Consider the following 110520-nt stretch of genomic DNA (forward strand, 5'->3'; position numbering starts at 1 on the left):
CCCCCACCCTCGACGCGCCCGTCGCCCTCGCCACCGCCGCTGCCGTCACCAGCCGCGTCGCCATCGGCACCAGCGTGCTCGTCCCCGCCCTCCGCCCCCTCGCCTGGGCCGCCAAGCAGATCGCGACCCTCCAGCACGTCTCCGACGGCCGTCTCGTCCTCGGCGTCGGATCGGGCGGGGGGCCGGCGCAGTGGGCCGCGGCCGGGGTGCCGTACGCCGAGCGCGGCGCCCGTACCGACACGGCGCTCACGCTGCTCCCGAGCCTCCTGTCCGGCGAGCGGACGCCGCTGCCTGACGGCTCGGCCGCCGAGCTGTCCCTGTCCGTGCCGGTGCCTCCGGTGTGGGTGGGGAACGCCTCCCCGGCCGCCCTGCGCCGGGCCGCGCGCCTCGGCGACGGCTGGTTCCCGTCCCTGATCTCCCCGCGTGCGGTGGCCGACGGGCGCGCGCGGCTGAACGACCTGGCCGCCGGGCACGGCCGCCCCGCGCCGGTCATCGCCATCGGCTGCAGCGCGGCCCTGGGGGCCGGGGCGCCCTCCCGGGCCGAGCTGGCCGCGGGCATCGCCTCCGCCTACGACCGGCCGTTGGCCGACGTCATGGACATTCCGCTCACCGGCACCCCTGAGCAGGCGGCGGAGAGGCTGGCCGCGTACCGGGAGGCCGGGGCGAACCACGCGGTCGTCGGCGTGGCGGGCGACGACTGGCGGGCCCAGGTGGACCTGCTGGCCCAGGCCCGCGCCCTGCTGCTCTAGGTCCGTAGCCAGCGCAGGGCCGCGTCGAGGCAGTCCTCCGGGCTGGTGTTGAAGGCGATGGCCGCGTCCGGCGCGTGCTCCCGTACCAGGTTGATCATGCGCTCGAAAATGTGCAGTGCCGGCTCGTGCCCTCGGATGCCGCCGCCGATCACCACGCACTCATGACCGCCCCGGCTCAGCGCCTCCACCAGCGCTCCCTCGGGGTCCGCGGCGAGGTCGACCAGACAGTAGTCGGCCTCGACGCCATGCTCGGCGAACCTGGCCCGGCCGCGGGCGATGGCCGCCTGCACCGGCTCGGGATCCCAGTCCTTCAGCGTGGCCGGATCGAGCCCGACCACCAGCACCCGTGCCGCCATCCGCCCGCCCCTTTCACGGCTGTTGGCCACCAGCACATCAGCACATCAGCATGGCACTCCGACTCCAGGCAGCACCAGCACGCGAGACCCCGCTCAACTCGGCTTCAGTCGAGGCAGAACTCGTTCCCCTCCGGGTCGGCCATGATGATGTGCCCGCCGGCCATCGGAGGGGCCGGCTCGTGCCGCTCCAGCCGCGTCGCGCCATGCCCCACCAGCCGCTCGGCCTCCGCCTCCAGCGCCGCCATGCGCGCCTCGCCCTCCAGGCCCGGCGCGGCCCGTACGTCGAGGTGCAGCCGGTTCTTGACCTGCTTGCCCTCCGGCACCCGCTGGAAGAACAGCCGCGGCCCCGCCCCCTCCGGGTCGAGCAGCGCGGAGGCGTCGTTGCGCCGCTCGGGCGGCACACCCATCGCCTCCAGCGCCTCCTCCCAGGACGCGAAGCCGGGCGGCGGGTCCTGCAGCCGGTAGCCGAGCGCCTCCGCCCAGAACGCCGACAGCTTCGCCGGGTCCGCGCAGTCGAACGTGATCTGCACCTCAAGCGCCATGGTCGCTCTTCTCCTTCTGTCCGGTCGTGTGCAGGTAGAGGTCGCGGAGCAGGCACACCTCGGAGAGGTGGTGGATCAGCTCCCTGTTGATGTGCAGCACCAGCGCCGCCATGGGGTGGGCGGCCCACTCGCCCTCCGCCTCCCCGCAGGGACGGGCCAGGCCGGCCTCGGCGGCGGTGGCGGCGTACTCGTAGGAGTGGTAGTCGGTGGCCGCGCGGCCGAAGTGCGCGGCGTTGCGCATCGCGAGCACGCCGACGATCACGTGCCCGAGCCGCCAGGCGATCGTGGTGAACGGCGCCGGCTCGGGCATCGGGAACGCGAAGTCGATCGTCACCGCGCCCGTCCCGCCCTGAATCGGCGCGGACCCCGTGCCCCGGGGCCGCACGTTCCAGGAGCCGGGCGCCGGCTCCCAGAAGTACTCCTCGTCGCTGAGCCCGTCGAGCCGCGGCCGTAGCTGCTGGGTCCAATGCCACGCGAACTGATCCCGCAACAGCGGGTTCCAGATGATTTCCTCGCTCACGGGACCCACTTTCCCTCCTTTCCCGGACAGGTACGGTCCGCGATCCGTGAAACCCTGACGTACGTGACCGTCGAGGGAACCACCGAACGCGTGCTCCGCCTGCTGGCCCTGCTCCAGCGCCGCCCGTCATGGACCGCCACCGAGCTGGCCGCCGAGCTGCGCGTCACCGACCGTTCGATCCGCCGCGACGTCGAGCGCCTGCGCGCCCTCGGCTACCCGGTGCACGCCGCGGCAGGCGTCGGCGGCGGCTACCAGCTCGGCGCGGGCACCCGGCTGCCGCCGCTGCTCCTCGACGACGAGGAGGCGATCGCGACCGCGGTGTCCCTGCGGCTGGCGTCCGGAGGCACGGTCGCCGGCGCGGGCGAGGCGGCCCTGCGCGCCCTCGCCAAGCTCGACCAGGTGATGCCGCCCCGGCTGCGCGCCGAGGTCGGGGCCGTGCACGGGGCCATGGACACCCTGGTCGGCCCCGGCATCGAGATCGACCATGAACTGCTGGTGACCCTCGCCCGCGCCTGCCGCGACGCGGTCCGCGTCCGCTTCGGCTACGCCGCCCGCGACGGCGAGCCGCGCGAACGCACGGTCGAGCCGGTCCGCCTGGTCGCCACCGCCCGCCGCTGGTATCTCATGGCCTGGGACGTCGACCGCGACGACTGGCGCACCTTCCGCCTCGACCGCATGCGCGACGTGACCGCCACGACCTGGCGCTTCCGCCCCAGGAACCACCCCGACCCGGCCGCCTACGTCCAGCGCTCCGTGACCGAGTCCCCCTACCGCCACCACGCCCGCGTACGCCTGCGCGCCCACCCCGACCAGGTCCGCGACCGGATCCCCCCGCAGGTGGGCCGCGTCGAGGCCGACGACGAGGACGGCTGGTGCCTGCTCACAGCCGGGGGCGACGACCTGAACTGGCTCGCCGTACACATCGCCGCCCTCGGCTTCGAGACCCAGATCCTCGACCCCCCTGGACTTCGTGAGGCCGCCGCCCGCCTCGCCCGCAACCTGACCGCCGCCGCCGGACCGGATGCCGACACGGGGCCGGCATGACCCGCCCGGTCCCGGCGCCGCGCTCCACTAACCGATCCTGGTCACGTTCCCGGTCCTGGCATCGACCTTGACTCCATGCCAGGCGCCTTCCGAAGTGAGGACATCGGCATCCCAGACGAGTGCCTCGTCGCCGTACCGGTCCAGGCTCATGTGGGTGATCCTGCCTTCCGGCACCGCAGAGGACACCTTCGCCGCCGCGTCCCTGAAGCTGAGCCGGGCGTCCTTGCTGATGCCCATCACCCTGGCCTTCTCACCCTCACCGGTGTCCTTGACCCTGGCCCCCGAGACCTTCCCCGACGCATCCACCTCCAACAGCCGCTCGGTGCCGTCGGGCCCGGCGAGCTGCACCTCCCAGACCCGGCCACCGTTGTTCGACTGAACCGAGAGGACCTTGGAGTCCTTGACCGCGTCCATGGCCGCGGCACTCGCCCTCTCGCCCGCCCCCGTACCGCCCGGCGGCTCCGAGGGCGCCGTGAAACCGGCCAGGGCCGAGCCCATGAAAACGGTGCCGATGATGACCTTTGTCCGTCTTGCACCATCCATACCGGCCAGGCTGCCCGCGCCCCGACAAAGGCACGCCCAGAACTCGGACAACAAGATCCCGCCCTGTACACGGCGAATGATCGGTGCGATTCTGACTGGCGTGCTGGCACTGTCGATAGCCACGCTCTTGGAGTCCGCGGCGACGGATGAGCATCGACAAACAGGAAAGATAGAAAACCTGGAAAAATTGCTGCAGCCAGAAGGGCTGGCAGCTCTGGAGAAGGTAGCCACCTTCTACGCCTTTCTTGCCTTTCACCCCGGTGTCGATCAGGCGATCAAGGAATACGTGCTCTCCGGGTCGCTCTCGGCGGACAGCGGACCGGATGTCCTGGTGATGTTCTGCCTCGACGAGACCGCCGACACCCCCACGCCGTTGGACGACTCCTCCTTCGGGTCCTGGCTGACGCTGGAGACGACCGCCCCTCCCGCGTACACGATGGTGCGGCATCTCTTCGGCGCCTCGCCCGTGCCGCCGCTGCCCGGCATCGCGTTCTTCGAGGGCATCGGGCACGACGACGAAGTGGTGTACGTCCACCTCGTCGACGACCACGAACCGGAGGCGGTGCGCGCCAAACTGCGGAAGGTCCTCTCGATCGCCGCCCAGGCCGCGAGCCGGTCACCAGGGTCCGGCAGGCAGGCGGTGCTCGCCGCCGGCCTGCTGAACGAGCGCATCCCCTACACCCGCTCCGGACGTACGAGCCTGCGGGAGTGGCTGATCCACGGCCGTCGGTTCCTGTCCGAACGCGGCTGGGACCTCGTCAGCCTCCTAGGGCTCTGACAGTGCCCGCCGAGCCCGCCGAGCCGCTGCTCACCTGCGAACGGCCCGAGCAGGCCGGGCCCATCCTGGCGATCGCCGAAGCACTGCTCGATCAGCGCTTCCTGGCCGGCCGCCACGCGGCGGACCACGCCGCAAACGGCCGGGACGCTGACCGCGCGAGACAACTGATGGCCACCTACCTGGAGCGCGCCGACCCCGTCGTCGGCTACCTCACGGTCGTCCTGGAACGAGAGGCCGGGCTCAGGTTCTCCGGACGCCGCGGTTTCCCCTACCGCTTCCACCTGGCGACACGACCGCCAGGCGTGCCGCTCGCCGGCGACGTGGCCCTCGACCCGGCACCGCCCGTCGGCGCCGTCCTGTACGCGACCATGAGGCGCTGGCAGCTCATCATCGAGCGCGACGACGACCATGACGAGTTCGTGGGCATCCTGCACCCGGCGCTCCTGGTCGGTCACCGCCACGGCCTGGCGGCCGGCCTGCGTCACATCGTCGGCCTGATCGACACCGGCCAGATCCTCGACGTGTCCGCCGCGGCCTCCGCGGCGTCGACCTTGCTCCGGGCCGCCGCCGTCACCAGGGACGACGCCGAACTGTTCGACGAGATCCTCGGCGACCCCCCGAAGGACGGCATCGGCCTGATCGCCTATGGCGCCGACCTGTTCGACGAGCGGTTCCAGCAACCCGTCCCGCGTTCCTCCTCCCGGGTCACCCCCTTGCTGGAAGGGCTGCTGTCCGACGCCTGGCGGCGCGTCGCCGTGATCCGGGCCGCCTCCGACGCAGGCGAGTGGTGGTGCGCGCTCACCGGTTTGACCGCGTACCTGAGGTTCGTGACGTCCGTCTTCTGGTGGACTCTCGCCTCGCCGTCACAGGCGGTGGAGGCGGCCCTGGACCAGTTGGATGAGCTGGCCGCCGACGTGTTCGCGATCACGGTGGCGATGGAGCTGGACTCGATGGAAGGCGTGATCGACTACGAGACCGGCGTCATCGAGGCCATCGCGCATCGGACCGGCGACCTGGCCGCCGCCGAGAGACGCTTCCGCCGCGAACGCTTGCTCGTCCCTCCGGAACTGCTCGACGCGCCTCTGGACGCGGCGTGGAGGGTCCCGGACCCGCGGCCGGCGAACCTCTTCGCGTATCTGGCGGGCGAGTCCGACCCGGCTCACCTCCGTTCTCCGTTCGGCCGGACGAGCGGCGAGGGCCGCCTGGAGAGCATGCGCAGACCGAACCTGGAGCAACGTACGGCGGAGGTCCGCCGCACGTTGGAGGCGGCGGACGCCATGCGCCAAGACAACGCCCCCGAGGCCGTGGCACTGCTCAGGGACTTGCTGAGCGCTTATCCGTGGTGCGCGCCTGCCTACTGCATCCTCGCCCAGGCGGTTTGGCGGACAAGTGACCAGGACGAGGCGGTGAACCTCCTGGTGAAAGCGCTGACGCTGCGCCCTGGCAGCCACCGCGCCTGGGCGGAACTGGGGGATTTCCTGGGCGAGACGGGATACGAGTGGGCGGCAGGAGTGGCTCAGCGCGTCGCGCACCATCTGGACAGGAGCCGAACCTGAAATCCACACCCAGCCACCTGACCAGGCCATTCCCAGGCTGCTCGCCTCACGGACATGCCATGACCTCAGCACATTTCGGCCGCGGATTTCTTGTGACAATTCTGCAGAGTGATCCGCTCGTTACTTGACTCGATTACCGTGTCGATCGACATCGGATCGAGATGCCTGGGAACCATGAGGACATCCATCAATACGAATGCGTCCGAGGCTGGTGGAGTCGCGAGACGCCCGCGCGCCAAGTGGCCCGGCATCATTCTCCTCATATGCATAGCCGGAGCCGGCTTGCTTTACGTGAATCAGAACGCGTCGCCACGATCGACATGGGAATGGACACCGGAGCCTTTCGATCCGCCCGTACAATACGCCTTCATTCCCGAGAATTCGAACTGTCCCAGCTGGCCTCCCGATTCAGCTGAAGAACAGGAACCTCCGCTGGTCACTTGCACCGAGTGGCGGTTACACGTCAATCTCAAGCTCGGTAGAGGAAGGCAGGACATCGGCATCCCGTACGGGACGGGATGCGGCGGGTACCGAAAAGGGGTCAGTGTCGGCGATGACGATTGCACCAGCAACATCGACCTTTACGACGCGGCCAGTCAGGTACAGCTGAACAATACCGAGGGACGCGGGGTCACGCTCCGGATCACTCGTGACGGCCATCGCATCGCTTACTTCAGCAAGAAATACATGCAGTTCGTGGGTTGGGATCTGCCGACGGCGCAGCGAAAGGCGATCTCCCCGCGCCTCGACGCCCGAGCACTGGGTGACGTACGCGGCCTGGACATCTCACCGGACGGAAAATTCTTTGCGGTATCCTTTTCCGGGGACCGACCTCGCTTGCTCATCACCGAGTTCGCCACCGGACAGACCACCACCCTTCAAGGATTCTGTGCGATCATCGGCATGAGCCGTGATGCGGCACGGATAGCGGCACAACGAACGTGTTCCGGCATCAGCGAGCCGAGCACGGTGACCATCCTGAAGCGCGATGGCGCCGTCATCAGCGAACGGCGAGAAGGCTACTCCGCCGAAAGCCTCTCCCCGGACGGCCAGTTCCTCGTGGACATACAGGCCGACCCCGACGATGGCGATGAGTATCTGGTCACTCGCGACGTCATGACCGGAAAAATCATCAAGAAACTGAAGCTTCATCTCCTCTCAGAACCGAGCGACGCGGTCGGCCATGTCTGGCTGACCGATGACGAATACATCGTCGAAGCCGGAGCGCTTGAGGGCGGCGGATCATTCGGCTATTATCGGGTCAACGTCCATTCTGGAGTGTCGCACAGAATTCGCGACCTCGGACTGCACCCTGGCAACACCGTTTCTCTGGGAAGCGCGCTGATTCGCGATTGAGACCGTTGCCGCCCTGCCCGGCTTCCCGAGGAGGGACTGCGGCAAACTGGGGCGGTGGTGACAGGAGCGGAGATCTCGCCTCGGGAAACCGAGGTGCTGGAGCTGGTCGGTGCCCATCTCAGCAATGCCGAGATCGCGGCCCGGCTGTGCATCTCGGTGCGTACCGTGGAGAGCCACGTCTCCTCGCTGCTGCGCAAGCTTGAAGTGCCGGATCGGCGGGCGCTCGCCCGGCGTACGCCCACGCCGGCCGGTGCCGTCCCGGCACCGTTCCTGCCCACCCCGCTGACCTCGTTCATCGGCCGGGCGAGCGAGCGGGCCGAACTGACCGAGATGACCAGGGCGCACCGACAGGTGACCGCGGTCGGTCCCGGCGGAGTGGGCAAGACCCGGTTGGCGCTGGCGGTGGCCGCGGAGGTGAGCGGTGAGTACGCCGACGGAGTGTGGTTCGTCGACCTGGTCCCGGTCACCGATCCGGGCCTGATCGCGACCGCGACCGCGGTCGCGGGAGCGCTCGGCCTCGGTGAGCAGCCCGGCCGCGACATGACCGAGTCCGTGCTCGCCGCGCTGGCCGACCGCCGAGCGCTGCTGGTGCTGGACAACTGCGAGCACGTGGCGGACGGGGTGACGCTGTTTCTCGAGCGGCTGTTGGCGACGTGCCCGCGGGTGACGGTGCTGGCGACCAGCAGGGCCCGGCTGATGGTGCCGTTCGAACGGGTGTATCCGGTCCCGCCGCTGTCGCTGGCCGCCGACGGCGACTCGGACGCGGTCGCGTTGTTCATGGAACGGGCGGCGGCGGTCGGCCGGCCGCTGGATCCGCCGTTGCGCGGCCAGGTTGCCGCGATCTGCGAGCGGCTGGACGGGATGGCGCTGGCGATCGAGCTGGCCGCCGCCCGCTGTCCGATGCTCGGGTTCGACGGCATCACCGCCGCCCTGTCCCACCCTCTGCGGATGCTCACCGGCGGCTCCCGTGCCGATGACCGTCACCGCTCGGTACGGGCGGCGCTGGACTGGAGCCACGCCCTGCTGGAGCCCGCCGACCGGGCGCTGCTGCGCCGGGTGTCAGTGTTCGTGGCACCCTTCACCGCCACGGCGGCGGCGCAGGTGACCGGGGACGAGGACGAGGAGGGCCTGGTCGTCGACGGCCTGGCCCGGCTCGCCGGACAGAGTCTGCTGACGGTGACGACGTCCCTGGGCAGGACCGAGTACCGGGCGCTGGAGACCATCCGCCAGTACGGAATGGAGCGGCTGTCCGAGGCCGGTGAGCTGATCGACGCTCGATCCCGGCACCTTCGCTGGTGCCTGGCGCAGGCGGCCGGCTTGGCAGTGGTGGACCCAGATTGGCGGGCCCGGTTCGACCTGGTGGCCGACGACCTCCGCGCCGCCCTGGCGTGGGCGGCCGACCGTCCGGAGCAGCGCGCCGACGCGTTCGAGCTCGCCCGGTGCCTGGCCGAGCTGACCTTCACCCGTCACCTGACCGGCGAGTCCCAGCGGCGCTATGAGCAGGCCGCCGCACTCGCGACCGACCCGGCCGCCTCCGCGTCGATGCTCCGGCAGGCCGCGGCCGTAGCCGGGTGCCGGACGGCCGGTGATGACATGTACCGTCTGCGCCACGCGGCCGCGGACGCCGCCCGCGCGTCCGGCGCCACTGCCGCCACCGACCTGGCGACCGCCGCCACCATCGCGTTCCGGTTCTCGACCACATTCGTACGACGCCCGTCCCAGGAGGAGACGCTCCAGCTGATCACGGAGGCGCGGGAGCAGGCCGGCGACGATCCGGCCGCGCACGCTGCGGTCGCACTGGCCGAGGCTGCGGTGCTCACCGACGCGTTCGGCGCCGTCCAGGGCCCGCCCGGCAACGCCGTACCGGAGACGCGTGAACGCGCCGAGCACGCGGTCGAACTCGCCCGCCGGACCGGCGACCCGCTCGCCGAGTCGGCCGCACTCGACGCGCTCACCGGCGCTCAGAGCTGGGCCGGCGACACGTTCGCCGCGGCGGCCACGGCCCGGCGCCGGATCATGCTCCTGTCGCCCCTGCCGAGCACGCCGGCCGGCACCCACGAGCTGATCGACGCGCTCGGGATCGTCGCCGAGGCCGCCCTCGGGGCGGGAGACGTGCAGGCCGCCCGCCGATGGGCACGGCAACTGGCCGATCATCCATCGCTGGCGGAGGTGGGTCATCGCGCTACGTGCCGGCTGCTGATGGTTGCCGCGCTGGCGGGCGACGTCGACGAGGCGCTCACCGGCAGCGTCCGGTTCCTCGACGCGTGGCAGCGGGCAGGCAGCCCCGCCCGGTCCATCCTCGCCCCGGCGGCGGCCGGTGTGGCGATGATCCACGGCCTGCGCGGCGACCACGACGCCAGACGCGCATGGCAGGAGATCCTGGGCCGGCTCGGCACCTCACCGGAGCACACCTACGGCTACGGGGCGGTCTTCGACACGATGCTCCTGCTGCACCACGGGCAGGCAGCGGAGGCGCTGGAACGGATGGCCCCCGAGCCCCGGCAGATGTGGAAGTGGATCACCTGGATCTGGCACCACTGGTATGTCGCGCTGCGCAGCGAGACCGCAGTACTCGCCGAAAGTCACAACGCCCGCGCCATCGTGGCCGAAGCCCGCACCGTCGTGACCGGCAACCCGGTCGCCGCTGCCATTGTGGAACGAGCCGGCGCCCTGCTCGACGGCGACCGGGAGGCGCTGCTCGCCACGACGGACGCGTTCGACACCGCCGGCTGCCACTACCAGTTCGCGCGAACCCTCGTGCTCGCCGGCGGCGCCCACGCCGAACGCGGCGCCGCCGCTCTCGCCGCCCTCGGTCTCGCCCCGATGAAACCAACCGGCCGAAGATGGTGACCTCGTTAGCGCACCGGACCGGATCGCTCTGTGGGCATGGGTTGTCTGGAGCGTGCCCGCACAAGATCCCTGCGTGGCAGAACCCGCTGGCGGAGGTGACACCAGGGCCCTCACCACCGAGCTCACCCTGAGCAGTTCCTCATCGAGAGTGAGTTGGAGCCGATTCGGCGTCAGTGGTGTCGCACCGGCGCCGATGGAACCCCAGTGGGGACGCTGTTAGCAGGAGCGTCAGCAAAAGCCCTTCGCGATACGGTTCGGAACCGCTGCATCCTCGGGAAATCCATGAATCCCCCGCTCACCTGGGGCTTAGGCCCCGCGCCGGACGTACCGTTCAGGATGCCGCGCCAACGCCATGGCAGCGTTTGAACTTCCGGCCCGAACCACACGGGCACAGAGCGTTGCGACTCACACCATGATTTCGGGCTTGAGCGCTTTCGGCGGACCGATTCCTGCGCGCATGAATCACATTGTCCAGGTTCTGACGGCTGGCTCTGGTATTGGGGTGCTCTGCGCCTAGAACCCGTACCAGGCTCTGCCAGACCGCCCGGCCCTCCGCCTCCGCCTCCTCCAACCGCCCCAGCCCTCCCAGCGCAGCAGCAAGGTTGCCACGGCTGGTCAGCGTGTCGGGATGCTCCTCACCCAGCACCCGCGCCTGGACCTGCCAGACTGCCCGCATTTCCGCCTCCGCCTCTCGCCACCGCGCCAGCCCCAGCAGCACGAGCGCGAGTCTGACATGGCTGGCCAGCGTGTCCGGGTGCTCCTCACCCAGCACCCGCGCCTGGACCTGCCAGACCGCGCGAGCCTCCGCCTCCGCCTCCTCCAACCGCCCCAGATCCCGCAGCACGGCAGCAAGGTTGGCACGGCTGGTCAGTGTGTTCGGGTGCTCCTTACCCAACACCCGGACCGTGCTTCTCCAGACAGCGCGGTTATGGGCCTCCGCATCCTCCAACCGCCCCAGCATCTGCAGCACGAGCGCGAGGTGGCTACGGCTGGCCAGCGTGTAGGGGTGCTCCTCACCCAGCACCCGCGCCTGGACCTGCCAGACCACTCGAGCCTCCGCCTCCGCCTCCCCCAACCGCCCCAGACCCAACAGCACGGCAGCAAGGTTGGCACGGCTGGCCAGCGTGTCCGGGTGCTCCTCACCCAGCAGCCGCACCATGCTCCGCCAGACAGCGCGGTTATGGGCCTCCGCATCCTCCAACCGCCCCAGCCTCTGCAGCGCCAGCGCGAGGTGGCTACGGCTGGCCAGCGTGTCCGGGTGCTCCTCGCCCACCACCTGCACCATGCTCCGCCAGACCACGTGGCTATGAGCCTCCGCATCCTCCAACCGCCCCAGCCCCAACAGCACGGTCGCGAAATTGCCGCGGCTGGTCAGCGTGTCCGGGTGCTCCTCACCCAGCACCCGCGCCTGGACCTGCCAGACCACGCGAGCCTCCGCCTCCGCCTCCCCCAACCGCCCCAGATCCCGCAGCACGGTCGCGAAATTGCCGCGGCTCGTCAGCGTGTCCGGGTGCTCCTCACCCAGCACCCGCGCCCGGACCTGCCAGACCGCGCGAGCCTCCGCCTCCGCCTCCTCCAACCGCCCCAGACTCTGCAGCGCCAGCGCGAGGTTGTTGCGGCTGGTCAGCGTAAGGGGGTGCTCCTCGCCCAGCACCCGCACCTGGACCTGCCAGACCGCGCGGCTATGGGCCTCCGCCTCCCCCAACCGCCCCAGACCATGCAGCACCAGCGCGAGGTTGTTGCGGCTGCTCAGCGTAAGGGGGTGCTCCTCGCCCAGCACCCGCGCCTGGACCTGCCAGACCGCGCGAGCCTCCGCCTCCGCCTCCCCCAGCCGCCCCAGCCTCTGCAGCGCCAGCGCGAGGTTGTTGCGGCTGGCCAGCGTGTCCGGATGCTCCTCACCCAGCACCCGCACCTGGACCTGCCAGACCGCGCGAGCCTCCGCCTCCGCCTCCTCCAACCGCCCCAGATCCCGCAGCACGGTCGCCAAATTGCCACGGCTCGTCAGCGTGTCCGGATGCTCCTCACCCAGTGAGGCTTGATTGATGGCGTAGTCGTGCGTGACCAGGGTGAGAGCACGCTGGTAATTGCCCTGCTCGTACTCATGCACTACCGCCTGCCTGAAGACCCAATCGTGCTCGCCGCGCGTAGTGACGATCTGATGATGGCTCGTCAGGGCCGCTATGTGCGGACTGAGGAGGCGTCGCCGACCGAGCTGATCGACGGTAGGCGGCTCGCTGGTGGTGTGTGGCCAGGCCGCAGCGAGCCATGCCAAGGCCACTTGGACGACCGCCTCCCCGGAGGGAAGGTCCGCCGAGGCTGCAGGCGCAGGAGTGGTCAGGACGGCTTGCAGCAGCCGGTGCATGGAGATGGTGTGCCGATCCAGGCTGATCAGGCCATAGGAGACGAGCAACCGGAGCGCGTCCAACGTCGCCGGATTGGGCACGCCGGCGTCTCTGTCTGCCCAGTCCGCGTCGATCAGGTCCCGCGGGATATTGTCGGGGGCGTAGCAGGCCAGCACGCGCAACAGGTGCTCGGCGTGCGGGTTGCGATCCCGGATGGTGCCCAGGTGGGAGTTCCAGAGGCGGGCGATGGCCCGCCCGGCATCGCCCCCTTCCGGCACAGCCGCGTACAGATGAGCCGGATGCCGGGACAGCAGCTCCAAGTACGCCTTCGGGCTGATCCGGGCTTCCCGCAGGTAGGCCCCGGCCTGCTCCAACGCCAGCGGCAGACGCCCCAGCTCCTGCGCGATGGCCGCTATGGCAGGCCGGTCGGCTGGTTCGGGGCATCTGCTGGTCTGGGCGAGCAGGTCGATGGCCGCGTCCGGGCCGAGCACGTTCAGCGGAACTGGGCGCACTCCGTCTGGCCAGGCCACATCACGGCGGGTGGTGAGCAGGATGTGACCAGTGCGGAGCTGCCCCAGCAGGTCCCGGACATCGCGCGGGTCTTCCACGTTGTCCAGCACCAGCAGCCAGTCCTGATGTGCCTGCAGCCAGCCGTACGCCCATGCCGCTGCCTGCTCCACGCCCAGCACGGTGGTCAAGGCCGACTGCCGGGGCAGCGGTGGATGCAGCCGTTCCGCCAGCATGGCCAGCCCGTTCTGGATCTGATCGGCACCATCTGCGACGATCCACCACCGCACCCGGTACCGCTCCGCCCGCGCGAGCGCGTACTGGCGGGCCAGCTCGGTCTTGCCCACCCCTCCGATCCCGTGGATCACCTGACCGATCACCACCCGCGACCGGTCCGCCTGCAGCTCCCGCTCGAGCGTCGCCAGCGCCTCATCGCGGCCGACGAATACCTCGGCCGCCCCGCCGGGCAGATTGCTCAGCGCCGACGGTGCCGCCACCGTGCCGGGAGCGTGCAGGACTCCGGGAGGCAGGTGAACGTTGGTGCTCTGGTCGACCAACTGCCAGCCCTGACCGAGATTGGCCTGCCTCGCCTGCCCGGTGGCCTGCGCCTCGACCCGGCCCGCAGGCTCACCGCTCACGCTGATCGGCGAACGACACGGACATCGTCCCCTGCCCCAGGTTGGCCTGCTGCGCGTGACCGGTCGCGACCGCGTTCACCTGCCCCTGCCCGACCAGCGCCTGCCCGCGGGCCTGCTCCACCATCCGCGCCACCTCAGCCGCCAGCCCAGGATCGGCGGCGAGGGCCTTCCTGATCTGCACCCGCAGCGCCGCCTGCAGGTCGGCATCGTCCGGAGCCTGCGCCAGCTCCGCAATCGCCTCGGGGACCTCCTCCTCGGCGGGGTGGGTCCCGAACACACGCTGGAGGATCTTCCGCCCCCACCCCACGGTCGCATCGGCCGCGTCCTCCTGCGCCTGGGCCAGCACCGCCGCCCCATATGAGGCCACCGCTGCCGTCGCCCATGGAGAGACCGCCGCCACCAACGCAGCCAGATCCACGCTCACGCACCCGCCCCTCACACAAGCGCCCCCGAGCGATGCATCCGCATCCCGCTGCCCCGAATCTAACGGCCCGCCCCGCCTGATGCGTCCGGAGAAGCCGAATACGTCTCCTACGCCCTCGGGGCGGTATCCAGCAGGTGCGCTCTCATCAGGGCGATGGCCTTCATGACGTCGCTGACCATCCGATCAGCTTGGTGTTCGTGGCCTGGCCACTTCCCCTGGTCGATCCACGCGGTACTCAGGCCCGCCATGCCGCCGCTCTCGATGTCGGCGATCAGTTTGTCCCCGACCATCCGCCCGCCCGTCGGCCAGGGTGGTCCCCAGCACCCGTTTGCAGGCGCGTGGCGGCGCTGACCGCGATCGGCTGGAGAGCCGCAGCACGGCCGGCGACTGCCCGACGCGCGACAGCCCGTGGCCGTAGCGGTGGAGGTCGGTGACGCCGGGCATGCGCTGCGGGTCGGAGCCGCAGTGGACACCTCGACGCTGCCGGCCGAGCGGCGGGCACGGCCGGCGGTGGACCTCGCCTGGGCGCATGCGCAGCGCCGCCAGGTGGATGAGGCGCTAGCGCGACTGCTGGAGGTTGAGAACGTCGCTCCTGAGCACATCCGTAATCACCGGCTGGTGCGGCAGCTCGTCTCCGGTTTGGTGCCGATGCAGGATCCGGCATCGTTGGGCTACGGGAACTGGCCGAGCGGATAGGCGCGTAGAAAACGTACATGTGCGGATCCTGCGGCACTCGCGGATCTCCGTGACCATGAACGTCTACACCCAGATCGCCAGCCCAGAGACACACAAGCCCTCGACGTACGCAAAGGCCCTCTCGGATGAACCGGGAGGGCCTTTGAGCTGGGAGCCGCCTTGGGGATTCGAACCCCAGACCCCTTCATTACGAGTGAAGTGCTCTGGCCGACTGAGCTAAGGCGGCGGGTGCCATGCAGCGTGAAAAGTCTACAGGAGCCCGGACAGTCCTCGCTCCCCCCACAACCACGCGCCTCCGGACAGAACACACGCCCCCTAGGAGGACGCGGGCCCGTCGCCGTACATCGCGTCGTGTTGCTTGCGCGGCGAGCAGACGCTGGCCTTCGAGCAGGAACACCGCCGCCCCCCGTCCGCCAGCCGGACCACCACGGAATCGGACGGTACGTTGTGGCCCACCACCGTGCCGGCGCCCTCCGGGGTTTCCACGTTCGTCCCCACGCGCGGCGCTGAGGCGCGGAACTCCTGGTAGAGCGGGTGCTCGTACTTGAGGCAGCACATCAGGCGGCCGCAGGCGCCGGCGATGCGGAGCGGGTTGACCGGGAGGTCCTGGTCCTTGGCCATGCGTACGGAGACCGGTTCGAAGTCCTTCAGGAACGTGGCGCAGCACAGGTCGCGGCCGCAGGGGCCGATGCCGCCCTGGAGGCGGGCCTCGTCCCTGGGGCCGATCTGGCGGAGCTCGACCCGGGCGCGCAGGTTGCGGGCCAGGTCGCGGACCAGCGCGCGGAAGTCCACGCGGTGCGGGGCCGAGAAGTAGACGGTGTAGACGTTGTCCTCGTCGAGGTAGTCGATGCCGACCACCTTCATCGGCAGGCTGTGCCGCTTGATCAGGCGCTTCGACACGCTTCTCGCCTCGGCCCTGCGGCGCTTGTTGGTCTCGTCGCGGGTCAGGTGCTCCTCGCCGGCCAGGCCGGCGCAGACCGGCAGGCCATCGATGTCCTCGCTGGTGTATTGGGGCGCCCAGACGCACTCCGCCACCTCGGGGCCCGAATCGGTCGGAACGAGCACCTTGTCGCCCACCTTGGGGCTGTGCCCGCCGGGGTCGAGGTAGTAGAGCCTCCCGTAGCGGGTGAAGCTCACGGCCATGATCATTCCCATGGGCTCGCGCTCGCCTCCTGACGCCTAGGTCTTTCCGGCCTTCCTGCCCACACTACGTGGGCAGGTGCGCCGAAAGTCAGGGGGCGGGAGTGATCAGCTGCCGGGCGAGCACATCTTGTCCTCCGGCGGGCTCATCCCATAACGGCTGAGAGCGAGCATGCCGTCCTTCTGGCAGGGCACGTAGGAGACGCTGGCCACGCCGGGCTGGCGTCTCAGCATGGCGACCGGTTTGGCCCAGTCGCTCCCCTGCTTAAGGAACACTCTGAACGATTGCGGCATGTCCGACACCTTGGTGCTCTTCAGCAGAGTCTTGTTCGAGGTGAACGCGCGCTTGAAGTTTTCGTACGCCGCCCGCTGGTCCTCGAACGTGACCGACTGCACCTCGGGCATGTCCTTGATCAGCTTTGTCAGGGCGATCGTCTGGGTCCTCGTCGCCGCCTTGCCCTCCTTGACGACAGTCCCGTCCGACTTGCGCTCCGCGCCGCAGGACGGCAGCGGCGTCCCCTTGCCGCACAGGAACACGTTGACCAGCAACTCCGAACGCGACTCCAGCGCCGCCTCGGTCGCGGTGTTGTCGGTGACCCCACCGATCCCGGGCAGCGCGCGGAGGGATTTCTCGACCTCGCGACGGACCGCCCTCTGCTTAAGGGTCAGCCGGATCGACACCGGCAGGTCGGTGACCTTGACCGCGTCCAGCATCGGCTGGTTGAGGGCGAAATCGGCGCGGAAGTCGTCGTAGGCGTGCTGCTGATCCACTGTGTACGCCGCCTCGACCTGCGGCAGTCTCCGAACCGCCCGCTCGACCGCGGCCACCTGCTCGGCGGTGGCGTCACGCCCTCCGCACCGAGGCTCCTTGACCACGAGAGCGCTGGTCGAGCACATGATGACGGTCATGTCGGCCTTGCCGGGCTCGATCCGCGCCGGCTCGGCGACCGCGATCTGCTCGTCCCCCGGTCCCAGCGTCAGCCCCACGGCCGTGGCCGCGACGCCGGCCGTCACCGCAGCGCCCACCACCAGCAGCCGGGCGTCCATCCACGTGCGACGCCGGGCAGGCGCGGGCAGGGGCCGGAGCGTGTCGGGGTCGATGGTCGCGCCCGCCTCCGCCAGGGCCGCGCGCAGTCGTTCTTCCACTGGGCTGTTCATGCGTCCTCCCCGAGTGCCCTGGCGAGAGCGGCCAGCCCCCGCGCGATCGTGGACCTCACCGTGCTCGCGCCGACCCCCATGGTGTCGGCGATCTCCTGGTCGGCGAGGTCGAAGTAGTAGCGCAGGGTCAACGCCTCGCGCTGCCTGCGGGGGAGCTCGCGCAGGGCGAGCAGCACCTCGCGGCGCTCCTCACCCAGCAGCGCGGCGCTCTCCGCCGACCAGACCGGCGGCTCGTACGGCAACGCCCGCCGGAACACGGTCGCCCGCCGCCGCAGCACCGACCGGCATCCGTTGAGCACCGCCGACCGGACGTACGCCAGCGCCTTGTCGGCGTCGCGCAGCCGCCCCCGGCCGGCATGGGTGCGGGTGAACGCCTCCTGGACGACGTCCTCGGCGGTCGCCCGGTCGCCCACCAGGATGAGGGCCAGCCGGACGAGACCCACATGGTGCTCGGCGAAGATCGACGCCACGTCGACCCGCTGCCGCGCCAGGGCCTCTTGTTGGGTGAGTAGTTCGACTTCCACGTATCAGAGACGCCTGGCGAGCCCGTCTGCTGCTCGGGCGGTCAGCCGGTTCCGGACCGGCAGGCGTCAGGAGAACTCTCTGCGGCGAAAGGGATGTAGGCCTGAAGGCCGTAATCCCCCATCAGCTTGGCGACCGTCTCGAAGCACCTGGCGTTGGACGCCCGGCTGACCCCCGGCATCCGCACCATCCGATTGGTCACGGTGTTCCAGTCGGCGTCGGGCCGGAGAATCAACCGGTACGACTCCGGCATGTCCGACACTTTGGTGGCGGCGACCAGGGCGTTGTTGTAGGCGTATTCGTCCTTGAAGTTCTCGTACGCCGTGCGCTGATCCTCGAACACGTACGACAGGACCGCGGGATCCTTCGCGAGCGCCGCCGCCATGGCCGCCCGCTCCCGGGCCGTCGCCGCCTTCTTGTTCGCCTTGCCCCTGCCCTTGGCACACCGGGCCCAGGGAGAGCCGGCGGCGCACAGGACGACGCTCCCGTCCCAGTCGGGCGCCCAGGACAGCGCATTCCGCTTCCCATTGGCCGTATCCGCGACCCAGGACACACCCGGTCGCCCGTGGACGGCCTCCGTCACGCGGTCCCGGTCGACGCCCTCCTTCAATCGGAGGACGAACGTCTCGAGCAGGTCCTTCGCCGTGATCTGCCGGAGCAAAGGCTTGTTCGCGGCAAAGTCACGCCGGAAGCTCGCGTACATCCCGGCCTGATCCACGAAACGCACCTCCTCCACCTCCGGCAGGCCCTCCAGCAACGTGCGAATCGCCCGCTTCTGGGCGCCCGTGGCCGCGCGCTTGCCGCAGCCGGGCAGGGACGGGGAAGAGCACATGAAGACGCGGATCTCCCACTCGGCGTCACCAGCGGCGGAGGCCGGCGAGCTCACCGCGACAACCGCCGACGCCACCAGAGCGACACCCAGCAACCCTCGTAACACCGCACGCATGAGCTTCGAGCCCTCCAGAAGGATGTACGCGATCAGCGCAGCGCCAGCATCATCGCCTCGACCGCGATCTGCGGGTTGACGTTCGCCGCCAGCCGCTCACGGCATTGCATGATCGCATCGATCCGGCGCAATGTCTCCTCGGGCGTGGACTTCTTCGCGAGCTGGTCCAGGTCGAAACGCAGGTCGTCGTTGGCCAGCTCGACGCCCGCCCCGAACTGCACGGCGAGCACGTCGCGGTAGAACGACACCAGCTCCAGCAGCGCGGCGTCCAGCGAGTCGCGCTTGATCCGGGTCGCCCGGGACTTCTGCCGGTCCTCCAGCTCCTTCAGCGCGCCGGCGCCGCCCCGCACCAGGCCGCGGTTGAGCCCCTTGCCCGTGGAGCCCTCGCCGTAGATCCTGCGCAGCTCGGTGGTCTCGTTGTCGTTGAGCGCGGCCGTCGCGGCGGCGGCCTCCTCCTCGGCGGTCTTCACCAGGCGCTCGGCCGCCGAGACGCACTCCCCCACCCCCGTGAGCGAGCGTGGGATGCCCAGCACGGCCTCGCGGCGCTGCCGGGCGGCGTCGTCCAGCGCGAGCGCCCGCGCCCGGCCGATGTGCCCCTGAGCGGCGCGGGCGGCGAACGCGGCCGTCTCCCACGGCACCCCGTCGCGGGCGGCGAGCACCCGGGCGACCGCCTCCGTGCCGGGCGTCGTGAGCGTGATCAGGCGACAGCGCGACCGGATGGTGATCATCAGGTCGTCGGGGGCCGGGGAGCAGAGCAGCCACACCGTACGGGGCGGCGGCTCCTCGATGGCCTTGAGCAGCGCGTTCGCGGCCGACTCGGTGGCCCGGTCGGCGTCCTCGAACAGGATGACCCGCCACCGGCCCTGCGTCGGCGCCCCGGCCGCGCGCAGGATGAGCTCGCGGGTCTGCTTGACGCTGTAGGACAACCCTTCGGGGCGTACGGACTCCAGGTCGGGATGGGAGCCGATGAGCACCTGGTGGCACTGGTCGCAGTGGCCGCAGCCGGCGTCGGGACAGAGCAGCGCGGCGGCGAAGGCGCGGGCGGCGTCCTCGCGGCCGGCGCCGGGCGGGCCGGTGAACAGCCAGGCGTGCGTCATGCCCGCGCCGCGCCCGCCCGCGACGACCTCACCGGCCGCCGCCGCGGCGCGCGACAGCACCGCGACGGCCTGGTCCTGGCCTACGAGGTCATCGAAGACGGTCACGAGGCAAGGTTAGTCGCGGATGGCGGGCATCGTGCCGGTGATGTCCTCGGACTCCCGGGGCACCGGGTCGGGCAGGAGCTCGTGGATGCGGTCCTGGATCTGACGGGTGATCTCGTCCATCGGCTGTGTGCCGTCGACCACGAGGTAGCGCTCGGGCGCGGCGGCGGCCAGCGCACGGAACTCCTTGCGCACCCGCTCGTGGAACTCCAGCGGCTCGGCCTCGATGCGGTCGACCGCGCCGCCCAGCCGGGTCAGCCCCACCTCGGGCGGGGTGTCGATGAGCACGGTCAGGTGCGGCACCAGGCCGCCGGTGGCCCAGGCGTTGATCTTGGAGACGTCGTCGGGCGCGAGCGCGCGGCCCGCCCCCTGGTAGGCCAGCGACGAGTCGACGTAGCGATCGGTGATCACCAGCGAGCCCCGGTGCAGCGCCGGACGGATCACCTTCTCCACGTGCTCGGCCCGATCGGCGGCGTAGAGCAGCGCCTCCGCCCGCGCCGACAGCCCCTTCTCGGCCGCGTCGAGCAGGATGGCACGCAGCCGCATGCCGACCTTGGTGGAGCCGGGCTCGCGCGTCTGCACGACGTCGTAGCCCTGGTCGCGCAGCCAGATCGCGATCGTACGGGACTGGGTGGTCTTGCCCGAGCCCTCGCCGCCCTCGAAGGCCACGAAGAGCCCCGGCACGTGCTCGGACCCCTCGGCGGGGAACCGGTCGCCCCGCACGGCGGCGATCAGGTCGGCCGCCAGCGGGACGCCCTTGCGGTCGTCCATGTGGCGCAGCGCGAGCAGGCCGACGGTCATGGCGAGCGCGCCGGCGACCACCAGCACGAGGTTGGTGCCGTCGAAGCGGTAGCCGATCGCGCCGAACGCCAGGTCGTACTCGCCGAACAGCGCCGCCAGCGGGCTCGCCACGGCCACCACGAGCAGCAGCGTCACCCGCGCCGTGGACTGCAGGAACGCGAACGTCCTGCCGCGCAGCCCGTCCTCGACCTCCAGCCCGATGAGCGTGTAGCCGATGATCCAGGCGATGCCCGCACACGCGCCGAGCAGCACGGTCAGCATGACCACGATGACGAGGTTGTGCACCAGCGCGATCGCCACCAGCACCAGCCCGGCGACCGTGATGGCGAGCCCGAACAGCCGCCGCCGCGACAGCTCGCGCAGCAGCCGCAGCCCGAAGAACATGCCGAGCGCCATGCCGAAGAAGACCGCCGCGAACACCACGCCGTAGGCCGCGTCGCCGCCGCCGAGCGTGCCGACGTAGATCTTGGCCACGCCCACCACGGCCCCGCCGGCGGCGAACGCCCCCAGCATGCCGATGATCAGCCCGCGGACCAGCCGGTCGCGGCCGACGAAGCGCCAGCCTTCCACGATCTGCTTGAGCACGGAGGGCGTGGAGACCCCGCTGTCGCGCTTGGGGATGTCGCGCAGCGTGAAGATCAGGGCCGCCGACACCAGGTAGGCGCAGGCGTTGACGATCAGCGCGAGGTAGGGCCCGGTCAGGGCGGGCGCGAGCCCGGCGATCAGGTCGCCCGCCACCGACAGCGCCGCGAACAGCATGGCCGCGACCGGCGCGGTGCCGTAGGTGACCAGCAGGTTGAGCCGGTTGGCCGCCTCCAGCTCCGCCTTGGGCACCAGGTTGGGCACGGTGGCGTCCTTGGCCGGCACCCAGAAGAGGTTGACGCACTCGACGAGGACGGTCGCGATGATGATCCACTGGTAGCTGCCGATCAGCGGGATCGACAGCACCACCGCGAAGCGGGCGAGGTCGGCCGCGACCATGGTCAGCCGCCGGTCGAACCGGTCGGCGAACACGCCTGCCAGCGGCCCGAGCAGCACGGCCGGCAGCATCTTGGCGACGAAGACGCCGCCGACGGCGAGCGACTGCACGCGGTAGTCGGAGCCGCTGGTGAGGTTGGCGGCCAGGGCGGTCAGCGCGAGGAGGTTGAGCCAGTCACCCAGACTGCACACCGACATGGCCGTCCAGAGCCGTCGGAACGGCACGTTGGCCAGCACGTGAGCGCGGGGGCGTCGGCCAGGGGCAGTCATCTTCTCAGCGTATCCAGGTGTGGGCCAGGGGCGGGTGGACAAGCGACGGGCCGGCCGCACCCGGGGGCTTGCCGAGAGTATTACGCCCGCGCGCCGGCGCGCAGGTCACCCATCGCGAACAGGTCTGCGACAACGACGTCACTGGACGACTCCGGCCCCATGTCGAGCTTCTTCCACCACTGGCAACCACTCCGCGTGGATATCGGGTGGTAGATCCAATTCGTTCCACAGCTCGGCCAGCAGCACGCCGTCGACGTGGTCACGCACCTCCTGCGCGGTGCCCTCGCGCAGCAGCAGCGCGTACGCCTCCCGCCGCTCCCCCCGGTCGGCCAGGTCGTAGTCGCGCCCCCGCAGCCGGGCCACGCCGAGCGCCGCCGCGACCGGCAGCCGCCCCAGCCTGCTGGGCACGTGGAAGCTGCGCCCGTCGCCCGTCTCCCGCGCGGCGAACTCCACCTTCGGCTCCAGCACCAGCCGGAACCCCGCCGCGTCGAGGATGCGGCCCGCGGTCTCCAGCGTCGGCGACTTCCTGCCGTGCTCGTAGGCCGACAACGTGGTCCTGGACGTGCCGCTCAGGCCGGCCAGCGCCGACTGGTTCATGCTCGCCGCCTGCCTGGCCTGCCGGAACAGCAGCCCGCCGCGCTCGGCCCAGGCCGCGACACCGGCGGCCAGCGCCGCCTCCATCGCCGAGGACACCATGCTCACCCCGCTTCTTGTATCCGGACGGATACTACGGCATGATGGCCTCTCGTGACCACTCGATTACCTTACGTCAGGAGCGGAGCTCCAGGATCGTGATCTCCGGCGGCGCGCCGACCCGCACCGGCGGCCCCCAGAAGCCCGCGCCCCTGGTCGTGTAGACCTGCACCCCGTCCACCGTGGCCAGGCCCGACACCACCGGCTGCTGCAGGCCCACCACCAGGTTGAACGGCATGATCTGCCCGCCGTGCGTGTGCCCCGACAGCTGCAGGTCCACGCCGTGCCTGGCGGCCTCGGACACCTGCACGGGCTGATGGGCCAGCAGCACCGTGGACCTGCCGGAAGTCCGGCCGCCGAGCGCCTTGGCGAAGTCGGGGCCGTCGCCCTGCGCGGCGCCGCCGAGGTCGTTGACCCCCGCGAGGTCGAGCACCGCCCCCTGGTGAGCGATCTCCACCCGCTCGTTGCGCAGCGGGCGCACGCCCAGCTCGCCGAGCTCGTCCAGCCATTCGACATAGCCACCCGGAGAGAAATACTCGTGGTTGCCGGTCACGAAGTAGGCCCCGTACCTCGACTCCAGGTCCTTCAGCGGCCGGGCCAGCGGGCCGAGCCGGGCGACCGAGCCGTCCACCAGGTCGCCGACGATCGCGACGACGTCGGCCTCCAGCCCGTTGATCATGCGGACGATGCGCTCGGTGTGGGACCGGCCGGTGAGCGGCCCGAGGTGGATGTCGCTCACCACGGCGAAACGCAGCCCGCTCAGCCGCGGGTCCAGCTTCGGCAGCGTGACCCGCACCGGCTCGATGACGGGGTCGCCGAGGGCGCTCGACACGCCGTACCCCACCGTCGCCGCCGCGCCCACCCCGGCCACGGCGGCGGTGGCCCGCCCCAGGAACAGACGTCTGCTCAGGGCGGCGGGCGGCTCCACAGGGTCGGGGACCGCGTCGGGGAGTCCCGCCGCCACGTCGTCCGGCGCCGGCGTGCCCGCGAGCACCGCGACCGGCTCAGGCACCGGCGCGCGCCGCCGCTCGGCCCGGCGCAGCCACACCGCCGCCACCGCCCGCGGGATCTCCAGCACCGCGAGGAACACGAACAGGTAGAACAGCATGGCCAGCCACAGATAGCCCGGCCAGGCCAGCCACGTCCCGAAATCCGCCCGCGTCCCGACGAACGTCGCCACGACCAGCAGCATCAGCGCCACGACACCCCAGGTCAGCGCCTTGCGGAGCCGCCCGGGGGCCGTCGTCGAACGCACCAGCCGGTGCCACAGGTAATAGTGCGCCAGCAGGATCAGACCGACGAAGACCAGGACAATCACATAGGTGATGCTACTTACGATTTGGAGGCCGACTTCTTCGCCGCCGCAGGCGCCTTCTTCGCCGCCGCGGTCTTCGTAGTAGTCGACTTCGCCGTCGCCGCCTTCGTCGCGGTGGTCTTCGTCGCCGTGGTCTTCTTCGCCGGCGCCTTCCGCGTGGTCTTCTTCGGCGCGGGCGCCCGCTCACGCCGCTCGGCCAGCAGCTCGGCGGCCCGCTCGATCGTGATGTCCTCGACCGTGTCGCCCTTGCGCAGGGAGGCGTTGGTCTCGCCGTCGGTCACGTACGGCCCGAACCGCCCCTCCTTGACCACCACCGGCTTCTTCGAGGCGGGGTCGTCGCCCAGCTCGCGCAGCGGCGCCGCCGCGGCGGCCCGCCGCCCGCGCTGCTTGGGCTGCGCGAACAGCTCCTTGGCCTGCTCGATCGTGACGGTCAGCAGGTCGTCCTCGGCCGCCAGCGAACGCGAGTCGGTGCCCTTCTTCAGGTAGGGCCCGAACTTGCCGTTGTGCGCCACGACCTCCTCGCCCTCCAGCTCGCCGACCACCCGGGGGATGGACAGGAGCCTGAGCGCGTCGTCGAGCGTGATGGTGTCCAGCGACATGGTCTTGAACAGCGAGCTCGTACGCGGCTTCGGGGCGTCGGCCTTCTTCGTACGCCTCTTCGGCGTCTCCTCCTCGGCCGGCTCGGGCAGGACCTCGGTCACATAAGGCCCGTAGCGCCCGTCCTTGGCCACGATGACGTGCCCGGTCACCGGATCGCGCCCCAGCTCGCGGTCACCCGTGGGCCGCGAGAACAGCTCCTCGGCCTTCTCGGCGGTCAGCTCGTCGGGCGTCATGTCCTCGGGGACGTTGACCCGGGCGCCGTCCCGGTCGAGGTAGGGGCCGTAGCGGCCGACGCGCAGCACGATGTCCGTGCCCTTGATCGGGAAGGAGCTGATCTCCTTGGCGTCGATCTCGCCGAGGTCGGAGACCATCTCCTTGAGGCCCTCGTCGCCGTCGGCCCCGTAGTAGAAGCGCTGCAGCTCCGGCACCCGTTCGGCCCGGTCGTTGGCGATGTCGTCGAGGACCTTCTCCATGTCGGCGGTGAAGTCGTAGTCGACGAGGTTGCCGAAGTGCTGCTCCAGCAGGTTGACCACGGCGAACGCCAGGAACGACGGCACCAGCGCCGTCCCCTTCTTGAACACGTAGCCGCGGTCGAGGATGGTGCCGATGATCGAGGCGTACGTCGACGGCCGCCCGATCTCGCGGTCCTCCAGCTCCTTGACCAGCGACGCCTCGGTGTAGCGGGCCGGCGGCTTGGTCGAGTGACCGGCCACGTCGAGCCTGCTCACGCTGAGCGCGTCGCCCTCGGCCAGGTTGGGCAGGCGCTTCTCGGCGTCGTCGCGGTCGCTCGACGGGTCGTCGTGACCCTCGACGTAGGCCTTGAGGAAGCCGTAGAAGGTGATCGTCCGGCCGGAGGCGCTGAACTCGACGTCCTCGCCGCTCGACGACGTGCCGCCCACCTTGACGCTGATCGACTCGCCGACCGCGTCCTTCATCTGCGACGAGACCGTACGCTGCCAGATCAGCTCGTACAGGCGGAACATGTCGCCGCTCAGCCCGGTCTCGCCGGGCGTGCGGAACTCCTCGCCCGACGGGCGGATGGCCTCGTGGGCCTCCTGCGCGTTCTTGACCTTGCTGCTGTAGACGCGCGGCTTGTCGGGGACATACTGGGCGCCGTACAGGCGGATCGCCTGCGCGCGTGCCGCCGCGACCGCCGTCTCCGACAGCGTGATGCTGTCGGTACGCATGTAGGTGATGAAGCCGTTCTCGTAGAGCCGCTGCGCCACCTGCATCGTGTACTTGGCGGAGAAGCCCAGCTTCCTGCTGGCCTCCTGCTGCAGCGTGGTGGTACGGAACGGCGCGTACGGCTTGCGGGTGTACGGCTTGCGCTCGACGGACCTGACCGCGAACGACGACCCGCGCAGCCGCCCGGCCAGCTCGCCCGCGGCCTGCTCCGACAGGTGCAGCACGTCGGCCGTCTTGAGCTGGCCGGTGCTGGCGAAGTCGCGGCCCTGCGCCACCCGCCGGCCGTCGACGCCGGTCAGCGTGGCGGTGAAGTCACGCGGCCGCTCCTCGGCCTTGCCCGTGTCGAACAGCGCCTGCAGGTCCCAGTAGTGGGCGGAGGTGAACGCCATGCGCTCACGCTCGCGCTCGACCACCAGCCGCGTCGCGACCGACTGCACCCGGCCCGCGGACAGCCGGGGCTTGACCTTCTTCCACAGCACGGGGCTGACCTCGTAGCCGTAGAGCCGGTCGAGGATGCGGCGGGTCTCCTGTGCGTCGACGAGGCGCAGGTTGAGGTCGCGGGGGTTGGAGACGGCGTCGCGGATGGCCTGCGGGGTGATCTCGTGGAAGACCATGCGGTGCACGGGGACCTTGGGCTTCAGCACCTCGCGCAGGTGCCAGGCGATGGCCTCGCCCTCGCGGTCCTCGTCAGTGGCGAGGTAGAGCTCGTCGGCGTCCTTCAGAAGCTGACGTAGCTTGTTGACCTGCGCCTTCTTGTCAGGATTGACTACGTAGAGAGGTTCGAAGTCGTGCTCGACGTTGACCCCCAGCCGCGCCCACGGCGCGCCTTTGAACTTCTCGGGGATGTCATCGGCCTTCTCCGGCAGATCGCGGATGTGCCCGATGCTGGACTCGACCATGTAGCCGGCACCGAGGTATTCCTTGATCGTCTTCGCCTTGGCGGGCGACTCGACGATCACCAGGCGTGTTCCGCCGGTGCTGCCGTTGTTGGCTGGCACGCTGCTTCCTACCTCACTGTTCGCTTGCAAATCCCCCTGCCGGGAGTCGGCACAGACTGAAAGGTAACCCGACTCGCGGAAATTTCCTTCCCCCGGGCTACCCACTAGCTTCCGGGTCCACCCGCAAGCACGCAGAATAAGGCCCATCGAGCGGCATGGCGCCCTGACTCACCCTGGAGACTAATCGTTGTGCTCGACTACTCCTACATGGATATCTTCATTCCGCGCGACCTCACTCGCGAAGCAGCACGTCAGCTGCTGACCGAACACGCAGAGTACGGTCAGTGGGAGCTCGCGCGCGTCCGCGTCCACCCCGACGGCAGCCGCCACGTACGGCTCCGCCGTAAGATCATCCGAGTACGCAGCACGCTCTGACCACGCCCGCTCGATCGCGGGCATGGCTTTGCCCGCCCCGGGCCGCGCCCCCGGAACGGGCAAAGCGTCTTCTGCCGTTCGCTCACGGATCGTGAGCGAGGGCCATCCTGCCGAAGATCCCTGCGAATGCGTTACTTACGGCCTGACGCGATTCCTTACTTGCGGCCGAACCGGAACCGACGAGCCGTGGCGAACATCGTCGCCGAGGCGGCGAACATGGCGCCGAGCGCCAGGGCCAGCAGCGAGCTGGAGTTCATCCCGGTGACGCCGGCGGGCTGCGCGGCGCTCATCAGGCCGATGTCACCGACCGGCAGGCCACGGGTGACCGAGCCCACAGCGCCGCCGACCGGGGTGGAGCCGACCAGGTCGGTCGCGGGGCTCAGCGGCGAGGACGGACGGGCGGGGCGGGCCGGGTTGCTCGCGACGCGCCCGTTGCCGGGAACGCCGGCGGCGCCACGGCCACGACGGTCACCGGTGCCCGACATCGCGGACTTGGCCGGCTTGCCGGACTTGGCAGGGGCGACCGCGGCCGGGGTCTGCGCCTCGGCGGGCAGCCCGGGCAGCTCGGGGAGCTGCGGCAGGCCGAACGTACGGGAGGCGTCCTCGACCACCGGGAGCGAGGCGGCGACGTCGGCGCCCTTCCGGACCTCGCCCGCGAGAGCGGAGACGCCGCCACCGGTCGCGAGGTCCTGCGCCGGCTTGGTGACGCTCTGGCCGGAGGCCAGGCCCTCCACCGGCTGGGCGAGCCCCTTACCCGAGGCGAGCTCCTGCACCGGCTGCGCGATGCTCAGCCCGTCGGCCGCGCCGCTCTGCGCCTTCTGCGCGCTGGGAACGGCCTGCCCGCCCGCGACCCCCTGGAGGGCGCCCAGAGCCGGGATGCCCTGCAGCCCGCCCAGCCCGCTCAGCGCGGGAACACCCTGCAGTCCGCCCAGCACCGGCAGACCGCCCGTGCCGCCCGGGACCGAAGCCCCCTGGACCCCCGGCAGTGCGCCGTTGGCCGTCCTGAACTTGTCGGTGGCCCGCCCGAACCGGTCGAAGCTCCCGGCCATCCGGTACGGCGCACGGCCGACGTGGGCGCCGCCGAGGCAGCCGGCCGCGGCGTCGCCCAGCACGGCGACGGCGTTGCCGCAGACGTTGACCGGCGCGGCGATCGGCGCGACGACCTGGTTGCCGGCCAGCACACCGGCCCGCCCCGAGGTGCGGTTGCCGCCCGCGCCGCGGCCGTTGTCGTGCACCTCGGCCCCGCCCTTGCACGCCGCCGCGGCCGAGCCGAGCAGCGCGGCCGCGTTGCCGCAGACGTTGACCGGAGCCGCGATCGGCGCGACCACCTGGTTGCCGCTGCCGACGCCCGCCTGCCCGGACGTACGGTTGCCGCCCGCGCCACGACCGCCCTTGTGGACCGTCGCCCCGCCCTTGCATCCGGCGAACGCGTGCCCGACCACCGCCACCGCGTTGCCGCAGACGTTGACCGGGGCCGCGATGGGCGCCACGACCTGGTTGCCGGCCAGCACACCGGCCCGCCCGGAGGTGCGGTTGCCGCCCGCGCCGCTGCCGCCCCCGCGGACCGTCGTCCCGCCGACGCAGCCCGCGGCCGCGTTGCCGACGGCGTTGCCGCAGGCGTCGATCGGCGCGGTGATGGGCGCGATCACCTGGTTGCCGCTGCCGACGCCGAATCGTCCGTCGGTGTCGTTGCCCGACGAACCGGGTGCGGGCACGTGACGGGAGGTCTGGTAGGCCGAGCCACCGCCCCCGCCACCGCCGTTGCGCACCGAGGAGCCGCCCCGGCAGCCGGCGAACGCCCGGCCGACCGCGGCCACCGCGTTGCCGCAGACGTTGATCGGAACGGAGATCGGCGCGACGACCTGGTTGCCGCCGAGCACGGAAGCGTTGCCGGAGGTACGGTTGCCGCCCGCGCCGCGGCCGGTGTTGTGCACCTCGGCCCCGCCCTTGCAGCCCGCCGTGGCGGCGCCGAAGATCGCGATCGCGTTGCCGCAGACGTTGAGCGGGGCGGAGATGGGCGCGTTGATCTGGTTGCCGCCGAGCACGGAGGCGTCGCCGGAGGTGCGGTTGCCGCCCGCGCCGCCACGCCCCTGCGTACGGGCGGTCGCGCCGCCCTTGCAGCCGGCGTCGGACACGCCGATCAGCGAGACCGCGTTGCCGCAGGCGTTGATCGGGGCGGTGATCGGCACGTTGATCTGGTTGCCGCCGCCCACCGAGGCGTTGCCGGAGGTGCGGTTGGGGATGCCGTTCCCGCGGCCGCTGACGGCGGTCGCGCCGCCCTGCGAGGCCGCCTCGGCGGCGCCGATCGCCGCGACCGAGTTGCCGCTGATGTCGATCGGCAGGGAGATGGGCAGGTCGACCTGGTTGCCGCCGAGAACGGAGGCGTCGCCGGAGGTGTCGGCGACCGCGGTGCCGCTGCCGGCGAACGACATGACCGCCACGGCCAGAAGGGCGGCAGGGGTCGTTGCCTTGGCCCACGTACGCATGATGAATGCTCCTAGTGGTTCTTGGGGGGATACCTGAACGGATCGCGGGCGTCCCGAGGCCGTGGTGACGAAGGTCACGCACAGCGGGACCTCGGGATTCGCGAATCGGGAGAACTGACGTGTCACCCACCGGCGGAGGGGATCAGGCCACGCTCCGCCGTGACGTACCGGTCATCGGTGTCGGACAGGACCGGCCGGGCGCAATCGCGCCTCCGAGTCGGCCGGGGTCCGGGCGGGGATCAGTCAGGAGAGAAGGAAGGGTCGTCCGCCGCTGTGCGGACGACGGGGGGCAGCACGTACGCGATGGGAACGCGCCGCGCCTGCAGCCGCGGGTCGAGAGGCGACCGCGCGACATCCCCGGCAACGGGCCCGTAAGGGCCGCTGCCACCGCCGTTGGGCACCAAGCCGTTGGTGCCGTCGAGGATCGAACCGGCGGTGGACGGTGAGGGCAGGCCAGGATCCTGCTGGCTGTTGAGCCCGGCCACGGTGCGCCCGGCCATGGCCTCGGCGTTGTCGGACGCCGCGAAGCCGCCGGAGCCCACGAGGGCGGGGAACTGGGTGGAGCCGGCCTCGGCCTCCGCCACGGCGGAGGTCCCTGTCGCCGCCTTCGCCCCTGTCGCCGCGGCGGAATCCGCGGCCGCCGGGGCGGCGGTGAGCATGCCGAACAGAACAGCGAGCAGCCAGCCGGCGGCCACCAGGACGCCGATCGAGGCCGCTCGCACGACGAGCCGACGGGCACCGGCCGCGAACCGCGCCATCCGGTGACCCCGGTCGACGTTCGCGTTATGTCCCGGGGAAGCGGACACGCGCGCACGGCACACAGCGAGGGACATCACCCTCGACCGCTCTGCCGCCGTGCCTGCCACAAGACCTCCCGAACTCCAGAACCGGCCCCACAGATCGTGAGGCCGGTCGTGGACTCACCCCTCAACGATCCGTAACCGTAGCAGCACGCAAAGTCGCCGCAAGCCACTTTTCCCAGGGAACCCAGGAATTGGCCAAGCCCCTCGCGGACGTACCGCGACCAACCCCCCGATTCCCGCCACCCCCGCGTCATGAGACCCCCATCAGGAGTTCCAGCGCGCCCCATCTCGGCACCCATCGGGAGGGTCTCCGAAGACTGGCCCGATACTTGGTATGACGCACTCCTCAGAGTTTGCTAACCTTACGGAGCCGACGCGGGATGACGGTCCCACGTGCAGGCACCAAGTCCGGGTGGCGGAATAGGCAGACGCGCTAGCTTGAGGTGCTAGTGCCCAGTGATGGGCATGGGGGTTCAAGTCCCCCCTCGGACACACACCGCACGCACATGTGGGGGCTCCGGTTGAATCCGGGCCTCCACATTTTGCTTTCCGGGGTAGTTGCCTGAGCTTCAGGCCGAGCTGTGCCGCCGCAACGGCCTTCAGCTCGGCCGGCTCCACCCCGATCGAGTGCGGCCGCTCCCGTCCCACCGTCCTACGCTCGGACCTGGCCGGCGACCCGCTGACGCGCATCTTCCCCGCCATCGGCGGCGGGGCGTTCCGCCCTGACGACGCTCTTCTCGTCCCACCTCCGCTGTGGCCCGGGATGCGGTTGGGTGAGTCACCGGTCAGCCGGCGAAGAAGCGGAGGAGCCGGCGTCCGGCAGCGGAAGGCTTCGCAGTCGCGGTTTCTGGATCTTTCCCGAACCCGTCTTCGGCAGGTCGTCCGCGATGTCGAAATAGACCGGAATCTTGTACTTGGCCAAGCGAAGGCGCAGGAATTCGCGCAGCTCGTCGGTGGTGACACTCGCTCCGGGGCGTAGGACCACGAACGCGCGGCCGACCTCGCCCCATCTGGCGTCGGATACGCCGAGCACCGCGACCTCGGCGACTGCCGGATGCTCGAAGATCACTGCCTCGACCTCGGCCGGATAGACGTTCTCCCCGCCCGATATGTACATGTCCTTGACCCGGTCGATGACGTACAGGTGATCCTCCTCGTCCAGGACGCCGATGTCGCCGGAGCGGAACCAGCCGCCGTCGGAGAACGCGGCGGCGGTCGCCTCCGGGTCGCGCCAGTAGCCGGGGGTCACGTTCGGCCCCTTGATCAGCACCTCTCCTGGCTCTCCCTCGGCCGCGCCCGTCCCGTCGGGCCGCACGACCCGCACGTCGGCGAAGAACACCGGCACCCCTGCCGAACCCACCTTGCGCACGCTCTGACTGGCCTCGAGGAACGTGGCGCCGGGCGCGGTCTCGGTGAGCCCGTATCCCTGGCAGAACACCAGGCCCCGTTCCTGGTACGTGCGGATCAGCGCGGCGGGGATCGCCGCTCCCCCGGCCATGAGGTGGCGCAACGACGACAGGTCCGCGCCGGCCCACCGGGGCGACCGGGCGAACGCGGCGAACATCGTGGTGACCCCGAACATCCACGTGACCCTGTGCTTCTCCATGAGGTCGTAACCCTCGTCCACGTCCCAGGACGGCGTGATCACCGAGCAGCCGCCCTTGAGGAAGGTCGGCAGCAGAGTCTGGTTCAGGGCGGCCACGTGGAACAGCGGCGCGCTGATCAGCGTCACCTCGTCGCTCGTGACATCGACGCCGAGCAGGAGGTTGAAGCAGTTCCACACGAGGTTGCCGTGCGTCAGCATCGCGCCCTTGGGCCGCCCGGTCGTACCCGAGGTGTAGAGGATGAGCGCGGTGTCGTCCAGCTTCACGGGCGTGTCGATGGGGGTGGGATCGCCCTCCGCCAGCCAGGTGTCGTAATGCCGCTCCCCCGGCCCCGGAGCGTCGAGGGCCACGACCTCTCGAAGGGCGGTGTCCGGCAGGGCTCGCACCACCTCGACGCACTCGGGCGCGTAGATCAGGACCTCCGCGCCCGAGTGGTCCAGCATGTAACCGATCTCGGGCGCGGCCAGCCGGAAGTTCAGCGGCACGAAGATCGCCCCGAGCAGATGCGAGGCGAACATCGTCTCGACGAAGGCGACGTGGTTGCGGCCGAGGTAGGCGACCCGGTCACCGCCCCGCACCCCCGCTGCGCGCAACCGCGACGCCAGCCGGGTCGTCCGTTCGTGTACCTCGGCGTAGGTGACAGGCCGGTCCGCGAAGATGAAGGCGGTCCGATCGGGTGTCATCTGGGCCCGGCGGGCGGGCCACCCTCCCAGTCCGGCGTTGCGCATCGGTGTTGGACCTCCTGTGAGGTGAGGGATCACAGGTCAGGCGTAGTGCCGGTAGATCGCCCGGGCGGCGCAGGCCGGCTTGGCCGCACCGTCGGTCTCGACGGTGAAGTCGACCGTCATCTGCACGCCGTCGCCGGGAACGTCCTCGACCGAGGCGACCGTCCCGGCGAGGCGGATCCTGGCGCCCACCCTGACCGGGCTGGGGAAGCGAACCTTGTCCAGGCCGTAGTTGATGCTCATCTTGACGTCCCGGATCTCCAGCAGCTCGTTGAACAGCGGGATGATCAGGGACAGGGTCAGGTAGCCGTGGGCGATCGTGCCGCCGAACGGTCCGTCCTTCGCCCTGTCGGGGTCGACGTGGATCCACTGGTGGTCGCCGGTGGCCTCGGCGAAGACGTTCACCCGCTCCTGGGTGATCTCCAGCCAGCCGGTGTGGCCGAGGTCCCTGCCGGCCAGCGCCCTGATCTCGTCCAGCCCGCTCACCGTCGTGGTCATCTGTCTGTCGTCCTCTCTGCTCCGCCGAGCCCGAGCAGGCGTACGGCGTTGTCCTTCAAGATCTTCGGGCGGACCTCGGGCTTGATGTCCAGCTTGTCGAAGTCGGCCAGCCAGCGGTCCGGGGTGATCACCGGATAGTCGGACCCGAAGAGCACCTTGTCCTTCAGCAGCGTGTTGGCGTACCGCACCAACTGCGGCGGGAAGTACTTCGGCGACCACCCCGACAGGTCGATGTAGACGTACGGCTTGTGCGTGGCGACCGCCAGCGCCTCGTCCTGCCACGGGAACGACGGGTGGGCCAGGATGATCCGCAGCTCGGGGAAGTCCACGGCCACGTCGTCCACCAGCATGGGATTGCCGTACTTCAGCCGGATCCCGCCCCCGCCGGGGACGCCCGCGCCGATGCCCGTCTGCCCGGTGTGGAACAGCGCGATCGCGCCGAGCTCCTGGATCGCCTCATAGAGGGGATAGGCGATGCGGTCGTCGGGCGAGAAACCCTGGATGCTCGGGTGGAACTTGAACCCGCGCACGCCGTACTCCTCCACCAGCCGCCGCGCCTCGCGGACCCCGGCCTTGCCCTTCCAGGGGTCCACGCTGGCGAACGGGATCAGCACGTCGGCGTGCTCGGCGCAGCTCTCCGCGACTTCCTCGTTGGAGATGCGCGGGTGCCCGGTGGCGTGCTCGGCGTCCACGGTGAACACCACCGCCGCCATCTTCCGCTCCCGGTAATAGGCGGCCATCTCCTCGATGGTCGGCTGCCGGTGCCCGTGCGCCTTGAAGTAGTCCGCGGAGGCCCCGAACAGCTCCGGGCTCAGCGACCCGTGCCCGTCCTTGGAGATCTCCGCGTGGGTGTGCACGTCGATCGCGACCAGCTCGTCCACGTTCATTTCCGGCATCTCAGGCTCCCTCGGGCGCCTTCGGCGCGGGGATGCCGTACGTCTCGGGCTCGGCGCCGACACCCGCCTCCCATGAGGCGGCGATGGCCTCGGCCGTCCAGCCGCCGTCGGCGAACGCGACGGTCTTCTCCTTCGGATGCGCCCACAGCGCCAGGCGGTCCCCGCCGACGCCGATCGCCTGGCCGGTCACGCCTGCGGAAGCGTCGGAGGCGAGGAAGACGACGAGCCCCGCCACGTCCTCGACCGTGCCCAGTCCCTCGTCCTTGCGCAGCCAGTCCGGGAACGGCTTCCCGGTGCGCTCGACCTCCTCGATGACCGGCGCGAACGCGGGAATGGTCTTGGTCATCTCGGTCGCGGCCACCGGGACGACCGCGTTCACCGTGACGTTCGCCCTGGCCAGCTCCATCGCCCAGGTGCGGGCCATCGCCACGATGCCGGCCTTGGCCGCCGCGTAGTTCGTCTGGCCGAAGTTCCCGCGCTGCCCGGCCGGCGAGGAGATCAGGATCAACCGGCCGCCCGTTCCCTGCTCGCGCATCCGCACCGCCGCCGCCCGCGCGCAGGTGAACGTGCCGCGCAGATGAACGTCGATGACGGCGTCGAAGTCCTCGTCCGACATCTTCCACAACACCCGGTCGCGCAGAACGCCCGCGTTGGTGACCATCACGTCCAGCCGGCCGAACTCCTTGACCGCGGTGGCGACCAGCCGTTCGGCCGCCTCCGCGGAGCCGACCGGGGCGACGACGTCCACGGCCTTGCCTCCGTCACCGGTGATGGCCTCGACCACCTGCGCGGCCGCTCCGGCGTCCACGTCGTTGACGACCACCGCCGCCCCGGCCGCGGCCAGCGCCTCGGCGTACGCGCGGCCGAGCCCGCGGCCCGCACCTGTGACGACGGCGACCTTGCCGGAAAGATCCATGGGATTCCCCCTCATTGGAATGTGTGACGATCTCAAGACGATCGTTAAATATCTGCCTGATGTTCAAGGTCAGGCGAGGACGACGTTCTCCAGCCACTGACCGACGCGCTTGACCACCTCGTCACCGAAGGTGCGGGCGTCGACGTTGTCGGCGTGGATCTCGATCACCGGGAACCCGGCCGCCTCCAGTGCCCTGGCCGTGAAGTAGCTGCCTCGGGGATCGTCGGAGACCAGGTGGACCACGCCGTCGATGCCGTGCAGGCGGGCCTCCTTCACGTACCATTCGCTCGACCACGGCGGGGTGTAGAGCTGGTCGCCGAAGGCGGCGAAGCGCGCCGCCAGCGCTCTCATCGGGTCGTCGCCGTAGCGGATGTACCCGTCGGCGGCGATCGCCAGGTACATCGACCAGACGAACACCGCGCCGTACTCGTCCTGGAAGCGCTGGTAGAAGCCCATGTCGTACCAGAGGCCGCGGCCGATCCACATCAACCGGGCCCGCTCGTCCGGGCACGCGGCCTGACCCGTCTCGACCCGGTCGCGCACCTCCTCGTAGAAACGCTTGGCGATGTCCCTGGCCCACTCGGTGCCACGGTGCCATTGCGGGAGCATGACGCTGGGGATGCTGTCGACGACGCCGAGCGGGGCGGGCCGGGTGCGGGCGATGAGGTCGCGGGTCTTCCTGTTCCACTCCTCCTGCTCGTCGACCAGGGCCATCACCTCGCGAAAACGCGACTCGCTGAACCGCCTGCCGGTGGTGGTCTCCAGGAACCTGACGAGGTTCTCCAGCTCCGCGGTGAGCAGGTCCAGCCTGGCCGGGCCGATGGCCTGCTCCCAGCGGTGCGGCATGAGCTCCCACCAGTTGACGGGGACCTCGTTCTCGGCGGCGCTTTCCAGCGGGTAGAAGGTCACCCCTGGCTCGTGTCCCCAGATGTCGAAGATCTTGCGGGTGATGTCGCCCGTGACGTCTCCGACGACGATGTCTGGTTTGGGCAGGCCGCCCCACGGACCGGCCTCCGGTTCCGGATCGAAGGCGGAGCCGAGGGTGACCGAGTTGTACTGCTCCGAGTAGTCGGGGTACCCGCGCTGCCGCACCAGCTCCAGGTAGTGCTGCGAACGCTGCTTGGCGGCCACCAGGGACGCCCACCATTGGCTGACCGCGTACGGGATGTCCATCGTGCGGAAGATCTCGTGCGGGACGTCCGCGTTCAGCAGGGCGAACGGCTCGCCGGCGGCGACCCGCCTGCGCAGGTCGGCGAACCATTCGCGCTGGTGTCTGCCCGCCTCGGCCGCCGTGGCGAGGGATTTCACACTGCGCATGGATGTTCCTTCCGCAGGGCGCTCAGATCGGCACGCCCGTATTCCTGGCGCTCCAGCAGCACGGCGGGGATGTCGAGAGCCGCCCGCTGGGCGGGGAAGTCCCAGGCCGGAGCCTCGTCCCCGACCCTGGAGTAGGCGACGAGGAGCTCGGCACGGCAGTGCCGTACGGCTCTCGCCGCGTGGGCGGCGCGCTCGCTCACGGTGGCCCGGTGGGCGGTCGGACCGCTGTAGTGGTAGTGCTCGGCCAGCGCGTCCAGGCCGCCCGAGCCGCTGGGCCCCTCCGGGGACGGGCCGCCGAAGGAGTGGTCCTCGCCGACGATCACGTAGCCCTCGGACTCGACGGCCTCGTACACGTGTGGCGTGTCGTGGTCACTGCCGCTCAGGAAGACGCGCCGCCCGGCGTGCTCCTCAAGCTGTCCCGCCTCGGCCAGCAGCCGTTCCAGCAGCGCGATGTGCTCGTCCACGGGCAGGACCGCGTTGGCCACCGCGAGGAACTGCCGCCCCGTCAGGCGGGCGGGCACCGCCCTGCGCAGCTCGGCGGCGGCGGCCAGCAGGCGGCGCCGCTCGTTGTGCGCCGCCACCGCCCCGGCGAGGTCGAGGGTACGGCCGGTCCACGCCTCCAGCCTGGCCGCGAACTCACCGATCCTGCGACGGTTGTACCGGGCGGTCGTGCGGTGCGGCAGGTGCAGGATGTCCACGAGATACACCTCGGGCAGTCCCGTGCCCGGCTCCACGCGGCGCAGCTCGCGCAGCGCGTAGAACAGCCGCAGGGAGGCCTCGCAGTCATGCGAGATCACGAGGTGGTCCAGGTCGCCGAAGGACCCGGCGAGCAGCCGCGTGAGCACCGAGCGGGCCATCGGGTCCACCCCTCGGCCCAGGTACCGGTCTCCGAGCGCGGAGCCGGACTCCGGGTCGCCCGTGAGGCGGAGCGCGCGGAGACCCGCGGCGGTCAGCAGTTCGACCGGCACGTCCGCCCCGACGTGGCCGGCGACCGGCGCCCGGTCGCCGGCCGGGAGTTTCGAGGCGGCCGGGGGTGCGCCGCGCCGGGCGTATGCCTCCTCCAGCATGGCGAGCGCCATCGGCATGTCAGATCACCCCCTCCTCGGCCAGGGCCTTGAGTTCGTCGTCGGAGTAGCCGAGCAGGCCGCCGTAGATGGCGGCGTTGTGCTCGCCGAGGGCGGGCGCCGACCGGTCGAGCCCCGTCTCCGAGTCGGAGAAGCGGATCGGCACGCCGGTCCCGTACAGGTCCGCGGCACGACCGTGGCGCGGATGCTCCAGCGGCACGACCTCCTCTCGTTCCAGCACGAGCGGGTCGCGTACGGCGTCGCCGGGCTCACGCACCTCGGCGGCGGGGACGCCGTGCCGGGTGAGCGCGTCGAGGATCTCGGCGAGCGGGCGGTCCGCCGCCCACGAGGCCACCAGACTGTGCAGCTCGCCGGCGTTGGCCACGCGCGCGTCCCGGGAGGCGTACCGCGGGTCCGCGGCCAGATCGTCGCGGCCCATCGCCGCGAACAGGCCGCGGGCGAAGGCGTCGGTGGGGCCGCACAGCGCGAACCAGCCGTCCGCGGCGGGGAACGTCCCGAACGGCGCCAGCCTGGGCACGGTCGTCCCCGTGCGCATGGGCAGGCCCAGCTTCTCGTAGGCGTCGAACGGCTCGCACGCGACCAGCGAGGTCAGCGCCCCCAGCATGGACACGTCCACGTGCTGGCCCTGGCCGGTCGCGTCGGCCCGCAGGACCGCGGCGAGCGTGCCGATCACCGCGTAAAGCGGCGCGACGAGGTCGCCCACCGGCAGCCCGAAGCGGACGGGTGGCTCGCCGGGCGCGCCCGCGGTCATCATCACGCCGCTGAGCGCCTGGATGATGGTGTCCATCGCCTTTCCCGAGCCGGGACCGCCCTGCGCGCCGAAGCCGCTGATCGACGTGCACACGATGCGCGGGTTGATCGCGCTCGCCCAGTCGTGGCCGATGCCGAGCCGCGCCATGACGCCGGCGCTGTAGTTGTCGATCATGATGTCCGACACCCTGACCAGACCGGCCAGGAGGCCCCGGGCCTTGGGGTGCTTGAGATTGAGTGTGACGCTCTCCTTGTTGCGGCCCCGGAGAAGCATCGACACGGACATGTCGTCGTCCCCGTGGCGGCCCAGCGTCAGCCCGTCCGCCCCGAGATAGGGGGCGTTGTTGCGGGAGGTGTCGCCGCCGGTCAGCGGATTCTCCACCTTGATCACGCGGGCGCCGAGCCCGGCCAGCAACAGGGTCGCGTACGGTCCGGACAGTGCGGTGGTCAGATCGATCACCGTGCGGCCGGCGAGCGGGCGGTCAGCCACGCAGCACCACCTCGTCTCCCTCCCACTGGAACTCCGTCTTCAGACCCGCCTGCCGCGTGATGTGCTCGATGTACGACACGACCCGCCGTCCCTCCTCGTCGTCGCCGAGCGGCACCGGACGGCCCGCGTCGTCGATCCAGCAGGGCACGATGCGGGCCGAGACCAGGCCGTCCCGATCGAACCGGCACACCGCGATCGCCGTGTTCCTGCTCTCCGGATGAAAGGGGTAGTACGGCATGTCCGGGTCGGGCGCGAAGCCGTACAGCTCGACTCTGCGGCGCGCCCACGCGGCCCGTTCGCCTGCGTCGCCCGTGGTGGGCGTCAGCGCGCGGGTGACGGTGACGAAGTTGCCGAGCCCGTGGTAGATCGGCCGGCCGCGGTACATCTCGACGCCCCGCATGATGTGGGCGTGGTGGGCGAACACGGCGTGCGCGCCGGCGTCGATGGCGGCGTGCGCCACGGGCCGCTCGTACATCGCGAGGACGGCGGGCGTGTGCCCGACGCCTTTGTGCAGCGACACCAGCACGACGTCGGCCTCGGCGGCCAGGGCCGCCACGTCCTCGGCCATCCGCTCCAGAGAGGCGGGGTCGGCGAAGGTGTAGACGGCGGGCGGCCCGCCGGGGCTGGCGTGGTCGAGCTCGTAGTGGGTCAGCACCTTGATGTACGCGCAGCCGGGCTTGCGGCTGGTCGCCCAGGATTCGCGGGGGCCGACGCAGTTGTAGCTGAGCACGCCGATCCGCGACCCGTCGCGCTCCACGACGGCGGGGCGACGCGCCTGGTCGAGGGTCAGGCCGGCGCCCGTGGTGGTCAATCCGGCCTCGGTGGCGTACTTGATCGTGTCGGCCACCCCCTGGTCGCCGACGTCGTAGACGTGGTTGCCCGCGAGCGTCACCACGTGGAAGCCGGCGTCGGCGACCGCGGAGAGCGCGGCGGGATCGGCGGGCGGGGCGGGGACGTCGGTGCTGACCTGAGCGGTGGACGTGCTGTGGGGCACCTCGATGTGGCCGATCACCACATCGCCCCGGCCCAGCGTCTCCCGGGCCGGGGCGAAGAAGGACGCGGGGTCGGGCTCGTCGACGATGAGGTCGCCGACGGCCATTACCGTGAAACTCAAGAGGTGGTCTCCTCCTCCAGCAGGCGTTCGTCCGGGGTCCGGGCCGCGCGCCCGGAGAAGCGCGACAGGAAGGCCCGGAGGCGGGGCGAGGCGGGGTTGTCGAAGATCTCCTCCGGCGTGCCGGTCTCGATCACCCGGCCGTTCTCCATGAAGACGCACCGGTCCGCCACCTCGCGGGCGAAGCTCATCTCGTGCGTCACGATGATCATGGTCATGCCGCCGCGGGCGAGGCCGAGCACGACGCTCAGCACCTCGTCCACCAACTCGGGGTCCAGCGCGCTGGTGGGCTCGTCGAACAGCATGATCCGTGGGTTGGTGGCCAGTGCCCGGGCGATGGCGACGCGCTGCTGCTGTCCGCCGGAGAGCTGCCGGGGATGGGCGTCCGCCTTGTCGGCGAGACCCACGCGCTCCAGCAGCCGCAGCGCCTCCTCACGCGCCTGCTCCGGCTTCCGTCCGTGGACCAGCACCTGCGCCTCGACGACGTTGCGCAGCACGTTCCAGTGCGGGAACAGGTTGAACTGCTGGAAGACCATGCCCATGCGACTGCGCTGGGCGGCCACGCGCCGGTCGGGCAGGGGGCGCAGGTGGCCCCGGTGGAACTCGTAGCCGAGCAGCTCCCCGTCGAGGTACATGGCCCCGCCGTCGATGCTCTCCAACTGGTGGACGCAGCGGGCCAGGGTCGACTTGCCCGACCCGGACGGGCCGATCACGGTGACGACCTCGCCCTCGTGCACGTCCAGGCTCACCCCGTCGAGCGCCACATGGTCGCCGAACTGCTTGCGTACGTCGCGGATGCGCAGGACCGGTGCGCCGCTCACCGCTGCCCCTTTCCGAAGTGCCGCTCCAGGCGCCGCTGGCCGAGCGACAAGGCGGTGACCACCACCAGGTACCAGGCGCAGGCGACGATCAGCAGCGGCACGATCTCGTAGGTCCTGTTGTAGATCACCTGCACCGAGTACAGCAGGTCGGCCATCGCGATCACGCTGACCAGGGAGGTGCCCTTGAGCAGGCTGATGAACTCGCTGCCGGCGGGCGGGACGATCACCCGCATCGCCTGCGGGAGCACGACCTTGACGAAGCTCTGCCTGGCCGTGAACCCCATGGCGCGGGCGGCGTCACGCTGGCCGCCGTCCACGGCCAGGATGCCGGCCCTGACGATCTCGGCCATGTACGCGGCCTCGTGCAGGGTGAGCCCGATGACGGCCGCGGTCAGCGAACTGATCACCGAGTTGGTCGGCCACGAGACGAAGGTCGGGCCGAACGGCACGCCCAGCGGGATCCGCGGCAGCAGGTAACCGAGGTTGAACCAGAAGATCAGCTGGAGCAGAGGCGGAATGCTGCGAAAAATCGTGACGTAGCCGCCGCAGGCCCAGGCCACCGGCCGGAAGCCGCTCAGCCTGCCCGCCGCGAGAAGCACCCCGAGCACACTGCCCAGCAGCATCACGATGACGGTCAGCAGCAGCGACATGCCGAGGCCACGCAGGACGTTCGGGTCGAACAGATACTTGCCGACCACCGGCCACTCGAACCGCGGGTTGGTGACGAGGAACCAGGCGAACTGCGCGGCGAGCACGAGCAGCACGACTCCGGCCACCCAGCGCAGGGGGCGGATCCGCGGGCGGGCGGCGGCGACGTCCACGGCCTGTGGTGCCACGCTCATTGCGCCGCCGCGGTGTTCATCTTGGGCTCCTGGACCGCCACGTTCTGGAGCCCGTACTTGTCCATGATCTTCTTGTACTCGCCGTTCTTGAAGATCTCCTTGAACGCTTCGAGCATGACGGGGCCGAGACCGCTGGACTTGGGCACGAGCATCGCCAGCTGGTCGACGCCGGCGCCCTGCTCCTCGGTCTGCGTGACGTACGTGAAGGCGTCCTTCTCCTTGGCGAGCACGTCGAGCGCGGCGCTCTCGGTCATGCCGGCCGCGTCGGCCCTGCCGGACTTGGCGGCGAGGATGGTGCCGTTGGTGTCGGCGAAGCCGATGAAGTCGAGCCCCGGCTGACCCTGCTTGGCGCACCATTCGGTCAGGCGCTTGGCCTGGTCCTCCACGATGCTGCCCGCGGTGCCGGCGACGCGCTTGCCGCACAGGTCGTTCGAGCTCTTGATGGCCGAGGATCCGGCCTTGGGGATCAGGTAGGAGGTCCGGGTGACCATCCACACGAGCGCGTCGAACTGCTTCTCCCGCTCGGCGCTGTCCTTGACCGGACCGTTGAAGGCGTCGTACCTGGAGGCGAGCATGCCGGACAGCGCCGCGGGCAGGCCGCTGACGATCGAGATCTCGGTGCGGACCCCCAGCACCTTGCCGAGGGCGTCCTGCAACTCCTTGTCGATGCCCGTGACGGTCTTGCCGTCGTTGGCGACGATCCGATAGGGCGGGTGGGAATCCCCGGCGAATCGGATGACGCCCGCTTCCTTGATGGCCTCAGGCAGGGCGTCGTACAGAGCTGTCGCACCGGCCGGCCGCTGCGTCTCGCCGTCGCCTCCGCCGCAGGCTGCGACGCCGGCGAGGGCCAGAGCCGCCGCACCCGCGAGGATGGTCCTGGGGATTCTCATGGTGATCCTTCCGCGACCAACTAATGCTGCAGTTATTTCTGCGGTCGTGGGGATAAGTGTCACATCTAGAGATGCACACCTGTCAAGAGGCGGCTGTGCGGAGGCGATGACGAGCGGGGCGAGCCGAAGCACCGCCCCACCGCCGGGAGCGATCAGGTGAGCGCGAGGATGGAGCTGGTCCGATGGTGGGCGACCAGCTCGGCCAGCTCGGGCTGGAACTCCGCGACGATCTGCTTGACGCGGAACTCGGCGAGCGGCCCCAGGGTGTCGTAGATCTCCACGAAAAGGTCCCTTGCCGCGGCGCGCGGCCAGTCGGCCGGCAACAGCTCCGTCGGCAGGTCGGGGTCGTGGTTGGGGAACGTCCGCCAGGTGTCCATGATCCCCGTGCGTGCGACCAGCGCCTCGGACGCGCCGACCGCGCCCCTGCGGACGCGTTCCAGAAGAGGCGCGTACTGGGCCACGAAGCCCTCATAGGTGCGCCGAAGCTGATCGAAGTCCCACGCCTCCTGCGGGGCCCGCATGCCCGGGAGGTCAAGGGCCTCGGCGCGGAAGATCGTCGCCATGGGGATCTCCAGCTCGGTCAGCACGGCCGCCGCGCTGTCGGCGTTCGCGGTCGGCGAGACCCACAGCCCGTCGTAGAGCGGGGCGAAGCCGAGCCAGCGCAGCCTGGCGCGCAGCGCGTGGCGCAGGTCGCGCTGCTCCTCGGAGATGGAGAAGGCCGCCATCACCCATCGTCCGTCCCACGCGCCCTGTTCCAGGCCGAAGGACATGATCCGCTGCCGCCCTTCCAGCAGCACCGCCGCGGCCCGATCCGTCAGGCGGTAGTAGGTGCGCCGACCGATCTTGGAAGACTCCAGCAGATCCCGCCTGGTCAGGCGGCTGAGCGCGGCCCGCGCCGCCACGGCGGAGACACCGAACTCCTCGGTCAGCCGCACCAGCGCCGCGGACGGCAACTGCTCGGGCCGGCCGATCCAGTAGTCCCCGAGCAGCGTCGTGATCAGGTGCTGCGGGGGTGCGCCCACCTGGAAGCGCGGAAAATCGACGCCCTCCGCCTCAGAGCTCTCTCGATCATTCACATCAGAAGTATATTGACAACGCCTGATCGCGCGCTCGTTATTCGAATGTCACGCTTTGATCCGCTGCCGAGGTCACCAGGTCGCCGCAGGCCAGGAGGTCCAGACGGTCGCGGCAGGTCGCCGAGCACGCGACCGCCGACCACTGCGGGCGATCACTCCGCCCAGTCGTCCGGGCGGCAAACAGGGGATTGACATTGATGACAGAAAGCTGAACGATCGTCTGCGTTGACGGCGGACATCCGCCTCACAGCGGCTGCCAGGCGCCCCGCCGGCCATTCGCGGACCTCTTCGGGCCCCGGCCCAACACCCCCTGCCCGTCCATCCACCGTGGAGGCAACGCAACCATGTTTGCCCGCTCCATGACCGCCCGGATCCTGCTGGCGGCGACCGCGGGGGCAGTCGTCCTCGCCGGCTCCGGCACCGCGGCGTCGTCCGCCCCGAATCCGCCGCCGAAGACCCCCTCGGCCGGCGCCTCGACGCGGGCCGTGCTGCCCACGGTGCGTGAGGCCGCCGAGGGATTGCCGGGGCACACCGTCTATCGTCCGGCCGATCTCAAGGCACTGCCCAAGAACAGCCTGCCCGTGATCGTCTACGGCAACGGCGCCTGCGCGACGAGCAACCTCGAAGGGATCACCTTCCTCACCGGCCTGGCCTCCCAGGGATACATCGTCGTGGCCAACGGCGGGGTGGACGAATTCGCCGTCCCCAACACCCCCGAGAACACGATCGCGCACCCCGAGGCCCTCCTCGCGGCCGCCCACTGGGCCACCGGGTCGAAGCAGTCCCGCAAGCAGTTCGGCGGGCGGGTGGACACGACGCGGGTCGGAGTGCTCGGCCACAGTTGCGGCGGCGTCGAAGCCCTCGCCGCCGGGACCGACCCCGTGATCGACGCGGTCGCCGGATTCAACACCGGGTACTTCGCGGAGCCGGCCTTCGGCGGCTACGGGCGCGACCGTCTCGCCGATCTGCACACTCCGACGCTGCTGGTGAACGGCGGTCCGGACGATGTCGCCCACCAGAACAGCATCGACAACTACGCCCTGCTCGACGTCCCCGCCGCCCTGGTCAGCGACACCGCGGCCGGCCACACCGGCTTGATCGCCGGTCTCGAGGCCACCAAGGGCTGGCAGGTGGCCGCGGACTGGTTCGACTACGTCCTGCGCGGGGACCGGGCCGCCGGGGCGCGCTTCGTCGGCCCCGACTGCGGACTGTGCACCGAGGACGGGTGGAAGGTCGAGTCGAAGGGGCTGTCGCTGTGATCCGCCGTAAGACGATCGCGTGCCTGGCCTTCGCGTTGGCGGCCGTCGCCGGAAGCGGGACCGCCACCGCCGCCACCGCCGCGCCCCCCGGCGGCACGCCGTGCCTGCCGGACTCCCCCGCCCGCCCCACCTGCATCAGCGGCACCCTCGCTGACGGCACGCCCTACGAGTTCGTCGTCCCGGCCCGCTGGAACGGCGCCGTGGTGGTCGCCCTCGACTTCGCCGGCCCGGGCCGGAACGAGCCCCTGACCGCGCGGTTGCTGGCCGACGGCGTGGCCCGCGGCGGGACGAGCCGGGCGATCACCGGCTGGGACATCCGGTCCGCCATCGACAACCAGGCCGAGGCGCTGGCCCGCTTCGAGGACGCCTACGGCCCGGCACGGTACGCGATCGGTTCCGGGACCTCGATGGGCGGTTTCGTCGCCGCCGGCGTCGCCCAGGTCCACCCCGGCGCCTTCGACGCCGCCGTCCCGATGTGCGGCGGCCTCGGCGGATCCGTCGGCCAGTGGAATCAGAAGCTCGACACGGTCTTCGTGCTTGAGCGCCTGGTCGCGCCGGGGCTGCCGGTCGTCGACATCCCGAAGGACGTCGACTCGGCCCGGAAGGCATGGATCGACGCCCTGGCCGCGGCGCAGCAGACCCCCGAGGGGCGGGCCAGGATCGCGCTGGCCGCCGCTGTCGGCCAGTTGCCGGCCTGGGGACGGAACCCCGACGGGTCCACGCCGCCGCCTCCGGGCAGAGGGGACGCCGACGCGTTGCAGCAGGGCGCCTACCTGGCGCTCGCCGGCGGGCCCCTGCCCTACGTGGGACAGGCCATGAGCAGCCGACGCCAGATCATGGACGTGGTCGGCGGAAACCCGTCCTGGAACACTGATGTGGACTACGAGAAGCAACTGAGCCTCGCCGATCCCGTCCTCCGGCGTGCCGTCCGCGACCTGTACAAGGCGGCAGGTCTGGACCTCGCGGCCGACTTGAGCGACCTGGCCGCGGCGCCCCGCATCGCGGCGGACCCGGACGCCGTCGAGCGCTTCTCGCGCGGCATCGTCCTGACCGGTGACCTGCGCATCCCTGTGCTGACCGTGTCCGGCACCGGGGACCAGATCTCCACCGTCGCCCAGCAGCAGTCGTACGAGGAGAAGGTGCGCCGGGCAGGAGCGGGCTCCCTGCTGCGCCAGACGTACACCGAGACCGTCGGCCACTGCGACTTCTCGCCGGCGGAACAGGAGGCGGCGCTGCTGACCATGCTCGACCGGCTGCGGAGCGGTCACTGGCCCGCGACGTCCGCCCCGGCGATGAATGCCCGTGCGGCGGCCCTGGCGGCCGACCCCGCCCCCCGCTATGTCCCGTTCACCCCGCCCCGGTTCAACCGCCCCTATCCCGGCTGAGCAGCATGCGGGCGGTGGGCCGGGGCAGCCACCGCCCGCGAGGTCGTTGCCTGATGAGGGGGATGTAGGGGGTTGGCCGGGTCTTCTGGACGCGGTTGACTCACGCGACATGAGCCGTGCTTACGATCCGGACCTGCTGCCGTACGTCGAAACCATCCCCAGTGTGGAGCTGAGCGAGTTCATCAAGCGGGACAAGCCGCCCTTCGACCCCGCCACCCTGGATCCGGCCGTCATCGAGCAGATGACGAAGCTCCTGCCGCAGTACACGCCGGAGCGGCCGGTGGCGGTCGAGGACAGGGTGATCCCCGGTGGCGTGCGGGTCCGGCTCTACAGGCCCGAGAGCGAGACTCCCCTGCCTGCGCTGATCTACCTGCACGGCGGCGGGTTCGTCTCGGGCGAGCTGGACTTCTTCCAGGTCAGGAACCTGCGCTTCGCGGACCGGATCCCGGCGCTGGTGATCGCCGTCGACTACCGGCTCGCCCCCGAGCACCCCTTCCCCGCGGCGCTGGAGGACTGCATGGCCACGCTGGAGTGGGTGCACGCGTCGGCGGGCGAGCTGGGCGTCGATCCGGGCAGGATCGCCGCGGGCGGCGACAGCGCGGGCGGCAACCTCTCGACCGCGCTGGCGATGCTCACCCGGGACAGGGGCGGGCCGCCGCTGTGCTTCCAGCTGCTCGACGTGCCCGTCACCGACGACCGGCTGGAGACGCCGTCCATGCGGGACTTCGTCGACACGCCCATGTGGAACAGGGGCGACGCGATCTTGAGCTGGCGGTATTACCTGCCCGACGGGGACGGGCCGGTCTCGCCGTACGCGGCGCCCGCCCGCGCGGATGACCTGTCCGGCCTGCCTCCCGCGTACGTGTCGGTCTGCGAGTTCGATCCCCTTCGCGACGAGGGCATCGCCTACGCGCAGCGCCTGGTGCAGGCGGGGATCCACACCGAGTTGCACCTGTATCCGGGCGCCTTCCACGGCGCCGCCGTGATCGCGGACACGGCGCTCACCAGGCGGATGAACGAGGACATGATCGAGGCGTTACGGCGGGCCCTGCATCCCCTGTGAGCCGCGTGCGTCCGGGTGGAGGGCTCGGGCGCACAGCGTGAGCGCTTCCGCGAGCGTCGTGCGGTCCGGGTCGTCGATCTCGGCGAGCATGACGGCTTCGATGCCGTCGAGTGAACGGTCGCATCGCCGGAGCGTGCTCAGACCTTTCGGGGTGAGGCGGGTGCGCAGGGCGCGGCCACCACCGGGGTGCGGGTCACGGCGGATCAGGCCGCGTTGTTCGAGATCGCGGATGACCAGGTTCATCGCCTGCGGAGTGACGAAGGCGATGCGGGCCAGGTCGGCCGAGGACGGGGCGTCGCGCAGGCGCAGCTCGCTGAGCGCCATGTACGCGGTGGTCGTCAGGCCGTGCCGGGCGAGCGCTTCGTCGAGGCAGGCGCGGATGCGGCGTTCCAGCCGGAACACCAGGTAGCTGACACGGGGCGGCGGCGCGTCCGGCGCGGCGGCCGCGGGGGCACCCGGATCGATCACCAGGAGACGATATCGCGCTCCCTCGGAACGGGCTCCGATGTAAGTTTCGCATCCCCTTATCAAGGAGCTTGATAGCAAGTTACTTGATAACCAGGGGAAATGGCTCTGTGCCAGGTCAACCGGCCGGCATGCGCACCGAGCGGGCGTTGACGGTGGATCGTCGTCCTTTTACTTTCCAGTCCGCGGCGCGTGCCGCGGATGTGGAGAGGAGGAGCGCGCATGAGACGTTTGACCACGGTGCTGGCCGGTGCCTGCGCCGCGGCGCTCTTTGCCGTCATGACCGTGGCACTCGGATCGCCGGCCGTCGCCGCCGCCCTGGTGGAGGTGACCGGCTTCGGCGACAACCCGGGCAACATGCGGATGCACGTCTACGTGCCGGACTCGCGCCCGGCCTCGCCGGCGATCGTGGTGGCGATGCACGGCTGCGGCGGCTCCGGCCCCGGCTTCCACCAGAGCAGCGAGTTCGCCTCGCTGGCGGATCGGTACGGCTTCATCGTCATCTACCCGACCGCCACCCAGTCGGCGGGGTTCGGCAACTGCTTCGACACCTGGTCGGACGCGGCCAAGCAGCGCGGCGGCCGCAGCGATCCCGTCTCGCTCGTCTCGATGATCAATTATGTCGAGCGGACCTATCGGGGAGACCCGAACCGGGTGTACGCCACGGGAAGCTCGTCCGGCGGCATGATGACCCAGCACATGCTCGCCGTCTACCCGGACCTGTTCAAGGCGGGGGCCTCCTTCATGGGCGTGCCCTTCAACTGCTTCGCCGGCGCCTCCGACTACCCGCCGGGAAGCAGCCGGTGCACCGGCGGGAGCATGGACCGGACACCCCAGCAGTGGGGCGACGCGGTCCGCCAGGCGTACCCGGGATATTCCGGGCCCCGCCCGCGCATGCAGCTGTGGCACGGCACCAGCGACACCCTCGTGCCCTACTCGCTGCTGCGGGAGTCGATCGAGCAGTGGACCAACGTGTTCGGGCTGAGCCAGACCCCGACCGGCACCGACACCCCGCAGGCGGGCTGGAGCCGCAGCCGGTACGCCGATCCGTCCGGCACCGTGCAGGTGGAGGCGTACAGCATCCAGGGCGCCGGGCACACTCTTCCGCAGAGCGGCATGGCCCGCTACGCCGTCGAGTTCTTCGGCCTGACGACCAGTCAGACCGACACCACGCCGCCGACCACGCCGGGCACGCCGGTCGCGTCCGGCGTGACCGCCACCGGCGCCACGCTGACCTGGACCGCCTCCACCGACCAGGGCGGCTCCGGCTTGGCCGGCTACGAGATCCTGCGCGCCACCGGCGCGACGGGCGGCACGTTCGCCCAGGTCGGCACCTCGGCCACGACCTCGTTCACCGACACGGGCCTGTCCGCGAGCACCGTCTACCGCTACCAGGTCCGGGCGCGCGACGCCGCCGGCAACGTCTCGGCGGTCTCCGGCACCGTCCAGATCACCACCCAGGGAGGTACGACCGGCGCCTGCCGCGCCACCCCGACCGTGCAGTCCCAGTGGGGGAACGGATACGTGATCCAGCCGCTGACCATCACCAACACCGGCACCTCGACGATCACCGGCTGGACCGTCACCTTCACCCTGCCGGCCGGGCACACCCTGACCGGCTCGTGGAACGCCACCGTCACCACCAGCGGCCAGACCGTCACGGTCAGAAGCGTCGGCCACAACGGCACGCTCGCGCCGGGAGCCGCCACCACCAGCTTCGGCTTCCAGGCGAGCAGGCCCAACGGCGACACCGCCCTGCCGTCCGGCTACGCCTGCGCCTGACCGGCTGAGGACCGTCCGGGAGATTCTTGGCGTGGCTACGGCGAAGAGTCGTGCAAACGCCGGACGCGCCGCCCGCCCCCGTGGCGGGCGGCGACCTACTGTCCTCACGACCGGCCATCACAGCACCGGAGGAGGGGACCCATGTCGGGCAGTGACGTGCGCGGCCTGCTCCCTCCCTTCCTGCTGCTGCTCATCTGCGAGCGGCCCGGCCACGGGTACGACCTGATCGAGCGGCTGGCGCGGCTGGGGGCGTCCGACGCGGAGCCCGGACAGGTCTACCGGGCACTGCGTTCGCTCGAACGCGCGGGCCACCTGGCCTCCTCCTGGGTCGCCTCCGAGGCGGGGCCGGCGCGCAGGCGCTACGAGCTGACCACCGGCGGCATGGCCGAGTTGCAGGCGTGGATGCGCCGGTTGATCGAGGTCCGGCAGCTGCTGGAGACCTGTCTGGTCAGATGGGCGCGGGTCAGCCAGGAGACGGGCGGCCACGGGCTCCCGGACGTACGGGAGGAGACCGGGTGGGAGGAGGCGTCATGGGCGAGGCGATGAGCGCCGTGTCCGCCGCGTTCGAGCGACGGGTGGGGCCGGCGACCGCCCTCGGGGAGGACGCCGAGCGGATCGTGCGCGCCTGCCAGGAGATGGCGGAGCGGTTCCGCGGGGGCGGCAAGCTGCTGGTGTTCGGCACCGGAGGGTCGGTGGCCGACGCGCAGCACGTCGCCGTCGAGTTCGCGCACCCGGTCGTCATGGGCAAGCCGGCGCTCCCGGCCATCTCGCTGACCACGGACATGGCCGTGGCCACCGGGATCGCCCGCACTCAGGGCCTGGACGGGATCTTCGCCGCCCAGCTGCGGCTGCTGGCCGCGCCGGGCGACATCGCGCTCGGGGTGTCGGCCGACGGCGACTGCGCCGGCGTGCGCAACGGGCTCGCGGCGGCGCGCGCGATGGGGCTGCTCACGGTCGCGCTCACCGGAGGGCGGGGGGCGCCCGAGGCGGATCACGTGCTGGCCGTCCGCTCCGCCGACCCGCTGGTCGTCAAGGAGGTGCACATGACGATCTACCACGTGCTGTGGGAGCTCGTGCACGTCTTCCACGAGCTGGAGGCGGTCCGATGACGGAGCCGTGCCACGACGAGGTCTGCGTCACGTGCTCCGACGCGGCGGTGCCGATGCGCGTCCTGCGGCTGCTGGAGGACGGGCTGGCCCTGGTGGAGGCGGAGTCGGGGCCGGAGGAGGTCAGCGTGGCCCTGGTGGACGTACGGCCGGGCGACGTCGTCCTGGTGCACGCCAAGGAGGCCATCGCGATCGGCCCGCGCGGAGAGGAGAGCAGCATCGAGGCCCTCTATCCGTTCCTCGCGCCGGCGCCGGCCGATCGGGAAGCCGTGGTCGCCGACCTGTGCGCGTCCACCCGGAGGAAGGCCGAGGAGATCGTCGCGCTGCGCCGGTCGCTGGTCGACCTGCACGCCGAGGGTCTGGTGGCGTGCGCGCGGGCGATGGCGGCGGCGTTCGAGGCGGGGGGCCGGCTGTTCGCCTTCGGCAACGGGGGGAGCAGCACGGACGCCCAGGCCGTCGCGCAGGTGTTCGCGGCCCCGCCGGAGCCGGCGCGCGCGGTCGCGGCGGTGCCGCTCGCCCAGGACGTCGCGCTGCTCACGGCGCTGTCGAACGACGTCGGGTACGAGCTGGTGTTCGCCAGGCAGCTGGCCGCGCTCGGCCGCCCCGGCGACGTGGCCGTGGGGCTGTCCACCAGCGGGGGCTCGGCCAACGTGCTCAACGCCATGGCGGAGGCGTCCAGGCGCGGCATGCTCACCGTCGGGCTGGTCGGCTACGACGGCGGGCCGATGGCGCAGGAGGATCGGGTGGCGCACCTGTTCGTGGTGCCGTCGGCGTCCGTGCACCGCATCCAGGAGGCGCAGATCACCCTCTGCCACGTGCTGTGGGAGCTGACCCAGCGGGTGCTGACCGGCGAGACGTGACGTGTCCGGTACGGGGGCGCGCCGGATCCGGGTGCGGGTCGAGGGGCTGGTGCAGGGGGTGGGGTTCCGGCCGTTCGTGTGCGGGCTGGCCGGGGCGTACGGGGTGTCGGGGTTCGTCGGCAACGACCCCGGCGGGGTGTTCATCGAGGCGGAGGGCGAGCCGTCCGTGCTGGACGCGTTCACGGCCGGCCTGACCGGGCAGGCGCCGCCGCTCGCCCTGGTCGAGCGCGTCTCGGTGGAGCCGACGGAGCCCGTGGGCGGGTCCGGGTTCCGCATCGTGGCCAGCCGGCGCGGCGAGCAGCCGGACGGCGCGCTGGTGTCGCCGGACGCCGGGACGTGTGCCGCTTGTCTGCGCGAGCTGCGTGACCCGGGCGACCGCCGGCACCGCTACCCGTTCGCCAACTGCACCGACTGCGGGCCGCGGTTCACCATCGTCACCGGCGTGCCGTACGACCGGTGCGCCACGACGATGGCCGACTTCGAGATGTGCGCCGCCTGCGCGCGGGAGTACGGCGACCCCGGTGACCGGCGCTTCCACGCCCAGCCCGTCTGCTGCCCGGCGTGCGGCCCGTCACTGCGCGCCCTCGGCGCGGACGGTCTGCCGGCGGCCGGGGACCCGGTCGAGGTGGCGGCCGGGTGGCTGGAGGCGGGCCGGATCGTGGCGATCAAGGGGCTGGGCGGCTACCACCTCGCCGTCCTGGCCGCCGACGGAGCCGCCGTGGCCGCGCTCCGTGCCCGCAAGCGGCGCGAGAGCCGGCCGTTCGCCGTGCTGGCGCCGGACGCGGCGGCGGCCGGGACGCTGGTCCACCTGGAACCGGCGGCCGAACGGCTGCTCACCGGCGCGTCCCGCCCGATCGTGCTGGCCCCGCGCCGCCGTGACGCCCCGGTGGCCGACGCCGTGGCGCCCGGGGCCCGCGAGCTCGGGGTGATGCTGCCGTACACGCCCCTGCACCACCTGCTCGCCGACCGGCTGGCCGTGCCGTACGTGCTGACCAGCGGCAACCTCACCGACGAGCCCATCGCCTACCGCGACGAGGAGGCGCTGCGGCGGCTGGCGGGCGTCGCCGACGGGTTCCTCGTGCACGACCGGCGGATCGAGGCGCCGGCCGACGACTCGCTGGTGCGGGTCTTCCGCGGCCGGGAGCTGGTCGTCCGCCGATCGCGAGGGTACGCGCCCGCCCCCGTCGGCGTGCCGTGGCGGTTCCCCCGGCCGGTGCTCGCCTGCGGCGCCCAGCTCAAGAACACCTTCTGCGTGGCCAGGGGCGACCAGGCGTTCCTGTCGCAGCACATCGGCGACCTGGAGAGCTACGAGACCCTGCGCTCGTTCGCCGAGGGCGTCGAGCACTTCTGCCGGATCTTCGGCGTCCGCCCGGCCGTGGTCGCCCACGACCTGCACCCGGAGTACCTGTCGACCGCGTACGCGCGCGACCGCGAGGACGTGGACCTGATCGCCGTCCAGCACCATCACGCCCACATCGCCTCCTGCCTGGCCGAGCACGGCCACGGCGGGCCCGTCGTCGGGGTGGCGTTCGACGGGCTCGGCCTGGGCGCGGACGGCACGCTGTGGGGCGGGGAGCTGCTCGTCGCCGACCTGGTGTCCTTCCGGCGGGCCGGGCACCTGGAGGCGGTGCCGATGTCGGGCGGCGCGGCGGCGGTGCGGCAGCCGTGGCGGATGGCGGCGGCCTGGCTGGACCGGATCCACGGCGACGCGCTGCCCGGCCTGGCGGTGGTCGGGCGGCATCGGGAGCAGTGGCAGGCGGTCGTGCGGATGGCGCGGGCCGGGCTGAACTCGCCGCTCACCTCCAGCGCCGGGCGGCTGTTCGACGCGGTCGCGGCCATCGCGGGTGTGCGCGACGTGATCGGGTACGAGGGGCAGGCGGCGGCCGAGCTGGAGGCCCGGGTGGATCCCGGCGAGCGGGGGGCGTACCCGGCCCGGCTGATCGAGGGCGAGCCCCTGGTCATCGCCGCGGGCGACCTGGTCCAGGCTGCGGCCGAGGACGTCGTCGCCGGGGTGGACACGGGACGGGTCGCCGCGCGGTTCCACCGTGGGCTGGCCGCGGCGGTGGTCCGCGCGGTCCGGGTGCTGGGTGAAGGGACAGGACTGCGGACGGTGGCGCTGTCCGGCGGCGTGTTCCAGAACACGGTCCTGCTGGAGGCCGTGGTGTCCGGCCTGGAACGGGAGCGGTTCCAGGTGCTGGTCCACTCCCGGGTGCCGCCGGGCGACGGCGGCATCGCGCTCGGGCAGGCGGTCGTCGCCGGAGCGAACGACCGCCGTTGATCACCGCACTCAGCAGATGCGCGGCAGCGGGTCCCCGACCAGCAGGTCCACGATCCTGGTGCCGCCGAAGGCGGTGTTGAGCAGCACCATCCCCGCAGGCCCCGGCTCGATCGAGCCCACCACCGCAGCGCCCTCGCTCACCGGGTGCCGGCGCAGCGCCGCCACCGCGGCTTCCGCGTGGTCACCGTCGACCACGGCCACGAACCTGCCCTCGCACGCCACGTACAGCGGGTCCAGGCCGAGCAGCTCGCAGGCCCCGGTCACGATCGGGCGCACCGGGACCGCGCGCTCGTCCACCGTCACGGCCACCCCGGCGCCCCGGGCCACCTCGTTCAGCACGGTCGCGACCCCGCCCCTGGTGGCGTCGCGCATCATCCGCACCGGTACGGCGTCGAGCAGCGCGGCGACGGCGTCGTGCAGGGGCGCGGTGTCGGAGGCCAGGTCGGCCTCGATGTCCAGGTCGCCCCTGGCGATCATGACGGTGATGCCGTGCTCGCCGATCGGCCCCGACACGATCACCGCGTCCCCGGGCCTGACCTGCGACTCGCCCAGCGCGACCGGCCGTTCCAGCGCCCCGATGCCGGCCGTGGTCACGTAGCAGCCGTCGGCCTTGCCGCGCTGGACCACCTTGGTGTCGCCGGTCACCACCCGTACGCCGGCCCGCTCGGCCGCGGCCGCCATCGAGGCGGCGATCCTGCGCAGGTCGGCGATCGGGAACCCCTCCTCCAGGACGAACGCCGCCGACAGGTGCATCGGCCTGGCCCCGCAGACCGCCAGGTCGTTGACGGTCCCGTTGACCGCGAGGTCGCCGATGTCGCCGCCGGGGAAGAACAGCGGCGAGACCACGTACGCGTCGGTCGTGAAGACCAGCCGGCCGGTGCCGAGGTCGAGCGTGGCGCCGTCGTCGAGCGGCTGGAGCGCCGGGTTGCGGAAGGCTTCGACGAAGACGGCCTCGATCAGCGTGCGCGACGCCTTGCCGCCGGCGCCGTGCGCCATCGTCACCCGTTCCTCGGTGAGCTTCGGCCTGCGGCGGCGGACGCGTTCGATCCGCTCCAGCACCTGCTCCTCGCGGGATGCTGTACTCATGGCCTCACTTCGTGAGGCTGCTCGGTCGCTCAAACCCGCCGCCTTCCCTCGTCGCTCTGGTCGCTGCGCTCCCGCCGCTCCTCAGTCCAGGCGACGGCGCGACCTCGCGGCGCCGGGTGAAGCGGCCGAAGTTGTAGTAGGCGGCGCAGGCGCCCTCCGAGGACACCATGCAGGTGCCGATGGGCGTCTCGGGCGTGCAGGCGGTGCCGAAGACCTTGCACTCCCACGGCTTCAGCACGCCTTTCAGCACCTCGCCGCACTGGCACGCCTTCGGGTCGGCCACCCGCACCCCCGGCACGGGGAAGCGGGTCTCTGCGTCGTAGGCCGCGTACGCCTCCCGCATCCGCAGCGCGGAGTGCGCGATGAAGCCCAGCCCGCGCCACTCGAAGTGCGGCCGGAGCTCCATCACCTGCGAGATCGCCGACAGCGCCCGGTGGTTGCCGTCCCACGGCACCACCCGCGTGTACTGGTTCTCCACCTCGGCCCGGCCCTCGGCGAGCTGCCGCAGCAGCATGTAGACCGACTGCAGGACGTCCAGCGGCTCGAACCCCGCGCACACCAGCGGCTTGCCGTAGTCGCGGGCGATGAACGAGTACGGCCGGCAGCCGATGACGGTGGAGACGTGACCGGGCCCGATGAAGCCGCCCAGCCGCTGGTCGGGCGAGTCCAGGATGGCCTTGATCGCCGGGATGATCGTCACGTGGTTGCAGAAGACGGCGAAGTTCCCGATGCCCTCGGCGGCGGCGCGCAGCACGGTCATCGCCGTGGACGGGGCGGTGGTCTCGAACCCGATGGCCATGAAGACGACCGTGCGGTCCGGGTTCTGCCGGGCGATCTTGAGCGCGTCCAGCGGCGAGTACACCATGCGGATGTCCGCGCCCGCGGCCTTGGCGTCGAAGAACGAGCCCTGCCCGCCCGGGACCCGCATCATGTCGCCGAAGGACGTCATGATCACGCCCGGCTCGCGGGCGATGGCGATGGCGTCGTCCACCCGCCCCATCGGGATGACGCAGACCGGGCAGCCCGGCCCGTGCACCAGCGACACCTGCTCGGGCAGGTGGTCCTCCAGCCCGTGCTTGTAGATCGTGTGCGTGTGGCCGCCGCACACCTCCATGAACGTGTAGCGCCGGCCGGGCTCGCACAGGTCCCGGATCCGCGCCGCCAGCCTCCTGGCCTCGCCCGCGTCGCGGTACTCATCGACGAACCGCACTGTCCCGCCTCTCAGGTGATGTCGGATTCCGCGAGCGCGTCGAGCTCGTCGGTGTACGCCTGTCCGAGACCGCGCAGGAGCTCGAGCGTGGCCGCCGCCTCCCGCTCGTCGATCTTGGACATGGCGAAGCCGACGTGCACGAGCACCCAGTCACCGGTACGGATGCCGTCCTGGTTGACCAGCCCGACGTTGATGGCCCGCCGGACGCCCGCGACCTCGACCTTGGCGAGTTCGGGCTGTCCGGGGATGAGTTCGACGATCTCGCCGGGAATGCCCAGGCACATCGGCCGCCTCGCTCCTCTCTCACATTCTGCTCATGGTGATGTAGCGCTTCAGCGCGGGCAGTTCCCGCATGATCATCGTCATGACCGCGACCCCTGCGACCAGGGCCAGCACCTTGCCTGGATGCCGCATGTCGATCTCCACCTCCTCTCGGTCTAGCTGGGCGAGAGGTTCGGCATGACCGGCAGGATCGGGTTCTCCTTGCCGGGGCGCACGCCCGTGGAGCGCCGCGCGTCGGCGGTGTCGTCCCCGTGGTGGCCTGCCTGATGGCGGTAGGCGCCCTTCGCGTTGCCCTGCCGCACGCCTTTGACGTGCGAGGGCGTGTCGGGCTTCACGTCGGGCTTGCCTACGCGGATGCCTGCCATGTCGTCCTCCTCATCTGTTCGATTCGGCTCGGTCGAGCTCGGCGAAGAAGGTCGCGATCCGCTCCCAGAGCCGCGGGCCGCCGGACATGCCCGTCCATTCCTGGCGTACCAGGGCGACGAGCCGGTGACAGTCGTCGATCGGCACGAGCCAGCGCTCGTCCATGCCGCGCACGATCGCGACCAGGAACGCCTCCACCGCCGGCCGCATCGACTCCAGCTCCGCGTACCGGCCGGCGAGCCGCTCCCACGCGGCGGCGTCCACCTCCCACCGGGTGGCGCCGACCGGGCTCGGGTAGCAGGCCACGACCGTGCCGTCGGACCTGCGGACGAAGAACGCCAGGCCCACCGGCACGCCCAGCTCGGACGGCGACGGCCCGGTGAGACGGAGCCGCCGGTCAGGCACCAGCCGGAACCGGCCCGGCCCGGCCTCCCCCTGCTCGAACAGCAGCGCGCAGGCGCGGCAGGCGCACAGCACCAGGTCCTTGCGCTCCTCCAGCAGGTGGGCATGCTCGCCGGGCAGCGGCTCGCCGCACAGCTCGCACGGCTCGGCGGCCCGCCGCCGCCCGGCGACCGGCCGGCCGATCACCCGGCCGAGCGCGCTCGCGGTCATGGGGCCGCCGTGGAGGTGGCGGGCCGCCGGACGAGCGTGTCGAGCGGGATGAACGCCGCTCCCGGCTCACCCGCCGGGGCCCTGCCGACGGACACCCCGTGCAGCACGAACAGGTGCGCCAGCAGGACGTCGTCCGCCAGCGCCACGGCGAGCTCGGGAGAGGCGGCGGTGACGCGGTCCACGACGCGGGCCAGCGCCTCCCCGTACACCTCGGCGAGCGTGGCGACCGCGTCGAGCGCCCGCTCCGCCGTGGGCCCCGAGGTCGTCTCCAGCCCGCTCAGCAGCTCCTCCAGCAGCTCCAGGCGCCCGGCGACGGTGCGCTCGTCCAGCCTGGGCGGGCTGGGCGGGTCAGTCATGGCCGCCGCCGAACATGGGCGAGTGCAGCTTGCGCACCGTGCGGCCCTTGCCGAGGTACATGTGGACGCCGCAGGGCAGGCACGGGTCGAAGCTGCGGACCGCGCGCATGATGTCGACGCCCTTGAAGTTCTCCGGGCCGTTCTCCTCGAAGATCGGCATGTCCTGCACGGCGTCCTCGTACGGCCCCGGCGTGCCGTAGCGGTCGCGCGGGCTGCCGTTCCACGGGGTCGGCGGGTACGGGTGGTAGTTGGCGATCTTGCCCTTCTCGATCACCAGGTGGTGCGACAGCACGCCGCGCACCGCCTCGTGGAAGCCGACGCCGATCGCCTGGTCCGGCACGTCGAAGTCCTGGAACACCTTGGTGTCGCCGCCGCGTACGCGCTCCAGCGCCCGCTCCACGAACCACACGGCCATCGCGGCGGCGTACGCCACGAAGTACACCCGGGCCCGGTTGCGCTCGATGGCGTTGGACCACTGCGGGATCCGCCACTCCAGCGTCATCTCCGGCAGGTCGGGCCCCTTGGGCAGGTTGATCTGCACGCTCGAACCCGTCGACTTCACGTACGGCGTGTCCACGAGCCCGGCCAGCGCGGTCGTGTAGAGGCGGGCGAACGGGCCGCCGCCGGTGTCCAGGGCCAGGTGGTCGCCCGTGCGCGGGTCGAGCCAGCGCGGGCTCATCACCCAGCTGTAGTTGCCGTCGAAGTCGCGCTTCTGCGGGGCGGGCAGCGTGGTCTGGTTCCACGGGTGGCGCATGTCCACCGGGTTGCCGATCGGGTCCTGGGTGACGAACGGCTTCTCGTTCACCCAGTCCTCGTAGTACGAGCTGCCCAGCAGGATGCGGATGCCGAGGTTGATGTCGATCAGGTTCGTCGTGATGAGCTCGCCGTCGACGACGATGCCGGGGGTGACGTACATCGCCCTGCCCCACTCGTTCATCGTCTGATAGCGGTAGTCGACCACGTCGGGGTCCTGGAACGCCCCCCAGCAGCCCAGCAGCACCCGGCGCCGGCCGACCTCCTCGTAGCCGGGCAGGGCCTGGTAGAAGAAGTCGAAGACGTCGTCGTTGAGCGCGACGGCCTTCTTGACGAAGTCGACGATGTTGATCAGCCGCGCCAGGTAGTCGGTGAAGACCGTCGGCGACGGCATCGTGCCGACGCCTCCCGGATAGAGCGTCGACGGGTGCACGTGCCTGCCCTCCATCAGGCAGAACATCTCGCGGGTGACGCGGCTGATGGTCAGCGCCTCCTTGTAGACGTCGCCCTCGAACGGGTTGAACGCCTGCATGATGTCGGCGATCGTGCGCTTGCCGTGGATGGCGGCGTTCGGCGCGTCGGTGGTCGCGGCCCGGCGCAGGACGCTCGGGTTGGTGCCCTTGACCATCGCCTCGCAGAAGTCGACGAAGACCATGTTGTCCTGGAAGAGCGTGTGGTCGAACATGTACTCGGCCGCTTCGCCGAGGTTGATGATCCACTCGGCGAGCTTCGGAGTCTTGATGCCGTACGCCATGTTCTGCGCGTAGATCGAGCACGTCGTGTGGTTGTCTCCGCAGATGCCGCAGATGCGGCTGGTGATGAACCCGGCGTCGCGCGGATCCTTGCCCTTCATGAACACCGAGTAGCCGCGGAACAGCGAGGACGTGCTGTGGCACTCCGCCACGCGCTGGTTCTCGAAGTCGATCTTGGTGTAGATGCCGAGGTTGCCGATGATCCTGGTGATCGGATCCCAGGACATCTCGACGAGCTGCCCCGGCTTGGGCGTGACTCTCTCCTGCTGTTCGATGGCCATCCGCAGTGCTCTTCTCTCTCGTGCGCGCCGACGGGCCTACGGGCGCCAGCGCGGGTCGTAGCCGCTGGTCAGCGCCTCACGGTTGTGCCGCCACCGCGGTTCCCTGTTGGCGGTGTGGTTGGTGATGCCGCGCATCCGGCGGATGAACGCGCCGTACGGTTTGATCAACGTCGAGGACAGGCTGCTGCCGGGCGGCATGTCCATGAAGGGCATGAACTTGTCCGGGAACCCCGGCATGGTGCAGGCGATGCAGATGCCGCCCACGTTCGGGCAGCCGCCGATCCCGCGCATCCACCCGCGCTTCGGCACGTTGCAGTTCACCACCGGGCCCCAGCAACCCACCTTCACCTGGCATTTCGGGGAGTTGTAGTCGTGGGCGAAGTCGCCCTGCTCGTAGTAGGAGCCCCGGTCGCAGCCCTCGTGGACCGTCTTGCCGAACAGCCACTGGGGCCGCAGCATCTCGTCCAGCGGGGGCGGCGGCGCGCTGCCGGCCGCGTGGTAGAGCACCCAGGTCAGGGTCTCCATGAAGTTGTCCGGCTGGACCGGGCAGCCGGGCACGTTCACGATCGGCAGCCCGCCGGCCGACCGGAAGTCCCAGCCGAGGTAGTCGGCCAGGCCCATGCAGCCGGTCGGGTTGCCGGCCATCGCGTGGATGCCGCCGTAGGTGGCGCAGGTGCCGATGGCGACGACCGCCCACGCCTGCGGGGCGAGCCGGTCGATCCAGGTGTTCAGGGTCAGCGGCTGGCCGGTGTGCGGGTCGTTGCCGAACGACGTCCAGTAGCCGTCGCCGTTGATGTTCTCGTTGGGCACCGAACCTTCGATGACGAGGATGAACGGCTCCAGCTCGCCGCGGGCCGCGGCACGGAACGGGGCCAGGTAGTCCTCGCCGCCGAGGCTGGGCGACAGCACCTTGTTGTGCAGGTGGACCTTGGGCAGGCCGGGAATGGTGCCGGCGACCACGTCCTCGATCGCGGGCTGGGTCGCCGCGGTGACCGAGACGGTGTCGCCGTCGCAGCTCATGCCCTCGGATATCCACAGGATGTGCATCTCGTCGTAGCCGGCGGCGGCCTGGCCGCCCTGCTGCTGCGTCTGCGTCATGTGCGCACCTCGCTCGCGTGAACGTCCGGTTGGTAGGTGATCGACTCGACGACGACACCGGTGTCGCCCGCGATCTCAACGTCGACGCCGCCGCAGCGCGGGCAGGCGACGAGCGCGAGCGCGTCGGCCGCGGGCGTCCGCGCGCCGCAGTCGCGGCAGCTCACCGCGGGCGGCTCGGTGACCAGCTCGATCCGCGCGTGCTCGGCCGGGGTCCCGGCCGCGGCCACGCGGAAGCCCTGCTCGACGACCGCCGGATCGGGCCGGTGCCCGGCGAAGGCGGCGCGGACGCGTGCCGCGGCCACCCGCCGTCCCTCCGCCCTTCGCAGGACCGCCTGAACGATCTCGTCGCACATTCCCGTCTCATGCATCCGCGCGCTCCCTGTCGGATTGTCGGTACGTCTCGTCACGGGCCAGCGCCGTCACCGCGGCGACCGCGCCCTCGACGGCGGCGGCGACCGGCTCCGACAGGCCCATGACCTCGTCGACGGTCTGGGGCCGGCAGCCCACCAGCAGCACCCTGGGCACCTTGCCGCCCAGCTTGCCGAGCAGGTCGAGGACGGCCTGGGGATGCATGCCGTGCCCGTTCACCGGCGGCAGGGCGTCCGGCGCCGGCTCGTCGTCGATCTCCAGCACGGCCACGGTGCCCGGCGGGCCGTCGAGCTCGACCGCGTCCACCATGATCAGCGTGTCGTACGCGCCGCCGAGCAGTTCGTAGGCCAGGTGGACGCCGCGGATGCCGTAGTCGGCGACCACCACCGACCCGGGCAGGGCCGAGGCGTCCATCCGCCGGGCCACCTCGACGCCGAACCCGTCGTCGCCCAGGAACACGTTGCCGATCCCGGCCACCAGCACCCGGTTCATGCGGGCTCCCCGTCCAGTGACCCGTCCAGTGACCCGTCCAGCGGCTCGGTCTCTTCGGGCGCGAAGTACCGGTAGCGGCCGTACCACTGGTTCAGCTCGGCCGCCGGATCGTCCTCCAGCGTCACGGCGAGGTGGCGGGCGCCGTCCACGTCCAGCAGCACCGCCTCCACCAGTGCCGTCCTGCCGTCCAGGAACATGTCCTGCGGGTCGGAGCCGCGCAGCCTGGGGCGCAGCCGCACCCGGCTGCCCTTGCGCACCAGCGTCCCGGCCACCTCGACGGCGTCCGTCTCCGGCGACACGCCGGCGTCCGCCTCGGGATGCCACCAGGGCACCGGCCCGGCCGGTCCCGGATCGCGGGTGGTGCCGTGCAGGCGGGCCAGGTCCTCCGGGGTCATCGCCTCGACCCGGTCGAGGATGGCGGCGGCGCGCGGGTCGGTGGCGCGCGCCTCGCGCTTCTCGGCGTCGGTGAGGGTCAGCGTGCGCAGCGACAGGATCTCGTCGATCTCGGCCGCGTCGTGCAGGTCGCCGGGGCTCTCCGGCGCGATCCGCGGGTTGTCGTAGAGCAGGATCGGCGACGACAGGACCACCTGGTCGCCGCTCAGCACCGGGTACGTGTGCGCGTTGACGCACGCGCCGGCCGCGTCCCGCGCCCAGTCCGGGGGTTCGAGCAGCGAGACGAACCGGCCGCCTGGCGCGGTGAGCAGGGTGTGACAGGCGATCAGGGCGTGCTGGAGCGCCTCTTCCCTGGGCGTCTCCGGCGACGACGGCTCCCGGCCGGCGTTCTCGGTCCGTACGCGGAGCCTGTAGAGCGTCTCCCCCTCAGGCAGCGGCGCCGCAGGGGCCTCACATGGTTTCAGCGACAACGTCACCCGCGCGCTCAGCGGCCACTCACGCCACCGCGTCCGCCCGGCCGAGCCGGGCAGCGGAGTGACCGTCTCACCGCCAGGAACCCCCAGGTCGAGCCGCTTCTCACCGGACCGCAGCTCCGCCACGGATGCCCGTACGTCGAGCTCGCGCGGCACCGCCTCGTCGAAGCTCAGCGCCTCGCCGACCCGGTCCGCCTCCCGGTGTCCGCCGTCCGGCAACCGCTCCTCGGGCGTACGCCGGCGCAGCTGCAGGAAGCGGAGCCGGCCCCGCACGACGGCGTCGGCGGGCGCGACGAGCAGGCACTCGGTCTGCTGCCACCACGACTCGGCGGAGCCCGCCACGCCGCCGCCCTCCAGCCCGTGCGCCCTGGCCCACGGCTCCGGCAGCAGCACGCCGAACTGCCACCTCACCTGGTTCTTCGGCGAGGAACGGCGATAGGGGTACAGCAGGTAGCCCTCGTACAGGACGGCGTCCGCCACCGCCAGCGCGGCCCGGTACCCGGGCGCGGCGTCGATGCCGTTCGCGTCCACGGCGGGTGGCCCCTTCCTGTCCCTGGTCGTACGTGACCCTTCCGGTATAGCCACGCCGTCTCAGGACAAGTAGGTGGATCGCGCCCCTAGGTGCCGTTCTCACTTAGCGGTTCTTGGTGATCCATCCGCGCGGGAATCGGCCCTTCCGCGACGAAAGCCCGCTCCACCCCAACATGATTTGCCCACCGCCTTGCCTCCCACGGGATCGATCAGGAATGGAGAAGCACGGACCGACGAACTCGCCATAGCGTCGGTGGGCATGGCGAACAAGCGCAGAACCATCTACTGGCTCTCCACCATCGCGGTCGCCCTGGGACTGGTCGGTTCCGGTGTCCAGCAGCTGTTGAGAACAGAAGGCGAAGGGGCGTTGGCGCCGCCCTACGCATGGGGAATCGTGCAACTGGGATACCCCGTCTACATCCTGACACTACTGGGGGTGTGGAAACTCCTGGGCGCGGCGGCGATCCTCCTGCCCCGATATCCGCTGCTCAAGGAATGGGCCTATGCCGGGCTCTTCTTCCTCTTCACAGGAGGGGTGTTCTCGCATGTCGCCTCGGGCGACGCCTGGTATGAATTACTCCCGGCGCTCATTCTCCTGGCGCTCTCGATCGTGTCATGGCATTTCAGGCCGGCAGACAGAAGACTGCTCCCGCGAGCGGCGGAACTTGGCCCCTCCGCAGCGTCACGGCGCGCCTGACGACGCTCTCGGGCCCCGGGCGCGCCAGGCGGCGGACGGCACCGGAGGCTGTCCTGACTCGTGACCGACCCGCGGCTCGACCTCGATGCCTCGGTGAACCAGGAGCCGGTCCAGGCTGACGGTCTTGGGCCGGTCCGCACCAGCAGGTCGGGTCTCGGCCCTTCGCGGCCGTTCAGCCTTGCCCAACGTGCCCGGCCACTCGTGGTGGAGCCACTCGCGACATTGCATACGGAGAGTGTTTGATAAATAACTATCTGTCACAGCATGATGTTGGAGTTCCGACCAAACTCTTCCGGGAGGCAACCATGCTTGCTCGCCGTCTGCTGACAGTCGCCGTCACCTCCGCCGCAGTGAGTGCGGCCACCATCCTGCCCGCCGCGGCCTCCGCTCACCAGCGCGCCGGCCGCACCGCCCTGGCCGGGCCCGCGATGTGCGTCGACACCACCAACAGCCGTGGCAACGGCGTCCAGTTCCACCTGTGGCAGTGCATGGACCACCCCAACCAGAGGTTCGTCATCGAGGACGGCCTCATCAAGGTGCAGGACACCATCGGTAAGAGCCAGGAGATGTGTCTGGACGCCTCCAACAATCGCGCCAATGGCACCCGGGTGTACCAGTGGCAGTGTGTGAGTAACGCCAACCAGCTCTGGGTCGTCCAGAGGGGCATGATCATCCTCAAGTCCACCCTCAACTCAGGCAACCGCATATGCCTGGACGTCACCAACAACCGCACCAATGGCGCGCAGGTATATCTGTGGCAGTGCGTCCCCAACAACAACCAGCTATTCGTGATCGACGACGGCCAGATCAAGGTCAAGGACACCCTGTCCTGATCTCTGGTCACGTCCGGCGCTCCACGAGAAGGCTCTGGGGTTCACCCTGTGGCCGCAGAGATCAGAAAGGCCCTCTCCCCGTACTCGGGTGCTCGGGAAGAGGGCCTGCGCTCTCGATGGTGTCGTGGGATTCAGACCGGCAGACAAAAGGCTGCCCCCGATGAAGACGACCACGTGATCGAGACGAGCAGGGGACGGGCGAGACCGGCCCGTCGGGGGCACACCGACCACCCCGACGCGTGGACCGGCCTCGCACAGCCACCGATCAGCCGAGCTGCGTCGAGTCGTGCTCAGGGACGCACGGCTTGACGCGGCCCTCGATCACCTCCGCCTTGAGCTGCGACTTGACGGGTCCCTTCGGGTTCTCGGTGAACTCCAGCACCACCGTCTGGCCCTTCCCCACAAAGCGGGGATCGATGACGAAACCCTTCGGCCCCGGCCTGGCGACCTTGTAGTGCGCGGACGCGCGCCACTCCTCCGGAGTGTCGTACTCACCGCCGACGAGCGCGCCCCGGTCGTCCTTGCACTTCGTGTAGGGCTTGAGGTAGGTGACGTCGGCGGTCACGCCCAGCTCGTTGAGGTCCTCCTCCAGCTGGTCGGCGTCCCTGAACTCCTTGAGCTCCACGGTGATGGTGCCGTTGGCGTTCTTGCTCACCGCGTACGCCGGCTCAGGCCCGGTGAGCAGCGGCACCGCCACCGCCGCCACGGCTGCCAGCCCGGCCACCGCCGCCCCCGCGAGCAGGCGGCGGCCGACGCGGCGGCTGCGTTCGTTCCGCGCGGCCATCTCGGTCTTGAGGTCCATCAGCAACTGCTCCTCGAATCTCATCGTGGGATTCCTTCCATGACGAAGGGCAGGTCGCGGAGGGTCTTGCGGGCGCGGTGCAGCCGCACCATGGCGGTCCCCGGCCGGATTCCCAGCGCCACCGCCGCCTCTGACGGCGTGAGCTGCTCCAGAACCACCAGTTCCAGGACAGCGCGCTCCCCGTCGGGTAATCCGGCCATGGCCTCGAAGGCCGCCCTGGCGGGCTGTTCCGCGTCAATCTGCTCTTCCAGCCGGGCCACGTCGTCGCCGTCGAGCGGACGCCGCCCGCTCACCCGATGGGTGAGCTGGGACTCCCGCAACGCCCGCCGCCGCTCGGCCGACAGCGTGTTGCGCGCGACGCCGTACAGCCACGCGATCTCGCTGCCTTTCCCCGGACGGTACGTGTGCGCCGAGTCGAACACCGCGAGGAACACGTCGGCCGCCAGGTCGGCGACCGTGTGCGGGTCGTCGACCCGGCGCGACAGGAAACGCGTGACCGCGTCGATGTGCCGCCGGTAGAAGGCTTCGAACGCCACGGGGTCGGTGGCGAGCTTCCCCCGTCTGAGACGCACCGGCCTTGCTCCCTTCGTCGATCTACACCCGTACTTGGTGAGAACCGGCGGAAGGCTTACAAGCCATGGTCTGGAGCTGTGAGGTTCACCGAGCCCCGGCGATGATCCCGCGGGCGGACTCGAGTTGCCGGTCCTTGGCCGCTTTCAGCGCCTCGAACTCCTCGGGATGGGCACGGACGACATCGTCCTGGATGCGTTTCTCGGCGGCCGACCAGACGGAGACGAGACCGGTCTTCACCTTGCACCGCACGTCCGCCTGGGCCGCGCGGATCTCCTCCCGCGTGGGCGGGCCGTCTCCCAGCCATCGCTGGTCGGAGATGGCGGCGAGTGGGTCGGCATAACGCAGCCCCTCGGCCCGCATGCACGCGCTCCAGTCCTGGAAGACCTGGACGACCTTCGCATCTCGCTGGGACCGCTATCCGGTCGCTCAGCCACTTGGCCACCTCGGCGGGACGCAGCTCGGGCACGAACAGCCAATGGCGGCCGACGAGAAAGGGATGCTGCCGCAGCTGATCGGCGAGGGCCGACGGGGTGCAGACGGTGAGCCGGAACCGCTCCTCGCCCGGCTCTCCCTGCGGGCCGACGTACATCTCCAGCAGCTCGCAGGCATGGGCAGGATCGTCGATGCTTCCTCCGAGTTCGAGATCCGGCCATCGGAAGGCAGCCACTTGTGCTCTCATCACCCGATGATCGCGCAACAGGGTGAAGCTAGGAGCGGGTGCCGGCACCCTCTGTCAGCGCCGGAGCTTGCTCGTGAAAGTTGGGCTTCCCCACGTCGACTCCTGGCATGATCGCCAGATGTTCGACTTCGGAATCAGCGGATACAGCCCCGCATGGTTGAGCGGGAGTTCCGCCGTCGCCACCGCTCATGGTGGAAGACTCGCCATGCTGGAAGGGCGGAGGCTGACCCGAGCCCTGCTGGTGTGGGACCTCGACGAGGATGTCTGGTTCTCCGACGGCCTGGTCCTGCTGGACTTCGAGGGCGAGCAGGTCGAGATCGTCCACCAGAAATTCGATGAGATCTCGATCACGTGGAACGCGGTCGATCCGGCTCAGCCACTGGATTGGGCGGGGACAGGATTGCGGCTGGCATGGCGAGAGGGCGTCCCTGACGAGCTGGCGAGCTTGCAGGGGCAGAGACTGCAGGCCGTGGAGCTCCTCGAGTGGAAGGGCGACGACTTGGCGCACGGGACGGTCGCTGTCGGATTCCTCTTCCCTCACGACCGTCTGACGATCTACAACGCTCTCGACGAGAACGGCCTGGAGTTCGAAGAACCTGATCAGCGGTACACGCGCCAGAGACTGTGACGGCCCTCCACTGCTGTCCACAGAGATCGAAAAAGGCCCTCTCCCCGTGCTCGGGAAGAGGGCCTTTCATCTGCGGAGGATCGGGGATTTGAACCCCGGATGGGCGTTAAACCCAAACCGCATTAGCAGTGCGGCGCCATAGACCTGACTAGGCGAATCCTCCTGGTAGCCGGTGCGGCTCAGCACAGAGTACCGGCCTTCTGGCGAGGCGGCAAAGCGAATCCGCTCCCGCCTTCACCAAGAGTTATCAACAGCCTGTGGGTAACTGGCTGTGGATGAAGCCCGCCCAGAGCGTGGGCGGGCTTCGGGGCTGTGGATAACACTACGCGATCGCGTGATCAAGCGGCCGGGTTGGCCTCGCCCTCGATCTCGATCTTGACCTTCTTGCCGACCAGGACGCCGCCCGTCTCCAGGGCCTGGTTCCAGGTGAGGCCGAACTCCTCGCGGTCGAACTCCGTGGTGATCGAGAAGCCCCACACCGCCGCACCCCAGGGGTTGGTGCCGGCGCCGCCGTACTCGACGGTGAGCTCGACCTCCTTGGTGACGTCGCGGATGGTCAGGTCGCCGACGACGGTGAACTCGTCGCCCGAGTGGCCGGTCACGCGGGTGCTCCTGAAGGTGATCTCCGGGAACTTGTCGGCGGCGAGGAAGTCGTCGCTGCGGAGGTGACCGTCGCGGTCGGGCATGCCGGTGTCGATGCTCTCGGTCTTGATGGTGAGCTCGGCGGAGGATTCGAGCGGGTTCTCGGCGATGGTGACCGAGCCGTTGAAGGTGCCGAAATGTCCTCGGACCTTGCTGACCATCATGTGCTTGACGACGAAGCCGATGCGCGTGTGGGCGACGTCGAGGTTGTACGTGCCGGCGGCGGGAATGGTCAGGCTCTCCCAGGTACGGGTGCTCATGGGGTTCTCCTCGTGACAGTCGCGGTGCGGATGTCTGCTGCAACAACTTTCTACACGAGGAATATTCCGCACGTCAACTATCGTCGTCTATGCTATGAGCGTGATGAACTACCACGATTCCCGGCTCACGGCCCTGGGCCTGCTGACCGAGGTGCACGCCGGCATCATGGCGCGGCTGCATCCCGCGCTGGCGCGCGCCCGCCTGTCGGAGATCGATTTCGAGACCGTCATCCGTTTGGCACGTTCCCCCGAGCAGCGGCTGCGGATGAGCGATCTCGCCGCGCAGACCGGGCTGTCGACCAGCGGGGTGACCCGCGTCGTCGACCGGCTCGAACGGGAAGGGCTGGTGGCGCGGCAGGCCTGTCCCAGCGACCGGCGTGCCTCCTACGCGGTCCTGACGCCGGCCGGCCAGGACCGGCTGGAGTCCGTGCTGCCCGAGCACCTCCAGGACATCGACAGGACGTTCACCAGGCTGCTGCCGGATGAGGAGCTTGAGACCTTCCTGGCCAGTCTGAGGAAGATCAGGGACGTCGTACGCCCCTGCGCAACCGCCGGCGCCGACCTCGCCATGGACGCCGCCGGATGCGAGGCCACGGCCGGATCCGGATGCGATGACGCCGCCGTCCCGGCCGCGCCCTGACCTCGGCCGCGCCCTGAGCCCGGCCCGGCGAGGCCGAGCCTACGAGCCCGCGAGCCCCAGGGCGGAGCGGAGCTTGCTCATCGCGCGTGACACTGTGCTCTTCACCGTCCCCACGCTGATCCCCAGCGTCTGGGCGATCTCCGGCTCCGTCATGTCCTCGTAGTACCGCAGCACGATCGCCGCCCGCATCCGCTCGGGCAGCTCCCTCAGCGCCTGCTCGAGCCGCTCGTGGATCTCCCCGCTCGGCGCCCCCTCCGCCGCGGCCACCACTTCGGGGAGTTCGTCCCCCGACGGGTACTCCTCCAGCTTGCGCCGCCGCCACTGGGAGATGTTGATGTTGACCATGGCCCGCCGCACGTACCCGTCCAAGGCCCGGCGGTCCTCGATGCGCCCCCACGCCTGGTACGTCTTGGTGAGCGCGTTCTGCAGCAGGTCCTCGGCGTCCAGGGGGTGCCCGGTGAGCTGGTTCGCGGCGCGCAGCAGGGCGGGACCGCGGGTCGTGACGTACTCGCGGAACTCTTCTTCCCAGTCCGTGGTCTGCATCGTGGCCAGAATCGCAGCCGGATGCCCTTTTCGGGCTGAACTGCAATTCAGGTTTCGGCCCGCCGACGACAAAAGTCCGTCCAGGTCGGTGGCGATCCTTCCACCGCCGGATGTCAGGGCACTTCCTCAAGGTTGCGTATTTTGCTCCCCTGTGCGCTACAGGGCGTGATCCACTCGGGAGTCGTGTGACCCTAGTAGGCGAGCGAGGGAGGGCGGATGGGGTATCCGATCATCGAGCGCCGCCGCGTGCTCGCCGCGGCCGCGCTCGGCCGCGAGCCCGGCGTCCCGGGCTCCGACAATCCCAAGGAATCAGGCGAAGCCGGAGGCGGGCCGTTGCGGGCGGTGGCCGGCGAGATCCTCGACATCAGCCCGCACCTGATCATCATCGAGACCCCTGAGGGCGCCCAGGAACGCCTGGTGATCGCCCCCTGGGCGACGGCCTGGCACGGCGCCGACGTCGCCCCCGCCGCCCTGCCCGTGGGGTCGCTGGTCATGATGCGCACCCTGCGCGAGGGCCGCGTCGTCGAGCGCATCTGGGCCGACACGACCCGCATCACCGGAACGATCCAGTCCATCGACGGACGCAAGGACCTCACGGTCGAGCTGGACTGCGGGCCGCACCGCGGGCACCGCACGATCGTCATCCCCTACCGGGCGTCGGGACGGCTCCAGGTGCGGCATCCGAAGTTCGAGCCCGGCTACCTGTTCGACGCGATCGGCCTGCGCCAGGAGGGCGCGAGCCAGGCGCTGCTGCCGGCGACCTCGCAGCCGCCCTACCCGGCCCGCGCCGTGCCGCCCCCGCCCCCCGCGTACGCCGGCGTGCAGCAGCGCATCGCCGGCACCGCGACCTGGTCGGACACCTTCGACGAGGAGGAACGCGGCGCCGCCTACCCGATGCTGGAGCGCTCCGACACCGGCTGCGCGGACGCCGGGGTGTCCTGCGCCGGACTGCCGTACCTCGCCCTCGGCTCGCTCCTGCAGATCAGGAACGTCTGCTCGGGCCGCTCGGCCAACGTCCCCGTGGTGGCCTGTGGCTGCCTGGCGGGGCGGTTCTGCGACCGCTGCGTCGAGTGCGACACCTCGCCTCGGGGGCGGATCGCGGAGCTCTCGCCGTACTCGTACGTGGAGCTCGGCGGTGATTTGGTGAAAGGCTGCTTCAACGCTCAGATCGGATTGGGGTGACCCGCGTGCTGGAATCACAGCTGCCGATCCTCGTCGTGCTGCTCGCCCTGGGCACGGTGGCCAAGATCGTCACGGTACGCTCCGGCGGCGAGCCCGGCGCGCTGTCCCGGCTCGGCCCGGCCGTGCTGATGCCCGGCCGCCTGCAGGCGCCCGCGCTGCTGGTGTGCGCGGTCGTCGAGGCGGTGCTGGCGGCCGGGCTGGCGCTCTCCACGCATCCGTTCTTCCGGTGGGGCACGGTCGCGTTCTTCGCGATGTCCACGTACGTGCTGCTGGAGCTGCGCAGGCGGCGGCCGGACGCGGGCTGCGGCTGCTTCGGCGAGGTGAGCTCGGCCCCGGTGGGGCTGCGTTCGATCGCCAGGACGGTGGTGCTGACCGGGATGGCCGTCGTGTCGGTGTGGGCGCCCGTGACCGGCTGGACGGCCGCCACCGGCCTGTCGTGGCTGACGGCGGCCGGGGCGCTGGTGCTCGCCGCGCTGTCGCCGGAGATCGAGGAGCTGCTCGACCGGGTGCGCTACCGCGCCCCCTGCGAACAGCGCCCTGGGCCCGCCGAGTCGACGACCCTCGCCCGGCTGCGGGCGAGCGGCACCTGGCGGGCGCACCGGCACGAGCTGACCTCGGCCGAGCCGTACGACAGCTGGCGCGAGCTGTGCTGGCGCTTTTTCGCCTTCCGCAACGAGCAGCAGGACGACGTGGTGTTCGCCGTCTATCTCAGCGGGCGGCGACCGGCGGTGCGGATGGCGGTGGTCAGCGGCGAGGACAGCGACTCGTCTCTGCCGGAATATAGCCCTGTATCGGCCTGAGGCTAGACAGCCGTAGAGAAGCCTCGACGGCCGTGCGGATATGACTCTATTGGGCTATCTAGCTTCCCCTCTAGACAGCCCAATAGAGGACTAGGAGCGTGCCCGGCTCACACCGGCTGGGCGCGCAGGAATCTGCCGAAATGCGGCACCGTGAACGCGATCAAGCCGCGTTCGGCGCTGTAGATCAGCCCTTTCTTGATCAGGCTGTCGCGGGCGGGCGACAGACTGGACGGCTTGCGGCCGAGGGCCTCGGCGACCTCGGCGGTGGCGACCGGCTCGTCGCCGATCTGCGCCATGGCGTGCATGTAGTCGCGCTCGGCCGGGGTGGCGCGCTCATAGCGGCTGCCGAAGAAGCCGACCGCGAGCTCCTCCTCGGCCTCGGGCGCGGAGACCTTGACGTCGTCGAGCGTGATCGGGGTGCGCGGCGCGAGGTCCCAGGCGACCTTGCCGTACGCCTGGACGAAGTAGGGATAGCCGTCGGCGGCCTCGTAGAGGGCGTCGAGGGCCTCGCGGGTGAACTCCACCTCCTCCTCGCGGGCGGGCAGGATCAGCGCGAGGTCGGCCGCCTCCCGGTCGAGCTTGTCGATGCGCGCGTAGCGGAAGAGGCGCTCGGAGTAGCTCTTGCTGGCCGACAGCACGCTCGGCAGGTGGGGCAGCCCCGCGCCGACGACGATGAGCGGGCCGCCCGACTGCGACAGCTCGTGGCAGGCCGCGCAGAGCGCCGAGACGTCGGACGCCGGGACGTCCTGCATCTCGTCGATGAACAGCGCGATGCCGACCGCGAGGTCGGTCGCCACGCTCGCGGCGTCGACGAACAGCTCGGTGAGGTCGATCTCCAGGTCGCCCGAATCGGCGCGCCCGCGGCTGGCGGGCACCTCGATGCCGGGCGACCAGTGCGAGGTGCCCTTGGCCGCGGCCGGGTCGCGCATCGCGAACGCCTTGAGCACCCCGAGGAACTCCTCGATGCGCTCGGGCGCGCGGTGACGCGGCGCGAGCTCGCGGATGGCCATGTGCAGGGCGGCCGCGACGGGCCGCCGGATCGACTGGTCGGGCCGGGCCTCGATCTTGCCCGTGCCCCACAGCCGCTGCATGGCCATGGACTTGAACGTGTTGAGCAGCACGGTCTTGCCGACGCCGCGCAGCCCGGTGACGACCATGCTGCGCTCGGGACGGCCACGGGCGACGCGTTCGAGCACCACCTCGAACTGCTGCAGCTCTCGGTCACGGCCGGCGAGCTCCGGGGGACGCTGTCCCGCGCCGGGAGCGTAGGGGTTTCGCACAGGGTCCACGCTCTCGGACTTTATTGCCGGATATAGCGGCCGTCTTAGATTTGGGAAGAAAGTGCTACGGCGTGTCCGGGCGCGGGGTGGCGCGAGCACCGCCATCGGACACACCCCCTCTCACCAGGCCGAACCCTTGTTCGATTGCCGCTCCCAAGACTGTAGCGCGGACTCGAACACCTATGCGATGGTTTTCGAGTAAAGATCTTCGCAACGGTCGCGACGCCGCGCGGACGACCCGGCGACTTGGCAGCCGCGGCGGCCGGGCAATAGCGTTTCGCGTCATGCGGACCTTCGCGAACGTTCAGGAGCTCAAGGCGGCCGTCGGCGAGACCTTCGGTCCCACCGAGTGGCGCACCGTCACCCAGGATCAGGTCAACACCTTCGCCGACGCCACCGACGACCACCAGTGGATCCACGTGGACGTGGAACGGGCCAAGGAGGGGCCGTTCGGCGGCACCATCGCGCACGGCTACCTGACGCTGTCGCTGCTGCCGTCGTTCATGTTCTCGCTGGTCAAGGTCGAGGGCATCGCCATGGGCGTCAACTACGGCCTCAACAAGGTCCGCTTCCCGCGGCCGGTGCCGGTGGGCGCGCGCATCCGCGCCGTCGGCGAGCTCACCGACGTCAAGGGCACCCCGGCCGGCTACCTGTCCAACCTGAAGATGACGATCGAGATCGAGGGCGAGAAGCGCCCCGCCTGCGTCGCCGAGACCCTCTCGCTGTACGTCCCCGCCGAGTAGCGGCGACGTTTCACGTGCAACAGTAAGACCCCTCAGTCGCTCCCTGGGTTCGTGGAAGATTTCGACGAGTTCGTCCGGGCCCGGGGCGACGCCCTCCTCCGGTACGGCTACGTGCTGTCCGGCAACTCCGAGGACGCGGCCGACCTCGTACAGGAGGCTCTGGCCCGCCTCGGCGACGCCTGGACCCGCGTGCGCAACAAAGACGACCCCGAGGGGTACGTCCGCACGACGATGGTCCGGCTGCACATCAGGTCTTGGCGCAGGCGGCGCAGGGAGAGCCTGGTCGCCACCGTTCCCGACCACGGCGCCCACGACCGTTACGGCGACGCCGACCTGTGGGCCGAGCTCCAGCGACTCCCCCGCAGGCAGCGGGCCGTGCTCGTGCTGCGCTACTACGAGGACCTGTCCGACCAGGAGATCGCCGACCTCCTCGGCGTCTCCCGCGGCACCGTACGCAGCCAGGCCGCCCGCGCCCTCGACAAGCTCCGGATCAAGCGAGTGCTGCAGGAGGCACGATGAGAGGCGAACAGGACCTGATCCGCACCCTGCGCACCGCCGCCGACCAGGTCGAGCAGGTAGACCTCGCACGGGGCGTGGCCGCCAGGCGGCACGCCCGCCGGATCCGGCAGCGGGTGCGGATGGCGCTCGCGGCCGTCGCGGCGGTGGCGGTCGCGGGCGGCACCACGGCGGCCCTGTCCGTCGCGTCGTCCGGCGCCGAGCGACGCGCCGAGGAGCGGTGGACGCAGATCGAGGAGCAGTGGCCGCAGGCGGAGAAGCGGTGGCCGCAGGCCGTGGCCAAGGTGCCGGCCAGGACCGCAGGCGGGGCGCGGATCCTGCCGGTGACCGCACTGAGCCCGGCGGAGGTGCTGCTGCTCGTGGCCGCGCCGGCCAAGGGGAAGCCGTCCCGGCTGGACGTGTACGACATGACCCGCCGTACGACGAGGACGCTCGCCCAGGTCCCGGCCGTCAAGGGCAAGGACGGGCCGGACGGCGTGACGGCCGGCCCGGGGCACGTCGCCTGGTATGTCACGACCGGCGGCACCACGACCTTCTGGGCCGTGCCGCGCACCGGCGGGACGGCCACCCGGGTGGCCACGACCTCCGGCGACGTGGCGGTGCTCGGGGTCACGGACGACTCCCTCGTCTGGTCTCCCTGGAAGGGCGGCGTCCACCGGGTGCCGCTGACCGGGGGGACTTCGTCGCGGCTGCCCGGCAGCGACGGGCTCAGGCTGACCTCCTGGCCATGGGCGGCGCGCCTCGGCCGGAACGTGTACGCCAACCAGGACCAGGTCGTCAACCTGGAGACCGGCCGTTCCTTCGACGTACGGGTGCCGAAGGGAACGCGGTCCCTGCGGTGCGGGCCGCGCTGGTGCGCCGGGGAGCTGAACAGCCGGCTGCTGGTCCAGCGCGTGGACGGGACCGGCCGCAGGACGCTGCCCGAGCTGCGCATGTCCTGGCCCCGCCCGCCCTACGCCGACCGGTACGTGCTCGCCGCACCGTCGTCGTCGCAGGCCGGAGAAGGGGCGCTCGCGGCCCTTCACGACCTGGAGACCGGCACGACGACCGGGCTCGGCACAAGGCGGCTCTTGATCTCGAACAGTCCCTCCGAGACCATTTTCAACTGGGACGCGGACGTGCAGCCTCCCGCGACCTGCGCCGAGAAGACGTGCACACCGACGGCCCTCGGCCGGAAGGAGTGGACGGTGCTCAACCTGCTTGCACTCACACGATGATCGCCACGACCGCGACGACGGCCAGCAGCCCCAGATAGGCCAGCACCAGCCGGGTGTCCCGGAGCAGGCACTTGCTCCGGGTCAGCCCGGCCCGCCGCGCCTTCCAGTAGCCGGCGAACCCCAGCGCCGCGAACCCCAGCACCGCCCACGGCCCGAGCAGCCACGCCAGCAGCGCGACGGTGGCGTACACGCACAGCCGCAGCGGATCGTACGGCGCCCTGCCCTCCGGCTGCGCGCGCTGCGCGCTCATCGGGCCACCAGCGACAGGCGCTGCCGGGACAGCTGCGGCCACGCCTGGACGGCGCAGAACGGCGCGCACTGGTCGCTTTCGCCCTCGCGGGTGCCGACGTGCACGCAGCACTGCGTGAGGCGTTCCTCGATCATCGTGGAGACGTCCATGAACGGCTTGACCGTGATCCGCACCACCCGCTCGGCCAGCATGCGGCGCAGCTTTCTGCGCCGCCCCGGCAGGGCCGAGGAGGCGAGGGTGAGCAGGGTGGAGATGCCGAGGTCGCAGTTCTCGCAGATGTTCCGCCACAGGTCGCCGACCTGGGGATGCGACAGCGACGACTGCTCCGACAGCAGGCCGAGCAGCGACTCCTGTACGGCGAGGCGCAGCTCGCGCGGGATCTCGCTGTCGGCGATGCGGTTGGAGACCAGGCCGAGGTTCGCCTTGAGCCGGTCGTGGCCGATGAGCGCCGTCAGCGAACGCCACTGACCGGCGTCGTCGCGTAGCAGGTAGCCGACCGAGCAGCAGTGCGGGTGCGAGCAGGGCAGGGCGGTGAGGTCGCGCCAGGTCACCAGGCCGTCCGTCTGCGGGCCGAGGCGCTTGAGCACGCCGGTGTGGGTGAGCCGGTCCATCGGGTCGATGGCGCCCGACCTGCCCGAGCCGAACTGGGGCTGCAGGGAGACGCCGCCGACGTACGGGGTGTCGAGCGCGAGGCGTACGACGTCGCCGATCTCCCCGTCGTTCACGCCGAGGGCGGCCGTCATGACGAGCGTGGTGAAGATCTCCCGCTCGGACAGGCGGGCCAGCGCCTGGGCCTTGAGCTGACGCAGGTCGCCGCCGCGGTGGTGCCTGGACGCCTCGGCCGATACGCCGTCGTACTGGAGGTAGACCTCCACCCGTTCCCGGTGCTCGGTGAGCAGGTCGAGGAGGGAGTCGTCCCTGGCGACGAGCACGCCGTTGGTGTTGACCAGGATGCGGGTGATCGGGCGCGCGGTCAGCTCGGCGAGCAGCGTCTTCAGCTCGGGGTGGAGGGTGGGCTCGCCGCCGCTCAGCATGAGCACGTCGAGCTTGCCGTTCTCGCGGGCGAGCCGCTGGTCCACGTTGGCGAGCACGTCGGGGACGGGGACGACGCCGGACAGGTCGGGCGAGCTGTCGGCGAAGCAGGTGGGGCAGCGCAGGTTGCAGGTCTCGGCGATGTCCTCCAGGAGGATGCAGGTGTGCTGGGTCTGCATCTCGGGGAGGCCGTCGAGATAGGCGAGCGGGACCGGCGCGAAGTTGCCCTGGACGTCCGGGATGTGCTGCTTGGTGGGAGCGGTCCATTCCTCCAGGTACGCGAGGATCTCCGGGTCCTCGTCGTACAGGGTGCGGATGAAGCCGTGCTCGCGGCAGCCGCGCTCCAGCCACACCTTGCCGTCGCGTTCGGCGAGATAGCCGCTCAGCCGCTCGATCCGGTCCAGGTCACGGCCGTGGCAGTGGGGACAGAAGGCGTTGACGTACCTGAGGATGCGGTCGCCCCGGAGGCTCATCCCTGCGCTCATGACGTGACCTTTCGAGGGGAGATGAGTGGATCGTAGTAGCCGCGCCGGTAGCCGATCGTCACCCGGACCGCGAGCAGCGGCAGGCCGATCGCCAGGAAGCATTGGGGTCCGGTCAGGCCGAGCCACAGGGTCTCGTTCGCCCGGGTGAACTCCACCAGGAAGCGGAAGGCGGCGTACCCGGCCAGGTAGAGGGTGAACAGCTCCCCCGGCCGGGTCAGCCGCCCGCGCGCCCACATGAGCGCGGCGAACGCGGCGAGCTGGAAGGCGATCTCGTACAGGAACGACGGGTGCATGGCCGCGCCGGTCAGGCAGCCGGGGCAGTCGGGGGTCGTCGGCGGGGCGTGCACGCCCCAAGGCAGGCTCGTGGGACGGCCGGGAGCCTCGGTGAGGTGGCAGCCGATGCGGCCGATCGCCATGCCGAGCGCGACGGCCGGGGCGAACAGGTCGCCGGTGCGCTCGCGATAGCCGCTGATCTTCTTGGCGACGAGGACCCCGACGTAGGCGCCGGTGAGGCCGCCGAGGATGCTGCGGGAGCCGTACAGCCAGAGGTCCTTGAGGTCGAGGGTCTCCAGCCAGCCCGCGAGCCGCATGCCGATCGCGCCGCCGACGAGGGCGCCGGTCACGGCGATGAGGGAGTGCTCGTTCAGCGCGCCTCTGCGGCGGGCCTCACGTACGAACACGACGGACGCCGCCAGCACGCCGAGGCCGACGAAGATCTCATGGTAGGGGGGCATCGGCGGGTCGTCAGGTGTACATGCCGGGGTTGAGCCCGGTGCAGTAACCCGCTGACACGATCGACACCAGGGCCCACCCCATCATCAGCCCGAGCCCCAGCCCGATCGACCAGGACTTGCGCAGCAGCAGGAACGTCACCCCGACCCCGAGCCCCAGCAGCGCCAGGAAGCCGGCGGCCACCGCGATCGCCGCCGTGTGCGCCACGCTGATGGCCACGAGGCCGACGAAGAAGTTGATGACGATATAGCCGAAGAGCCCCGCGAACGCCAGCCCGACGATCACCCCGGTGTTCCGCGGCTCCGGCCCCTGCCCCTGCGGCGGGGGCGGCGGGAACGGCGGCGGTGGAGGTGGTGGGGGCGGAGGCATGTTCACCCCGCTCACATTACGGTCCTAAGTGCTCTCTGAGTAGTGAATGGCCGCCTGGACGCGGCTCTTCAGCCCGAGCTTGTTCAGCAGGCGGCTGACGTGCGTCTTCGTCGTCGCCTCCGCCATGTCCAGCTCCTTGGCGATCTCGGCGTTCGACAGGCCGCGGGCGATGCAGGCCAGGACCTCGCGCTCGCGGGGCGTCAGGCCCTCGGGCGCCCGCTCCCTCGGCCGGGGCCCGCGGCTCCTCTCCGCGAAGGCGGAGATCAGCTTGCGGGTGACGGACGGGGAGATGAGGCCGTCGCCGCGGGCGACCACGCGTACCGCCTCGACCAGCGACTCGGCGTCGGTGTCCTTCAGCAGGAACCCGGCCGCGCCCGCGCGGAGGGCGCCGAAGACGTACTCGTCGAGGTCGAACGTCGTCAGGATCAGCACGTCGCACACCCCCGCCAGCTCGCGGGTGGCCGAGATGCCGTCGAGGCGCGGCATGCGGACGTCCATGAGCACGACGTCCGGCCGCAGCTCGCGGGCCATGGCCACGGCCCGCTCCCCGTCGCCGGCCTCGCCGACGACCTCGATGTCCTGGACGCCGTCGAGGATCAGCACGATGCCGGCGCGGACGGCGGCGTGGTCGTCGGCCACGAGCACGCGTACGGGCGGGGTCACGAGGCGGCTCCTCGCGGGAACACCAGGCCGACGACCTGCGACGACAGCCCGCCCATGCCTTCCGCGGCCGCGGGGCTGCGCTCCTCGGTCGGCAGCACCGCCACCACCTCCCAGCCCGGCCCGGCCTCGGACGGGCCGGCCTCGGACGGGCCGGCCTCGAACGGACCGGCCGGGGACGGACCGGCCTCGAAGGACCCGCCCACCAGCGCGGCCCGCTCGCGCATCCCCACCAGCCCGGCCCCGGCCCCGGGCAGCGCCCGCCGCTCGCCGCCCACCGCGTTCCACACCCGCAGGACCACCCGGCCCACCTCGTACGAGACCACCACCTCGACCGGCGACTCGCCGTGCTTGAGCGCGTTGGTCAGCGCCTCCTGCACGATCCGGTAACCCGCGAGGTCGACGGCCGCGGGCACCTCCCGTACGGTCCCCTCGACCCGCAACGAGCCCGCCATGCCCGCCGCCACGACCCGCTCCACCAGTACCTCCACCTCGGCCAGCCGCAGCCGCACGGCCTCGCCCCCAGGCCGCTCCTCATCCCCGCTCCCCGGGAGTGCGTCCTCCTCCCTGAGCAGCCCGATGATGGTCCGCATCTCCGCCAGCCCTTCCACGCTGTTCTCCCGTACGGACTCCATGATCTTCCGTACCGTCCCCGCATCGAGATCCGTCCGCGACAGCGCCGCCGTGGACTGGATGGCGATGGCGCTGAAATGGTTGGCGATCAGGTCGTGCAGCTCACGCGCCATCCGCGTCCGCTCCGCGGCGATGGCCACGCGCCGGTCGAGCTCCGCCAGGCGCGCCACCTGCTCGGCCCGTACGCGCTCGACCGCCGCCCGATCCCGCTGCTCCCGTATCAGGAGGGCGGTCAGCACGGGCGTCACCAGCACCAGCGACGCCTGCACCCCGATGACCGCCGGCAGCCGCCAGTCCGCCGCCCAGAACCCCGCCCCGGCCCCGGCCCCGATCGCCAGCACCGCCGTCACCATCAGCAGCCCGCGCGCCAGCCGGGCCGGGCCGTACAGGGCGGCCGCGTACAGATTGTCGGTGAACACCAGCACCGTCCCCAGCGACGGCCCCACCACCGCGTCCAGCCCGACCGCCACCACCCCGAGCCCCAGGCAGACGACCGGGGCCCGCCGCCGTACCAGCACCCCGGCACACGCGACGCCCAACGGCACCACCAGCACCCACTCCGGCACGCCCCGCTCAAGCCGCGACCCCGCCGCGATGAGCAACACCCCCATCGCGAACGCCAGCCCGGCCCCCCACACCGTCCGCCTCATCCCTCCATCCCACCACCCCGCCGCCATCCCGGGATCACCCCCTTCGTACGCCCGCGACCTGCGTGATCCTGGACGGCGGACACTAGATCGCGGTTTATGGTTCGAGGCACTCTCCGAAACCCGCTATGCTTGCTTACGCAGCGAGCGGCCGTAGCTCAATGGATAGAGCATCTGACTACGGATCAGAAGGTTAGGGGTTCGAGTCCTCTCGGCCGCGCACAGCAGCAAGGCCCGCTACCAGGGGTTCCTGGGAGCGGGCCTTCGTGTGTCTACTGAAGGCAGCCTGAACGTCTCTGTCATCAAGGCAAGTCCGGCTGCCGCGAGCGCCGACGTCAGCTGACGAGCCGCTGGGTCCAGCGCATGTACCAGTCCAGGAACGGCACCGGCTCGCTCCAGCCTCCATGCAGACGGCCCGACGGCTCGACATCCCTCCAGGGAGCCGATGGCCACCAGTACATGTCCTTCGCCTGGCCCCACTCGGTGAGCCAGACGGTGCCGGCGTACTCGCCGTTCATGGCGAGCATGCTGATCCACGAGCACCCGTGGCTGCACAGGAACATGGTTCCAGGCGCGGGCTTGTCCATCCACAGGGTGGGATCCGCCCCATCGGCGGCGAGGCGCCGCAGTTGCCGCACATCATCCCGAGTCACCGGGAAGGGCTCCCAAGGGTAGGCAGCCACCTCGGGTTCCTCCTGGAAACACTCACGCTCCCATTGGGTCTCTTCCACGATCCAACGCAGGTCGAGCAAGTGGCCGGGCGAAACTCCCCGGCCGAAACGCAGCAGGAACGACCGGAACTCGTCAGGAAGTGGCGCGCCGATCACTTTCTCCAGGGCCACGACCTCGGATTCCGGCAGCGGAACAGCCGTCGAGAGATCAGCGAGCCGGGACAGTTCAGTAGCCATTTCATCCAGGCTGATGTCTGATCGCAATGGCTTCTCCCGGTTGAAGAGTCAACACGCACAGACTAACGGGGGGCGAAGAGCAGGCGGCTGCGGCAGATGGCGGCCGATCGCCGCCTCGCCGTCCGATCAAGCTCCCGCACCCCTACGGCATTCTCAGGGTCCGACAAGGGGACCATTCAGGTGTTTCCCGGGGGCGTGATGAGCCTGTGCCGTGTTTACCTGCCTCCATGCCTCCGGAAGCGACACAGGGCGCCGGCGCGGAGCGACAACCCCCGCTCGCGAGCCCGCGGCGGTCGCGGGTGGTGACATGTCTGGCCGCGGCCGCCGTGACCCTGGTGGCTGCGGCAGGCGGTATGGCCGCGCTGATCGCGGTCGCGACGATCACAGCGACGCCGGCGCTGTTCATGATCGCGGGCGTGGGGGCGTTCCTGGTGATCGGCTACAGCGGTGCGGCGGTGGTCGCGGCCTGGCGAGTGCCGCCGGAACGGCGGCGAGCGGCGCGGTGGACGGTGTTCGCGGCAGGCTCGCTCCTGCCGGGAGCGGTGTTCGCCTGGGCCGTGTCGACGCCGCAGCCTGTGCCCCCGTCATCCGTGTCCGTGCCCGGTGCCATGACGGTTCAGGTGTCCACGGGATCCCGGCTCACCGTGATCAAGCTGCCGGTACGGGCGGCGGCGAGCCGTCCACCGATCATCGTGGTGCACGGCGGTCCAGGAGTGCCCGAGCTGCGGGACAACGCCGAGGCGTTCGCCTTCCTCGCCGACCAGGGGTTCGACGTCTACCTCTATGCGCAACTCGGCGCCGACGGCTCGGCTCGGCTGGCCGATCCGCGCGGCTACACCCGCGAGCGTGCGGTAGCCGACCTGGAGGGTCTGCGCAGCCGGCTCGGTCTGGACAAGGTGACCCTGATCGGCCACTCCTACGGCGGCGAGATCGCCGCGCGCTACCTGGCCGCTCACCCGGACCGCGTCTCCAAGCTGGTGTTGACCTCTCCGGGAGCGGCCGATCCCGACGACCACAGCGGCGATCTCGTCAGCAGTCGCCTCGACAGCGATCAGAAGGTGCGGCTGTACGCCCGTCTGCTCGCCCCCCGCTCGTTGCTGAGCTATCTGTTGTTGCAGGTCAACCCGCGGGCTGCGCACGCCTTCCTGCCTGACGCCGAGGCCGACGCCGTCAACGACATGGTGGTGGAACTCAGCGAGCCTGCCTTGTACTGCCGCGGCGCGACTCTCCCGGACCGGCCGCCGGTACGGGGAACGGGCTTCTACGCGATGCAGTATCCGCAGTCAGCGACCGCCCCGCCGCCGAGCGACCCCCGTCCTGCGCTGGCCGGCCTGCCCACTCCGACCTTGATCGTCAAAGACTCGTGTGACTATCTGTCCTGGAGGTCCGCGGTGACGTACCGCGATCTGCTGCCGAACTCACGCCTGATCTACCTGGTCGGCGCCGGTCACAACGTCTACCAAGGGGGCCACGCGATGGTGCCGAAGGCCATCACCGCGTTCCTTGCCGACCGGCCCCTGCCTCTTCCTCCGTACACCGCCGACACGCCACCGGCTGACTACGAAGGTCCGCCGTGACACCCCCCGGACGGGAGGGATGCGACGCGGCACGCCTGTTCACAGCCATGTCGTCGCCAGCCAGGCAGTGAGAGCCGCAGCGAGGAGAAGGGTGATGTTGAGGGCGATCTGGCGGTCTCCGCGTCTCAGGTGCAGGGCGGTCGCGCCTATCTGGAGGACCACGAAGCCGATGGCCGCGGCCAGGGCGAGCCAGGACGCGATGCGGGTCAGCGGCGGGAGGATCAGCCCGATCGCGCCGAGTACCTCGATCACGCCGATGGCCCTGACGGCCGGCATCGGCGTGTCGTCCACCCAGGCCATCATCGGCCGGAGCCGTTCGCGGCTCCTGACCACCTTCACCCCGCCCGCGTAGAGGTAGAAGAGGGCGAGCAGGCCGGCGACGATCCAGTACGCGACGTTCACGGCGCCCATCCAGGAGTGGCGGGCTCGGTGGCGTAGCGGCGCATCGTCTCGATGTTGGCCTGCGGCGTCATCGCCCGGCCACCGGCGATCATGTCCTTCAGGTCGCGGAAGTACTGCAAGTACAGATCGGGCGTGAACGTGCTGAGCATGACGGCCGGTTCGTCGGTCACGTTGGCGAAGGTGTGCGGGGCTCCGGGCGGGACCATCACGAGCGTCCCCGCCGTCGCGTCGTGGTCCTCGTCGCCGACCGTGGACCGCACCGCGCCGGAGATGACGTAGAAGCCCTCGTCGTGCTGGGCGTGCCGGTGCTGCGGCGGTCCAGGCGTGTGCGGCGCGAGGACGGATTCGGCGATCCCGAGGCGGTGCCCGGTGTTGCTGCCGTCTTCGAGGATGCGCAGTCGCGTGGTGCCCAGGACGATCGTCTCGCCGTCGTCCGGGCCGACCACCGATACGGGTGTGGGTCGATCGGTCATGTCCCGATCCCACCGTCGGCGCACTGCGGCTGTCCAAGATCTGTTCTGTGCCGCCGATACCGTACGGGTATCGTCCCACCATGGAGCTACGCACGCTGCGCTACTTCGTGGCGGTCGCCGACGAACTCCACTTCGGCCGGGCCGCCGCCCGGCTGCACATGAGTCAGCCGCCGCTCAGCCGGGCGATCAAGCAACTGGAGAACGAGGTCGGCGCCGCGCTGTTCGACCGCGCGCCCTCCGGCGTCTCGCTCACCCCGGTGGGGGCCGTGCTGCTGGACGAGGCGCGGGCCCTGCTCGACCAGGCCGACCGGTTGCGCGTACGCGTGGCCGCGGCGGCCGGCACCGCGGCCATCACGGTGGGTCTCCTGGGGGACACCTCCGACCCGGCCGCGGCCCGGCTGGCCGCCGCCTACCGCCGTCTCCACCCGCAGGTCGAGGTCCGCATCCGTGAGACCGACCTGACCGATCCCACCTGCGGCCTGCACGCCGGGCTGGTCGACGTGGCCCTGACCCGCGGGCCGTTCGACGAGACCGGCCTGACCGTACGGGAGTTGCGCGCCGACCCGGTGGGCGCGCTGGTGCGCGCGGACGATCCACTGGCCGGCCGCGAAAGCGTGAAGCTGGCCGATCTGGCCGACCGCCGCTGGTTCCTGTTCCCGGAGGGCACGGACCCCGCCTGGCAGACGTACTGGAACGGAGGGACGCCTCGGGAGGGCCCGGTGGTGCGTGCCGTACAGGAGTGCAGGCAGGCCGTTCTCTGGAACGGCACGGTCGGCATGACCCTCCTGAACCACCCGCAGGCGGACGGGCTCGCCGTGGTGCCGCTGATCGACATGCCGCCGAGCCGCGCGGTGGTGGCGTGGAACGAGGGCGACACGAATCCGCTGATCCGCTCGTTCGTCCGGCTCGCGGTCGCCGCCTATCGCGACGGAGGTCACGGAACCGAGCTGAGCACCCGTCCCACCCGAATCCAGTAGCTGGTCTCCTCGGGCCTCATTAGCGTGACCAGATGCTCAGCTACGACGAACTTGTCGAACAAGCCCTGTACGCCTCCCTGCGCGGCTGGGACTTCAGCTGGTTACGCGGCAGAACGAGTGGCGGGAGCCCGTCATGGCGATACACCGAGCGGGCCTCAGCGCTTCTCTCGGCGGCACCGCGGCTGCTCGACCTGGACACCGGCGGCGGTGAAGTCCTGGCTTCCCTAGCTCCACTGCCTCGTCACACTGTGGCGATGGAAGCATGGCGGCCTAACATCGCCATCGCCGCCGAGCGGCTTCGACCGCTCAACGCCACCGTGCTTGGCGGTACAGCGAATGCCATCCCCGTGAGCGAGGCCACCTTCGATCTCGTGCTCAACAGGCACGGCGCGTTGAACGCTGCCGAGGCCGCCCGAGTTCTCACCCCCGGCGGCCGGCTTCTCACCCAACAAGTCGGCACCCGGAATGATCTGGAGCTGAACATCGCCCTTGGCGCGCCTCTCCCCGATCCAGAGGCATGGACGCTGGCCGTCGCAGTGGATCGCCTTCGCCACTACGGATTTCACGTCCTGGATGCTCGCGAAGAGACGATCGACTATGTCTTCCATGACATAGGTGCCGTGATCTTCCACCTGCGAGCCGTCCCGTGGCAGATTCCCGACTTCGATCACGAACGCTATGAGGGGCCACTACAGAGCCTCCATGAGCGCATCTGTTCGCAGGGTGAATTCACCGTTCGTAACCACCGTTTTCTCATCGAGGCCGTACTGCTATGACCAGCGGCGGGAGATGCTGCATTGACTACAGGTCTTGACGGTGCTCATGGCCGGTGATCACCTGAAGATGTTCTCCTTCCCGAATGTGAGGAGCATCCACAATGCAGATCCGCCGATTACATTCCGCTGTATTCGCCGTGGCGCTGGGCGCCAGCATCCTGGCCGGCGCCGCGCCTGCCTTCGCCGGCACCCAGACCAGCACGGCCGTGGCCACCGCGGGCTGGCCGACGCCGGACTGGTACCTGCAAGGCCCCTACTCGACCCTGGCCGACTGCGAAGTCGCCTTCGAGGACGCTGCGCAGAACGGTCAATACACCGCGCTCGTCGGCTGTCACTGGTTCCGCGGAGGTGGCGTTTGGCGGGCGGGTTACTACTACGAGGTTTACATTCCCTGATCATCCAAGGCTCACTGGGCAGTGATCAGCCTCGTCAGGAATCTCGTGCCACCTGCCTCGCCCTCGCCGCACACAGCAGCAGCAAGGCCCGCTTCCAAATGCCCCTGGAGCGGGCCTTTTCTCTCCTCGCGCCGGAGAGGGCGGTTCGCGAGCCGATGCCCGATCACGGATTGCGATCGTAGGAATTTATAGCGTTACAGCCAGTCGGCGGACTCGGTTGTGCTGGGATGACGGCGTGAGCGAGCCGCTCATCCGCCACGACCTGCTGTCAGCTGGGCGGTTCCAACGATTCCGTGAGGGGCGTGGATGCGGGAAGACATGTCCGACTACGAGACCCGGGCCTGGTCCACCTTGCTCGACACCGAGCGGAAGCGCCGCGGCAGCTTACGAGCACGCGCGGCCAGCAAGGTGGCACTCGTCACCAAGCGTGCCGGCGAGCAGATCAGGAAGGTCCCCGGCGCGGTGAAGGTCATGGACCTCGGTGACGAGACCATGGTCAAGGCGCTGGAGGGCGGCTTCAAGGCCGTCTTTCTGCCCGCGGTGCGTTCGGCATCGCTGGAGAAACGCGTCGAGAAACTGCGTCGCAGACACCAGGATCTGGGCGCGGAGTCGCCGTTCAAGTCGCTCGATCTCAAGGACCTCGACAAAGGCCGGCCCACGGTGACCATTCCGTTCATCGGGGTGCTCCAATCCGGCGTCGCCTCCGTCGTGGTGACCGGAGCGACGGTCAGCACGACGGTGAGCGGCGGCACGACAGCCGGGGTCGCGGTCGTGGCGGTGGCGTCGGACACGGTGATCTCGCTGGCTCTCCTCGGCCGCGCCGTCGCCGAGGTCGCCGTCCACTACGGCTACGACCCTCGGGAACCCGAAGAGGAGTTGTTCCTGATGGGCGTCCTGAACTACAGCATGGCGTCGTCGTCCGCGAGCAGGACGGCTGCTCTCGCGAGCCTGTCACGCCTCACCCAGATGATGATGCGCCGCGCGACATGGAAGCAGTTGAGCAGGGAGCCTCTCGTCCAGGTCATCCTGCAGATCTTCAAGCTGCTCGGGCTGAGGCTCACCAAGGCGCGGCTCGCCAACATCGTGCCGATCGCCGGCGGCATCCTCACCGCAGGGCTCAGCTTCAACATGCTCTATTCGGCCATCGACGACGCGACGCGGCTCTACCGCGCCCGCTATCTGACGGAGAAGCACGGGCTGTCCTGGGAGGAATGGATCACCGAGCCGACGTCGGTGGCCGAAGCCGCGGAGCCCACCACAGTCGTGGATGCGACGGCGGTCGAGATCGACGACCTCCTTGCTGAGGTCATCGCCGGCGAGGAGGAGTCCGGGTACGCCCCGACTGCCGTGGACGACTGACTCCGGGTGCAGCGTGACATGGCCGTCATCTGGCGTCGGTAGCTTGATCGAACCTGCGGCGGGGAGAGGCGTGATGCGTTGGTTCTGGTTGCTCCTCGCTCTCGTCCTGGCCGGTTGCTCGGCCACGGTGCCTTCTTCGCCGACGTCCGTCCGTTCTCCGACGGCAGCCGGCGAGGTGGCGGCCCCGGCGAAGGCACCCGGCGGCGAGCAGAGCGTGGTGCACATCTCGGGAGAAGCGCCGTCGTGCGATGTGAGGCTCAAGGGGACGGGTTTTGTGTACGCCCCTCAGCGGGTGGTGACCGCGGCACACGTGGTGGCCGGCGTCATCCCGGTGGCTCCCGTCGTCACCACTGCTGACGGCGAGGTGTACGAGGGCCGCGTCGTGGCGTTCGATCCTGATGCCGACGCCGCGGTCCTGTACGTGCCCAAGCTTCCTGCGCCTCCGCTGCGCATCACCCGGATGTCCACGTTTCCGCTGCGCATCCCCGGGGTGTCGCTCGGCGATGCCCGCATGCTGAGCTACCCGAAAGGCGCGAAGCATGTCGTGACCCAGCAGGTCAAGATCGAGGAGCGCATCGAGGGCGAAAGCCAGGACATCTACGAGAAACACGATGTGAGCAGGATGATGTTCGCGGTCTCCGGTCCCATGAGCACGGGTGTGAGCGGTGCCCCGCTGATCGTCGAAGACGGCACGGTCGGCGGAATGATGGTCGCGATGGCGAAGGATGACTCGGACCGCGGATATGCGCTGGCCGCCGAGGAAATCCTTCCGGTCGCCAACGAAGCGACCAATGCCACGAGGCATGTCTCGACCAGGAAGTGTCGTAGGGACCGCTGAGTAGTCCCCCTTCAGGTGTCTGTCCTGGTGGCAGGCTTTGCCCGTGAACAGTGGCCCTGGTGGTCATCGCCGTCGTCGCCTGGAGGCGGCGGCGTCACGGGGGCGTGGTGATGCAGGGCGTGGCGCTCGCGGTGGTGGCGGTGCTTGTTGTGATGTGGGAACCGTACGTTTCGCTGCATTGATGGCATCGCCAGAAGGTTCCTCCGTCCGGGAGAATGGCGCTGTGGCGAATTCCGTTGAGGCACCCCCCATGCCGATCACCCTCAAGGCGGTTCGTATTCTCATCACGATCCAGGTGGCATTCGGCCTGGTGGGCGCCGGGCTCTTCCTGGCTCTTTTCTTCTCGAGCTTTGCTTGGCAGTACCTGCTCGTACTGGCGTTCGTCGCGGGAAGCACGGCCCTTCTCGGATGGCTGCTCAGCCAGTGGAACAGTCGCCGGATCTACCTGCGCTGGTCGCTCGTCGCCATGCAGGTGGTGCCGGCCGGCGTCGAGGTCGTGGACATGGTCCTCTATTCCACCGTCGACTGGCGGTCGGTGGCCGTCGGAAACAGTCTCGGCTGGGTGGTGGTCGTTCTGCTCTTGTTGCCCTCGGCCGGGCGGTGGTTCGACAAGCCCCGTGAGCTTCGGTAATTACGCCCGCAGGGTGCGTGATCCTGCTCTGCCTTTTCGGTGGCGGGTGTCGGCTTTGCGTTCCTGCGTGCAGTTGTACCGGCCCCTCGGATTTCGGGCGACGCTGGGCTATCTGGAGGCCAAGGCGGGCCGGTTTCAGCGGGAGGAGTCGGCGTTGTTGCGGGCGTTGGAGCTGGTCGAGGCCAGTCGGGCGGCTCGGCAGGTCGCGGTGCGGGATTATGCGGCGAGGCGGCTGGAGGCCAAGAAGCGTGGTCGGCGGGTGCCGGGGGCAGGGGAAATCGATCCGAATGTTCAGGCGCGTTTCTACTGGTACGGCGCTCCTCGCGAAGCCGCTCTTTTCGCGTTGTGGTTCTGGCGTGAGCGTCGTCCGAGTGAGTCGATGCCGGCGGAGCTCGTTGAATGCGTTGAGGAATGCCTTCGGGCGACGGCCGGGCAACGTGATGCTCTCCTGGGACGGATCAGGGAGGTCGAGTCGCGGCTCCAGTCGTGGGAGTTGTTGCAGGTCGTACGGCACGTCGAGGTCGCTCTGGGATTGTGGACGGATTCGGGCTTGATCGAGACGGGGGCCGTGGCTATATCCTGATCGGGATGAACCTCTCTTTCAGCAGATTGGGGGTCCCGTTCGCGCAAGGTGAGTGCTGATGCGCTCCATGATCGCGGACGAGGATTCTCGCCTTCTTCTCTGGCTGCGCGTGCGCGAGTTCGCCGTGCCGCCCACCATGATCGAACGTGCGACCGCCCGCCGTACCGTCGGCGACTGGGCGGGGGCGTGCGCCGCGGCGCGCGTGGACGTCGATCTCGACCTGCGTTCCGTGGCCCGCGTTCATGGGCACGAGGTCGCGGCGCGCGTACGGGATGATCTCCGGCATCTGGCTCCTGAGCTGCTGCGCTGGCACCTGCCGCGGGTCGCGCCCGACGGTCTGCTGCGGCCTGGGCTGACCGTCGCGCTCGCGAGGTACGCGCCCGGGTTGCGGCTCGTGGCGCGTACGCCGCCGGTCCGGGCGGCGGCGGGGCAGCGGTTCGGCCTGGAGCTGTGGGACGCGGACCGGCCGGTGGCGCGCGGGCATCCGCATCCGCGGCCTCATCGGTGTTTCCGGCTCGACCTGCATCGTCACCTGTGGGACGTACGCAGGGTGCATGAACTACGGACGCGGTCGGGCGCCGGGGGGCCGGGCGGGTGCGCCGTGGATCGGTGGCCGGACGAGGCGCGGCTGCTGCTGCGGGCGGACAGGCAGGACGGGCAGGACGGGCAGGGCGGACAGTGCGGTGACGCGGTCGTCGTGCGGCTCGGCGGGCGGCGGCGGCTGTTGCTGGACCTGTCGGCGCCGGAGCCCCGCATCACGACAGGCGGCGGTGCCGGGCTGCCGATGTTGCCGGACGCGGCGACATGGGTGCTGCCTGACCTGGCGCTGCTGCGGGCGGGGCTGATCGAGGCCGATCGGCTGCATCCGCTGGTCGCGGCGGCGCTCGTCCCCGGACACACGGCGACGAGTTACCCGAAGCCCACGGAAGGCGGCATGCAGCTGGTCCGGTGCCGTGATGCCCTGCATCGGGTCGGGCTCGTGGACGGGGTGCTCGTGCCGCTCGATCACTCGGCCGACGAGGTGCGCCGCGAGCAGCTGCTGGCGGCGCTGGGCGGCACCCCGCTGCCCTGCCTGGCGGCGATCGAGCTGGCGCACCGCGATCCGAGCTCGCTCGACGACGTACGGGGGCGGCTGGAGCACGGCGACGTCGCCGGCGCGCTGGCCGTCGTCGAGCGGCTGCTCGGGCCGGGTGCCTCGCTGCCCGACGGCCCGCTGCGGGACGAGCTGGAGTGGGCGGCCCGGCGTCGGGTGGCTCATGGGCTGTTCCGGGCGGAGCTGGACGAGCTCGGGCCCGCCCCCACTCGCCGCTCCCAGAGGCCCGGCCGTTCCCAGAGGCCCGGCCGTTCCTCCCGGCGTACGCGCTGATCCCCGGGCCGCCGCGGCCCGCACATCGAGACCTTCAAAGGTGATCCCCTTGTCCATGGACGTCGCTGCCGACCTGCTCGCCCTCCTCCACGACACCACCACGGAACCCCGCGCCGACCCTCAGCTGGAGGCGCTGGCCCTGGCCGTCGCGGCCGACCTGCCGGTGCTGCTCTGGGGCGAGCCGGGCATCGGCAAGACCGCCGCGCTGACACAGCTCGCCGACTCCCTCGACCTGCCGCTGACGACGGTGATCGCCAGCGTGCACGAGCCGTCCGACTTCTCCGGCCTGCCGGTGGTCGGGGACGATCCCGCGACGCAGGGCGTCCCGATGGCCCCGCCGGACTGGGCGGTGCACCTCGCGCGGGAGGGGCGGGGGCTGCTCTTCCTGGACGAGTTGTCCACCGCGCCGCCGGCCGTCCAGGCCGCGCTGCTGCGGCTCGTGCTGGAACGGCGGGTCGGCGCCCTGCGGCTGCCGCCGGGCGTACGGATCGTGGCGGCGGCCAACCCGCGCTCGTCGGCCGCCGACGGCTGGGAGCTCAGCCCGCCGCTCGCCAACCGGTTCGTGCACCTGCGGTGGGCCCACGATCACGACGTCGTGGTACGCGGCCTCGCCGGCACCTGGCCACGGGCGTCCCTGCCGCGCCTCGACCCGGCGCGGCTGGCCGAGGCGGTGGCGTTCGCCAGGCGGGCGGTGTGCGGGCTGCTCGCCGCCCGTCCCGCCCTCGTGCACCAGCTCCCCCAGAACGAGGCCCGCCGTGGCGGCCCCTGGCCCTCGCCACGGAGCTGGGACATGGCGCTGCGCCTGGTCGCCTTCGCCACGGCGGCGGGCACGTCGCGCGAAGTGCTGTCCATGCTGGTCAGGGGCACGGTCGGGGACGGCCCCGGGCTGGAGCTGCTGGCCTCGATGGACCGGATGGACCTGCCGGACCCCGAGGCGCTGCTGGCGGACCCCGCGGGGGCGGAGCTGCCGGAGCGCGGTGACCTGCGGCAGGCCGTGCTCGACGGCGTGGTGGAGGCGGTGCGGAGACGTCCGGACAAGCCGCGGTGGGACGCGGCGTGGGCGGTTCTGGGCCGGGCGCTGGAGAGCGGGCCGCCGGATCTGGTCGTGGTGCCGGCGTCCACGCTCGCGGCGCTGCGGCGGGCGGGCTGGGACGTCCCCGCGTCGATCGACAGGCTCGCCGGCGTGGTGTCCCTGAGCAGGCAGGCGGACCTGGCCGCGGCCCGGGTGGCGGCGAGGCAGAGCGAATGGAGGCAGGGCGGATGACGGACACGAGGGAGAAGGTGTTCGCCGCCCGGCTGTACGCCGCCCGCGCCCGCCCCTATCTGGCGACGGCGCTGTACGCGCTGCACGTGGTCGAGTCGCGGCGGGTGCCGACGATGGCCGTGGACCGGCACTGGCGCTGCTACGTCTCGCCGGCGTTCGTCGCCATGACCCCGGTCGAGGAGCTGGCGGCGGTCTGGGTCCATGAGGTCTCGCACCTGCTGCGCGACCACCACGGGCGCGGCGACCGGGTCGCGGCCGAGCGAGGGCTCACCGGGCCGGGCGAGCGGCTGCGCATGAACATCGCCGCCGACCTGGAGATCAACGACGACGTGTACGGCGACGGGCTGGCCCGCCCGGACGGCGCCGCCAAGCCGGCCGACCTGGGGCTCCCCGAGGGCGAGCTGATGGAGGACTACCTGCGCATGTTCCGGCTGGGACCGTACACGCAGGATCTGGCCTGGCTGGACTGCGGCAGCGGCGCCGACGGGCTGGACCGGGACTGGGACCTCGGGCCGGACGGCGCTGACGGGCTCAGCGAGCAGGAACGGGACGCCGTACGCTTCCGGGTCGCCCAGGGCATCGCCGCCCGCCCGGGGAGCGTGCCGAAGGGGTGGCGGCGGTGGGCCGAGGAGGCGTTCCATCCGCCCCAGCCGTGGCGGGAGCTGCTCGGGGCGGCGATCCGCGCGGCCGCCTCCGGCCCCGGGGCGGGCGACGACTACACCTACGGCCGGCCGGCGCGGCGCTCGGCCGCGCTGCCCGGCGTCGTCCTGCCGAGTCTTCGGCGCCGGCCGCCGCGGGTCGCCGTGGTCGTCGACACGTCGGGGTCGGTCAGTGACGCCGAGCTGGGCAGCGCGCTGCTGGAGGTCGCGGCGATCGTCCGCGCGGTGGGCGGGCGGCGCGACCTGGTCAGCGTGGTGTCGTGCGACGCGGCGGCCGGGGTGGTGCAGCCGCTGTGCCGGGCCGAGGGGCTCGCGCTGGTGGGCGGCGGCGGGACGGACCTGCGCCGGGGGTTCGCGCGGGCGCTCAGGACGGAGCCGCGGCCGGACGTCGTGGTGGTGCTCACCGACGGGCAGACCCCGTGGCCGGAGGCGCGGCCGGCCTGCCGGACGGTGGTGGGGCTGTTCCCCCGGGAGCGGCGGGCGTCGTGGCGCGAGGACGACCCCGGCTACGTGCCGGACCGGCCGCCCGCCTGGGCCCGCGTGGTGGCGATAGACGCGGCGTGAGCGGGTCGTCACGGAGCTGGCATACTCGGGGAGTGCCCGCCTGTGTCCCGCGCGAGGATGCCTGTTGTATCGGCGGCGCCGTGCCCACGATGGTGCTCAGAGCGGCCGCGCCCGTCGTCCAGCTTCCCCGGTTCCGGCTGGTCGGCGACGGCAGGCCGGCGACGTGTTCGGGCTTCGTGCTCACGCCCGGCGTGACCTTCGCCCTGGTCGAGGGGCCGGGGAGGTTCCGGCTCCTGGTGGAGGGGATCACGCACCTCGACGAGGCCGACGGGCGTTTCGCCTGGCTCGGCCACGTGGAGCGGGCCGGCGGCGCGGTGATCGCGGTGGTGGACCGGCGGGACGTCGCGCACGACTGGGCGGGGCTCGCGGCGGACGGCCGGGCCAGAGGTGGTTATGTGCCGATCGTCCGGCGGGCCGACAGGTTAAGGACAACCTAGCCGGAAATTGGAAAGCCGAAAGGTAAATCATGCCATCCCATTGCTAACTATCTGGATTAGTATCACCACTGTGGGTGACGACCTGGCGGCGCGGCTGGTGCGCAGAATCGGGCGGCGCGGGGCGTCGCTGGTCTTCGTCGGGCTGCTCAGCCTGGTGATCGGCGCTTCGCTGGTGTTCGCCGAGCCCGAGCAGCGCACCATGCCCGCCTTCACCATCCTGGCCGGGCTCGCCCCGCTGTCCGTCTGGGCCGCCGCCTGGTTCGCGGTCGGCGTGTTGTGCCTGGTGCAGACGTTCATGCGGTCCGACAGGATCGCCTTCGCCGCGGCCACCGCCCTGCTGCTGATGTACGGCCTGATCTTCCTGTCCTCCACCATCACCGGGCAGAACCCGCGCGGCTGGGTGACGGGGGCGGTCTGGCTGGCCTTCGGCGGCTGGATCGCGCTCATCGCCACCTGGCCGGAGGCGGCGCACCTGACCCGGGTGCCGGTGTCCGGCGGGGCCGCCATCGTCGTCGCCGACGACGCCGGCACCATCCTGTCGTGGAACCCCCAGGCCAAGAGGATGTTCGGCTGGAGCACGGACGAGGCCGTCGGCCGCCCGCTGACGGCGCTCATGCCCGACCGCTACCGGGCGCGGCACGACGAGGGGCTGGCCCGGGTCCGCGCCAAGGGCAGATCCGACCTTTCCGGCGAGATCATCCCGCTGATGGGGCTGCGCCGCGACGGCACCGAGTTCCCGATCTCGCTGACGGTCAACGCCTGGCACACCGACGACGGCATCACCTACACCGGCGTGATCCGGGCCTTGGGAGGAGGCCGTGGTGTCCGGGATCGCTGACGTGCTCACCCAGATCGCCATCGGGGTGGTCCCCCTCGGGGTGGCCTATCTCGCGTTCAAGTCCGCGACGGACGCCAACAGGAAGACCCAGCAGACCGCGTTGATGCAGGCCGAGCGGCAGGCGGAGCTGGAGCGTTCCAAGGTGGACGCGGAGGCGTTCACCCGCGCGAAGATCATCTACGAGGACGCGCTGAGCCAGATGGAGCGGCAGATGGAGCGCGTGCAGAGCCAGGCGACGCGGCTCGGCGCCGACCTGCTGGCCGAGCAGAGCAGCTCCACCGCGATGCGCGACCACATCCGCCGCCTTCAGGCGCAGATCCGCGCCCTGGAGCGCACGGTCGTCGCGCTGCGCACGCAGCTCGTCGCGGCCGGGCTGACGCCCGCGCCGGTCTCGGAGGCCACCGGCCCCTACGCGGTCAACCTCCAGCGCCCGCGTCCGGAGGACTGAGGAAGGGCGTCAGAGCTCGTACGCCTGCGCCAGCAGCTCGGCCGAACGCAGCCACAGCTTCCGGTCGGGGGCGGAGAAGGCGACGATCAGCTCGTCGGCGCGCGCGTGCTCGGCGAAGCGATCCACATACTCCTTGACCTCGGCCTGGTCGCCGACCGCCGTGTACTTCATCATCTGCAGGAGCTGCTGCCCGGCGGGCGATTCGAGGATCATGTCCGCCTCCTCCGGCGTGAACGTACGGCCCCGCCCGAGGAACCTGCTCACCCGCAGCCGCTTGGCCTCCAGGAACTGCTCGCGCGCCTCCTCGCCGGTGTCGGCGGCGATGACGTTGAGCGCGGCGATCACGTACGGCCGGTCGAGCTGCGCGGACGGCTTGAACTCGGTGCGGTAGACGGTGACCGCCTCCTCCAGCGCCGCCGGCGCGAAGTGCGAGGCGAAGGCGTACGGCAGCCCGAGCATGGCGGCGAGCTGCGCCCCGAACAGGGAGGAGCCGAGGATGTACAGCGGCACGTTCGTGCCCTTGCCCGGGGTGGCGTGGACGCCGGGGATGCGGGTCTCGCCGGTCAGGTAGCCCTGGAGCTCCAGCACGTCCTGCGGGAACGTGTCGGCGGACGACGGGGTGCGGCGCAGGGCGCGCATGGTGTTCTGGTCGCTGCCGGGGGCGCGGCCGAGGCCGAGGTCGATGCGGCCCGGGTGCAGGGTCTCCAGGGTGCCGAACTGCTCGGCGATCGTCAGCGGCGAGTGGTTCGGGAGCATGACGCCGCCCGCGCCGAGGCGGATCGTCCGGGCGTGAGCGGCGATGTGGGCGATGAGCACGCTGGTCGCCGAGGAGGCGATGCTGTCCATGTTGTGGTGCTCGGCGTACCAGACGCGGCGGTAGCCCAGCTCCTCCGCGCGCTGCGCCAGGGTAACGCTGGCGGCGAAGCTGTCCGCGGCCGTCTCGCCGTCGCCGATGTGCGCCAGATCGAGGATGGACAGCGGCAAAGCCATGGGTACGCGCCTTTCGTCGATGATCTGGCTTTCTGCAACAGCGACGAGGGCGCGGATATTTCAGCCGCCCCGCCGGGCCCCGAGGCGTGGGGCCCGGCGGGGCGACGGTCAGGACGCGGTGCAGGTCACCTGCGACGGGGTGGTGTTCTGGCCGCTGGAGTTGACCAGGAAGCCGAACGTCGTCCCGGCGCCGGCGGACAGGCTGCCGTTCCAGGACAGGTTGGTGACGGTGACGGCGCTGGAGCCGGAGAGGTTGCCGTTCCAGAGCTGGGTGATGGTCTGGCCGTTCGGCAGCGTGAAGCCCACCCGCCAGCCGGAGATCGCCGACGAGCCGGTGTTCTTGACGGCGACCTCACCTTGATAGCCGCCCTGCCACTGGCTGGCGATCCGGTACGTGGCGGTGCAGCCGGAGGGGCCGTTGGTGGGAGTGTCCGTGGGGGTCACGGTCGGGGTCGGGCCGTCCGTGGGCGGCGGGGCCGCCATGGCGAGATCGTACGCCCGCTGCGGCACGAACTGCCCGGCCGCCGCGATGCACCCGTCCGCCTCGCCGGGCGGCTTGACCCAGAGGAAGGCGTCGATCGCGGAGTCTCCGGTGTTCGTGGTGCTCCAGGTGCCGGTGGCGCGGCCGCCCGGGTCGCACCACTCGCTGCCGGACGGGCCGTTGCCGTTGCGGCTGGTGTCGATGACGGCCTTGAGCCGGGAGACGCCGGTCGCGGAGATCACGCTCTTCGCGTACGACACCAGGCCGGGCGTCGAGCGGTAGTTGGAGGTGTTGAGCGCGATGCCGTCGGCGCTGTTCGCGACGTCGGCGCCGTTGAGCCGGGAGGCGGCCTCGGAGGCAGACAGCCAGGCGTCGTGGCCGATGTCGAAGTAGACCTTGGCCTGGCCGCGCAACTTCTTGCCCGCGTACGCCATGGACGCCTTGACCTGGGCCTGCTCGGAGGCGTTCATGCAGTTGGTCATGATGGCCAGGGCGTCGGGCTCCAGGATGACGGTGGCCGGGCGGCCGGCCAGGCCGAGCGCGATCTGGTCGATCCAGGCCCGGTAGGAGGAGTGGTCGGGGGCGCCGCCGGCGCTCGCGCCGCCGCAGTCGCGGTTGGGCATGGCGTACACGACCATGATGGGGGTCTTGCCGGCCGAGGCGGCGGCGCCGACGTAGGCGTCGACCTGGCTGCGCACGGTGGACGGGTTGTAGCTGGCGAACCAGCGGCCCTGCGGCACGGCGGCGATGCGGTCCCTGATGACGGGGGTGCGGCTGTCGCCCGGGTTGGCGGCCACCCACTTGGCGGCGTTGGTCTGGGGGTCGACGTAGAAAGCGGAGTCGGCGGCCTGGGCGGTGGACGAGGACATGACGACCGCCCCGGCCGCGGCCATGGCGGCCGCCGTGAGGAACGCCGCGAGCACGGGCCTTCTGCGAGACATGCGATCACTCCGTTGGTTGTGTGGGAGCGCTCCCACCGGCACCACGGATGCTAGGTAGCCGTTCACGCCGCCTCAAAGACCTCCGACCGATCGCGGGCACGTCTCCGCAGGCCAGACCGGGCGCGAAAGGTGAAACTTTCACTCCTCCAGGCAGGCGCGGAAGACCGCCGTGAGCCGGTCCACGTCGCGCTCCGTGGGGACCGAGGGACCGAGGCGGCGGCGCGTGGCGCCCACGCCGAGGACGACGGCGGTGGCCATGCGGGCCCGCGCCAGCGCGTCGGGGCCGCCGCCGAGCCGGGCCTGCAACGGCTGGAGCACCGCGGTGATCAGGCGTTCGCGGCCCACGTCCACGATCTCGGGATGACGGGCCGAACGTTCGAGCGCACGCAGGATCGGGCTGTCCGGGGGGCGGCGCATGCGCTCGGCGGCGTACTCGGCCAGCCGGCGCGGCAGCTCCGCACGCCCGCCTTCGAGCAGCCAGTCGATGGTGGGCTCGCCCTCCAGGACCGCGGCGAACAGCCCGGCCTTGGAGCCGAAGTAGCGGCCGACCAGCGCGATGTTCGCGTCGGCGGCGGCGGCGATCATGCGGACCGTCACCTGCTCGTATCCCTGCTCCCCGAACAGCGTGCGCGCCGCCTGCAGGATGCGCTCGCGCGTGGCCTCGCGCCCGCGCGGCCTGCTCTCGGTCGCCTGGCTCTCGGTCACCTGGGCCTCCATGTTCCGCACTCTACTCACGTGAGGGTGTGCTGACCCCCGCTTGCCGCGCGGCTAGTAAACATGCGTATACTCGCGTCGGGTAAAAACGGTATGAAGGGGATGTGGTGTCTTGGTAGCCCAAGCTCACGCCGCAGCTCCCCCCGCGAAGCGGACCTACACCCACCGCGAGATCCTCGAGGTCATGTCCGGGCTGATGCTCGCGATGCTCACGTCGATGATCTCGACCTCGGTGGTGGGCACGGCTCTGCCGACGATCGTGGGGGAGCTCGGCGGTCAGGACCAGTACTCATGGGTGGCCAGCGCCACCATGCTGACGATGACGGTCTCCACGCCGCTGTGGGGCAAGCTGTCCGACCTGTTCGGGCGCAAGCTGCTCTTCCAGACGGCGCTGGGACTGTTCGTGTCGGCGTCCTTGGTGGCAGGCCTCTCACAGGACATGGGACAGCTCATCGCCGCCCGTGCCGTGCAGGGCCTGGGTGTGGGTGGTTTGTCGGCGCTGTCCCAGGTGATCCTGGGGGACATCGTCTCGCCCCGCGAGCGTGGCCGGTACTCCGGCTACATGGGAGCGGTCTTCGGCATCTCGACGGTCGCCGGACCGCTGCTCGGCGGGTTCATCGTGGACGCCGACTGGCTCGGCTGGCGTTGGTGCTTCTACGTCGTGGTGCCGTTCGCGGCGGTGGCGTTCGTCGTCATCCAGAAGGTGCTGCGGCTGCCGCCGGTCAAGCGCAACACCTCCATCGACATCTGGGGCGCGACCACCATCACGGCCAGCGCGAGCGCGCTCATGCTGCTGCTCACGCTCGGCGGCAACGAGTTCGAGTGGAACTCGTTCTGGACGTACTTCCTGGCCGCGACGGCCCTGCTCATGCTGGCGCTGTCGGTGCTGTCCGAGCGGACGGCCAGGAACCCGATCCTGCCGCCTCGGCTGTTCCGTAACCCGACGTTCGTGCTGACCAGCCTCGCCTCGCTCTTCGTCGGCATGGCGATGTTCGGCGCGATGATCTACCTGCCCCAGTACCTGCAGATCGTCAAGGGCATGAGCCCGACGAACTCCGGTCTGATGACGCTGCCCATGGTCGTGGCGCTGTTCCTGTCCGGCGTCATCTCCGGCAAGATCGTCACCAACACCGGCAAGTGGAAGATCTTCCCCGTCGCCGGCCTTCTCATCGTGGCCGTCGGGCTGTTCATGCTGTCGCGGCTGCACGTCGACTCCAGCGAATGGCTCATCGGCTTCGACGTCGCCGTGCTCGGCGTCGGACTGGGCCTTTCCATGCAGATGCTCATCCTCGCCGCGCAGAACGGCTCCGAGCTGCGGGACATGGCCTCGACCACGTCCGGCGTGTCGTTCTTCCGCTCGCTGGGCGGCGCCGTCGGCGTGGCCGCGTTCGGCGCCATCCTGACGGGCCGGCTCAAGGACGAGATGGCCACGCTGATCGCGGAGGCCGGCATCAAGGTCCGCGGCGGCGGGGACATCAAGCTCGGCAGCCCGGACGCCATCCAGGCGCTGCCGGGTCCGGTCAAGAACATCGTGCTGGAGGCGTTCACCCGCGGCCTGGAGACCGTGTTCATCGTGGGCGTGCCCATCGCGCTGCTCGGCTTCCTCGCCACGCTCTTCCTCAAGGAGCTGCCGCTGCGCGGCTCCACCACGCCGCCCGCCGAGCCGCAGCCGCTCAGCAAGGACGACCTCGTCCTCGCCGGGCTGCTGCTGGAGCTCGTCGCCCAGCGGGTCGAGCGGTCCAACGGCGAGCCGTCCGCCCTGCTCACCGCGGTCGCCAGGATGGCGCCCGAGGACGCCAGGTCCGAACGCGAGCGCGCCAGATCGGTGGCGCAGACCGTGCTGCGCCCGACCTCGCGCGCGCTGCTCGCGCAGGCCACGCCGGCCCAGAAAGACCTCGTCACAGGAGGAATCCCCCAATGATTCGCAAGTTCGTGGGCGCCGTCGCCTCCACCCTGGCCGTGCTGGCCGGGCTGTGGCTGATGATCGCCCCCTGGGCCCTCGGCAGCCAGCCGGAGAACCGTGACTGGACCGACATCACCACCTCCGAGTTCTGGACCGGTCTCGGCGTGGCCGTCGTGGGGCTCGCCGGCGCGATCAGCTTCGCCCTCGCCATCTACGAGGAGCTGGTCGTGCGCGGCGCCGTGGTCGTGAAGCCGCGCCGGGTCGAGCCCGAGCCCGAGGTCGTGCCGGCCGCGCCGCCGCAGGCGTCCTCGGCCGAGCTGGCGGCCCTGCTCGCCCCGCTCGTCGAGGCCCTTCGCGAGGACATGAACCGGACCGACCGCGCCGGCGGCGAGCACCGGCAGAACGGCAGGACCACCCTGGTCGGAATGGAGGAGAACCGATGAAGGCGAAGCTGGGCGTAGGCGCCCTGGTCGTGCTGTTCCTGGGCGGCCTGTGGCTGGTCGCGGCCCCGTTCGCGGTCGGCTACCAGCCGAGGGGCGCCGAGTACGCCGACGCGACCGTCAACGACCTGTGGGTCGGCGGCGGCCTCATCGGCATCGCGTTCGTCGCCCTCGTCGTCTACGCCGCCGACGCGCTGCGCGAGCTGGCGCGCCGCGGCAAGCACGCCGAGAGCTGACGCGAGAGCGCCGTGTCCGGCGGTGACGTCGACCCCCGCTGGGAGCCGCTGGCAGGCCGGCTCCCCGACGGGGCGTTCGAGATCGGCAAGGACGGCGCGGGCCTGCTGGTGGTGGGGTTCGACGGGTCCGGGCCGAGTCGCAACGCGCTCGCGTACGCGGCCGGCCTGGCCCGCAGGGACAACGCCTCGCTGCTCGTCGTCTTCGTCGAGTCGCTGAACAGCGCGAGCCTGTGGTTCTTCGCCGGCTCGCCCATCATCCCCGACTCGGCGGCCGACCTCACGGAGGACCTCAAGGACGAGCTGAGGGGCAGCGGCGTGCCGTGGCGGTTCGTCAGCGTCCGGGGCGACGCGGCCCGCGAGCTGGAAGCACTGGCCGGCTCCTACATGGCCGACGCCATCGTGGTGGGCCGCTCGCGGCGCACCCTGTTCGGGTCGGTGGCGGGCGCGCTGGCGAAACGGGCTCGCCGTACTGTGCTGATAGTCTCCTGACCTGGCAAGACGTCGCATATGGTGGCTGGATGAAGCGTGCTGTCGCCATGGCGTTCGTGGCCCTCACGACCGTGTCGTGCGGCGCGACGCCGCCCGTCGCATCGTCCGCTCCCTCGCCGGAGCCGCCCGCGAGCTCGCCGTCGGCCCCGGCGTCGCCCACGGCCTCGCCCACGGCGACGCCTAGTTCCACCGCGCCGCCCGCTTTCGCGGCGAAGGTGACCGCCGTCGCGCGCGACCGCCTGCCCTACTCGTGGCGGCCCGGCTGTCCGGTCCACTACCGGGACCTGCGGCTGGTGACGCTGTCGTACTGGGGGTTCGACAACAAGCCGCACACCGGCGAGCTCGTGGTGCACAAGAGCGTCACCGACGACATCGTGACGGTCTTCAGGAAGCTGTACGGATGGCGCTGGCCCATCAGGCAGATGAAGCTCGTGGACGCCTTCAAGGCCGACGACTACGCCTCGATCGAGGCCGACAGCACCTCGGCCTTCAACTGCCGCCGGGCGACCGGGTCCAGCAACTGGTCGAACCACGCCTACGGCAAGGCGATCGACGTCAATCCCCGCGAAAACCCATATGTCACCGCAAGTGGCAGCACGGCGCACAAAAATGCCGAAAAGTTCACCGAGCGCCCGATGAAGGGCAAAGGTGTGATCAATCCCGGCGACAAGGTCGTGAAGGCGTTCGCGCAGGTCGGCTGGGAGTGGGGCGGCTACTGGTCCGGCACCAAGGACCTCCAGCACTTCTCCAAGGGCGGAGGCTGACACAATCACGCCATGGCGGCTAACGACGGCGACGGCTGGATCGAGTGCGCTCAGGGCCATCGGCACTGGGGGCTGCACGGGGCCTCGGGGCTCCTCCTCGTGCACCACGACCCCGCCGGCACGCCGTACGTCCTCATGCAGAAACGGGTCTGGTGGAGCCACCACGGCGGCACCTGGGGGCTGCCGGGCGGCGCCCGCGACAGCCACGAGGACGCCGTCGCCTCGGCGCTGCGCGAGGCCCGCGAGGAGGCCGCGCTCGGCGCCGACGAGCTGCGGGTGCAGGGCGTCTACCTCGACGACCACGGCGGGTGGGCGTTCGAGACGGTGATCGCCGAGACGGCCGAGCTGCTGGCCGCCGCCCCCGCCAACCAGGAGAGCACCGAGCTGCGCTGGGTCGCCCTGCCCGAGATCGCCGCGCGCGAGCTGCATCCGGGCTTCGCCGCCACCTGGGGCACCGTCCAGGGGATGCTCCAGCCGGAGACGGTCGTCCTCGACGTCGCCAACATCGTCGGCGCGCGGGCCGAGCACGGCTGGTGGCGCGACCGGGCTGGGGCCGCCGCGCGACTGCTGGAGGACGTCGCCGGGCAAGGGCTGCGGCATCCGGTGCTGGCGCAGTGGTTCCCGAAGGTGGTCGCGATCGTCGAAGGGGCGGCCAAGGACGTGCCCGGCCCGCCCGGCGTGCAGGTGGTGCCCGCCATGGGCAGCGGCGACGACACGATCGTCGAGGTCGTACGCCAGGCCAGGCCCTGGGAGCGGGTGCTCGTCGTCACCGCCGACCGAGGGCTGCGGCAGCGGGTGGGCGAGCTGGGCGCCGAGAGCGTGGGCCCGAAATGGCTGCTGTCGCAGCTAGGCCGGCACCACGCCGTCGAAGACGGCCTTGAGCCCGGTCACCTCTAACACCCGCTCCAGGACGCCGTGCACGCCCACCAGGGTCAGCGAGCCGGCGTGGGCCGCGACCCGGCGCTGATGCTCCACCAGCGCCCACAGGCCGCTCGAATCGCAGAAGTCGAGCAGGCTCGCGTCAACGACGACGTCCACCCTGCCCTCGGCGAAGAGCGCGGTCAGGCTCTCCTTCAACAACGGCGCGGTGAGCTTGTCGAGCTCGCCGATCACGTGGACGCGCGCGTGGGGGCCGCCGCGCTCCACCTCGACGTCGAGATCCGCCACCTCCTGAACGTACACCGGCCTCATCACAGCCGCTATCGTGGTTTCCGCACAGGAGGGTTCGCATAGTGGACGAGTGCAGCCGCCTTGAAAGCGGCCAGGTCAGCGATGGCCTCGTGGGTTCGAATCCCACACCCTCCGCTCACTCCCTCAGGGCGGCGAATCCGTCGCCCACGTGCGCGGCGAGCTTGAGGTAAGCCTCGCGCGTGCTGTCCTGGAGCCGGTCGAGGTCGATCTCCGCGCCCTCCTCCAGATGCGGGTCGTACGGCACCTGCACCACGGCCCGGCATCGGGCCGCGAAGTGGGCCTCCAGCTTCTGGATGTCCACCGCCGACTTCGACCGCGGCCTGACACTGCACAGCACCACCGTCGCGTTCTTCACCAGATCGCCGTAGTGGTGGGCCTCCAGCCAGTCGAGCGTGGCCGAGGCCGCCCGCGCGCCGTCCACCGACGGGGAGCTGACCAGCACGATCTGGTCGGCCAGCCCGAGCACGCCGCCCATCGCCGAGTGGAGCAGGCCGGTGCCGCAGTCGGTGATGCAGATCGAGTAGAAGTTCTCCAGCACCTGCGAGACGGCCTGGTAGTCGGCCCCGCTGAACGCCTCCGACACCGACGGGTCGCGGTCGGAGGCCAGCACCTCCAGCCGGGACGGCGCCTGCGAGGTGAACGCCCTGATGTCGACGTAGCGCTTGACCTGGTCGCGCTCGTTGAGCAGGTCGCGCACGGTGGCCGAGGTCTCCAGCACCAGCTTGTCGGACAGCGTGCCCCGGTCGGGGTTGGCGTCGACGGCGATGACGCGGTCGCCGCGCACCTGGGCCAGCGTGGCGCCGAGGCCGACGGTGGTCGTGGTCTTGCCCACGCCGCCCTTCAGGCTCAGCACGGCCACCCGGTGGTGGCCGGTGGTGACCGGGGTGCGGGCGCGGTTCATCAGCTCGCGGCGGCGGCGGACCTCCGGCGGCTCGCCCGGCTTGATCCAGCCGCCGGACGCCTTGTAGACCAGGCGCCGCCAGCCCTTGGACGGGGCGTTGCGCCGGCCGCGGAGCAGGGTCTCGGGGTCGAGGCTGTCGGCGGTCGGGCGGCCGGTCACCGGCGGGCGGGGCGGCGAGGTGAACACGGGGACGGGGGCCGGGCGGCGGCGGACGACGGGCGGGATGTCGCGTTCGGCCGGCCGCCACTCCTGCTGCTCGGTCCACTGGGGGCGGTCCTGCCGCTGGAGCGGGGCGCTCCCAGGCGGCTCGGCCCCGCTGGGCTCGCTCGCCGCGCGCTCGCCGCCGGGCGGCTCCGCGCTGGAGGGCTCTGAGCGGGACGGCTCGGGTCCGAACGCGCCGGGCTTGAGCGGGTCGGGGCGAGCCGACTCGGGACGGGCCGACTCGGGGCGAGCCGACTCGGGACGGGCCGGCTCGGGACGGGCCGGCTCGGGACGGGCCGGCTCGGGACGGGCCGGCTCGGGGAGGGGCAGCTCCTGCTCGTAGGTCGCGGGCTCGTGGGGCCGCTCCGTGCGATGCTCGGCGGCCTCGGGCGTGTCCGCCTGCGAGGTGGGCTTGTCCTTGGGGAGGCCGGCGACGGGATCCGCGGGCCGGTCGCCGGGGGACGGCGAGACCGCGGCCTCGCCGGGGGACCCCGCCGGCGAGCCGGGGCGGGAGTCTCCACGGGACTCGGAACGTGAGCCGGCGCGGGAGTCGCCGTGGAAGTCGATGCGGGAGTCGATGCGGGAGCCGGCGCCGGCATCGGCGCCACTGAGCTCGGCGCCGAACGCGGCGTGAGGCTCCGGCTGAGGCCCTGAGTCGGGTTCGCCCCACTTCGGGGGCTCGTTCCTGGGCTGGGTGGCGGCCCAGGGCTCCGGCTGCTCCTCCTGCGCGGGCTCCTCGGCCCGCGCGGGCTCCTCGAACGCCCCCCGCCGCCATCCGCCCGGCTCCGACGGCCGCGACCAGTCGGCCGGCGGCCAGGTCTCGTTTGCCCGCCGGTCCTCGGGCTCGTCCTGGCGTCCTTCCTCGGGCCTGTCCGCCGCGGGCGGCTGGGCCGGCTCGGCGGACGGCGTGAACGTCAGCCCGTACGCCTCGGTGTCCTCGGACCGCGGCAGCGGCTTGAGCGGCGCGTGGAACGGGTCGTCCACGGCGGGCGCGGGCGGCTGGTCCCGGTTGATCTCGCGCAGGGCCTCGCGGGTGATGTCCGTGGTGGCCGCGTCCCCGAGCCATCCGGCATCGGCGTCCGCGGCGGGCTCGGCGGCCGCGACGGAGTCGGCGGCCGCGCGGAACAGCGTCGGCGCCGGGGTGTCGGGCTGCGCGGGGACCAGCGACCACGGGTCCTTGGGGTACGGCGAGACCGGCTCGTCGGCAGCCGCGGCCGAGGCGCCGACGGTGACCGGGGTCTCGTCGCTCTCCTTGATCGCGTCAAGCCAGGCCAGCTGTTCCTCGAGAGATTCCTCTCGATCGTGTCTTGCCACCGTGTTCCCCCTCGGGTGGGTCTAAAGGGGCAGCAAATACCTTGCAGGTTAACGCGCTGGCAACCGGTCCAGCCCACCAACCCACAACTTCTTTGCCCGGCTACCGTGGATCGCATGCGAGCCATTGAGATCACCCGGCCCGGCGGGCCGGAGGTGCTGGAGTGGCGCGAGGTGCCCGACCCCGAGGTCGGGCGGGGGGACGTGCTCATCGACGTCACCGCCTCGGCGCTCAATCGTGCCGACGTCCTGCAGCGGGGCGGCCACTACGACCCGCCGCCGGGGGCGCCGCCGTACCCGGGGCTGGAGGTCTCGGGCGTGGTCGCCGAGGTCGGCGCGGACGTCGAGCAGTTCAAGCCAGGCGACGAGGTGTGCGCGCTGCTCGGCGGCGGCGGTTACGCCGAGCGCGTAGCGGTGCCGTGGCAGCAGGTCATGCCGGCGCCCGAGGGCGTCCCGCTCAAGGAGGCCGCCGGGCTGCCGGAGGTCGCCTGCACGGTCTGGTCCAACGTCTTCATGCTGGCCCGGCTGCGCAGGGGCGAGACGCTGCTGGTGCACGGCGGGGCCAGCGGCATCGGCACGTTCGCCGTCCAGCTCGCCAAGGCGCTCGGCTCCCACGTGGTCGCCACCGTCGGCAGCGCGGAGAAGGCCGAGAGGGTGCGCAAGCTCGGCGCGGACGAGGTCGTCAACTACCGCGAGGAGGACTTCGCCGAGAGGGTCGAGGCCGACGTCGTCCTCGACATCATGGGGGCGAAATACCTCGCGGGGAACCTCAAGGTCCTGCGCACCGGGGGCCGGCTGGTGATCATCGCGCTCCAGGGCGGCAGCAAGGCCGAGATCAACCTCGGCGCCCTCATGGCCAAGCGCGCCTCCGTGCACGGCACCACGCTCCGCGCCCGGCCGGTGGACGAGAAGGGCGCGATCGTCCGCAGCGTCGTCGAGAACGTATGGCCGCTGGTCACGGGGGGTGCGGTGCGCCCGGTCGTGTACGCGGAAGTCCCCATGTCCGATGCTGCCGAAGCGCATCGTATGTTGGATTCCGGGGAGCACGTCGGCAAGATCCTGCTAGTACGGTGAGTGTTATGAACGCTGAGGACAACAACACCCCTCACATCGTGGTGGTGGGCCCCGACTTCCAGGGAGGTCAGGGCGATAGCAGCGAAGAGGACCGTTCGGTCACCCAGCTGGTCGAGCAGCCGGCGAAGGTGATGCGCATCGGCAGCATGATCCGCCAGCTTCTGGAGGAGGTGCGCGCGGCTCCTCTCGACGAGGCCAGCCGCAAGCGGCTGAAGGACATCCACGCCTCCTCGATCAAGGAGCTGGAGGACGGCCTGGCGCCGGAGCTGGTGGAGGAGCTTGAGCGGTTGTCGCTGCCGTTCACGGACGACACCGGCGCCCCGCCGAGCGAGGCCGAGCTGCGCATCGCGCACGCCCAGCTGGTCGGCTGGCTCGAAGGGCTGTTCCACGGCATCCAGACCACGCTGTTCGCGCAGCAGATGGCGGCCCGTGCGCAGCTTGAGCAGATGCGCAGGGCGCTGCCCGGCGTGCCGCAGTCGATGGACGAGTCCGGGCGTCCCCACGGGGGTTCCGGCCCCTACCTGTAGCCGTTTCCGGGCCCCCGCCCGAGGGTCAGAACAGCTTCTCCAGGACCTGCGCGACGCCGTCCTCGTCGTTGGCCGCGGTCACGTGATCGACCGCCGCCAGCACGTCGGGATGCGCGTTCGCGACGGCGTACGACGTGCCTGCCCAGCCCAGCATGGGCAGGTCGTTCGGCATGTCGCCGAACGCCACGACCTCGCCCGCCTCGATGCCGTGCTCCTGGGCGAACGCCGCCAGCGCCGTGGCCTTGGTCACACCCTGGGCGCTCATCTCGATGAGCCCCCGCCGGCTGGAGTGGGTGGCCGTCACCAGGTGGCCGACCAGGTCGTGCACCACGGCGTGCAGCTCGTCCGCGTCCATGTGCGGGTGCAGGGCCAGCAGCTTGGCGCAGGGGCGGGCGGTCATGGACGCGGCCTGCGCCTCGACCGCCCGTCGGTCCAGGAAATCGGACTCATGCGCAAAACCGGCTTCATACTCGACCGAAAATACGAGATCGGACACGTTCGCTCTTAGCTGAGCGACGACTTCCTCAAGGACCTCCGCCTCGATGAGGTGGGATTCCACTATCCGCTCGGTATGCAAGTCGTAGATCAGGGCCCCATTCGCACAGATCGCGAGCCCATGGTGACGTACCGCACCCGCCACACCCCCCATCCACCGGGGCGGCCGGCCGGTCACGAACACGAGCATGGCACCGGAGTCCTCGACGCGGGCGAAGGCCGCGACGGTCCGGGGAGACACGGTTCCGTCCCGGCGAAGGGCGGTTCCGTCCAGGTCGGTGGCCACAAGGCGGGGTGTCGGGTCGCTGTGCATAACAGGTTCCAGTTTGCCCGGTGAGGCCGTCTGACAGAAATCTTCGATCGGACGGAACACCGACGCGCCAGAATGGTGTTAGATGTGATGGCGTTGTATTAGCTGATCCCGTAGTGAAAACCAGCATGACATTGTCTGAGCCACCCCGGGTGCTTGCTGTACGACACACCGGGACCCACGAGGTGTGGGTCCCATAGATTCACATCCTGAGGGAGAGCTTTTATGGCTCAGGGAACCGTCAAGTGGTTCAACGCTGAGAAGGGCTTCGGCTTCATCGCCCCGGACGGCGGTGCGCCGGACGTGTTCGTGCACTTCTCCGAGATCGTCGGCAGTGGCTACCGAAGCCTCGAAGACGGCCAGCGGGTCGAGTTCGAGATCACGCAGGGCCAGAAGGGGCCGCAGGCCTCCCAGGTCCGCGCCATCTGACCTGTTAGTTAGCAAGTAGAAGCCGGGGTTCGCGTCCAGCGGACCCCGGCTTTCGCATGTGTCGGGTTGGTCACGGGTGGGCCGTCCGCTGAACGCGCGGGCCCCGGCGGGCGTCGATCTCTACATGAGGTACGCGTGGTTGTGTCATCCCGTGACCGTTGCCGGGGTGATCGTGCTCCTGGTCAACGACCACCTGCTCAAGCAGGCCTGGCCCGGGTTCGTGACGGGCAAGCTCAGCGACGTGGCCGGCCTGCTCGTGGCGCCCCCGCTGCTGGCACTCCTCTTCCTGCGCCGGGCCGACCTGGCCGCCACGCTGGCCACGGGAGTGCTCTTCGCGCTCGTGAAAACGACGGAGACGGGCGCTGAGGCCGCTTCCCATGTCTGGACCCTCGTGGCCGGGCCTTCGCGCGTCCTCGCCGATCCCACGGACCTCCTGGCCCTGCCGACGCTCGCGCTCGCCTGGTGGGTACGCCGCCGCAGCCTCGCCGCCCCCTCCTCGCCCCGCCTGCGCGTCCTGCTGACCGCGCCCCTGGCCCTGCTCGCGGTCGCCGCCAGCGGCGCGGCCCCCCAGGCCACGTCCGAGGCCGTCTCCGTCGAGGTACGCGGCGGGCGCATCATCGTCCACACCGACGACTCGGCCGCGTGGACCTCGGAGAACAGGGGCGACAGCTGGGTCTACGAGAGCGCGTCCGACCGGCCGCCCAAGCGGCCGACGACGGCCATGTGCGTGCCCTACAAGGCCACCCGCTGCTACCGCGTCACCCCCGGCCGGCTGGGGGTCGAGCAGTCCGACGACGGCGGCGACACCTGGCGCCCGTCATGGTCGCCGTCCCGCGACGACCGCGACCGCCTCGCCCGGCAGTACGACGACGACGACCTCCCGCGCTCCGGCGGCCTCGCCGTGCAGGGCTGGCGCGGCGGGCACGTGGTGGTGGTCGCCAACGGCAGCGAGGGCATCCTGCTCCGCGACGAGACCGGCTCCTGGCGGCGGCTCGGCCACCCCGGCGAGCCGGAGCGGGCCCCGGACCTCTTCCTCGAGGGGGTCACCGCGGCCTTCCTGGCCGGCTGCGTGCTCTTCGGGGCCGCCGGAGCCGGGCTGCGCCGCTATCACCGCGCTTATCTGGCCGTGACGACGACAGCCTGCCTGAGCTTCCTGGGCTTCGCGTTCTCCACGACCGCGTCCGCCCCGGACGGGTACATGGAGCTGCTCGCCGTCCTCGCGCTCGGCACGGTCCCGGCGGCCTTCATCGTGGGCACCGTTCTGCTGATCGCGGGGCGGGCGCGCCCGGCGCCCATAGCCGTGGGCATCCTCAGCGCGCCGTTCGTCTACCTGGCCGCCTACCTGCCCTTCGAGGGCTGGGCCGACGGGACCTTCCGGTCGTACTGGGCCGCGGTCGCCGTGGCCGCGCTGCTGACCGCGCTGGTGCTGGCCGTGGACCTGCTGCTGATCAGGAAGGACGCCGCGAGGGCGCCCGCGGACCTGTGAGCCCGCGGGCGCCGGACGCTACGGCTTGGCCGGCGTGAGGACGTCGAGCCCCACGTACGGGCGCAGCGCCTGGGGCACCACCACCGAGCCGTCGGCCTGCTGGTGGTTCTCCAGGATCGCCACGATCCACCGGGTGGTGGCGAGCGTGCCGTTGAGCGTGGCCAGATGGCGCGGCTTGCCGTCCTTGTCGCGGAAGCGGGCGGCGAGCCTGCGCGCCTGGAACTCCGTGCAGTTGGAGGTCGAGGTCAGCTCGCGGTAGCGGCCCTGGCTCGGGATCCACGCCTCGCAGTCGAACTTGCGCGCCGCCGACATGCCGAGGTCGCCCGCCGCCGTGTCGATCACGCGGTAGGGCACCTCGATCTTGGCCAGCATCTCCTTCTCCCAGGCGAGCAGGCGCAGGTGCTCCTCGTGGGCCTCCTCCGGCCGCACGTACGAGAACATCTCCACCTTGTCGAACTGGTGGACGCGGATGATGCCGCGGGTGTCTTTGCCGTAGGAGCCGGCCTCGCGACGGAAGCACGACGACCAGCCCGCGTAGCGCAGCGGCAGCGCGTCCGCGTCGACGATCTCCTGGGCGTGGTAGCCGGCCAGCGAGACCTCCGACGTGCCGACGAGGTAGAGGTCGTCCTCGGGCAGGCGGTAGATCTCCTTGTCGTGCGCGACGTGGAAGCCGGTGCCCTGCATGGTCTCCGGCTTGACGAGCACCGGCGTGATCATGGGCGTGAAGCCGGCCTCGATCGCCTGCTGCATCGCCATGTTGAGCAACCCGAGCTGCAGCCGCGCGCCGAGGCCCTTGAGGAAGAAGAACCGCGAGCCGGACACCTTGGCGCCCCGCTCCATGTCGATGGCGTCGAGCCTCTCGCCCAGCTCCAGGTGGTCCTTCGGCTCGAAGTCGAACTCGCGCGGCCGCCCCACCGTCTCCAGGACCACGTAGTCGTCCTCGCCGCCGGCGGGCGCGCCCTCCTCGACGATGTTGGGCACCGCCTGCACCAGGTCGTCGAGCTCGGCGCCGAGCTTCTCCGCCTCCGACTCGGCCGCCTTGACCTGGCTCGCGAGGTCCTTGGCGCGCTGCAGCAGCGCGGCCTTCTCCTCGCCCTGCGCCTTGGAGACCGACTTGCCCATGCTCTTCTGCTCGGCGCGCAGGGACTCGAACGAGGTCAGCGCGGCGCGGCGGCGCTCGTCCAGGTCGAGCAGCGTGTCGACGACGGAGTCGTCCTCGCCGCGGGCACGCTGCGAAGCCCGTAGCCGGTCGGGATCCTCACGAAGGGTACGCAGGTCAATCACAAGGAAAGGCTACCGGCGCCGGACGCCGCCCCGCCCCCGGATTACCGCCTGCCGGGGATCTCCGTCAGACCTGGCCGGCGCGGATGCGGGCCAGCCACTCGCCCGCCTCACCGAACTCCTCGTCCGAGGTGCCCCGCTTGATCTGCGGCGCCATGCCGTCGGCCCGCGGATAGCTGCCGAGGAAGCGCACCTCGCCGCAGATGCGGTGCAGCCCGGCGATGGCCTCGCCGACCCGCGCGTCGCCGATGTGCCCCTCGAAGTCGAAGTGGAAGAAGTAGCGCCCGATGCCGTCGCCCGTGGGCCGCGACTCGATGCGCGTGAGGTTGACGCCGCGCACCGAGAACTCGGTCAGCATCTCCAGCAGCGCGCCCGGGT

General features: G+C 70.9%; 116 protein-coding genes, 5 tRNA genes and 1 pseudogene (2 of these 122 only partly in view). 53 read left to right on the forward strand and 69 right to left on the reverse strand.

Features of this window, described 5'->3' with window-relative positions; translation table 11 throughout:
• A protein-coding gene (locus ABD292_RS31385; RefSeq protein WP_344213647.1) for an LLM class flavin-dependent oxidoreductase crosses the window boundary here: on the forward strand, nt 1-749 show its 3' portion. Its footprint begins 142 nt before the window's first position; the window shows 749 of its 891 coding nt (coding positions 143-891); the start codon falls outside the window, past its left edge; its stop codon occupies nt 747-749.
• Here the strand turns inward: ABD292_RS31385 and ABD292_RS31390 are convergent.
• The 3 genes from ABD292_RS31390 to ABD292_RS31400 form a co-directional block, all read right to left on the reverse strand.
• On the reverse strand, nt 746-1105 hold the full coding sequence (locus tag ABD292_RS31390) for a hypothetical protein (RefSeq protein ID WP_344213649.1): 360 nt from the start codon (nt 1103-1105) through the stop codon (nt 746-748). The genes ABD292_RS31385 and ABD292_RS31390 overlap by 4 nt on opposite strands.
• 104 nt (nt 1106-1209) lie before the next feature.
• The gene (locus tag ABD292_RS31395) at nt 1210-1647 is read right to left on the reverse strand and encodes a VOC family protein (protein ID WP_344213651.1); all 438 of its coding nucleotides are present in this window, start codon (nt 1645-1647) and stop codon (nt 1210-1212) included.
• A complete protein-coding gene (locus ABD292_RS31400) occupies nt 1637-2167 on the reverse strand; it encodes a DinB family protein (RefSeq protein WP_344213653.1) in 531 nt (176 codons plus the stop codon). The genes ABD292_RS31395 and ABD292_RS31400 overlap by 11 nt, the downstream gene beginning before the upstream one ends.
• A 63-nt stretch (nt 2168-2230) precedes the next feature.
• Between ABD292_RS31400 and ABD292_RS31405 the strand changes: the two genes are divergently transcribed.
• Nucleotides 2231-3211 (forward strand): helix-turn-helix transcriptional regulator, encoded by a 981-nt coding sequence (locus tag ABD292_RS31405; RefSeq protein ID WP_344213655.1) that lies wholly within the window; start codon nt 2231-2233, stop codon nt 3209-3211.
• 27 nt (nt 3212-3238) lie between these two features.
• Here the strand turns inward: ABD292_RS31405 and ABD292_RS31410 are convergent, their stop codons facing one another.
• The gene (locus tag ABD292_RS31410) at nt 3239-3625 is read right to left on the reverse strand and encodes a PepSY domain-containing protein (protein ID WP_344213657.1); all 387 of its coding nucleotides are present in this window, start codon (nt 3623-3625) and stop codon (nt 3239-3241) included.
• On the opposite strand from ABD292_RS31410, the gene ABD292_RS31415 reads away from it, so the two are divergent.
• The 4 genes from ABD292_RS31415 to ABD292_RS31430 all read left to right on the forward strand — a co-directional run bounded on the left by ABD292_RS31415 (nt 3612) and on the right by ABD292_RS31430 (nt 10294).
• Entirely contained in the window at nt 3612-4532 is a 921-nt protein-coding gene (locus ABD292_RS31415; protein WP_344213659.1) for a hypothetical protein, read from the forward strand. The two genes, ABD292_RS31410 and ABD292_RS31415, sit on opposite strands and share 14 nt — an antisense overlap.
• Nucleotides 4533-4534: 2 nt before the next feature.
• Complete coding sequence (locus tag ABD292_RS31420; protein WP_344213661.1) at nt 4535-6088, forward strand: tetratricopeptide repeat protein; 1554 nt, start codon at nt 4535-4537, stop codon at nt 6086-6088.
• A 138-nt stretch (nt 6089-6226) separates the two neighbouring features.
• Entirely contained in the window at nt 6227-7444 is a 1218-nt protein-coding gene (locus ABD292_RS31425; protein ID WP_344213663.1) for a WD40 repeat domain-containing protein, read from the forward strand.
• A 54-nt stretch (nt 7445-7498) separates the two neighbouring features.
• Nucleotides 7499-10294 (forward strand): ATP-binding protein, encoded by a 2796-nt coding sequence (locus tag ABD292_RS31430; protein WP_344213665.1) that lies wholly within the window; start codon nt 7499-7501, stop codon nt 10292-10294.
• Nucleotides 10295-10625: 331 nt separating this feature from the next.
• On the opposite strand, the gene fxsT is transcribed toward ABD292_RS31430, so the two are convergent.
• The 3 genes from fxsT to ABD292_RS31445 form a co-directional block, all read right to left on the reverse strand.
• The gene (fxsT, locus tag ABD292_RS31435) at nt 10626-13781 is read right to left on the reverse strand and encodes an FxSxx-COOH system tetratricopeptide repeat protein (protein ID WP_344213667.1); all 3156 of its coding nucleotides are present in this window, start codon (nt 13779-13781) and stop codon (nt 10626-10628) included.
• Nucleotides 13771-14205 carry a hypothetical protein gene (locus ABD292_RS31440; protein WP_344213669.1) on the reverse strand — a complete coding sequence of 145 codons (435 nt, stop codon included), beginning with the start codon at nt 14203-14205 and terminating at the stop codon, nt 13771-13773. Before ABD292_RS31440 ends, fxsT begins: the two co-directional genes overlap by 11 nt.
• Before the next feature lie 107 nt (nt 14206-14312).
• The gene (locus ABD292_RS31445) at nt 14313-14495 is read right to left on the reverse strand and encodes an HAD hydrolase-like protein (RefSeq protein ID WP_344213671.1); all 183 of its coding nucleotides are present in this window, start codon (nt 14493-14495) and stop codon (nt 14313-14315) included.
• Nucleotides 14496-14670: 175 nt separating this feature from the next.
• Here ABD292_RS31445 and ABD292_RS31450 point away from each other — a divergent pair, with 175 nt between their 5' ends.
• Entirely contained in the window at nt 14671-14901 is a 231-nt protein-coding gene (locus ABD292_RS31450) for a hypothetical protein (protein WP_344213673.1), read from the forward strand.
• Nucleotides 14902-15053: 152 nt separating this feature from the next.
• On the opposite strand, the gene ABD292_RS31455 is transcribed toward ABD292_RS31450, so the two are convergent.
• From ABD292_RS31455 to topA, 10 genes are all read right to left on the reverse strand, one after another.
• Nucleotides 15054-15127, reverse strand: a tRNA-Thr gene (locus tag ABD292_RS31455).
• 89 nt (nt 15128-15216) lie between these two features.
• Nucleotides 15217-16056, reverse strand: a complete 840-nt coding sequence (locus ABD292_RS31460) for a PSP1 domain-containing protein (RefSeq protein ID WP_425565199.1) — start codon at nt 16054-16056, stop codon at nt 15217-15219.
• 93 nt (nt 16057-16149) lie between these two features.
• On the reverse strand, nt 16150-17199 hold the full coding sequence (locus ABD292_RS31465; RefSeq protein WP_344213675.1) for a permease-like cell division protein FtsX: 1050 nt from the start codon (nt 17197-17199) through the stop codon (nt 16150-16152).
• Entirely contained in the window at nt 17196-17723 is a 528-nt protein-coding gene (locus tag ABD292_RS31470; RefSeq protein ID WP_344213677.1) for a sigma-70 family RNA polymerase sigma factor, read from the reverse strand. The genes ABD292_RS31465 and ABD292_RS31470 overlap by 4 nt, the downstream gene beginning before the upstream one ends.
• A gap of 41 nt (nt 17724-17764) precedes the next feature.
• Complete coding sequence (locus ABD292_RS31475; protein WP_344213679.1) at nt 17765-18667, reverse strand: permease-like cell division protein FtsX; 903 nt, start codon at nt 18665-18667, stop codon at nt 17765-17767.
• 32 nt (nt 18668-18699) lie between these two features.
• On the reverse strand, nt 18700-19869 hold the full coding sequence (locus tag ABD292_RS31480) for a DNA polymerase III subunit delta' (RefSeq protein ID WP_344213682.1): 1170 nt from the start codon (nt 19867-19869) through the stop codon (nt 18700-18702).
• Between the two features lie 9 nt (nt 19870-19878).
• Nucleotides 19879-21915, reverse strand: coding sequence for a dTMP kinase (gene tmk, locus ABD292_RS31485; protein ID WP_344213684.1), 2037 nt, complete (start codon nt 21913-21915; stop codon nt 19879-19881).
• A gap of 138 nt (nt 21916-22053) precedes the next feature.
• The gene (locus ABD292_RS31490) at nt 22054-22611 is read right to left on the reverse strand and encodes a helix-turn-helix transcriptional regulator (protein WP_344214080.1); all 558 of its coding nucleotides are present in this window, start codon (nt 22609-22611) and stop codon (nt 22054-22056) included.
• 73 nt (nt 22612-22684) lie between these two features.
• Nucleotides 22685-23926: a metallophosphoesterase gene (locus tag ABD292_RS31495; protein WP_344213686.1), complete on the reverse strand. Its 1242-nt coding sequence runs from the start codon at nt 23924-23926 to the stop codon at nt 22685-22687.
• Between the two features lie 14 nt (nt 23927-23940).
• Nucleotides 23941-26706 (reverse strand): type I DNA topoisomerase, encoded by a 2766-nt coding sequence (gene topA / locus ABD292_RS31500; protein ID WP_344213688.1) that lies wholly within the window; start codon nt 26704-26706, stop codon nt 23941-23943.
• A gap of 189 nt (nt 26707-26895) precedes the next feature.
• On the opposite strand from topA, the gene ABD292_RS31505 reads away from it, so the two are divergent.
• Complete coding sequence (locus ABD292_RS31505) at nt 26896-27081, forward strand: DUF5703 family protein (protein WP_020540893.1); 186 nt, start codon at nt 26896-26898, stop codon at nt 27079-27081.
• Between the two features lie 155 nt (nt 27082-27236).
• Here ABD292_RS31505 and ABD292_RS31510 read toward each other — a convergent pair whose 3' ends face one another.
• Nucleotides 27237-29567 carry a chaplin family protein gene (locus ABD292_RS31510; RefSeq protein WP_344213690.1) on the reverse strand — a complete coding sequence of 777 codons (2331 nt, stop codon included), beginning with the start codon at nt 29565-29567 and terminating at the stop codon, nt 27237-27239.
• Between the two features lie 239 nt (nt 29568-29806).
• Complete coding sequence (locus tag ABD292_RS31515) at nt 29807-30373, reverse strand: hypothetical protein (RefSeq protein ID WP_344213693.1); 567 nt, start codon at nt 30371-30373, stop codon at nt 29807-29809.
• A 403-nt stretch (nt 30374-30776) separates the two neighbouring features.
• Between ABD292_RS31515 and ABD292_RS31520 the strand changes: the two genes are divergently transcribed.
• Nucleotides 30777-30862 (forward strand) — tRNA-Leu (locus ABD292_RS31520).
• 286 nt (nt 30863-31148) lie between these two features.
• Here the strand turns inward: ABD292_RS31520 and ABD292_RS31525 are convergent.
• The 12 genes from ABD292_RS31525 to ABD292_RS31580 all read right to left on the reverse strand — a co-directional run bounded on the left by ABD292_RS31525 (nt 31149) and on the right by ABD292_RS31580 (nt 43391).
• Nucleotides 31149-32702: an acyl-CoA synthetase gene (locus ABD292_RS31525; RefSeq protein ID WP_344213695.1), complete on the reverse strand. Its 1554-nt coding sequence runs from the start codon at nt 32700-32702 to the stop codon at nt 31149-31151.
• A gap of 36 nt (nt 32703-32738) precedes the next feature.
• Nucleotides 32739-33197, reverse strand: a complete 459-nt coding sequence (locus ABD292_RS31530; protein ID WP_344213697.1) for a MaoC family dehydratase — start codon at nt 33195-33197, stop codon at nt 32739-32741.
• A complete protein-coding gene (locus ABD292_RS31535; RefSeq protein ID WP_344213699.1) occupies nt 33194-34093 on the reverse strand; it encodes an amidohydrolase family protein in 900 nt (299 codons plus the stop codon). The genes ABD292_RS31530 and ABD292_RS31535 overlap by 4 nt, the downstream gene beginning before the upstream one ends.
• 1 nt (nt 34094) lies before the next feature.
• Nucleotides 34095-35009 (reverse strand): SDR family oxidoreductase, encoded by a 915-nt coding sequence (locus ABD292_RS31540; RefSeq protein WP_344213701.1) that lies wholly within the window; start codon nt 35007-35009, stop codon nt 34095-34097.
• A 69-nt stretch (nt 35010-35078) separates the two neighbouring features.
• A complete protein-coding gene (locus tag ABD292_RS31545; RefSeq protein ID WP_344213703.1) occupies nt 35079-36326 on the reverse strand; it encodes a 2-hydroxyacyl-CoA dehydratase in 1248 nt (415 codons plus the stop codon).
• Nucleotides 36314-37411, reverse strand: coding sequence for a 2-hydroxyacyl-CoA dehydratase (locus tag ABD292_RS31550; protein ID WP_344213705.1), 1098 nt, complete (start codon nt 37409-37411; stop codon nt 36314-36316). Before ABD292_RS31550 ends, ABD292_RS31545 begins: the two co-directional genes overlap by 13 nt.
• A gap of 1 nt (nt 37412) precedes the next feature.
• Nucleotides 37413-38651 carry a CaiB/BaiF CoA transferase family protein gene (locus ABD292_RS31555; RefSeq protein WP_344213707.1) on the reverse strand — a complete coding sequence of 413 codons (1239 nt, stop codon included), beginning with the start codon at nt 38649-38651 and terminating at the stop codon, nt 37413-37415.
• Nucleotides 38644-39765, reverse strand: coding sequence for a CapA family protein (locus ABD292_RS31560; protein WP_344213709.1), 1122 nt, complete (start codon nt 39763-39765; stop codon nt 38644-38646). The genes ABD292_RS31555 and ABD292_RS31560 overlap by 8 nt, the downstream gene beginning before the upstream one ends.
• The gene (locus tag ABD292_RS31565) at nt 39762-40583 is read right to left on the reverse strand and encodes an amino acid ABC transporter ATP-binding protein (RefSeq protein ID WP_344213711.1); all 822 of its coding nucleotides are present in this window, start codon (nt 40581-40583) and stop codon (nt 39762-39764) included. Before ABD292_RS31565 ends, ABD292_RS31560 begins: the two co-directional genes overlap by 4 nt.
• Entirely contained in the window at nt 40580-41425 is an 846-nt protein-coding gene (locus tag ABD292_RS31570) for an amino acid ABC transporter permease (protein ID WP_344213713.1), read from the reverse strand. Before ABD292_RS31570 ends, ABD292_RS31565 begins: the two co-directional genes overlap by 4 nt.
• The gene (locus tag ABD292_RS31575) at nt 41422-42315 is read right to left on the reverse strand and encodes a transporter substrate-binding domain-containing protein (protein WP_344213715.1); all 894 of its coding nucleotides are present in this window, start codon (nt 42313-42315) and stop codon (nt 41422-41424) included. The genes ABD292_RS31570 and ABD292_RS31575 overlap by 4 nt, the downstream gene beginning before the upstream one ends.
• Before the next feature lie 152 nt (nt 42316-42467).
• Nucleotides 42468-43391: a PaaX family transcriptional regulator gene (locus ABD292_RS31580; RefSeq protein WP_344213717.1), complete on the reverse strand. Its 924-nt coding sequence runs from the start codon at nt 43389-43391 to the stop codon at nt 42468-42470.
• Nucleotides 43392-43750: 359 nt separating this feature from the next.
• Here ABD292_RS31580 and ABD292_RS31585 point away from each other — a divergent pair, with 359 nt between their 5' ends.
• The 3 genes from ABD292_RS31585 (at nt 43751) to ABD292_RS31595 (ending at nt 47098) form a co-directional block, all read left to right on the forward strand.
• Entirely contained in the window at nt 43751-44650 is a 900-nt protein-coding gene (locus tag ABD292_RS31585) for an alpha/beta hydrolase family protein (protein WP_344213719.1), read from the forward strand.
• A complete protein-coding gene (locus tag ABD292_RS31590; protein WP_344213721.1) occupies nt 44647-46035 on the forward strand; it encodes an alpha/beta hydrolase family protein in 1389 nt (462 codons plus the stop codon). Before ABD292_RS31585 ends, ABD292_RS31590 begins: the two co-directional genes overlap by 4 nt.
• A gap of 109 nt (nt 46036-46144) precedes the next feature.
• Nucleotides 46145-47098: an alpha/beta hydrolase gene (locus tag ABD292_RS31595; protein ID WP_344213723.1), complete on the forward strand. Its 954-nt coding sequence runs from the start codon at nt 46145-46147 to the stop codon at nt 47096-47098.
• Here ABD292_RS31595 and ABD292_RS31600 read toward each other — a convergent pair.
• Nucleotides 47072-47566, reverse strand: coding sequence for a MarR family winged helix-turn-helix transcriptional regulator (locus ABD292_RS31600; protein WP_344213725.1), 495 nt, complete (start codon nt 47564-47566; stop codon nt 47072-47074). The two genes, ABD292_RS31595 and ABD292_RS31600, sit on opposite strands and share 27 nt — an antisense overlap.
• Before the next feature lie 219 nt (nt 47567-47785).
• Here ABD292_RS31600 and ABD292_RS31605 point away from each other — a divergent pair, with 219 nt between their 5' ends.
• The 5 genes from ABD292_RS31605 (at nt 47786) to hypF (ending at nt 53589) form a co-directional block, all read left to right on the forward strand.
• Nucleotides 47786-49345 (forward strand): extracellular catalytic domain type 1 short-chain-length polyhydroxyalkanoate depolymerase, encoded by a 1560-nt coding sequence (locus ABD292_RS31605; protein WP_344213727.1) that lies wholly within the window; start codon nt 47786-47788, stop codon nt 49343-49345.
• Between the two features lie 141 nt (nt 49346-49486).
• Complete coding sequence (locus tag ABD292_RS31610; RefSeq protein WP_344213729.1) at nt 49487-49891, forward strand: PadR family transcriptional regulator; 405 nt, start codon at nt 49487-49489, stop codon at nt 49889-49891.
• Nucleotides 49876-50454, forward strand: coding sequence for a D-sedoheptulose-7-phosphate isomerase (locus ABD292_RS31615; RefSeq protein WP_344213731.1), 579 nt, complete (start codon nt 49876-49878; stop codon nt 50452-50454). Before ABD292_RS31610 ends, ABD292_RS31615 begins: the two co-directional genes overlap by 16 nt.
• Nucleotides 50451-51311 carry an SIS domain-containing protein gene (locus ABD292_RS31620; protein ID WP_344213733.1) on the forward strand — a complete coding sequence of 287 codons (861 nt, stop codon included), beginning with the start codon at nt 50451-50453 and terminating at the stop codon, nt 51309-51311. The genes ABD292_RS31615 and ABD292_RS31620 overlap by 4 nt, the downstream gene beginning before the upstream one ends.
• A gap of 1 nt (nt 51312) precedes the next feature.
• Nucleotides 51313-53589, forward strand: coding sequence for a carbamoyltransferase HypF (gene hypF / locus ABD292_RS31625; RefSeq protein WP_344213735.1), 2277 nt, complete (start codon nt 51313-51315; stop codon nt 53587-53589).
• A gap of 9 nt (nt 53590-53598) precedes the next feature.
• Here the strand turns inward: hypF and hypE are convergent, their stop codons facing one another.
• From hypE to ABD292_RS31685, 12 genes are read right to left on the reverse strand one after another with little or no spacing between them, the layout of a single operon-like run.
• Nucleotides 53599-54675 carry a hydrogenase expression/formation protein HypE gene (gene hypE / locus ABD292_RS31630; RefSeq protein WP_344213737.1) on the reverse strand — a complete coding sequence of 359 codons (1077 nt, stop codon included), beginning with the start codon at nt 54673-54675 and terminating at the stop codon, nt 53599-53601.
• A gap of 4 nt (nt 54676-54679) precedes the next feature.
• A complete protein-coding gene (gene hypD, locus ABD292_RS31635) occupies nt 54680-55885 on the reverse strand; it encodes a hydrogenase formation protein HypD (RefSeq protein WP_344213739.1) in 1206 nt (401 codons plus the stop codon).
• Between the two features lie 11 nt (nt 55886-55896).
• On the reverse strand, nt 55897-56169 hold the full coding sequence (locus tag ABD292_RS31640) for a HypC/HybG/HupF family hydrogenase formation chaperone (RefSeq protein ID WP_344213741.1): 273 nt from the start codon (nt 56167-56169) through the stop codon (nt 55897-55899).
• Between the two features lie 19 nt (nt 56170-56188).
• The gene (locus ABD292_RS31645) at nt 56189-56311 is read right to left on the reverse strand and encodes a hypothetical protein (RefSeq protein ID WP_344213743.1); all 123 of its coding nucleotides are present in this window, start codon (nt 56309-56311) and stop codon (nt 56189-56191) included.
• A gap of 11 nt (nt 56312-56322) precedes the next feature.
• Nucleotides 56323-56532 (reverse strand): hypothetical protein, encoded by a 210-nt coding sequence (locus ABD292_RS31650; RefSeq protein WP_344213745.1) that lies wholly within the window; start codon nt 56530-56532, stop codon nt 56323-56325.
• Between the two features lie 10 nt (nt 56533-56542).
• On the reverse strand, nt 56543-57142 hold the full coding sequence (locus ABD292_RS31655) for a DUF5947 family protein (RefSeq protein ID WP_344213747.1): 600 nt from the start codon (nt 57140-57142) through the stop codon (nt 56543-56545).
• Nucleotides 57139-57498 carry a hypothetical protein gene (locus tag ABD292_RS31660; protein WP_344213749.1) on the reverse strand — a complete coding sequence of 120 codons (360 nt, stop codon included), beginning with the start codon at nt 57496-57498 and terminating at the stop codon, nt 57139-57141. The genes ABD292_RS31655 and ABD292_RS31660 overlap by 4 nt, the downstream gene beginning before the upstream one ends.
• Nucleotides 57491-59284 carry a nickel-dependent hydrogenase large subunit gene (locus tag ABD292_RS31665; RefSeq protein WP_344213751.1) on the reverse strand — a complete coding sequence of 598 codons (1794 nt, stop codon included), beginning with the start codon at nt 59282-59284 and terminating at the stop codon, nt 57491-57493. The genes ABD292_RS31660 and ABD292_RS31665 overlap by 8 nt, the downstream gene beginning before the upstream one ends.
• Before the next feature lie 36 nt (nt 59285-59320).
• On the reverse strand, nt 59321-60382 hold the full coding sequence (locus ABD292_RS31670; protein ID WP_344213753.1) for an NADH-quinone oxidoreductase subunit B family protein: 1062 nt from the start codon (nt 60380-60382) through the stop codon (nt 59321-59323).
• A complete protein-coding gene (locus ABD292_RS31675; protein WP_344213755.1) occupies nt 60379-60750 on the reverse strand; it encodes a hydrogenase maturation nickel metallochaperone HypA/HybF in 372 nt (123 codons plus the stop codon). Before ABD292_RS31675 ends, ABD292_RS31670 begins: the two co-directional genes overlap by 4 nt.
• Nucleotides 60743-61243: a hydrogenase maturation protease gene (locus ABD292_RS31680; protein ID WP_344213757.1), complete on the reverse strand. Its 501-nt coding sequence runs from the start codon at nt 61241-61243 to the stop codon at nt 60743-60745. The genes ABD292_RS31675 and ABD292_RS31680 overlap by 8 nt, the downstream gene beginning before the upstream one ends.
• Entirely contained in the window at nt 61240-62640 is a 1401-nt protein-coding gene (locus tag ABD292_RS31685; protein WP_344213759.1) for a hypothetical protein, read from the reverse strand. The genes ABD292_RS31680 and ABD292_RS31685 overlap by 4 nt, the downstream gene beginning before the upstream one ends.
• Nucleotides 62641-62899: 259 nt before the next feature.
• On the opposite strand from ABD292_RS31685, the gene ABD292_RS31690 reads away from it, so the two are divergent.
• Together ABD292_RS31690 and ABD292_RS31695 are read left to right on the forward strand one after the other, a co-directional pair.
• Nucleotides 62900-63337, forward strand: a complete 438-nt coding sequence (locus tag ABD292_RS31690; protein ID WP_344213761.1) for a DoxX family protein — start codon at nt 62900-62902, stop codon at nt 63335-63337.
• A gap of 305 nt (nt 63338-63642) precedes the next feature.
• Nucleotides 63643-64170, forward strand: a complete 528-nt coding sequence (locus ABD292_RS31695) for an RICIN domain-containing protein (RefSeq protein WP_344213763.1) — start codon at nt 63643-63645, stop codon at nt 64168-64170.
• Nucleotides 64171-64435: 265 nt separating this feature from the next.
• On the opposite strand, the gene ABD292_RS31700 is transcribed toward ABD292_RS31695, so the two are convergent.
• The 4 genes and pseudogenes from ABD292_RS31700 to ABD292_RS31715 form a co-directional block, all read right to left on the reverse strand.
• The gene (locus ABD292_RS31700; protein ID WP_344213765.1) at nt 64436-64996 is read right to left on the reverse strand and encodes a hypothetical protein; all 561 of its coding nucleotides are present in this window, start codon (nt 64994-64996) and stop codon (nt 64436-64438) included.
• Nucleotides 64993-65544, reverse strand: a complete 552-nt coding sequence (locus tag ABD292_RS31705) for an RNA polymerase sigma factor (protein WP_344213767.1) — start codon at nt 65542-65544, stop codon at nt 64993-64995. The genes ABD292_RS31700 and ABD292_RS31705 overlap by 4 nt, the downstream gene beginning before the upstream one ends.
• Before the next feature lie 85 nt (nt 65545-65629).
• Nucleotides 65630-65905: a hypothetical protein gene (locus tag ABD292_RS31710; protein ID WP_344214092.1), complete on the reverse strand. Its 276-nt coding sequence runs from the start codon at nt 65903-65905 to the stop codon at nt 65630-65632.
• Nucleotides 65906-65969: 64 nt separating this feature from the next.
• Nucleotides 65970-66224: pseudogene (locus tag ABD292_RS31715) on the reverse strand (Imm8 family immunity protein); the annotation flags it as partial.
• Nucleotides 66225-66342: 118 nt separating this feature from the next.
• On the opposite strand from ABD292_RS31715, the gene ABD292_RS31720 reads away from it, so the two are divergent.
• Nucleotides 66343-66852: a hypothetical protein gene (locus tag ABD292_RS31720; RefSeq protein WP_344213769.1), complete on the forward strand. Its 510-nt coding sequence runs from the start codon at nt 66343-66345 to the stop codon at nt 66850-66852.
• 73 nt (nt 66853-66925) lie between these two features.
• Here ABD292_RS31720 and ABD292_RS31725 read toward each other — a convergent pair.
• A tRNA-Ser gene (locus tag ABD292_RS31725) sits at nt 66926-67015 on the reverse strand.
• Between the two features lie 175 nt (nt 67016-67190).
• On the reverse strand, nt 67191-67754 hold the full coding sequence (locus ABD292_RS31730; protein ID WP_344213771.1) for a YceI family protein: 564 nt from the start codon (nt 67752-67754) through the stop codon (nt 67191-67193).
• 103 nt (nt 67755-67857) lie between these two features.
• Between ABD292_RS31730 and ABD292_RS31735 the strand changes: the two genes are divergently transcribed.
• Nucleotides 67858-68394 carry a MarR family winged helix-turn-helix transcriptional regulator gene (locus ABD292_RS31735; protein ID WP_344214082.1) on the forward strand — a complete coding sequence of 179 codons (537 nt, stop codon included), beginning with the start codon at nt 67858-67860 and terminating at the stop codon, nt 68392-68394.
• A gap of 39 nt (nt 68395-68433) precedes the next feature.
• On the opposite strand, the gene ABD292_RS31740 is transcribed toward ABD292_RS31735, so the two are convergent.
• A complete protein-coding gene (locus tag ABD292_RS31740) occupies nt 68434-68937 on the reverse strand; it encodes a SigE family RNA polymerase sigma factor (RefSeq protein WP_344213773.1) in 504 nt (167 codons plus the stop codon).
• A 216-nt stretch (nt 68938-69153) separates the two neighbouring features.
• Between ABD292_RS31740 and ABD292_RS31745 the strand changes: the two genes are divergently transcribed.
• Together ABD292_RS31745 and ABD292_RS31750 are read left to right on the forward strand one after the other, a co-directional pair.
• A complete protein-coding gene (locus ABD292_RS31745) occupies nt 69154-70119 on the forward strand; it encodes a hypothetical protein (RefSeq protein ID WP_344213774.1) in 966 nt (321 codons plus the stop codon).
• A 5-nt stretch (nt 70120-70124) separates the two neighbouring features.
• A complete protein-coding gene (locus tag ABD292_RS31750; RefSeq protein ID WP_344213776.1) occupies nt 70125-70919 on the forward strand; it encodes a MauE/DoxX family redox-associated membrane protein in 795 nt (264 codons plus the stop codon).
• 107 nt (nt 70920-71026) lie between these two features.
• Here the strand turns inward: ABD292_RS31750 and ABD292_RS31755 are convergent, their stop codons facing one another.
• Nucleotides 71027-72208, reverse strand: a complete 1182-nt coding sequence (locus tag ABD292_RS31755) for an ATP-binding protein (protein ID WP_091081101.1) — start codon at nt 72206-72208, stop codon at nt 71027-71029.
• Nucleotides 72209-72483: 275 nt separating this feature from the next.
• Here ABD292_RS31755 and ABD292_RS31760 point away from each other — a divergent pair, with 275 nt between their 5' ends.
• Genes ABD292_RS31760 through ABD292_RS31770 form a run of 3 tightly spaced genes read left to right on the forward strand, consistent with a single transcriptional unit; the run spans nt 72484 to nt 74675 of the window.
• Nucleotides 72484-72942, forward strand: coding sequence for a MaoC family dehydratase (locus ABD292_RS31760; protein ID WP_242374063.1), 459 nt, complete (start codon nt 72484-72486; stop codon nt 72940-72942).
• 51 nt (nt 72943-72993) lie between these two features.
• Nucleotides 72994-73461: a SigE family RNA polymerase sigma factor gene (locus ABD292_RS31765; RefSeq protein ID WP_344213782.1), complete on the forward strand. Its 468-nt coding sequence runs from the start codon at nt 72994-72996 to the stop codon at nt 73459-73461.
• On the forward strand, nt 73458-74675 hold the full coding sequence (locus tag ABD292_RS31770; RefSeq protein ID WP_344213784.1) for a hypothetical protein: 1218 nt from the start codon (nt 73458-73460) through the stop codon (nt 74673-74675). Before ABD292_RS31765 ends, ABD292_RS31770 begins: the two co-directional genes overlap by 4 nt.
• On the opposite strand, the gene ABD292_RS31775 is transcribed toward ABD292_RS31770, so the two are convergent.
• Genes ABD292_RS31775 through ABD292_RS31800 form a run of 6 tightly spaced genes read right to left on the reverse strand, consistent with a single transcriptional unit; the run spans nt 74665 to nt 79486 of the window.
• Nucleotides 74665-74925, reverse strand: coding sequence for a hypothetical protein (locus ABD292_RS31775; RefSeq protein ID WP_344213786.1), 261 nt, complete (start codon nt 74923-74925; stop codon nt 74665-74667). The two genes, ABD292_RS31770 and ABD292_RS31775, sit on opposite strands and share 11 nt — an antisense overlap.
• The gene (locus tag ABD292_RS31780) at nt 74922-76442 is read right to left on the reverse strand and encodes a radical SAM protein (RefSeq protein WP_344213788.1); all 1521 of its coding nucleotides are present in this window, start codon (nt 76440-76442) and stop codon (nt 74922-74924) included. Before ABD292_RS31780 ends, ABD292_RS31775 begins: the two co-directional genes overlap by 4 nt.
• Entirely contained in the window at nt 76439-77176 is a 738-nt protein-coding gene (locus ABD292_RS31785; RefSeq protein WP_344213790.1) for a prolipoprotein diacylglyceryl transferase, read from the reverse strand. Before ABD292_RS31785 ends, ABD292_RS31780 begins: the two co-directional genes overlap by 4 nt.
• A gap of 10 nt (nt 77177-77186) precedes the next feature.
• On the reverse strand, nt 77187-77549 hold the full coding sequence (locus ABD292_RS31790) for a hypothetical protein (RefSeq protein ID WP_344213792.1): 363 nt from the start codon (nt 77547-77549) through the stop codon (nt 77187-77189).
• A gap of 18 nt (nt 77550-77567) precedes the next feature.
• The gene (locus ABD292_RS31795) at nt 77568-78206 is read right to left on the reverse strand and encodes a response regulator (protein ID WP_344213794.1); all 639 of its coding nucleotides are present in this window, start codon (nt 78204-78206) and stop codon (nt 77568-77570) included.
• Nucleotides 78203-79486, reverse strand: coding sequence for a sensor histidine kinase (locus tag ABD292_RS31800; protein WP_344213796.1), 1284 nt, complete (start codon nt 79484-79486; stop codon nt 78203-78205). Before ABD292_RS31800 ends, ABD292_RS31795 begins: the two co-directional genes overlap by 4 nt.
• A gap of 144 nt (nt 79487-79630) precedes the next feature.
• Between ABD292_RS31800 and ABD292_RS31805 the strand changes: the two genes are divergently transcribed.
• Nucleotides 79631-79703: transfer RNA gene (locus ABD292_RS31805), tRNA-Arg, on the forward strand.
• A 115-nt stretch (nt 79704-79818) separates the two neighbouring features.
• Here the strand turns inward: ABD292_RS31805 and ABD292_RS31810 are convergent.
• A complete protein-coding gene (locus tag ABD292_RS31810) occupies nt 79819-80391 on the reverse strand; it encodes an SMI1/KNR4 family protein (protein ID WP_344213798.1) in 573 nt (190 codons plus the stop codon).
• Between the two features lie 353 nt (nt 80392-80744).
• On the opposite strand from ABD292_RS31810, the gene ABD292_RS31815 reads away from it, so the two are divergent.
• On the forward strand, nt 80745-81968 hold the full coding sequence (locus ABD292_RS31815; RefSeq protein WP_344213800.1) for an alpha/beta hydrolase: 1224 nt from the start codon (nt 80745-80747) through the stop codon (nt 81966-81968).
• Nucleotides 81969-82007: 39 nt separating this feature from the next.
• On the opposite strand, the gene ABD292_RS31820 is transcribed toward ABD292_RS31815, so the two are convergent.
• On the reverse strand, nt 82008-82370 hold the full coding sequence (locus ABD292_RS31820) for a DoxX family protein (RefSeq protein WP_344213802.1): 363 nt from the start codon (nt 82368-82370) through the stop codon (nt 82008-82010).
• The gene (locus ABD292_RS31825; protein ID WP_344213804.1) at nt 82367-82843 is read right to left on the reverse strand and encodes a cupin domain-containing protein; all 477 of its coding nucleotides are present in this window, start codon (nt 82841-82843) and stop codon (nt 82367-82369) included. The genes ABD292_RS31820 and ABD292_RS31825 overlap by 4 nt, the downstream gene beginning before the upstream one ends.
• An 80-nt stretch (nt 82844-82923) precedes the next feature.
• On the opposite strand from ABD292_RS31825, the gene ABD292_RS31830 reads away from it, so the two are divergent.
• From ABD292_RS31830 to ABD292_RS31895, 14 genes are all read left to right on the forward strand, one after another.
• Nucleotides 82924-83820 (forward strand): LysR family transcriptional regulator, encoded by an 897-nt coding sequence (locus tag ABD292_RS31830; RefSeq protein ID WP_344213806.1) that lies wholly within the window; start codon nt 82924-82926, stop codon nt 83818-83820.
• Nucleotides 83821-83852: 32 nt separating this feature from the next.
• Nucleotides 83853-84596, forward strand: coding sequence for a class I SAM-dependent methyltransferase (locus tag ABD292_RS31835; protein WP_344213808.1), 744 nt, complete (start codon nt 83853-83855; stop codon nt 84594-84596).
• A 101-nt stretch (nt 84597-84697) separates the two neighbouring features.
• On the forward strand, nt 84698-84991 hold the full coding sequence (locus ABD292_RS31840; protein WP_344213810.1) for a hypothetical protein: 294 nt from the start codon (nt 84698-84700) through the stop codon (nt 84989-84991).
• 306 nt (nt 84992-85297) lie between these two features.
• Nucleotides 85298-86350, forward strand: coding sequence for an EcsC family protein (locus tag ABD292_RS31845; protein WP_344213812.1), 1053 nt, complete (start codon nt 85298-85300; stop codon nt 86348-86350).
• A gap of 73 nt (nt 86351-86423) precedes the next feature.
• Nucleotides 86424-87188, forward strand: coding sequence for a trypsin-like peptidase domain-containing protein (locus ABD292_RS31850; RefSeq protein ID WP_344213814.1), 765 nt, complete (start codon nt 86424-86426; stop codon nt 87186-87188).
• A gap of 59 nt (nt 87189-87247) precedes the next feature.
• Entirely contained in the window at nt 87248-87370 is a 123-nt protein-coding gene (locus ABD292_RS31855) for a hypothetical protein (RefSeq protein WP_344213816.1), read from the forward strand.
• Between the two features lie 68 nt (nt 87371-87438).
• Nucleotides 87439-87819 carry a hypothetical protein gene (locus ABD292_RS31860; RefSeq protein WP_344213818.1) on the forward strand — a complete coding sequence of 127 codons (381 nt, stop codon included), beginning with the start codon at nt 87439-87441 and terminating at the stop codon, nt 87817-87819.
• Nucleotides 87820-87886: 67 nt separating this feature from the next.
• Complete coding sequence (locus ABD292_RS31865; protein ID WP_344213820.1) at nt 87887-88402, forward strand: hypothetical protein; 516 nt, start codon at nt 87887-87889, stop codon at nt 88400-88402.
• 58 nt (nt 88403-88460) lie between these two features.
• Entirely contained in the window at nt 88461-89768 is a 1308-nt protein-coding gene (locus ABD292_RS31870; RefSeq protein WP_344213822.1) for a hypothetical protein, read from the forward strand.
• Nucleotides 89769-89823: 55 nt separating this feature from the next.
• Complete coding sequence (locus ABD292_RS31875; protein ID WP_344213824.1) at nt 89824-91032, forward strand: AAA family ATPase; 1209 nt, start codon at nt 89824-89826, stop codon at nt 91030-91032.
• On the forward strand, nt 91029-92255 hold the full coding sequence (locus tag ABD292_RS31880) for a vWA domain-containing protein (protein WP_344213826.1): 1227 nt from the start codon (nt 91029-91031) through the stop codon (nt 92253-92255). Before ABD292_RS31875 ends, ABD292_RS31880 begins: the two co-directional genes overlap by 4 nt.
• A gap of 80 nt (nt 92256-92335) precedes the next feature.
• Complete coding sequence (locus ABD292_RS31885) at nt 92336-92692, forward strand: hypothetical protein (protein ID WP_344213828.1); 357 nt, start codon at nt 92336-92338, stop codon at nt 92690-92692.
• Between the two features lie 70 nt (nt 92693-92762).
• Nucleotides 92763-93530, forward strand: coding sequence for a PAS domain S-box protein (locus tag ABD292_RS31890; RefSeq protein ID WP_344213830.1), 768 nt, complete (start codon nt 92763-92765; stop codon nt 93528-93530).
• A complete protein-coding gene (locus ABD292_RS31895) occupies nt 93514-93978 on the forward strand; it encodes a hypothetical protein (RefSeq protein WP_344213832.1) in 465 nt (154 codons plus the stop codon). Before ABD292_RS31890 ends, ABD292_RS31895 begins: the two co-directional genes overlap by 17 nt.
• A gap of 9 nt (nt 93979-93987) precedes the next feature.
• On the opposite strand, the gene ABD292_RS31900 is transcribed toward ABD292_RS31895, so the two are convergent.
• The 3 genes from ABD292_RS31900 to ABD292_RS31910 all read right to left on the reverse strand — a co-directional run bounded on the left by ABD292_RS31900 (nt 93988) and on the right by ABD292_RS31910 (nt 97107).
• A complete protein-coding gene (locus ABD292_RS31900) occupies nt 93988-94968 on the reverse strand; it encodes an LLM class flavin-dependent oxidoreductase (protein ID WP_344213834.1) in 981 nt (326 codons plus the stop codon).
• Nucleotides 94969-95076: 108 nt separating this feature from the next.
• Nucleotides 95077-96390 (reverse strand): glycoside hydrolase family 6 protein, encoded by a 1314-nt coding sequence (locus ABD292_RS31905; RefSeq protein ID WP_344213836.1) that lies wholly within the window; start codon nt 96388-96390, stop codon nt 95077-95079.
• A 138-nt stretch (nt 96391-96528) separates the two neighbouring features.
• Nucleotides 96529-97107: a TetR/AcrR family transcriptional regulator gene (locus tag ABD292_RS31910; protein ID WP_344213838.1), complete on the reverse strand. Its 579-nt coding sequence runs from the start codon at nt 97105-97107 to the stop codon at nt 96529-96531.
• A 109-nt stretch (nt 97108-97216) separates the two neighbouring features.
• On the opposite strand from ABD292_RS31910, the gene ABD292_RS31915 reads away from it, so the two are divergent.
• The 6 genes from ABD292_RS31915 to ABD292_RS31940 all read left to right on the forward strand — a co-directional run bounded on the left by ABD292_RS31915 (nt 97217) and on the right by ABD292_RS31940 (nt 101833).
• On the forward strand, nt 97217-99025 hold the full coding sequence (locus tag ABD292_RS31915) for an MDR family MFS transporter (protein WP_344213840.1): 1809 nt from the start codon (nt 97217-97219) through the stop codon (nt 99023-99025).
• Nucleotides 99022-99450 (forward strand): SPW repeat protein, encoded by a 429-nt coding sequence (locus tag ABD292_RS31920; RefSeq protein ID WP_344213842.1) that lies wholly within the window; start codon nt 99022-99024, stop codon nt 99448-99450. Before ABD292_RS31915 ends, ABD292_RS31920 begins: the two co-directional genes overlap by 4 nt.
• Nucleotides 99447-99683 carry a hypothetical protein gene (locus ABD292_RS31925; protein ID WP_329588187.1) on the forward strand — a complete coding sequence of 79 codons (237 nt, stop codon included), beginning with the start codon at nt 99447-99449 and terminating at the stop codon, nt 99681-99683. Before ABD292_RS31920 ends, ABD292_RS31925 begins: the two co-directional genes overlap by 4 nt.
• A 12-nt stretch (nt 99684-99695) precedes the next feature.
• Nucleotides 99696-100172 (forward strand): universal stress protein, encoded by a 477-nt coding sequence (locus tag ABD292_RS31930; protein ID WP_344213845.1) that lies wholly within the window; start codon nt 99696-99698, stop codon nt 100170-100172.
• 215 nt (nt 100173-100387) lie between these two features.
• Complete coding sequence (locus ABD292_RS31935) at nt 100388-100936, forward strand: M15 family metallopeptidase (protein ID WP_344213847.1); 549 nt, start codon at nt 100388-100390, stop codon at nt 100934-100936.
• 12 nt (nt 100937-100948) lie between these two features.
• Nucleotides 100949-101833, forward strand: a complete 885-nt coding sequence (locus tag ABD292_RS31940; protein ID WP_344213849.1) for an NUDIX hydrolase — start codon at nt 100949-100951, stop codon at nt 101831-101833.
• Here the strand turns inward: ABD292_RS31940 and ABD292_RS31945 are convergent.
• A complete protein-coding gene (locus tag ABD292_RS31945; protein ID WP_344213851.1) occupies nt 101783-102118 on the reverse strand; it encodes an STAS domain-containing protein in 336 nt (111 codons plus the stop codon). The genes ABD292_RS31940 and ABD292_RS31945 overlap by 51 nt on opposite strands.
• A gap of 36 nt (nt 102119-102154) precedes the next feature.
• Here ABD292_RS31945 and ABD292_RS31950 point away from each other — a divergent pair.
• Nucleotides 102155-102241 (forward strand) — tRNA-Ser (locus ABD292_RS31950).
• A gap of 1 nt (nt 102242) precedes the next feature.
• Here ABD292_RS31950 and ABD292_RS31955 read toward each other — a convergent pair.
• On the reverse strand, nt 102243-104543 hold the full coding sequence (locus ABD292_RS31955) for a MinD/ParA family ATP-binding protein (RefSeq protein ID WP_344213853.1): 2301 nt from the start codon (nt 104541-104543) through the stop codon (nt 102243-102245).
• A gap of 114 nt (nt 104544-104657) precedes the next feature.
• Here ABD292_RS31955 and ABD292_RS31960 point away from each other — a divergent pair, with 114 nt between their 5' ends.
• Both ABD292_RS31960 and ABD292_RS31965 read left to right on the forward strand, forming a co-directional pair.
• Nucleotides 104658-105614 carry an NAD(P)H-quinone oxidoreductase gene (locus tag ABD292_RS31960; RefSeq protein ID WP_344213855.1) on the forward strand — a complete coding sequence of 319 codons (957 nt, stop codon included), beginning with the start codon at nt 104658-104660 and terminating at the stop codon, nt 105612-105614.
• A gap of 5 nt (nt 105615-105619) precedes the next feature.
• Nucleotides 105620-106141, forward strand: coding sequence for a bacterial proteasome activator family protein (locus ABD292_RS31965; RefSeq protein WP_344213857.1), 522 nt, complete (start codon nt 105620-105622; stop codon nt 106139-106141).
• Between the two features lie 25 nt (nt 106142-106166).
• Here ABD292_RS31965 and ABD292_RS31970 read toward each other — a convergent pair whose 3' ends face one another.
• A complete protein-coding gene (locus tag ABD292_RS31970; protein ID WP_344213859.1) occupies nt 106167-106949 on the reverse strand; it encodes an HAD family hydrolase in 783 nt (260 codons plus the stop codon).
• A 222-nt stretch (nt 106950-107171) separates the two neighbouring features.
• Between ABD292_RS31970 and ABD292_RS31975 the strand changes: the two genes are divergently transcribed.
• Nucleotides 107172-107375, forward strand: coding sequence for a cold-shock protein (locus ABD292_RS31975; protein ID WP_091081014.1), 204 nt, complete (start codon nt 107172-107174; stop codon nt 107373-107375).
• 166 nt (nt 107376-107541) lie between these two features.
• On the forward strand, nt 107542-108861 hold the full coding sequence (locus tag ABD292_RS31980; RefSeq protein ID WP_344213862.1) for a hypothetical protein: 1320 nt from the start codon (nt 107542-107544) through the stop codon (nt 108859-108861).
• An 18-nt stretch (nt 108862-108879) separates the two neighbouring features.
• Here the strand turns inward: ABD292_RS31980 and serS are convergent, their stop codons facing one another.
• Both serS and pheA read right to left on the reverse strand, forming a co-directional pair.
• Nucleotides 108880-110145: a serine--tRNA ligase gene (gene serS / locus ABD292_RS31985; RefSeq protein WP_344213864.1), complete on the reverse strand. Its 1266-nt coding sequence runs from the start codon at nt 110143-110145 to the stop codon at nt 108880-108882.
• 64 nt (nt 110146-110209) lie between these two features.
• Nucleotides 110210-110520, reverse strand: partial view of a prephenate dehydratase gene (gene pheA, locus ABD292_RS31990; protein ID WP_344213866.1) — the 3' end only. Its footprint extends 613 nt past the window's final position; the window shows 311 of its 924 coding nt (coding positions 614-924); the start codon falls outside the window, past its right edge; the stop codon is at nt 110210-110212.

Source organism: Nonomuraea bangladeshensis (assembly GCF_039529455.1).
Lineage (GTDB): Bacteria > Actinomycetota > Actinomycetes > Streptosporangiales > Streptosporangiaceae > Nonomuraea > Nonomuraea bangladeshensis.

What these genes read in the sequence shown, in the direction of transcription:
- ABD292_RS31710 (WP_344214092.1), bottom strand. Translation starts at nt 65,905, where the DNA reads ATGCGGGCCGAGGGGCTGCGTTATGCCGACCCACTCGCCGCCATCTCC.
- ABD292_RS31920 (WP_344213842.1), top strand. Translation starts at nt 99,022, where the DNA reads ATGATTCGCAAGTTCGTGGGCGCCGTCGCCTCCACCCTGGCCGTGCTG.
- ABD292_RS31670 (WP_344213753.1), bottom strand. Translation starts at nt 60,382, where the DNA reads ATGACGCAGACGCAGCAGCAGGGCGGCCAGGCCGCCGCCGGCTACGAC.
- ABD292_RS31510 (WP_344213690.1), bottom strand. Translation starts at nt 29,567, where the DNA reads ATGCGTACGTGGGCCAAGGCAACGACCCCTGCCGCCCTTCTGGCCGTG.
- ABD292_RS31910 (WP_344213838.1), bottom strand. Translation starts at nt 97,107, where the DNA reads ATGGAGGCCCAGGTGACCGAGAGCCAGGCGACCGAGAGCAGGCCGCGC.
- ABD292_RS31535 (WP_344213699.1), bottom strand. Translation starts at nt 34,093, where the DNA reads ATGCCGGAAATGAACGTGGACGAGCTGGTCGCGATCGACGTGCACACC.
- ABD292_RS31550 (WP_344213705.1), bottom strand. Translation starts at nt 37,411, where the DNA reads ATGCCGATGGCGCTCGCCATGCTGGAGGAGGCATACGCCCGGCGCGGC.
- ABD292_RS31845 (WP_344213812.1), top strand. Translation starts at nt 85,298, where the DNA reads ATGCGGGAAGACATGTCCGACTACGAGACCCGGGCCTGGTCCACCTTG.
- ABD292_RS31700 (WP_344213765.1), bottom strand. Translation starts at nt 64,996, where the DNA reads ATGAGATTCGAGGAGCAGTTGCTGATGGACCTCAAGACCGAGATGGCC.
- ABD292_RS31835 (WP_344213808.1), top strand. Translation starts at nt 83,853, where the DNA reads ATGCTCAGCTACGACGAACTTGTCGAACAAGCCCTGTACGCCTCCCTG.
- ABD292_RS31610 (WP_344213729.1), top strand. Translation starts at nt 49,487, where the DNA reads ATGTCGGGCAGTGACGTGCGCGGCCTGCTCCCTCCCTTCCTGCTGCTG.
- ABD292_RS31880 (WP_344213826.1), top strand. Translation starts at nt 91,029, where the DNA reads ATGACGGACACGAGGGAGAAGGTGTTCGCCGCCCGGCTGTACGCCGCC.
- ABD292_RS31525 (WP_344213695.1), bottom strand. Translation starts at nt 32,702, where the DNA reads ATGCGCAACGCCGGACTGGGAGGGTGGCCCGCCCGCCGGGCCCAGATG.
- ABD292_RS31465 (WP_344213675.1), bottom strand. Translation starts at nt 17,199, where the DNA reads ATGAACAGCCCAGTGGAAGAACGACTGCGCGCGGCCCTGGCGGAGGCG.
- ABD292_RS31815 (WP_344213800.1), top strand. Translation starts at nt 80,745, where the DNA reads ATGGCCGCGCTGATCGCGGTCGCGACGATCACAGCGACGCCGGCGCTG.
- ABD292_RS31650 (WP_344213745.1), bottom strand. Translation starts at nt 56,532, where the DNA reads ATGGCAGGCATCCGCGTAGGCAAGCCCGACGTGAAGCCCGACACGCCC.
- ABD292_RS31745 (WP_344213774.1), top strand. Translation starts at nt 69,154, where the DNA reads ATGGGGTATCCGATCATCGAGCGCCGCCGCGTGCTCGCCGCGGCCGCG.
- ABD292_RS31690 (WP_344213761.1), top strand. Translation starts at nt 62,900, where the DNA reads ATGGCGAACAAGCGCAGAACCATCTACTGGCTCTCCACCATCGCGGTC.
- ABD292_RS31875 (WP_344213824.1), top strand. Translation starts at nt 89,824, where the DNA reads ATGGACGTCGCTGCCGACCTGCTCGCCCTCCTCCACGACACCACCACG.
- ABD292_RS31545 (WP_344213703.1), bottom strand. Translation starts at nt 36,326, where the DNA reads ATGCGCAGTGTGAAATCCCTCGCCACGGCGGCCGAGGCGGGCAGACAC.
- ABD292_RS31735 (WP_344214082.1), top strand. Translation starts at nt 67,858, where the DNA reads ATGAACTACCACGATTCCCGGCTCACGGCCCTGGGCCTGCTGACCGAG.
- ABD292_RS31810 (WP_344213798.1), bottom strand. Translation starts at nt 80,391, where the DNA reads ATGGCTACTGAACTGTCCCGGCTCGCTGATCTCTCGACGGCTGTTCCG.
- ABD292_RS31490 (WP_344214080.1), bottom strand. Translation starts at nt 22,611, where the DNA reads ATGGTGTCCTCGGCGATGGAGGCGGCGCTGGCCGCCGGTGTCGCGGCC.
- ABD292_RS31475 (WP_344213679.1), bottom strand. Translation starts at nt 18,667, where the DNA reads ATGCGTGCGGTGTTACGAGGGTTGCTGGGTGTCGCTCTGGTGGCGTCG.
- ABD292_RS31640 (WP_344213741.1), bottom strand. Translation starts at nt 56,169, where the DNA reads ATGTGCCTGGGCATTCCCGGCGAGATCGTCGAACTCATCCCCGGACAG.
- ABD292_RS31830 (WP_344213806.1), top strand. Translation starts at nt 82,924, where the DNA reads ATGGAGCTACGCACGCTGCGCTACTTCGTGGCGGTCGCCGACGAACTC.
- ABD292_RS31460 (WP_425565199.1), bottom strand. Translation starts at nt 16,056, where the DNA reads ATGGGAATGATCATGGCCGTGAGCTTCACCCGCTACGGGAGGCTCTAC.
- ABD292_RS31410 (WP_344213657.1), bottom strand. Translation starts at nt 3,625, where the DNA reads ATGGACGCGGTCAAGGACTCCAAGGTCCTCTCGGTTCAGTCGAACAAC.
- ABD292_RS31960 (WP_344213855.1), top strand. Translation starts at nt 104,658, where the DNA reads ATGCGAGCCATTGAGATCACCCGGCCCGGCGGGCCGGAGGTGCTGGAG.
- ABD292_RS31595 (WP_344213723.1), top strand. Translation starts at nt 46,145, where the DNA reads ATGAGCCGTGCTTACGATCCGGACCTGCTGCCGTACGTCGAAACCATC.
- ABD292_RS31785 (WP_344213790.1), bottom strand. Translation starts at nt 77,176, where the DNA reads ATGCCCCCCTACCATGAGATCTTCGTCGGCCTCGGCGTGCTGGCGGCG.
- ABD292_RS31530 (WP_344213697.1), bottom strand. Translation starts at nt 33,197, where the DNA reads ATGACCACGACGGTGAGCGGGCTGGACGAGATCAGGGCGCTGGCCGGC.
- ABD292_RS31965 (WP_344213857.1), top strand. Translation starts at nt 105,620, where the DNA reads ATGAACGCTGAGGACAACAACACCCCTCACATCGTGGTGGTGGGCCCC.
- ABD292_RS31720 (WP_344213769.1), top strand. Translation starts at nt 66,343, where the DNA reads ATGTTCGACTTCGGAATCAGCGGATACAGCCCCGCATGGTTGAGCGGG.
- ABD292_RS31390 (WP_344213649.1), bottom strand. Translation starts at nt 1,105, where the DNA reads ATGGCGGCACGGGTGCTGGTGGTCGGGCTCGATCCGGCCACGCTGAAG.
- ABD292_RS31840 (WP_344213810.1), top strand. Translation starts at nt 84,698, where the DNA reads ATGCAGATCCGCCGATTACATTCCGCTGTATTCGCCGTGGCGCTGGGC.
- ABD292_RS31620 (WP_344213733.1), top strand. Translation starts at nt 50,451, where the DNA reads ATGACGGAGCCGTGCCACGACGAGGTCTGCGTCACGTGCTCCGACGCG.
- ABD292_RS31730 (WP_344213771.1), bottom strand. Translation starts at nt 67,754, where the DNA reads ATGAGCACCCGTACCTGGGAGAGCCTGACCATTCCCGCCGCCGGCACG.
- ABD292_RS31800 (WP_344213796.1), bottom strand. Translation starts at nt 79,486, where the DNA reads ATGAGGCGGACGGTGTGGGGGGCCGGGCTGGCGTTCGCGATGGGGGTG.
- ABD292_RS31605 (WP_344213727.1), top strand. Translation starts at nt 47,786, where the DNA reads ATGAGACGTTTGACCACGGTGCTGGCCGGTGCCTGCGCCGCGGCGCTC.
- ABD292_RS31900 (WP_344213834.1), bottom strand. Translation starts at nt 94,968, where the DNA reads ATGGCTTTGCCGCTGTCCATCCTCGATCTGGCGCACATCGGCGACGGC.
- ABD292_RS31675 (WP_344213755.1), bottom strand. Translation starts at nt 60,750, where the DNA reads ATGCATGAGACGGGAATGTGCGACGAGATCGTTCAGGCGGTCCTGCGA.
- ABD292_RS31695 (WP_344213763.1), top strand. Translation starts at nt 63,643, where the DNA reads ATGCTTGCTCGCCGTCTGCTGACAGTCGCCGTCACCTCCGCCGCAGTG.
- ABD292_RS31540 (WP_344213701.1), bottom strand. Translation starts at nt 35,009, where the DNA reads ATGGATCTTTCCGGCAAGGTCGCCGTCGTCACAGGTGCGGGCCGCGGG.
- ABD292_RS31570 (WP_344213713.1), bottom strand. Translation starts at nt 41,425, where the DNA reads ATGAGCGTGGCACCACAGGCCGTGGACGTCGCCGCCGCCCGCCCGCGG.
- ABD292_RS31680 (WP_344213757.1), bottom strand. Translation starts at nt 61,243, where the DNA reads ATGAACCGGGTGCTGGTGGCCGGGATCGGCAACGTGTTCCTGGGCGAC.
- ABD292_RS31660 (WP_344213749.1), bottom strand. Translation starts at nt 57,498, where the DNA reads ATGACTGACCCGCCCAGCCCGCCCAGGCTGGACGAGCGCACCGTCGCC.
- ABD292_RS31905 (WP_344213836.1), bottom strand. Translation starts at nt 96,390, where the DNA reads ATGTCTCGCAGAAGGCCCGTGCTCGCGGCGTTCCTCACGGCGGCCGCC.
- ABD292_RS31575 (WP_344213715.1), bottom strand. Translation starts at nt 42,315, where the DNA reads ATGAGAATCCCCAGGACCATCCTCGCGGGTGCGGCGGCTCTGGCCCTC.
- ABD292_RS31655 (WP_344213747.1), bottom strand. Translation starts at nt 57,142, where the DNA reads ATGACCGCGAGCGCGCTCGGCCGGGTGATCGGCCGGCCGGTCGCCGGG.
- ABD292_RS31775 (WP_344213786.1), bottom strand. Translation starts at nt 74,925, where the DNA reads ATGAGCGCGCAGCGCGCGCAGCCGGAGGGCAGGGCGCCGTACGATCCG.
- hypE (WP_344213737.1), bottom strand. Translation starts at nt 54,675, where the DNA reads ATGAGTACAGCATCCCGCGAGGAGCAGGTGCTGGAGCGGATCGAACGC.
- ABD292_RS31970 (WP_344213859.1), bottom strand. Translation starts at nt 106,949, where the DNA reads ATGCACAGCGACCCGACACCCCGCCTTGTGGCCACCGACCTGGACGGA.
- ABD292_RS31940 (WP_344213849.1), top strand. Translation starts at nt 100,949, where the DNA reads ATGGCGGCTAACGACGGCGACGGCTGGATCGAGTGCGCTCAGGGCCAT.
- ABD292_RS31395 (WP_344213651.1), bottom strand. Translation starts at nt 1,647, where the DNA reads ATGGCGCTTGAGGTGCAGATCACGTTCGACTGCGCGGACCCGGCGAAG.
- ABD292_RS31975 (WP_091081014.1), top strand. Translation starts at nt 107,172, where the DNA reads ATGGCTCAGGGAACCGTCAAGTGGTTCAACGCTGAGAAGGGCTTCGGC.
- ABD292_RS31665 (WP_344213751.1), bottom strand. Translation starts at nt 59,284, where the DNA reads ATGGCCATCGAACAGCAGGAGAGAGTCACGCCCAAGCCGGGGCAGCTC.
- ABD292_RS31585 (WP_344213719.1), top strand. Translation starts at nt 43,751, where the DNA reads ATGACCGCCCGGATCCTGCTGGCGGCGACCGCGGGGGCAGTCGTCCTC.
- ABD292_RS31780 (WP_344213788.1), bottom strand. Translation starts at nt 76,442, where the DNA reads ATGAGCGCAGGGATGAGCCTCCGGGGCGACCGCATCCTCAGGTACGTC.
- ABD292_RS31925 (WP_329588187.1), top strand. Translation starts at nt 99,447, where the DNA reads ATGAAGGCGAAGCTGGGCGTAGGCGCCCTGGTCGTGCTGTTCCTGGGC.
- ABD292_RS31615 (WP_344213731.1), top strand. Translation starts at nt 49,876, where the DNA reads ATGGGCGAGGCGATGAGCGCCGTGTCCGCCGCGTTCGAGCGACGGGTG.
- ABD292_RS31870 (WP_344213822.1), top strand. Translation starts at nt 88,461, where the DNA reads ATGCGCTCCATGATCGCGGACGAGGATTCTCGCCTTCTTCTCTGGCTG.
- ABD292_RS31825 (WP_344213804.1), bottom strand. Translation starts at nt 82,843, where the DNA reads ATGACCGATCGACCCACACCCGTATCGGTGGTCGGCCCGGACGACGGC.
- ABD292_RS31770 (WP_344213784.1), top strand. Translation starts at nt 73,458, where the DNA reads ATGAGAGGCGAACAGGACCTGATCCGCACCCTGCGCACCGCCGCCGAC.
- ABD292_RS31740 (WP_344213773.1), bottom strand. Translation starts at nt 68,937, where the DNA reads ATGCAGACCACGGACTGGGAAGAAGAGTTCCGCGAGTACGTCACGACC.
- ABD292_RS31760 (WP_242374063.1), top strand. Translation starts at nt 72,484, where the DNA reads ATGCGGACCTTCGCGAACGTTCAGGAGCTCAAGGCGGCCGTCGGCGAG.
- ABD292_RS31860 (WP_344213818.1), top strand. Translation starts at nt 87,439, where the DNA reads ATGCCGATCACCCTCAAGGCGGTTCGTATTCTCATCACGATCCAGGTG.
- ABD292_RS31850 (WP_344213814.1), top strand. Translation starts at nt 86,424, where the DNA reads ATGCGTTGGTTCTGGTTGCTCCTCGCTCTCGTCCTGGCCGGTTGCTCG.
- ABD292_RS31445 (WP_344213671.1), bottom strand. Translation starts at nt 14,495, where the DNA reads ATGGTCGGGGACAAACTGATCGCCGACATCGAGAGCGGCGGCATGGCG.
- tmk (WP_344213684.1), bottom strand. Translation starts at nt 21,915, where the DNA reads ATGACTGCCCCTGGCCGACGCCCCCGCGCTCACGTGCTGGCCAACGTG.